Annotated in this window: 91 protein-coding genes and 1 pseudogene; 47 read left to right on the forward strand and 45 right to left on the reverse strand. The window is 49.0% G+C overall.

Annotated elements, in window-relative coordinates; all coding sequences use genetic code 11:
* Window positions 1-223: 223 nt before the first annotated feature.
* The 5 genes from AC14M5_RS19910 to AC14M5_RS19930 all read right to left on the reverse strand — a co-directional run bounded on the left by AC14M5_RS19910 (window position 224) and on the right by AC14M5_RS19930 (window position 5,921).
* Window positions 224-1,162: a hypothetical protein gene (locus AC14M5_RS19910; RefSeq protein WP_484031462.1), complete on the reverse strand. Its 939-nt coding sequence runs from the start codon at window positions 1,160-1,162 to the stop codon at window positions 224-226.
* A gap of 246 nt (window positions 1,163-1,408) precedes the next feature.
* Window positions 1,409-2,704, reverse strand: coding sequence for a dihydrolipoamide acetyltransferase family protein (locus AC14M5_RS19915; protein WP_484031463.1), 1,296 nt, complete (start codon window positions 2,702-2,704; stop codon window positions 1,409-1,411).
* On the reverse strand, window positions 2,704-3,678 hold the full coding sequence (locus AC14M5_RS19920) for an alpha-ketoacid dehydrogenase subunit beta (protein WP_484031464.1): 975 nt from the start codon (window positions 3,676-3,678) through the stop codon (window positions 2,704-2,706). Before AC14M5_RS19920 ends, AC14M5_RS19915 begins: the two co-directional genes overlap by 1 nt.
* A gap of 109 nt (window positions 3,679-3,787) precedes the next feature.
* Window positions 3,788-4,744 carry a pyruvate dehydrogenase (acetyl-transferring) E1 component subunit alpha gene (gene pdhA, locus AC14M5_RS19925; protein WP_484031465.1) on the reverse strand — a complete coding sequence of 319 codons (957 nt, stop codon included), beginning with the start codon at window positions 4,742-4,744 and terminating at the stop codon, window positions 3,788-3,790.
* Between the two features lie 466 nt (window positions 4,745-5,210).
* Window positions 5,211-5,921, reverse strand: coding sequence for an SH3 domain-containing protein (locus tag AC14M5_RS19930; protein WP_484031466.1), 711 nt, complete (start codon window positions 5,919-5,921; stop codon window positions 5,211-5,213).
* Between the two features lie 192 nt (window positions 5,922-6,113).
* Here AC14M5_RS19930 and AC14M5_RS19935 point away from each other — a divergent pair, with 192 nt between their 5' ends.
* On the forward strand, window positions 6,114-7,259 hold the full coding sequence (locus AC14M5_RS19935) for a HEAT repeat domain-containing protein (RefSeq protein ID WP_484031467.1): 1,146 nt from the start codon (window positions 6,114-6,116) through the stop codon (window positions 7,257-7,259).
* Here the strand turns inward: AC14M5_RS19935 and AC14M5_RS19940 are convergent.
* Window positions 7,253-8,251, reverse strand: coding sequence for an SH3 domain-containing protein (locus AC14M5_RS19940; RefSeq protein WP_484031468.1), 999 nt, complete (start codon window positions 8,249-8,251; stop codon window positions 7,253-7,255). The two genes, AC14M5_RS19935 and AC14M5_RS19940, sit on opposite strands and share 7 nt — an antisense overlap.
* 36 nt (window positions 8,252-8,287) lie before the next feature.
* Window positions 8,288-10,681 carry a LysM peptidoglycan-binding domain-containing protein gene (locus AC14M5_RS19945; RefSeq protein ID WP_484031469.1) on the reverse strand — a complete coding sequence of 798 codons (2,394 nt, stop codon included), beginning with the start codon at window positions 10,679-10,681 and terminating at the stop codon, window positions 8,288-8,290.
* A 198-nt stretch (window positions 10,682-10,879) separates the two neighbouring features.
* On the opposite strand from AC14M5_RS19945, the gene AC14M5_RS19950 reads away from it, so the two are divergent.
* Complete coding sequence (locus tag AC14M5_RS19950) at window positions 10,880-11,575, forward strand: hypothetical protein (protein WP_484031470.1); 696 nt, start codon at window positions 10,880-10,882, stop codon at window positions 11,573-11,575.
* A gap of 33 nt (window positions 11,576-11,608) precedes the next feature.
* Here the strand turns inward: AC14M5_RS19950 and AC14M5_RS19955 are convergent, their stop codons facing one another.
* The 4 genes from AC14M5_RS19955 to AC14M5_RS19970 form a co-directional block, all read right to left on the reverse strand.
* Window positions 11,609-12,529: an alkaline phosphatase family protein gene (locus AC14M5_RS19955; RefSeq protein WP_484031471.1), complete on the reverse strand. Its 921-nt coding sequence runs from the start codon at window positions 12,527-12,529 to the stop codon at window positions 11,609-11,611.
* 52 nt (window positions 12,530-12,581) lie between these two features.
* Complete coding sequence (locus AC14M5_RS19960; RefSeq protein ID WP_484031472.1) at window positions 12,582-13,157, reverse strand: class I SAM-dependent methyltransferase; 576 nt, start codon at window positions 13,155-13,157, stop codon at window positions 12,582-12,584.
* Entirely contained in the window at window positions 13,154-13,282 is a 129-nt protein-coding gene (locus AC14M5_RS19965; protein WP_484031473.1) for a hypothetical protein, read from the reverse strand. Before AC14M5_RS19965 ends, AC14M5_RS19960 begins: the two co-directional genes overlap by 4 nt.
* Window positions 13,283-13,399: 117 nt before the next feature.
* Window positions 13,400-13,654, reverse strand: coding sequence for a hypothetical protein (locus tag AC14M5_RS19970; RefSeq protein ID WP_484031474.1), 255 nt, complete (start codon window positions 13,652-13,654; stop codon window positions 13,400-13,402).
* A gap of 132 nt (window positions 13,655-13,786) precedes the next feature.
* Here AC14M5_RS19970 and fusA point away from each other — a divergent pair, with 132 nt between their 5' ends.
* The 9 genes from fusA to AC14M5_RS20015 all read left to right on the forward strand — a co-directional run bounded on the left by fusA (window position 13,787) and on the right by AC14M5_RS20015 (window position 22,228).
* Window positions 13,787-15,868 (forward strand): elongation factor G, encoded by a 2,082-nt coding sequence (gene fusA, locus AC14M5_RS19975; protein WP_484031475.1) that lies wholly within the window; start codon window positions 13,787-13,789, stop codon window positions 15,866-15,868.
* Between the two features lie 345 nt (window positions 15,869-16,213).
* Window positions 16,214-16,486 (forward strand): MoaD/ThiS family protein, encoded by a 273-nt coding sequence (locus AC14M5_RS19980; protein ID WP_484031476.1) that lies wholly within the window; start codon window positions 16,214-16,216, stop codon window positions 16,484-16,486.
* 330 nt (window positions 16,487-16,816) lie between these two features.
* Window positions 16,817-17,767 carry a PLP-dependent cysteine synthase family protein gene (locus AC14M5_RS19985; RefSeq protein WP_484031477.1) on the forward strand — a complete coding sequence of 317 codons (951 nt, stop codon included), beginning with the start codon at window positions 16,817-16,819 and terminating at the stop codon, window positions 17,765-17,767.
* On the forward strand, window positions 17,767-18,177 hold the full coding sequence (locus tag AC14M5_RS19990) for a M67 family metallopeptidase (RefSeq protein WP_484031478.1): 411 nt from the start codon (window positions 17,767-17,769) through the stop codon (window positions 18,175-18,177). The genes AC14M5_RS19985 and AC14M5_RS19990 overlap by 1 nt, the downstream gene beginning before the upstream one ends.
* A gap of 156 nt (window positions 18,178-18,333) precedes the next feature.
* A complete protein-coding gene (locus tag AC14M5_RS19995) occupies window positions 18,334-18,828 on the forward strand; it encodes a DUF4395 domain-containing protein (RefSeq protein ID WP_484031479.1) in 495 nt (164 codons plus the stop codon).
* Entirely contained in the window at window positions 18,825-19,232 is a 408-nt protein-coding gene (locus AC14M5_RS20000; protein WP_484031480.1) for a thioredoxin family protein, read from the forward strand. Before AC14M5_RS19995 ends, AC14M5_RS20000 begins: the two co-directional genes overlap by 4 nt.
* Window positions 19,233-19,432: 200 nt before the next feature.
* Window positions 19,433-19,807, forward strand: coding sequence for a MoaD/ThiS family protein (locus tag AC14M5_RS20005; protein WP_484031481.1), 375 nt, complete (start codon window positions 19,433-19,435; stop codon window positions 19,805-19,807).
* A gap of 15 nt (window positions 19,808-19,822) precedes the next feature.
* The gene (moeB, locus tag AC14M5_RS20010) at window positions 19,823-20,974 is read left to right on the forward strand and encodes a molybdopterin-synthase adenylyltransferase MoeB (protein ID WP_484031482.1); all 1,152 of its coding nucleotides are present in this window, start codon (window positions 19,823-19,825) and stop codon (window positions 20,972-20,974) included.
* Window positions 20,975-21,091: 117 nt separating this feature from the next.
* Complete coding sequence (locus AC14M5_RS20015; RefSeq protein WP_484031483.1) at window positions 21,092-22,228, forward strand: NAD(P)/FAD-dependent oxidoreductase; 1,137 nt, start codon at window positions 21,092-21,094, stop codon at window positions 22,226-22,228.
* A gap of 55 nt (window positions 22,229-22,283) precedes the next feature.
* On the opposite strand, the gene AC14M5_RS20020 is transcribed toward AC14M5_RS20015, so the two are convergent.
* Window positions 22,284-22,688 (reverse strand): type II toxin-antitoxin system VapC family toxin, encoded by a 405-nt coding sequence (locus tag AC14M5_RS20020; RefSeq protein ID WP_484031484.1) that lies wholly within the window; start codon window positions 22,686-22,688, stop codon window positions 22,284-22,286.
* A complete protein-coding gene (locus AC14M5_RS20025; RefSeq protein ID WP_484031485.1) occupies window positions 22,685-22,930 on the reverse strand; it encodes a FitA-like ribbon-helix-helix domain-containing protein in 246 nt (81 codons plus the stop codon). The genes AC14M5_RS20020 and AC14M5_RS20025 overlap by 4 nt, the downstream gene beginning before the upstream one ends.
* 129 nt (window positions 22,931-23,059) lie before the next feature.
* Here AC14M5_RS20025 and AC14M5_RS20030 point away from each other — a divergent pair, with 129 nt between their 5' ends.
* The 11 genes from AC14M5_RS20030 to ltaE all read left to right on the forward strand — a co-directional run bounded on the left by AC14M5_RS20030 (window position 23,060) and on the right by ltaE (window position 33,822).
* Window positions 23,060-24,520 carry an SUMF1/EgtB/PvdO family nonheme iron enzyme gene (locus AC14M5_RS20030; RefSeq protein WP_484031486.1) on the forward strand — a complete coding sequence of 487 codons (1,461 nt, stop codon included), beginning with the start codon at window positions 23,060-23,062 and terminating at the stop codon, window positions 24,518-24,520.
* Window positions 24,521-24,592: 72 nt separating this feature from the next.
* Window positions 24,593-26,176, forward strand: coding sequence for an SUMF1/EgtB/PvdO family nonheme iron enzyme (locus AC14M5_RS20035; RefSeq protein WP_484031487.1), 1,584 nt, complete (start codon window positions 24,593-24,595; stop codon window positions 26,174-26,176).
* Between the two features lie 192 nt (window positions 26,177-26,368).
* Window positions 26,369-27,781, forward strand: coding sequence for a pyridoxal-phosphate dependent enzyme (locus AC14M5_RS20040; protein WP_484031488.1), 1,413 nt, complete (start codon window positions 26,369-26,371; stop codon window positions 27,779-27,781).
* A gap of 194 nt (window positions 27,782-27,975) precedes the next feature.
* Window positions 27,976-28,407, forward strand: a complete 432-nt coding sequence (locus tag AC14M5_RS20045; RefSeq protein ID WP_484031489.1) for a DUF1761 domain-containing protein — start codon at window positions 27,976-27,978, stop codon at window positions 28,405-28,407.
* A gap of 93 nt (window positions 28,408-28,500) precedes the next feature.
* A complete protein-coding gene (locus tag AC14M5_RS20050) occupies window positions 28,501-28,965 on the forward strand; it encodes a GNAT family N-acetyltransferase (RefSeq protein ID WP_484031490.1) in 465 nt (154 codons plus the stop codon).
* Between the two features lie 3 nt (window positions 28,966-28,968).
* A complete protein-coding gene (gene alr, locus AC14M5_RS20055) occupies window positions 28,969-30,087 on the forward strand; it encodes an alanine racemase (RefSeq protein ID WP_484031491.1) in 1,119 nt (372 codons plus the stop codon).
* Window positions 30,088-30,203: 116 nt separating this feature from the next.
* A complete protein-coding gene (gene lspA / locus AC14M5_RS20060; protein WP_484031492.1) occupies window positions 30,204-30,773 on the forward strand; it encodes a signal peptidase II in 570 nt (189 codons plus the stop codon).
* 9 nt (window positions 30,774-30,782) lie between these two features.
* Window positions 30,783-31,328 carry a signal peptidase II gene (gene lspA / locus AC14M5_RS20065; protein ID WP_484031493.1) on the forward strand — a complete coding sequence of 182 codons (546 nt, stop codon included), beginning with the start codon at window positions 30,783-30,785 and terminating at the stop codon, window positions 31,326-31,328.
* Complete coding sequence (locus AC14M5_RS20070) at window positions 31,325-32,251, forward strand: RluA family pseudouridine synthase (protein ID WP_484031494.1); 927 nt, start codon at window positions 31,325-31,327, stop codon at window positions 32,249-32,251. Before lspA (AC14M5_RS20065) ends, AC14M5_RS20070 begins: the two co-directional genes overlap by 4 nt.
* A gap of 42 nt (window positions 32,252-32,293) precedes the next feature.
* On the forward strand, window positions 32,294-32,587 hold the full coding sequence (locus AC14M5_RS20075) for a four helix bundle protein (protein WP_484031495.1): 294 nt from the start codon (window positions 32,294-32,296) through the stop codon (window positions 32,585-32,587).
* Window positions 32,588-32,787: 200 nt separating this feature from the next.
* Complete coding sequence (ltaE, locus tag AC14M5_RS20080) at window positions 32,788-33,822, forward strand: low-specificity L-threonine aldolase (RefSeq protein WP_484031496.1); 1,035 nt, start codon at window positions 32,788-32,790, stop codon at window positions 33,820-33,822.
* A gap of 42 nt (window positions 33,823-33,864) precedes the next feature.
* Here ltaE and AC14M5_RS20085 read toward each other — a convergent pair whose 3' ends face one another.
* On the reverse strand, window positions 33,865-37,032 hold the full coding sequence (locus AC14M5_RS20085; RefSeq protein ID WP_484031497.1) for an HD domain-containing phosphohydrolase: 3,168 nt from the start codon (window positions 37,030-37,032) through the stop codon (window positions 33,865-33,867).
* 161 nt (window positions 37,033-37,193) lie between these two features.
* Between AC14M5_RS20085 and AC14M5_RS20090 the strand changes: the two genes are divergently transcribed.
* From AC14M5_RS20090 to AC14M5_RS20190, 21 genes are all read left to right on the forward strand, one after another.
* On the forward strand, window positions 37,194-38,030 hold the full coding sequence (locus tag AC14M5_RS20090; RefSeq protein WP_484031498.1) for a purine-nucleoside phosphorylase: 837 nt from the start codon (window positions 37,194-37,196) through the stop codon (window positions 38,028-38,030).
* A 13-nt stretch (window positions 38,031-38,043) separates the two neighbouring features.
* Window positions 38,044-38,724 (forward strand): hypothetical protein, encoded by a 681-nt coding sequence (locus AC14M5_RS20095; protein ID WP_484031499.1) that lies wholly within the window; start codon window positions 38,044-38,046, stop codon window positions 38,722-38,724.
* 25 nt (window positions 38,725-38,749) lie between these two features.
* Window positions 38,750-39,289, forward strand: coding sequence for a GNAT family N-acetyltransferase (locus AC14M5_RS20100; RefSeq protein ID WP_484031500.1), 540 nt, complete (start codon window positions 38,750-38,752; stop codon window positions 39,287-39,289).
* Between the two features lie 52 nt (window positions 39,290-39,341).
* Window positions 39,342-41,252, forward strand: a complete 1,911-nt coding sequence (locus tag AC14M5_RS20105; RefSeq protein WP_484031501.1) for a hypothetical protein — start codon at window positions 39,342-39,344, stop codon at window positions 41,250-41,252.
* A 107-nt stretch (window positions 41,253-41,359) separates the two neighbouring features.
* Window positions 41,360-42,325 (forward strand): 30S ribosomal protein S1, encoded by a 966-nt coding sequence (locus AC14M5_RS20110; protein WP_484031502.1) that lies wholly within the window; start codon window positions 41,360-41,362, stop codon window positions 42,323-42,325.
* Between the two features lie 5 nt (window positions 42,326-42,330).
* Window positions 42,331-44,538, forward strand: coding sequence for an FtsK/SpoIIIE family DNA translocase (locus tag AC14M5_RS20115; protein ID WP_484031503.1), 2,208 nt, complete (start codon window positions 42,331-42,333; stop codon window positions 44,536-44,538).
* 48 nt (window positions 44,539-44,586) lie between these two features.
* The gene (locus tag AC14M5_RS20120; RefSeq protein ID WP_484031504.1) at window positions 44,587-45,222 is read left to right on the forward strand and encodes a CDP-alcohol phosphatidyltransferase family protein; all 636 of its coding nucleotides are present in this window, start codon (window positions 44,587-44,589) and stop codon (window positions 45,220-45,222) included.
* A gap of 89 nt (window positions 45,223-45,311) precedes the next feature.
* The gene (lgt, locus tag AC14M5_RS20125; protein WP_484031505.1) at window positions 45,312-46,118 is read left to right on the forward strand and encodes a prolipoprotein diacylglyceryl transferase; all 807 of its coding nucleotides are present in this window, start codon (window positions 45,312-45,314) and stop codon (window positions 46,116-46,118) included.
* 77 nt (window positions 46,119-46,195) lie between these two features.
* Window positions 46,196-47,131, forward strand: coding sequence for an ABC transporter ATP-binding protein (locus tag AC14M5_RS20130; RefSeq protein WP_484031506.1), 936 nt, complete (start codon window positions 46,196-46,198; stop codon window positions 47,129-47,131).
* Window positions 47,121-48,554, forward strand: coding sequence for a stage II sporulation protein M (locus AC14M5_RS20135; RefSeq protein WP_484031507.1), 1,434 nt, complete (start codon window positions 47,121-47,123; stop codon window positions 48,552-48,554). The genes AC14M5_RS20130 and AC14M5_RS20135 overlap by 11 nt, the downstream gene beginning before the upstream one ends.
* Before the next feature lie 240 nt (window positions 48,555-48,794).
* A complete protein-coding gene (locus tag AC14M5_RS20140; RefSeq protein WP_484031508.1) occupies window positions 48,795-52,511 on the forward strand; it encodes an OmpL47-type beta-barrel domain-containing protein in 3,717 nt (1,238 codons plus the stop codon).
* Between the two features lie 16 nt (window positions 52,512-52,527).
* Window positions 52,528-53,724, forward strand: a complete 1,197-nt coding sequence (locus AC14M5_RS20145; protein ID WP_484031509.1) for a hypothetical protein — start codon at window positions 52,528-52,530, stop codon at window positions 53,722-53,724.
* 259 nt (window positions 53,725-53,983) lie between these two features.
* Complete coding sequence (locus tag AC14M5_RS20150) at window positions 53,984-54,145, forward strand: hypothetical protein (protein WP_484031510.1); 162 nt, start codon at window positions 53,984-53,986, stop codon at window positions 54,143-54,145.
* 243 nt (window positions 54,146-54,388) lie between these two features.
* A complete protein-coding gene (locus AC14M5_RS20155) occupies window positions 54,389-54,880 on the forward strand; it encodes a DUF4352 domain-containing protein (RefSeq protein WP_484031511.1) in 492 nt (163 codons plus the stop codon).
* 140 nt (window positions 54,881-55,020) lie between these two features.
* A complete protein-coding gene (locus tag AC14M5_RS20160; RefSeq protein WP_484031512.1) occupies window positions 55,021-55,410 on the forward strand; it encodes a hypothetical protein in 390 nt (129 codons plus the stop codon).
* 501 nt (window positions 55,411-55,911) lie between these two features.
* Complete coding sequence (locus AC14M5_RS20165; protein WP_484031513.1) at window positions 55,912-56,070, forward strand: hypothetical protein; 159 nt, start codon at window positions 55,912-55,914, stop codon at window positions 56,068-56,070.
* A 16-nt stretch (window positions 56,071-56,086) separates the two neighbouring features.
* The gene (locus AC14M5_RS20170) at window positions 56,087-56,611 is read left to right on the forward strand and encodes a cytochrome C oxidase subunit II (protein WP_484031514.1); all 525 of its coding nucleotides are present in this window, start codon (window positions 56,087-56,089) and stop codon (window positions 56,609-56,611) included.
* Between the two features lie 10 nt (window positions 56,612-56,621).
* Window positions 56,622-58,349, forward strand: a complete 1,728-nt coding sequence (locus AC14M5_RS20175; RefSeq protein ID WP_484031515.1) for a cytochrome c oxidase subunit I — start codon at window positions 56,622-56,624, stop codon at window positions 58,347-58,349.
* 63 nt (window positions 58,350-58,412) lie between these two features.
* Window positions 58,413-59,078: a sulfite exporter TauE/SafE family protein gene (locus AC14M5_RS20180; protein ID WP_484031516.1), complete on the forward strand. Its 666-nt coding sequence runs from the start codon at window positions 58,413-58,415 to the stop codon at window positions 59,076-59,078.
* Window positions 59,079-59,157: 79 nt separating this feature from the next.
* The gene (locus AC14M5_RS20185) at window positions 59,158-61,545 is read left to right on the forward strand and encodes a heavy metal translocating P-type ATPase (RefSeq protein WP_484031517.1); all 2,388 of its coding nucleotides are present in this window, start codon (window positions 59,158-59,160) and stop codon (window positions 61,543-61,545) included.
* A gap of 182 nt (window positions 61,546-61,727) precedes the next feature.
* Window positions 61,728-63,788, forward strand: a complete 2,061-nt coding sequence (locus AC14M5_RS20190; protein WP_484031518.1) for a 4Fe-4S binding protein — start codon at window positions 61,728-61,730, stop codon at window positions 63,786-63,788.
* Window positions 63,789-63,941: 153 nt separating this feature from the next.
* Here AC14M5_RS20190 and AC14M5_RS20195 read toward each other — a convergent pair whose 3' ends face one another.
* Window positions 63,942-64,433 (reverse strand): hypothetical protein, encoded by a 492-nt coding sequence (locus AC14M5_RS20195; RefSeq protein ID WP_484031519.1) that lies wholly within the window; start codon window positions 64,431-64,433, stop codon window positions 63,942-63,944.
* A 293-nt stretch (window positions 64,434-64,726) separates the two neighbouring features.
* On the opposite strand from AC14M5_RS20195, the gene AC14M5_RS20200 reads away from it, so the two are divergent.
* Window positions 64,727-65,131, forward strand: a complete 405-nt coding sequence (locus tag AC14M5_RS20200) for a c-type cytochrome (RefSeq protein ID WP_484031520.1) — start codon at window positions 64,727-64,729, stop codon at window positions 65,129-65,131.
* Between the two features lie 151 nt (window positions 65,132-65,282).
* Here AC14M5_RS20200 and AC14M5_RS20205 read toward each other — a convergent pair whose 3' ends face one another.
* From AC14M5_RS20205 to AC14M5_RS20225, 5 genes are all read right to left on the reverse strand, one after another.
* Window positions 65,283-66,044, reverse strand: a complete 762-nt coding sequence (locus AC14M5_RS20205; RefSeq protein WP_484031521.1) for a 4'-phosphopantetheinyl transferase family protein — start codon at window positions 66,042-66,044, stop codon at window positions 65,283-65,285.
* A gap of 415 nt (window positions 66,045-66,459) precedes the next feature.
* Window positions 66,460-67,104 (reverse strand): class I SAM-dependent methyltransferase, encoded by a 645-nt coding sequence (locus tag AC14M5_RS20210; RefSeq protein ID WP_484031522.1) that lies wholly within the window; start codon window positions 67,102-67,104, stop codon window positions 66,460-66,462.
* A gap of 69 nt (window positions 67,105-67,173) precedes the next feature.
* Window positions 67,174-67,305 carry a hypothetical protein gene (locus AC14M5_RS20215; RefSeq protein ID WP_484031523.1) on the reverse strand — a complete coding sequence of 44 codons (132 nt, stop codon included), beginning with the start codon at window positions 67,303-67,305 and terminating at the stop codon, window positions 67,174-67,176.
* Window positions 67,306-67,332: 27 nt separating this feature from the next.
* Complete coding sequence (locus AC14M5_RS20220; RefSeq protein ID WP_484031524.1) at window positions 67,333-69,786, reverse strand: ABC transporter permease; 2,454 nt, start codon at window positions 69,784-69,786, stop codon at window positions 67,333-67,335.
* Window positions 69,787-69,793: 7 nt separating this feature from the next.
* Window positions 69,794-70,537 (reverse strand): ABC transporter ATP-binding protein, encoded by a 744-nt coding sequence (locus tag AC14M5_RS20225; RefSeq protein WP_484031525.1) that lies wholly within the window; start codon window positions 70,535-70,537, stop codon window positions 69,794-69,796.
* A 158-nt stretch (window positions 70,538-70,695) separates the two neighbouring features.
* Here AC14M5_RS20225 and AC14M5_RS20230 point away from each other — a divergent pair, with 158 nt between their 5' ends.
* Entirely contained in the window at window positions 70,696-71,370 is a 675-nt protein-coding gene (locus tag AC14M5_RS20230; protein WP_484031526.1) for a TetR/AcrR family transcriptional regulator, read from the forward strand.
* Between the two features lie 300 nt (window positions 71,371-71,670).
* On the opposite strand, the gene AC14M5_RS20235 is transcribed toward AC14M5_RS20230, so the two are convergent.
* A complete protein-coding gene (locus AC14M5_RS20235; RefSeq protein ID WP_484031527.1) occupies window positions 71,671-72,519 on the reverse strand; it encodes a hypothetical protein in 849 nt (282 codons plus the stop codon).
* A gap of 77 nt (window positions 72,520-72,596) precedes the next feature.
* Window positions 72,597-74,102, reverse strand: a complete 1,506-nt coding sequence (araA, locus tag AC14M5_RS20240) for an L-arabinose isomerase (protein ID WP_484031528.1) — start codon at window positions 74,100-74,102, stop codon at window positions 72,597-72,599.
* Between araA and AC14M5_RS20245 the strand changes: the two genes are divergently transcribed.
* Window positions 74,101-74,226: a hypothetical protein gene (locus AC14M5_RS20245; RefSeq protein ID WP_484031529.1), complete on the forward strand. Its 126-nt coding sequence runs from the start codon at window positions 74,101-74,103 to the stop codon at window positions 74,224-74,226. The genes araA and AC14M5_RS20245 overlap by 2 nt on opposite strands.
* Window positions 74,227-74,229: 3 nt before the next feature.
* Here the strand turns inward: AC14M5_RS20245 and AC14M5_RS20250 are convergent, their stop codons facing one another.
* From AC14M5_RS20250 to AC14M5_RS20360, 23 genes and pseudogenes are all read right to left on the reverse strand, one after another.
* Window positions 74,230-74,871, reverse strand: coding sequence for an L-ribulose-5-phosphate 4-epimerase (locus AC14M5_RS20250; RefSeq protein WP_484031530.1), 642 nt, complete (start codon window positions 74,869-74,871; stop codon window positions 74,230-74,232).
* A 64-nt stretch (window positions 74,872-74,935) separates the two neighbouring features.
* Window positions 74,936-76,531, reverse strand: a complete 1,596-nt coding sequence (locus AC14M5_RS20255; RefSeq protein ID WP_484031531.1) for a xylulokinase — start codon at window positions 76,529-76,531, stop codon at window positions 74,936-74,938.
* A gap of 68 nt (window positions 76,532-76,599) precedes the next feature.
* Complete coding sequence (locus AC14M5_RS20260) at window positions 76,600-77,586, reverse strand: NAD-dependent epimerase/dehydratase family protein (RefSeq protein WP_484031532.1); 987 nt, start codon at window positions 77,584-77,586, stop codon at window positions 76,600-76,602.
* A 76-nt stretch (window positions 77,587-77,662) separates the two neighbouring features.
* Window positions 77,663-78,832, reverse strand: coding sequence for a Gfo/Idh/MocA family protein (locus AC14M5_RS20265; RefSeq protein WP_484031533.1), 1,170 nt, complete (start codon window positions 78,830-78,832; stop codon window positions 77,663-77,665).
* Window position 78,833: 1 nt separating this feature from the next.
* Window positions 78,834-78,986 carry a hypothetical protein gene (locus tag AC14M5_RS20270; RefSeq protein WP_484031534.1) on the reverse strand — a complete coding sequence of 51 codons (153 nt, stop codon included), beginning with the start codon at window positions 78,984-78,986 and terminating at the stop codon, window positions 78,834-78,836.
* Window positions 78,987-79,145: 159 nt separating this feature from the next.
* Entirely contained in the window at window positions 79,146-80,309 is a 1,164-nt protein-coding gene (mmsB, locus tag AC14M5_RS20275; protein WP_484031535.1) for a multiple monosaccharide ABC transporter permease, read from the reverse strand.
* Window positions 80,306-81,847, reverse strand: a complete 1,542-nt coding sequence (mmsA, locus tag AC14M5_RS20280) for a multiple monosaccharide ABC transporter ATP-binding protein (protein ID WP_484031536.1) — start codon at window positions 81,845-81,847, stop codon at window positions 80,306-80,308. The genes mmsB and mmsA overlap by 4 nt, the downstream gene beginning before the upstream one ends.
* Before the next feature lie 130 nt (window positions 81,848-81,977).
* Complete coding sequence (chvE, locus tag AC14M5_RS20285; protein WP_484031537.1) at window positions 81,978-83,081, reverse strand: multiple monosaccharide ABC transporter substrate-binding protein; 1,104 nt, start codon at window positions 83,079-83,081, stop codon at window positions 81,978-81,980.
* Between the two features lie 151 nt (window positions 83,082-83,232).
* Entirely contained in the window at window positions 83,233-84,303 is a 1,071-nt protein-coding gene (locus tag AC14M5_RS20290; protein WP_484031538.1) for a LacI family DNA-binding transcriptional regulator, read from the reverse strand.
* Window positions 84,304-84,478: 175 nt separating this feature from the next.
* Window positions 84,479-84,706 carry a hypothetical protein gene (locus AC14M5_RS20295; RefSeq protein WP_484031539.1) on the reverse strand — a complete coding sequence of 76 codons (228 nt, stop codon included), beginning with the start codon at window positions 84,704-84,706 and terminating at the stop codon, window positions 84,479-84,481.
* Window positions 84,707-84,712: 6 nt separating this feature from the next.
* Window positions 84,713-85,138, reverse strand: a complete 426-nt coding sequence (locus AC14M5_RS20300) for a hypothetical protein (RefSeq protein ID WP_484031540.1) — start codon at window positions 85,136-85,138, stop codon at window positions 84,713-84,715.
* Window positions 85,132-86,415, reverse strand: coding sequence for a glutamate-1-semialdehyde 2,1-aminomutase (gene hemL, locus AC14M5_RS20305; protein ID WP_484031541.1), 1,284 nt, complete (start codon window positions 86,413-86,415; stop codon window positions 85,132-85,134). The genes AC14M5_RS20300 and hemL overlap by 7 nt, the downstream gene beginning before the upstream one ends.
* Window positions 86,412-87,944, reverse strand: a pseudogene (gene hemG / locus AC14M5_RS20310) (protoporphyrinogen oxidase); the annotation flags it as partial. The gene hemL and the pseudogene hemG, both read right to left, overlap by 4 nt.
* Window positions 87,945-87,968: 24 nt before the next feature.
* On the reverse strand, window positions 87,969-88,301 hold the full coding sequence (locus AC14M5_RS20315) for a DUF4491 family protein (RefSeq protein WP_484031542.1): 333 nt from the start codon (window positions 88,299-88,301) through the stop codon (window positions 87,969-87,971).
* A gap of 19 nt (window positions 88,302-88,320) precedes the next feature.
* Window positions 88,321-88,704, reverse strand: coding sequence for a DUF4491 family protein (locus AC14M5_RS20320; protein WP_484031543.1), 384 nt, complete (start codon window positions 88,702-88,704; stop codon window positions 88,321-88,323).
* Between the two features lie 24 nt (window positions 88,705-88,728).
* Window positions 88,729-89,802, reverse strand: a complete 1,074-nt coding sequence (gene hemE / locus AC14M5_RS20325) for a uroporphyrinogen decarboxylase (RefSeq protein ID WP_484031544.1) — start codon at window positions 89,800-89,802, stop codon at window positions 88,729-88,731.
* Between the two features lie 17 nt (window positions 89,803-89,819).
* Window positions 89,820-90,902 carry a TIGR04053 family radical SAM/SPASM domain-containing protein gene (locus AC14M5_RS20330; RefSeq protein ID WP_484031552.1) on the reverse strand — a complete coding sequence of 361 codons (1,083 nt, stop codon included), beginning with the start codon at window positions 90,900-90,902 and terminating at the stop codon, window positions 89,820-89,822.
* Window positions 90,903-91,027: 125 nt separating this feature from the next.
* On the reverse strand, window positions 91,028-92,119 hold the full coding sequence (hemB, locus tag AC14M5_RS20335) for a porphobilinogen synthase (protein ID WP_484031545.1): 1,092 nt from the start codon (window positions 92,117-92,119) through the stop codon (window positions 91,028-91,030).
* Complete coding sequence (locus AC14M5_RS20340; protein WP_484031546.1) at window positions 92,116-92,901, reverse strand: uroporphyrinogen-III synthase; 786 nt, start codon at window positions 92,899-92,901, stop codon at window positions 92,116-92,118. Before AC14M5_RS20340 ends, hemB begins: the two co-directional genes overlap by 4 nt.
* Window positions 92,902-92,920: 19 nt before the next feature.
* Window positions 92,921-93,844, reverse strand: a complete 924-nt coding sequence (gene hemC / locus AC14M5_RS20345; protein WP_484031547.1) for a hydroxymethylbilane synthase — start codon at window positions 93,842-93,844, stop codon at window positions 92,921-92,923.
* Between the two features lie 6 nt (window positions 93,845-93,850).
* Window positions 93,851-95,173 (reverse strand): glutamyl-tRNA reductase, encoded by a 1,323-nt coding sequence (hemA, locus tag AC14M5_RS20350; protein WP_484031548.1) that lies wholly within the window; start codon window positions 95,171-95,173, stop codon window positions 93,851-93,853.
* 224 nt (window positions 95,174-95,397) lie between these two features.
* Window positions 95,398-96,552: an acyltransferase family protein gene (locus tag AC14M5_RS20355; protein ID WP_484031549.1), complete on the reverse strand. Its 1,155-nt coding sequence runs from the start codon at window positions 96,550-96,552 to the stop codon at window positions 95,398-95,400.
* A 53-nt stretch (window positions 96,553-96,605) separates the two neighbouring features.
* On the reverse strand, window positions 96,606-97,316 hold the full coding sequence (locus AC14M5_RS20360) for a class I SAM-dependent methyltransferase (protein ID WP_484031550.1): 711 nt from the start codon (window positions 97,314-97,316) through the stop codon (window positions 96,606-96,608).
* Window positions 97,317-97,453: 137 nt separating this feature from the next.
* Between AC14M5_RS20360 and AC14M5_RS20365 the strand changes: the two genes are divergently transcribed.
* Window positions 97,454-98,050: a TetR/AcrR family transcriptional regulator gene (locus AC14M5_RS20365; RefSeq protein ID WP_484031551.1), complete on the forward strand. Its 597-nt coding sequence runs from the start codon at window positions 97,454-97,456 to the stop codon at window positions 98,048-98,050.
* Window positions 98,051-98,249: the final 199 nt, after the last annotated feature.

A 98,249-nucleotide genomic window follows, 5' to 3' on the forward strand; every position in this document is an offset into this window, starting at 1 on the left:
GCATCGAGACGACCGTGAGCGATTCGTGGATCGGATGGAAAGAGATCGAAATCATCGCGCCTTGAGCGGAGATGCCAGTGATTATCGGTTGGGCGATACAAAGTTCAGCATAGGTGGCATGGAGAGATTTGAAGAAATATCGAAGTAATAATCCCATAAAAAGCAGGTCACACCCAGTAAGCGTGACCTGCTCATTTACGCCAACATCTTCAGGCTGCCTGAATTAACTTTTGGTTTCTTCTTCTGTTGTCTTGGCTGTAGTGGTCTCCACCACGGCTTCCTGAACACGAGCTGGTTCACCCGCTCCCATTGGAGATTGAACGGTTGTGATTCTCTGTGTGGTCGCTTGAGCCTGCGGAGAGAGCCTATTAAAGTAGCCCTTGACGCTATCCACTGTGCTCTTGCCTTGTTGTAGTATGCCCACCAGGGAGTGTACCGGATATGATCCGCTGCCGATGACCAGGCCGGTGATCAATACGTCGATCGATGCGGGGACGGCGCCAATGCCCAGCATTGCAAACATTTGTAGTTGCCCCACCGCAGAAATAACTACCCCCAACATCAGGCCGAGTATGATCGAAGCCGCAGCTTTGGCGCTGATATAACCATTGGATGAAGTGACGGCGGCCAGGTTGCCCTCGGCATTTTCGAGGCGCTGCTGCGCGAGGATCATGAGTTTATTGGCAGCATCCACCTTCAACTGTATTTCATCTGTAAGCGATGAGACGGAAGTCTGGCCGAACTGAATGGTCCTCAACTCTGCATTGTATTTGTCGGAGGCATCGGCCAGGAATTGCCGCGCTTGCTGTACCTCCACCTCGGCATTCTTTAGCCAGCGTAGACCGCGGCCCAGGTAGGCCACCATCGTCTTCCAACTGCCCTCGAGCATATTGAATATGCTTTCAAGTGTCCGTTCCACCGCTGCCGCGGCGGCGATGACTGGAGCCAACACGATGGTTAGGTTTGCGCCCACCGCCAATGGCAAGGCTTCGGCATCATTGATGGGGGACACCAGCACCCACCCGATCAATACCAGCCATAAGACGATGATCACAGCGACCAGGACACGAAACCAGTTTCGCGTCTTAAAATATTTATCCTTTTCAGACCAGGCTGGCATGCCACCTGGCACTGCAGGTGCGGTACTTTCAGAATTGCTCATGTGAGATCTCCTGTATTTGATTCTTTGAGATACAAAAATTGGAATGAATGTATTACTAAATTGACCACTGATATTTTGATCACGTGTCGCTGAACCTCCTTGAACCCTAGCAGATGTGCCATAAAAGTTTCGGTGATTATAAATCAGCAACCGCGTTAAGGTCAAAGTTTGCGGGCCAACGAAGATAGGGTTTTCTTACAAAAGCAAAAACCTCCGAGTTTCAAAAACTCGGAGGTTTGCAATTTCTTACACCAACATCCTGACAGGATTTTCAAGAAACTCCGCCAGCTTCTGCATAAACTGCGCGGCTTCAGCTCCATCGCTGACACGGTGGTCAACGGAGATGGTGGCCTTCATGCGCCAGCCTGGTTTGATCTGTCCATTTTCCACTACTGGCACTTCCCTTGCAGAACTGATCGATAATATGGCCGCTTCGGGTGGGTTGATGATGGCGACGAAATCCTCGACATCGTACATTCCCAAATTGGAAGTGGAGAAGGTCGAGCCATCTACATCATCAGGCTTGATCTTGCCTTCACGAGCACGCGCGGCCATGACTTTGACTTCGCCAGAGATCTGACGCAGCATCTTTTGGTCGGTGTCTTTGACAACCACGGTCATCAATCCGCCGGGGACTGTGACAGCCACGCCGACGTTGACATGCCCAAATTGGATGACCTCATTGCCTTTGATGGTGGCATTGAGATTTGGGAATTGACGTAACGATAATGCCACACCCTTGAGAACGAAGTCATTCACCGAAACTTTTTCGTTATCGGGTACATACTCGTTGACCTGCTTGCGCATGTCCATCAACGCATCCATTTTGAATTCATGGGTCACATAGAAGTGGGGAATGGTTGTTTTGGATTCAACGAGGCGGCGGCCAATAGCCTGGCGGAGTTTGGTTGTTTGAATTACCTGATCTTCGTAATTCGTAATTCGTGATTCGTAAATCGGTGCAGCCTGCCTCGCGGGTTGACTTTCGACCTTTGACGTTTGACCCGAAGCGAGCGCAGTTTCAATATCCTTGCGGACGATTCGTCCACCGGGGCCAGAGCCTTGTACCCGGGACAGATCAACTTTGTTATCTTTTGCGATTTTCTTGGCAAGCGGACTGGCTTTTACGGAAGCGCCATCAGTGGGGGCAGAGGCTTGAGCCAAAGGAGCAGTTGTCGGCGCGGTTTGAGACGCGGGCTTTTCATCCACTTTCTGCTTTCCACTTTCCGCAACAGGCGCAGGTTTTTCATCCGACGACTTTTGACTTTCGACCTTTGACGATGCAGTTGCTTCTACTTTTTCACCAGCAGCACCCACAACCGCAATCGGCGCATTGACCGGGACCATCGTGCCTTGATCGACGATAAGCTGCAATACAACACCGCTCGCAGAAGATTCAACTTCAACAGTGGCCTTATCGGTCTCGATCTCGGCCAGCACATCACCTTTGTTGATGGTTTCGCCCACCTGCTTAACCCAGCGGACAAGCAAACCCTCGGCCATATCAAAGCCGAGCTTGGGCATGTTAATTGTTTCAGCCATTATTTCAAGACCTCCTTTGCCGCATCGATGATGTCGTGAACCTGTGGGAGTGCGGCTTGTTCGAGGGTGCGATTGTAAGGAAGCGGGACTTCTTTTTGTGCAACGCGAATGATCGGCGCGTCGATGTAATCAAATACTTCTTCATAAATACGGCTGACGATCTCGGAGCCGATGCCGTAAGATTTCCAACCTTCTTCGACCACGATGGCGCGGTTGGTCTTCTTGAATGATTCCAAAACGGGTTCCATATCCAGTGGGCGCAAAGTACGAAGGTCAACGATCTCAGCTTCAATACCTTCCTTCGCAAGTTCGTCGGCGGCTTTCACCGATAACTCAAGACCTTTGCAATAGGTGACGATGGTGAGGTCTTTGCCCTCGCGCTGAACCTTCGATTTACCGATTGGGATTGTGTATTCGCCATCTGGCACTTCGCCGCGCACCTGATACATGGTTGCGTGTTCGATGAAAAGAATCGGGTCATTCGACCTGATAGCTGATTTTAAAAGACCTTTGGCATCTTCCGGCGTCCCGGGCGACACAACCTTTAAGCCGGGGAAATGTGCAAAGACCGCATCGGGAGTCTGTGAGTGTGTCGCGCCCAGTTGACGTCCGCCGCCGCCTACAGCACGAATCACGAGCGGGAGGGTGAATTGTCCGCCAAACATATAATGAAGTTTGGGGGCTTGATTGACTATGTAATCCATCGCAGAGAAGCCAAAGTTGATCGTCATCAATTCTGCAACAGGGCGTTGACCGACCATCGCCGCGCCAATCGCGCCACCAATAATTGCGTTTTCCGCGATGGGCGTATCTTTGATGCGCTTCGCCCCATACTTATCATAAAAACCTTTGGTAACGGCATATGTGCCGCCCCAAACACCGACCTCTTCACCCATAATAAAGACAGCAGGGTCGCGGTCCATTTCTTCCATTAAAGCTTGCGAGATCGCCTCGCGCATTGTAATTTTTGCCATGTGTGTCCTCTTCAATATGTCGTTGCGAGGGCGCTAGCCCGAAGCAATCCCCACCTTGGCGAGGAGTTTGCTTCGTCGGGAAGAGCACCCTCCTCGCAATGACATAATATTAATCCGCGTAAATATCTGAATACAATTCTTCCATCGCAGGTTCAGGGGAAGTTTCGGCGAATTCGACTGCCTTGTTAACTTCCTCGTCTACGCCTGCTTCGATTTCATCCAAAACTTTTTTCGTGGCGACCTTCTTCTCCAACAACTGCTTGTTGAAAATACCGATCGGGTCGTTCTCCTGCCATTTCTTTACTTCTTCGGCTTTGCGATAACGTTCTGGGTCGCCCATCGAGTGACCGCGGAAACGATACGTGTCAATTTCAAGAAAATAGGGTTGGGAATTCGTGCGCACGAACTCAATTGCTTCCTGCGCGGCATCATAAACCTTCATTACATCCATGCCGTCCACCTGGCTGTTCTTCATCCCGTAGCCTTCCGCTTTCTTGCGGATCTGGGTCACGGCCGATGCACGTTCCACAGAAGTACCCATGCCATATACATTGTTCTCGCACACCCACAATACGCGCAGACCCCAAGTCTTGGCTAAATTCAGCGCTTCATGGAAATAACCGATATTGGTCGCGCCATCGCCAAACATGCAGATCGTAACATTGTCGTTGCCCGCGTACTGGTCGCCAATTGCGAATCCTGTAGCAATGGGGAGGTGACCGCCCACGATGGCATGTCCGCCCCACATATTCTTGGATGTATCCGCCATGTGCATCGACCCGCCCTTACCCTTGGACATGCCGGTGCTCTTGCCAAGCAGTTCCGCCATTACTTCATTGGCAGGAATACCGCAATTCAATGCCACACCATGGTCACGATAGGCGGTGATCACGCGGTCACGAGGCTCGCGGGCTGCGATCAATCCCGTCGAAACGGCTTCCTGCCCGATATACAGGTGCATGAAACCGCCGATCTTGCCAGCCTGGTACAGTTCCGCGCCGCGTTCTTCCACGCGGCGGATCAGTACCATCTGGTGATAAAGGTCCAACTGTTGTTCTTTCTTCATTGATGAAAACTCCAATAAGATGTTCGCACGCCCAAAGGCGTAACGCAATTTAAATATAATGCTTAGGAAGGTAACACCAAAAGTCTTTCAGCGTTATGATTCCTGCAAATCGAATCGGGGATTATATCAGAGAAAAATTGTCCTATTTTTAAGGCTGATAGCTTTTGAAAGTGCGGGAAGATACAAACTTTTACTTTACACTTGCTACCATACATTTGAACCGCGAAGCCCGCAAAGTGCGCTACACCTGCCCTGGTACGGCTAAGCCGCACGGTGCCAGGGAGAAAAACCTTTAAATCTTTGCGTTCATCGCGCTCTCAGCGGTAAAACGATAGCATGTATGGTAGAGAAACTTCACAAAGAAGCAAAAAGCTTTAAGCTGTTCACTTATATCTTAAATGAAAACTCACCCGCATATATTATTTTGGGGTGAGTTTTGTTTTATTTCGCCGGGTCGGCGATCTGGTTATTTACAGGCTGGCACGATCTGAATGGCCCGCTCCGATGTGCCGTTTGCGTTAAAGGCTTCGATTTCATAGCTGATGTTCTTGTTGTAAGGAGCATTCACGTCTTTGTAGTTAAATTTACTCGCCTTCAGCTCAACGATTTGCTTGCTGTTACGGAACAAGCGGAAGCCGGTCTCTCCGCCGCCGCTTGACCAACTCAACGTCACCTCAAATTTTTGCGGCCCAGGTTGGCAGAGTTGATTCACCACAAAAAACTGACCCGGTATACCCGGCAGCGGTGGCGCATCTCCAATTGGCAGGCTGCTGAAGTCCATATTTTCCTCCGCGTTGTCGTTGAAGATCCAGCAGACTCTTCCTGACCCATTGTCCACTTGCCACCAGGTGCTATCATCGTTGCGGCCAATGACCGGCAAAACCTTCTTCTCGGCGATCTGATCGGAGATATTGTAGAACGTGCTGGGGCCCACGCGGCAATTGGAATTCTTGGTAAGAGTGACTTCTGGAGAAACAGATGAGGTTGGTGTTAACGGGATGCTTGTCTCTGTTGGGGTGATGGCCGCAGTGTTTGCTACAGCCACTGTCACAGTGATGATTGGGACAAGCGGTGTGGCAGTATTTTCAGCCTCGCCTGAACTCACGCCAGGCAAATTACAAGCCAGCATTGAAAAAATCAGGAATGCAATTGCAAATGAAATCTCTCTTTTTACCATCGTGTCGCTCTCCTCTGATTGGGTGTTATTTTTGGCAAATTATATACCTTAACCGTATCACCCTGAGCGACAGCGACACATGCACCGCATTGCAGATGCAGTGCGGTGAGGGTCTCTGAGATCATCGTAGAGATGCTTCGCTACGCTCAGCATGACACTGCGTAAGGCGAGATAGTAATGTAAAATAGCCGTATGGATTGGTTCACAAATTCAAAGCAGGGCCAGGCAAAAAAATTGATCGCTCAACTTGCGGATGCAGCCAAGCGTGACGCCGCCGCGCAGGAGTTGATCAAACTGGATCATGACGCCGTGCCGCCCTTGATCGATGCGCTTCAGACTCAAGACTTGAACCTGCTCCTGACCTATCAACGTATCCTCGCCCGAATTCCCTCCGCTTCGCCTCATCTGATAAAGACTCTTGCAACGGCACATCCCATCATCCGAGGGCGTGTGGTTGAAGTGTTTTCCATCAGCAAAGATAAGGCTGCCATCCCAGCCTTGCTTGAAGCATTGAAAGGTGAATACTTTACGGTGCGTTCACGCGCTGCTTTGGCATTGGGTAATATCGGTGATGCGCAAGTCATTCCCGCTTTATTTCCTTTGCTAAAAGACCCAGAGGACGAAGTCCGCATGGCCGCGTGCACTGCCATTGGAAAATTCCGCGCCCCATTCACCTTTGATGAAATTACAAATGTATTGCTTGACGACCCAAAGATCGAAGTGCGCCAATCTGCTGCAACAGCCTTAGGCGAGACGAAACACCCCGCCGCGATCCCATTCTTAATGGAAGCCCTGCGTGATTCATATTGGTGGTACGAAAAAGAACAAGCCGCGCTTGTACTATTGAATGCCATTGAAAACATGGGAACTGAAGTTGTCGAGCCCGTGATCGAAGCGTTAAAGGATCGGGAAGGGACAGTCCGCAAATTTGCAGCGATGATTTTGGGTGACCTGCGAGACATCCGCGCCATCGAAGAATTGGGCATGGCATTGTATGACTTGCACCATGAAGTGAGCGAAGCCTCAGCGGAGGCGCTCGCCAAATTTGGCGCACCAGCCGTCGGCTTGTTGAGCGAAGCGTTGCGTCATCCAGAGGCTGCTGTGCGCGAGCACGCAATCATCGGGCTGAGAAAGATCCAGGATGCACGTGTCGTTCCATTGCTGATCGAAATGCTGCGAGACCCTGACCGTGTTGTACAAAAGGAAACCATTTTGTCGCTGGCGGAATTGAATGACACGCGCGCGGAAGCGGCGCTAAAGGAAATCGCAAACAACCGCACAGATCGTGAGTTTTCGATGCTGGCGAAAAAGATTCTCGAGACCACAAAGACTCAATAAACGCAACCTTCCGAATTTTTGGCGGGACTGCTGGAAGTTCCCGAACCATTGTATGCCTGGACCTGGTAACTATGAGCGTTGTAATCGGGGGATGGATCGTCATAGATCGTTGAATCTGCCCCTACTGTTGCGATCAAATTTCCATCACGATAGATTTGATATCCGTCTTCTCCATCGGTATCATCCCATTCCAGCCTGACGATATACTCAAAAGCCGTGCAAGATTTTGTGCTCACGTTGAACTGGCCAAACTCACTAGGCGGACTTGCAACAGGAGTAAAAGTAGCAGTAACTGGCAACGGCGGCGGGACAATAACCTGCGTGGAAGTGTAGGGGCCTGTGGGAATTCCGGTGCTGGCGGAAACCCAGCAGTGTTCACTGCTGTTGGGAATCAATACCCAGAACCAGCTATTGTCGCTATTGCGGCCGTCGATCACAACCTGTTGATCCTTGAGCAGTGATGTAACAACTTCGTAACCAGTAGAGTCGCCTTCGCGGCAATTGGCATTTTGACCAAGCGTAAATGTTGGAGAACTGACTACGGTCACGGTGGGGGTCAAAGTCGCAGGTGTAGGTGTTGCAGTAGTCGGAGTAGGCGTTGCTGTTTCACTAGTAGTTCTCTCGCCAACCTGAACATGTACTGAATTTGAGCGGCCCTCATTCCCGGCGGCATCCATGCTGATGACTTGCAAAATATATGCACCCGGTTGATCCGGTATCCAAGTCTGGGCGAACTCGATCAGGGGAGATGAAGTGTCCACTGCCTGATCCACTCGAATTTGTGCGCCGTTCACCATCAACGTTGCCTGTGTTGTCCCGGCCTCCGAGGCGGCGTGCGAGCGAACGACAACCGGGCCTAGTTCCAAAATTGAACCATCCAGGGGAGCATCGATCCAGGTACGCGGCCCGGGTCCGCCGGCACCCGATCCGCAAGCGGCCAACGAAGAGATCAGAATAATCACCATTGACACGAATAAGATTTTTCGGTTCATCTGACTACCTCCAAAACCCGAGCAAGCTTTCGGACCTCATGGCACTCCACGAACGCGGAAACTGACTATGCAATTTCTATCATCAGTTTCAAACACTTGATCGAGGGCCAGCCATTCTGGGGCCGGACGCCCTGGAACGCTGATGACGACCCTGCCGGTGCCTCCGCACCAACGCTCATCAGCTGAACCATCGTCATGGTCGTTGAGCGTGAACATAAAATCCAGAGACTCACCATCACGTATCGGTATGCGGATCACGTTATTATTCCGATGCCAACCATCTCCTATATTCAGCATAGCATCAGAGAAAAAATGACGTGTCGCCTGCGTAGTTACACTGTAGGACGGCGCAACATACACACATCCCTCGAATAAACCGGGATCGCAATGGTCATTCCACCGAATTCGATGACCGTTGAAAGCGAACCATCCATAGGATTCATAATCATTGGCGCAATCTGTGAAGACAGTACAGCTATCTCCATCGGAGACCTCATAAACCCATAAAGATTCGAGGGTGATCTCGAGGCTGGCGCAAGTAGCTGGCACCTCAAATTCCTCGCTCAGAATTGACTGGATTTCTTCGCCCGTCACAGCATCGTTTCCTACCACTGCACTGACGCTGTAGAAAACTGTCTCATGGCAATCCTCGGTGAAAAGTGGGGCACTCCTGCGAGCGTCAGGGGTGGTGTGATAAAGGGTAGGGAGGCTGTCTTCCGGCGAACGACGATACACTTTATAAGCAGTAGGGAGGCGAGGCGCGCTTTCGGATGGTGTGTAATCCCACTCAAGCATGAGTTGCTGACAAGGGTCGCCAGGAGGACGCCGGTCTGGAGGCAGACGGCAATCTGAAGTATCCTCGAATGTGTGCAAGTTGAATGGAGCAGGCAGGCTGGAGTCGATCAAGGGCCAGGCTGCGCGCCCTCCTTCGTCAGCAGCCGCAAAGCTATACTGAATGCGATAGGTCAGGTTGAAATTGCCAATATCGGGGCCGGCGATCAACGAGCGGCCATCCCATTCCTCGGGCGGATGAGCACGCACGAACCGTCCCAGATTAATTAGTTCCTCTCCCTGCCAACCCAGGCATTCGACCACAATATTTAGCGGACCGGCAGCAGGCGCCAACACTTCACGTTTGTTCACGCCGCTGAAGTGTTCGGCGATATTCCAAGCCCCAGAATCAAGACTAATGAAATTGCCAGCCCCGGCTGGAATGCGCTCGAATGGTGAGTCGGCCAGAGATGCATAGCAATAGAGACGATCAAAACTGCCTGCCACACTCATCTCCAAGCCTTCGACTACCAGTGCCTGAAAATCGACAGGGCCAGAAGGTGGGCAGCCTTCGCTTTCAACCTCTGCAGAAGGTCCGCTCCAGGTATCGCCGCCTGCGTTGAAGGCTACGATTGCATAGAAGAATGATCCGCGCGGCGGACTGGCATCCAGATAATGCAGCCGAGTCCCACTGCCCTCAGCCGCGCTTACGATTTCCAATAGATCGAGTCGAAAACGCGGCCTGCTCACAAAGCGATAGATACGGAATCCATCCTCATTTTCGCTGGTATCTGTCCAGGATACATCGAGGCTGCATCCATCCCCGGTTGCAAATCCCACGCCTGCGGGCGCAGGGAAGGGTGGAGGTTCCAAATCAATTGCACGCGCACATACTTCTGGATTTATAAGACAGATGAAACCATCCGGCAAAGGCAGAGTTGCCCAAAGCGGCTCGGGCGATGGCTCAGCCTCGGTCTCACCACCAGGTGGGGGCGCGGGCAGAGGCGGGTCAATAATCGGGATATCTTCTCCGGCAATATCAGGTGGAGTGGGTTCATCGCCACTCGATTCTGCAATGGGCCGGGGAGGAACGAGCAAGGTCGTTCCCGGAGTCAACTCGCCAAGGCCGGGGTTGCGCGCAAGGAGATCCTCGGGCGTAGTTCCAAAGAATGCTGCAATGGATTCCAAAGTATCACCCTCTTGCACCACATACTCCCCCTCGATCCCGGCGTTGGGCACTGATCCACGCTCTTGAACCTGGATGACTACCGGGTCCGATTGGCTGAGGAATCCTGTACTGTTTATCGCTTTCAATAGGATTAGATAATTCCCGGCACCATTGGGCATCCAGGTCTGACTGGTATCGAAGGGACGCAGTTGGGCCTGGTCTGGATTGGCTTGTGTAGCGGCATGTTGGCCATTAACCCAGAGTTCAACCTGAGCGATTCCAACAGGGTCGCTGGCATGCCCAAAGACGACCAATGGCTGACCCACGATGCCGACATTATCTGGAATATTCCCGCTGATAAAAACCAGGGGACGAGTTGGCGCAGCTTCACCAGCCGCATAGGAGGCATAGACGAAGACCACTCCGGCTAACAATGCACAAACAAGGAAGGCGCCGAAGATATAAAAAAACCAGTTTCGAGGGCTCTTCATGGCAAAACTCCTGCTCACGGTAAACTTTCGCCACACAAATCAGAAACTATTGGTAATGAAGCCACATTGTTTTCTTTCATTATATGGTGCGGTGGAGTTCTGCCTATCCCCTTTTTGTACAGGAACGAACCGTGGTTTTCGTGCAACCACGGCTTAGATTGTGTGTTTCAGATACAAAACCTTTTACATGAGGAATCAATGAAACGCATTCACACTTACCTGGCTGTGCAATCTATGGTCGCGATACTTGTCTCCATCAACCGCCTCGGCACGTGGACTTTGGGCTATGTGCTTCCGAATGAATTTCTGCGTTGGGTGGATTTTAACAATATGCTCGTCTTGCCATTGATTAGTCTCGTGGCTTTTTACCTCCTCAAGAAAACAATCGAATATGATTCACCTGAAAGGGAAGGCCGCACACATCTTGCAATCAACCTGATCTTCATCGTTGGCATTTATCTTCTTGCCGCTAGTTATGGTGACCACGAAGTGACTAATTACCTGCACATCCGTTTTTGCCTGGCCGACCCTTCAAGTGATTTGTGTCGCATCGTAATTTTCAACGATGATGAATTTAGTCACTGGGTTTTCTTTACAGGCTTTGTGATGATGAATGCGGCGTTGCTGTTCCTGCAAGTTTTGTTTCCTCATAAAGAACAGCTTGTTAGAAAGGACATTGGTTTACTTATCATCAACTCGCTTTTCCTCGGCGCGGGCGTGTTGGCGAATCTCGGCTTCGAAGAGATCGGGCTGGATTTATACATCGTTGCTGCGCTCGCTATTCTTTCCCTGTATCTACTTTGGAAACGCGGCAAACAGCCCTTATTCATTTATTACACATCGGCGTATTGGCTTGGGTTGATTGGCAGTTTGTTAGCTCAAGCACTGAGATAAGAAAGAGAGTGTGACCTTAGTGCCACACTCTCTTTATAGATTAAGCATGTTCATGATGGTGGGCGCGATGCCGGTCAGGTCTGTTACTGACCGAAATTCGCTTCTTTTATTTTCATCTCCAAATAACAAGAGGGGTACGTGTGCAGCCGTGTGTTTGCGTATGGATAAATCTTCCATGTTGCCATGATCTGAGGTAATGATCAGTAGGTCGGATTGCCAATCCAATTTACTGGATTCGAGCAGACCTTTTAATACACCTTCAATTTTTTCAAGTTGCTTAATCGCCCAGGGCATATCTTGTTTGTGACCGGCATAATCGCTAGCCCAGTATTCGAAGAAAGAGAAATCATATTGCCCGGCAAGTTCAGCCAGTTTTGCGCCTGCTGATTCTGGCTCATATATCGGCGCATCGGGGAAGCCCAGAAACTCGCGCCAGCCTTCGCCGGTGAAATCAGCAGAGAGAGCTTTGCCTGCAATGTAATCATCATGCGTGAAGAGGGGTAACCCTGCATTTGTCAGCGCGAGCGGAATGGATGAATATAACCGCTTGCCTGAGTCGATCCCGTCAAAGTAGCGTGGGGGATAGGCATTTAGCAGGGCTGTTTTTTTGCCTGCATTTATGGTTTGGGAAAATATCGTCCTGCCGTTCAAATACTGCGCTACTTCTGGGTTTGGTTTGGGGCCATAGTGATAGCCAAGCTCCGCAGGGATGTTGATGCCCGTCAGCAACACAGCCTGTCCAGTTGCGGATTGAGGCAGGCCCTTTACACCAAGGTTTGGGTCTACGGCAAGCAATGAGACTTTATTACTTTCATAAGGTGCAGCGCTCTGAATAAGTTTTTTCCCACCCAGCAGAGATTCTAAATACGGCATATGTGCCCGCGCGAATGGATTTATCTGTGGGTTGTCTTCGCCGAGGCCGATGCCATCAAGGAATAGAAAGAGGATTTTCATGGGATACCAGTAAATAGTGAGCAGTGGTCAGCGATCAGCGATGTGTACGTGTTTACTTGTCTACTTGTTTCTGATACAAAAACCATGCCGAAGGACGTTCGCGTTTATCAAAGCCATCTTTGCGGGATTGGAGAGTCAAGCCGTTGGCTGAGATCAGGTCTATATCCGCCTCGCCAAGCCCGGGACCGGAAAGATGCGGGTCTTGTTTGAAAAATCCATACATCAGCCAAAATCCATTGGGGGCCAGGACTCGGGTCAGTTGTGTCAGGTAGCCTTGTTTGTTTTCGATGCCGTGAAAACAGCCCAAGTCTAACGCGAGGTCAAATTGACCTGAGACATTTTTCATTTGCGTAGCATCATCCAAAAAGATTTCGGCCTGGACGTCAGCTTTTTTTATTTTTCGTTTTGCAATTTCTATAGCGCGGAATGCAAAATCAAAACCTGTAACCTGCCAGCCTGCGTTTGCAAGCGTGATGATGTTCGTACCTGTGCCACAGCCAATATCAATGGCGCGGCCCGCTTTGTAATGCGCGATGAATTCATAAAGCTCGGGAGGGGAGATTCCGCTATCCCATGGCGCATTGCCGAGATACGAGAAATTGAATTTTAGGCGGCGGAGGAAGTTCATTCGAGTGAGTCGCGTACCTTTTGAGGATCGAATTCACCGATCATGCGCCACATTTCATTCCCTTGCGCATCGAAGAAAATAAAGGTGGGTGTGAACGCAAAATCATACACAGGAGCGAGTTCCATGCCCACCTCATCCTGAATGTTTAAACGAATAATGTGAATTCTTTTACCGATACTGATTTCGTTATTGAGTTCTTTTTCAAGCTCGTCAACGACGGGCTTTATTGCGGTGCAGCCAATTCAATACGGCGATTGAAATTCCAGCAGGACTGGCGTACCGGAGCCGATCAGCGCCTGTACGTTTTTTGCGTCATCCATCAGCGGAGTCTGGCGCGGGTGCAGGATGCTCCAGGCGGAGATGAGCCCCAGAACGATGACCCCAAAGGCGATGTAGTCGTTCCAGCGCGGTTTGTTTGTGAGCAGGATCAGCCCGGCGATAAAGACCAGAACGGCTGCAATTGTGATAAAGGAATATTGATTGGCTATTAAGTTCACCGCGGCCTCTGCATGGGGTTCACCGAAAATGTCATGTTTTATCTGTTACCTTCACACTTTGACAATTCAAATGAGTTCTTTTACAATCGTGCAACGTTTTACATCCTACATCACTAGGGAAGGGCTTTTTCGATGAAAGAGTATACCACCGAGTTTCTTCGCAACATTGCGCTGGTTTCGCATGGCGGCGCGGGCAAGACGATGTTGGCGGAGGCATTTCTCCATGCAACAGGGGCAACCACCCGCCTTGGCAAGGTTGAGGATGGCACGACGGTTTCGGACTATGATGATGAGGAACACCGTCGAAAGATATCCATCTATTCAAGCGTACTTCCCATAGAGCACCGCGATCACAAGATAAATGTAATTGACGCGCCAGGCTACACTGATTTTGTAGGCGAGATGATTTCCGCCTTGAGTGTGGCTGATGGCGCGCTTATTTTAGTGGATGCGGTTTCCGGTATTGAGGTTGGGACTGAGCTTGCATGGCGTTATGCGGATGAGTTCAACCTTCCACGCTTTGTTGTGATCAATAAAATGGATCGCGATAATGCTGATTTTGAAAAAGCCTATGAAGCGATAGAAGAATTTGTGCGTGCGCATGGCAAACGCACCCTTAAAGTCCATTTGCCCATTGGCGAAAAACAGAATTTCAAAGGCGTGGTCGATATCATCGGTATGAAGTCTTACATCGGTGATGGCAAGACCACGGCTGAAATCCCTGCTGAATTAAAAGAAGCGGCGGAAAAGGCCCACTTTGTACTTGTAGAAGCTGCGGCAGAGGGCGAAGACGAGTTGATGGAAAAATACCTCGAGAACGGTTCTCTCACCGACGCTGAGATGGTGCGTGGACTTGAGGATGTGGTCTACGCTGGAGAATTTGTACCCGTGTTCTGTGCTGCTGGCGGACATGAAGTGGGCGCGATTGCCCTGCTCAATGACATCATCGACTTACTACCCTCACCACTAAATGCTCCGAAGCGCGTGGCACAGGGTAAAAACGGTGAAGAAGAATTGAAACCTTCAGACACCGAACCTTTAGCCGCCTACGTATGGAAGACCACCGCTGATCCTTTTGTTGGCAGGATGACATATTTCCGCGTGTTCTCCGGCACTATTCAAGCCGATGGGCATGTGTGGAATCAAAATAAAAATGCGGATGAACGCGTATCTGGTTTGCATTTCCAGCGCGGCAAGGAAGCGATCCCCGCCAAACTAGTCCATGCGGGCGATATTGCCGCTGTGTCCAAGCTAAATGTGACCGCCACAGGCGATACATTCTGTGACAAAGGACATCCGCTTACAATTGCAAAACCGCATTTCCCTGCCGCTTTATATCGAGTGGCTGTTACCCCAAAAAGCCAGGCTGATGCGGCAAAGATTTCCCCAACTTTGACCAAGCTTTGTGAAGAGGATGTAACCCTCTTGTGGGAAAACGATCCCATCACACATGAGACTGTTTTGAAGGGCATGGGTGATCAGCATATTGACGTGGCACTCCACCGTGCTCAGGCCAAGTTTCAGGTCGGACTTGCAACACATGAGCCGCGCGTCCCTTATCGTGAAGGAATTACACGCAAAGCCAGTGCTCAGTATCGTCATAAGAAGCAAAGCGGCGGATCAGGTCAATTTGGCGAAGTGCATCTGCGCATCGAACCTTTGCCCACGGCCGACTTTGAATTTACAGATGAACTCGTAGGGATGAACTTATCGAAGTCCTATTTGCCTCCAATTGAAAAAGGCATTAAGGCTACGATGGAGCGCGGTGCGTTCGCGGGCTATCCCATGAGCAATGTCAAAGTGATCGTCTATGATGGCAAGGAACATGAAGTTGATTCAAAGCCAGTAGCTTTTGAAATTGCAGGACGTGAGGCCTTCAAACTGGCGGTGCACGATGCGGGCCCTGTTTTGTTCGAGCCAATCATGAGTATTCGCGTTACAGTCCCAGATGCGAACATGGGCGATGTGATGAGCGATCTCAACACCCGCCGTGGCCGTGTGCAGGGCACAGACTCGGAACATGGCAATACCGTCATTGTGGCGCATGTGCCTCTGGCTGAATTGCTGCGCTACACTACACAACTCCGCTCCATCACTGGCGGACGCGGCTACTTCACGATGGAATTCGATCACTACGACACTGTCCCAGCGCATATCACGGGCCCCATCATTGAAGCGCATAAGAAGGAAATGGAACCGAAGAAGGAAGAATAGTTGAGTAACGAGTGATAAGTGAGAAGTAAAAAGCTCCGAGGCTATCAAGCTCGGAGCTTTTTACTTGTTTACCCGTGTACTTGTATGCTTGTTTAACGTGGATAATGGATAAAAAAATAGGCTGTTGTGTCACCCTCCCGAGGGACACACCGTACTTGCGTTCGGTGCAAGTGTCGGGATGATGTGAAGGAGCGCTTTCCCTGGCACCGCCTGCCAGGGCAGGTGTCAGCGACTGAAGGGTCTCGAATGTAAGTTACAAGATGCTTCGCGCCTGAAAAGAAAGCGGCGCTCAGCATGACACAATCCCTTATCCATTATTCACGTTGTTTACGTTAAAATACTTCCATGCCCATCGTCCGCTTCCCTGCCTTGATGAAATTCTATGTGGATAACCAAAGTGAGTTTACGGCGCATGGCTCCACCATCGCTGAATTGCTTGAAGACATTCTTGCGCGCTATCCAACGCTCAAACCGCATTTGTTTGATTCAAAAGGTGAGCTTCGCAGGCATTTCAATATTTTTGTGAATGGCGTTCATCTGCGCGAACTCAATGGGATGGAAACATTATTAAAAGAAGATGACAAGGTCATCTTAATGGCATCCGCCGCTGGGGGATAAGTCCACCAAACTTGTTTGGGTGGGAATTTTTATATTGACAAATTCGGTAAGATACGTAAAATAGCGGACATCTAATATGAAGATCATGAAAACATTTAACTATTGCTTGTGTCTGTCGCGGGGCTCGTAACCACCGCCTGAGACAGACCCTTCCGCAGTCAACGGAATCATCAGACGGTTGGACGACCCCCGCTTGCAAAATTTTTGCATAGTGTGGCGTTTGTTCGCCGTCTTTTTGTTTACTCGTTGGCTGCTTTTGATTTAACTGTATGTCATTCCGAGGGCGCCTCAGTTCTTTGCCCGAAGCAATCTCTGATAAGAAGGATACACATGACTTTACTCGATTTTAGATTGAAAGAATCAAATTCAATTCTTCTTGATGGACTTCCTGCTCACGTGGGGAATACGCCGCTACTGCCGCTTCGCAGACTCAGCTTTAGCCTGCCTCCACGTGTAAAGATTTTTGCCAAAGCTGAATGGTTTAACCCGGGCGGTTCCGTCAAAGACAGGCCTGCGTTGAACATCATTCAAAATGCGCTGATCAACGGTGACCTGGGAACTGGCAAGCGTTTGCTGGATTCAACTTCAGGCAATATGGGAATTTCATACGCCACCTTTGGTGCGGCCTTGGGAATCCCAGTCACATTGGCGGTGCCAGCCAGTGCTAGCTCGGAGCGGATCACTATTCTTAAAGCACTGGGCGCAGAGGTAATTCTCACTGACCCGCTTGAAGGCTCGGATGGTGCGATTCTTAAAGCCCGTGAATTGGCTGCGGAAAGGCCAGACTTGTATTGGTATGCCAATCAGTACAACAACCCTGCAAATTGGCAAGCGCATTATCTTTCCACAGGGCCCGAAATCCTTTCGCAGACTAATGGAGAGGTGACTCATTTCGTTGCTGGTCTTGGCACTTCTGGCACATTGATGGGTACGGGAAGATATCTTCGCGAGCAATTGCCGAATGTAAAAATTGTTGCTTTCCAACCCGATGCATCTTTTCATGGACTCGAAGGCCTCAAGCATATGCCTAGTGCGATCAAGCCTGGGATCTACGACGAGTCACTTGCGGGCACTCCGCTTGAGGTTAAGACCGAAGCGGCGCATGAGATGGTAAATCGCCTGGCGCGGGAGGAAGGTCTCTTTGTTGGAATCTCCTCCGGTGCGGCAGCAGTCGCAGCGCTTGAGGTTGCAAGTCAATTGGATGAAGGCGTTGTGGTGACTCTGTTCCCCGATGCGGGCTATAAATATTTGAGTGATAAATCGTTATGGGAGGGCAACTAATGCTGACTGTTTCAAATGACTTGCTTGAAGAGATCAACGCACATGTTGAGGCAGCCTACCCTGAAGAGGGAGCTGGTTTTTTGATCGGCGTGGATGGCGAAGTGAAAGAGATTTTGTCTTTGCCAAATGCGCGTGAAGATGAGGCGCGGCATAACCGATTTTTGTTCACGCCCAAAGATTATCTCAAAGCCGAATTAAAAGCCGAGAGCCTCGGCCTGGATCTGATCGGTGTTTTTCATTCGCACCCCGATTGCCCGAACATCCCCTCCGAATATGACCGTGAATGGGCGCAGCCGTTTTTCTCTTACATTATCACGCGCGTGGATGAAGGCAAGGCTGTCAATCACCGCTCATGGCGGTTGCTTGAAGACCGCTCGAAGTATGAAGAAGAAGAGATTTCAATTCAATAAATTTTCAGGTGGTTGAGTAAGGCGAGTGTTTTTCTCGCCTGTATCGAAACCACCATGTAATAGTGATATTTTCAATAACGAGTGGTCTCGATACACTCCTCGAAAAGCACTCGGAGTTACTCGACCACCAGAGTATATAAATAACAGGACTTTAATATGACATCGCAAACTTTACAAAAAGTGGATCACTCTGCTCTAAAGACAAATCAACTATTCATCATCTTTTTAAGTGTCGTGGCGTACATCTTGAACCAGCCGATCCTTGCAGCATTCGTCGCGTTGGTGATGGGGCTTGGTGCTGTTTTGAAGACCCCGGGCTTTGGCATTGTTTACAAATCTATTCTCAAGCCGCGTGGGTGGATGAAACCTGATGTGCTGGATGACAACCCTGAGCCGCATCGCTTTTCACAGATCGTTGGCTTCGTGTTTTTGACCGCGGGTTCCACTGCATTATTTCTTGGCTCATCCGTTTTAGGCTGGGCGCTGGTCTGGATCGTGATTGCACTTGCTTCATTAAATGCTTTCGGTGGTTTCTGTGTGGGATGTGCCGTGTATTACTGGTTGGCACGGCTCGGAGTGCCGGGCTTTGGTAAGCAACCGCCCACAGGGATATTCCCCGGTATGAAGCCAAAAGCGGAGGCAAGAGCATGACTTCCGATATTCTGTTGCGTTTCGCTTCTGCAATTGGTATCATATTCCTGGGCGTGAGCGCATATTGGCTACTGAATCAGCGGTTGTTATTGCGTGCGAAGAACAATTTGAATTCTTTGTTGAATCCATTGCCGAACAAACCTGTCATTGTGTATTTCACAACGCCAGATTGCGCGCCGTGTAAGACCGTTCAACGCCCCGCGCTCGATAAGTTGACCACCTTGCTGGGCGAGAAATTGCACATCGTTGAAATTGACGCCACCGCACGCCCCGACCTCGCGAAGACCTGGGGTGTGATGAGTGTGCCGACCACATTTTTGCTCAATGCCCGTGGCGAGGCGCGTTATGTCAATAACGGTGTGGCACGTGTTGAAAAGTTGATGGAACAGATACAAACTTTGTAATTGCAGATGAACTCTGGTGGTCGAGTAGCCTGAGGCGATAGCCGAAGGCATATCGAGACCACCTGTGAATTGAATATTCTTTATCAATTGGTGGTTTCGACACTGCACTGTATAAAACGCAGTGGGTGCAAGTGTACGCCCCTCAAAGAGCATTCGGGGCTACTCAACCACCAGATGTAAATAAAATTAGGAGACTCTATATGCCCGTTTTACGAATCCCAACTCCATTGCGCGCTTACACAAATGGACAGGCCAGCGTTAACGTCAATGGCTCGAACGTTTCCGAGGCGCTCGCAGATTTGACCAGCCAATACCCAACCATCAAGCCACACATTTTTAGTGAAGGCGGAAATTTGCGCCCCTTTGTAAACTTGTTCGTAGGTGAACATAATATCAAGGATCTGCAGGGAGTGGATACTCCGATCAAGGATGGCGAGAAGATTATGTTGATTCCGTCCATTGCTGGTGGAAGACCATGTCGTTGCGAGGAGGGTGCTCGTCCCGACGAAGCAATCTCCTACAAAATTGGGATTGCTTCGGGCGAAGAACAAGAGCGCCCTCGCAGCGACATTTAAGAATAAGAGGATAGTATGTTACCTGAACTCAATCACGAAGAAATTTTGCGCTACTCACGCCACTTGCTGATTCCAGAAGTGGGGCTTGAGGGCCAGCGCAAGCTAAAGAATTCATCCGCGCTGATCATTGGCACAGGTGGACTTGGCTCGCCCGTTGCTTTATATCTCGCTGCTGCGGGCGTCGGTCGTATTGGGCTTGTGGATTACGACGTGGTCGATTCATCGAATCTACAGCGACAGGTGATCCACGGCACATCCACGATTGGAAAGTTGAAAGTGGAAAGTGCGCGTGAAAAGCTGATTGACTTGAATCCTGACATTCAAGTGGATGTCTACAATGAGCCGTATACTTCCGAAAATGCGCTTCGCATTGCCGCCGACTATGACATCATCCTCGATGGCACGGATAACTTCCCGACTCGCTACCTGACTAATGACGTTGCCGTCTTCCTCGGCAAGCCGAATGTGTACGCATCCATCTTCCGCTTTGACGGACAAGTGAGCGTGTTCTATGCCAAGGAAGGGCCGTGCTATCGTTGCCTCTTCCCTGAACCGCCTCCTCCTGGGCTTGTCCCTTCGTGTGCAGAGGGTGGTGTGTTGGGCGTATTACCCGGCACGATTGGCACGCTTCAAGCCACCGAAGCCTTGAAGGTATTGCTCGGCATCGGTGAACCAATGATCGGTAAACTGCTCCTATACAATGCGCTTGACATGTCCTTTGACTTCGTCAAGCTCAAGAAGAATCCCAATTGCCGCGTGTGTGGGCCGAATGCTGATATCAAAGAGTTGATTGACTACGAAGAATTCTGCGGTGTCCCCAGCCACGACCATGAAGAAGGTTCCGCAGGCGCAGGCCTGGACATTACTGCCAAGGAACTAGCTGAACGCGTGAAGACCAATCACCTCAAGCTATTGGATGTGCGTGAACCACACGAGTTGGAAATTTCCGCTTTGCCAAATGCGGTCAATATTCCGCTGGGACAATTGGCTGGGCGCTTGGCTGAGTTAGACAGCGCCGATGACATGATCATCTTCTGCAAAAGCGGTAGCCGATCTGCCCGCGCGCTGGAATTGCTCGCCAGTGCAGGCTTCAAGAAGGTAAAGAACCTCAAAGGCGGCATCAACGCCTGGGCGAGGGATGTGGATACGAATTTGCCAGTGTATTAAAGATGTACCCTTCGTCCTGAGCGGAGCGAGTGTTCGTCGAGCGAAGCCGAAGGACGTGTTGGTAGATAGCGCGCGCTTCGACTGCGCGATGCTCCGCTCAGCGAGGAGAAAATTTTTATGAAACGTGTCATAATTTTAGGTGGTGGTTTTGGTGGAATTGCAACGGCGCATCGTCTCAAGCAAAAACTTGGGGATGATGTTGAGGTTATTCTTGTAGACCGCCGCCCGTATTTTATGGTGGGATTCCGCAAGAGTTGGGCGCTGATCGGCGAGGCTCCGCTTGAGGCTGGGCAAAGGCCGATTGAAAGCTTGAGCAGGATCGGCGTCCGTGTGATGCGCGGGTCGGTTGAGTCGATTCATCCTCAAGAGAAATCTGTTGTCGTGGATGGAGAGAAAATCCAAGGCGATGCAATCGTCGTAGCGCTTGGTGCCGACCTGCTCCCCAATGCGGTAACAGGTTTTCAGGAAAATGCTTTGAATGTATATGACCCGCAGGATATTCCGCGTGCGGAAAAAGCGTTGAGCGAATTCAAAGGCGGGCGTTTGGTGATCGGGATTTTTGGCGCGCCATATAAGTGCCCGCCTGCGCCTTTTGAAATGTCATTGCTGATTAACGAAAAATTGAAGGCGCGAGGGGTGAAGGCAGAGATCATTGTGTTCAGCCCACAGCCAATGTCTTTGCCGATTCTTGGGCAGGTGAGTTGTGACTTGATCGAGGGTCGTTTGGCGGATCACGGGATTCAATTTTTTCCGAATCATAAAGCCACATCGATAGAAGCGGGTGAAGTGGTGTTCCCAAATAAGCGCCTGCCTTATGACCTTTTGCTGGGGGTGCCACCTCACACGCCGCCCGCAGTTGTGCGTGACAGTGGCTTGGTTGGGCCCTCTGGCTGGGTGGACGTGAATTCGCGGACGATGGAAACTTCATTTCCCGGTGTGTATGCGATTGGTGATGTAGTGCAAATTATGCTGGCAAATAATAAGCCACTTCCCAAGGCTGGCTTGTTTGCCGAGATGATGGGTGATGCTGTTGCGGATCGTATCGCCTCCGAGTTTATGGGAGAGAATCCTGATGCGACTTTTGCAGCGGAGGGCGGTTGCTATTTGGAAGTAGGTGGTGGACAGGCCATGATGGTGCAGGGAAGTTTTCTGGCCGAGCCAGAACCGATTATCACACTTACAGAAGCCTCTGAGAAATATCTGGATGAAAAACGCCTGTTTGAAACTGAGAGGCTGGATAAGTGGTTTGGATAAAACAAAGGATGAAGATCAATCCCGCCGAAACCTTCGGTGGGATTGATCTTTTATTTTAAATATTTACAAAATCTTGTGGAAAGATCGCAATTTGCGGAAAGTTTTGTACTACTTCCTTGTCAAAGGTAACAAGAGTGAGATTCATTTCTTTTGCAAGGGCCACATATTCACAATCATAAGATGTGCATTTGCTGGTTGCCATGAGTTCAAGCACTAAATTGGATGAGACAAATCTTTCATGTTCGACCATAAGGTCATGCGCTTCATTCATGATCTGTTGGCACTTTTCAAGGCTCACATACTTAAAGCGAAAATATTTGGAAACAATACTCCGAACTTCGCTTTGCCATAATAAAGGAGCGTACCAGTCGGGGTCTTTTACGAAAACCTGGGTCACCAGTTGTGAATTTTCACCTGCTATAAAAAAATATCCAATTAAATTTGCATCAACGATGATCATTCGCGGCCCTCTTTTTTCCAGCGAGTAAGTTCTTCATCACTGACTGTGTAATGAGCAGTTAATTCCCGAATTTTGCGCGTACGTTCCAGGATCGCCTGAACATCAGCAGGGATCCGTTTCTGGACCGCGTGTTCAAATATGGAAATGATCTCGCTGTTCACACTGCGATGGTTGGCCTTGGCCTGGAGTTTGATTTTTTCGTAAATTTCCTCGGGGATGTTTTTTATGGTAACAGTTGTCATGGGTTCCTCTCTTGCTTCCATTTTGCAACCATTATGGAACTTTTGCGAAATTTTGTCAAGAGTCGATTTTGTAAAGTTTGCTCTATTGTTATATCTCTCTTATAATCCAATCATTGGGATATTCTTACAATGAGACCTCTTCGCGTTTTTCTCTGTCATGCATCACAAGACAAACCCGCTGTGCGCGAGTTATTTGATGCGCTGAAAGCAGAAAAATGGATTGACCCGTGGCTTGATAAGGCAAAGATCTTGCCAGGGCAGGATTGGGAGATGGTGATCGAGAAGGCCGTCGAAGATTCAGATGTTGTGATCGTTTGCCTTTCAAATCAATCGGTGACAAAAGAGGGCTATGTTCAAAGGGAAATTCGTTATGCGTATGATATTGCTCTGGAAAAACCAGAAAATACTATTTTCTTGATCCCATTGCGGCTGGACGATTGCAATGTCCCTCGTAAATTACGGGCTTTGCATTGGGTGGATTATTTTGGCCCTGCCAAAGAGGATACACTTTCCGATCTGCTGAACGCATTGAAGCTGCGCCATGAACAAAAAATAGAAATCGAAGCTAGTGGGGTGATAGGGTTGGATAAGTCGGGAGAAAAAGAAATCAGAGCGGAAGATCAAATTCAACGGGATTCTGTGAAGCCTGAAAGCAAATCCATTAAGCGTAAATATGTTCTTTCTGCGGCCCCTCCTCGGGTGGTACTTGGTTTATCCATGCTTGCGCTTGTTGCCTGGGGTACTTATGCAATATTCTTTTCTGGAATGCCTGATCAACCAGTCAATTTGACTGAGGTAACTGAAACCACAACCGTCATACCCACCCACACTTTCGTACCGCTGACTTATACGCCAACTCCAGATATTGGTTCAACCATGATTTCTGAAAAAGATGGCATGGTCCTGGTATTTGTTCCCGCAGGTGAATTCACAATGGGCAGTAACAATGACCATGTGGAGAATACACCTGAGCATCAAGTGGATTTGGATGCCTTCTGGATCGACCGGACCGAAGTGACCAACGCCATGTACGCCAAATGCGTGGATGCGAATCAATGTAATCCACCAGTCAAGGTTAGTTCATACACTCGTCCAGATTATTTCGATAACTCTGAATTTGATTCTTACCCTGTGATCTATGTGAATTGGAACATGGCGAAAACATATTGTGAATGGGCAGGTCGCAGATTGCCCACCGAAGCAGAGTGGGAAAAAGCCGCGCGCAGCACAGATGCCCGCGCTTATCCCTGGGGAAATGCTCTACCAAAAGATTCGCTGCTAAATTACAACGGTAATAATGGTGATACATCCATGGTTGGCAAATATCCCGAAGGTGCAAGTATTTATGGCGCACTGGATATGGCTGGGAATGTTCTGGAGTGGGTGCAGGACTGGTATGGTGATGCCTATTATCAGGATTCTCTTTTGTCAAATCCTTTGGGCCCCGAATTAGGTCAGCTTCGAGTATTACGTGGCGGGTCATGGAATGAAGGCGATAGCATTGTGCGCGTCGATTATCGTTACAAGCTTGAGCCCTCCAAAATTGGCAGCATTATCGGTCTTCGTTGTGCGGGCGATGTTACCCCGTAGAGGTCTGAGTTGTTCGTATCTCGCCAACTTTCTTTACCTGTCATATAATCCCAACATTGGGATTTTTTTATCATGCCCCGACCCCTCCATGTTTTTCTCTGTCATGCCTCACAAGACAAACCTGCTGTTTGGAAACTGCACCGTTACCTCAAACAGCGCGGCACTCAACCGTGGCTGGATCAGGAGGAGTTGTTGCCCGGCCAAAACTGGGCGGTGGAAATCTCAAAAGCTATAGATGCCTCGGATGTAATCCTTGTTTGCCTGTCTAAAGCTTCAATCAATAAAGAGGGGTTTGTTCAAAAAGAAATTTCCTTTGCGCTAGATAGGGCTTTAGAAAAGCCCGAAGGAATGATTTTTATCATTCCTGTAAGACTTGAGGCGTGTGAACTTCCTAGAAACCTGAATTGGTATCATTGGGTGGATTTATTCAGTGATGGTGGACGCAGGCGGTTATTGATGAGTTTGAACAGGCGAGCGACTGAGCTAGGCGAAGATGTATCACCTGTACTAATGGAAGATACAAAACAGCGAACTCCCAAACCCTTTAAACCTGAGTTTAAACCAGCAGAGCAGGTTGTCCTTAATCCTGAGAAAGAAGAAGTGAAGGAAGAGCTAAAGAAAGAGTTTACCGCAAAGCCTTTCACAAGATTTCTTGACCCATCTACTCTTGCCCCATCTACTCTTGCCCCTAAAGCGATAACAGACTCTCAAGGTATGAAGAAATTTGTGCCAAACAACAACCTTCGCTGGCTTGGGATCAGCGGAATTGTTATTATCGGTTTGCTCATGGTTTTATTTGGCGGAAACTATCTTCGTAAAAACTTTGTTGTCGCACCTACTATATCACCAACAACCACTTCTCAAGTGCCAATTACTACTACTCCAGCCCAGTCATCAACTATTACATTTGCTCCTCCAATCTTCACCCTACCTCCATATATTGGTTTGACAGTCGTGTCCGAAAAAGATGGCATGGTTTTGGTTTATGTGCCAGCAGGCACTTTCATAATGGGGAGTGACAGTAGCGGGCTATCCGATGAAAAGCCAGAGCATAAAGTTAGTTTGGATGCCTTCTGGATCGACCAGACCGAAGTGACCAATGCCATGTATGCCAAATGTGTCGCAGCGAATCAATGTGACCAGCCAAATGACTCCAAATCTTATACTCATCCAAATTATTATGGAAATTCAGAGTTTGACCATTATCCCGTTGTTTATGTTTCATGGAACGATGCGGTGGCGTACTGCTCCTGGGCAGGACGCAGATTACCTACGGAAGCTGAATGGGAAAAAGCCGCGCGCGGCACCGACGGAAATATCTATCCTTGGGGAAATGATTCTCCAAGTGAAAGTTTGCTGAATTACAACCAAAATGTTGGCGGTTTGACAGCAGTTGGCAAGTATCCGAGGGGTGCAAGTATTTATGGCGTGTATGATATGGCTGGAAACGTCTGGGAATGGGTAAGCAGCTTATATCAACCCTATCCTTATGATGCGGATAATGGGCGTGAGAATTTGAGTTCTTCAGGTGCTCGAGTGTTGCGCGGCGGCTCGTGGAACAATAGCGTTAGCGACGTCCGTTCTGCATTCCGCTTCAGGTACGATCCGACAAATTGGTACGGCGGCTTCGGATTTCGTTGTTCCCGCTCACCGTAAGAGACCATCCACGAATTTTATACGAATGAACGAATGTCAGTCAGCCATTCGAGCATTCGTGGCCTATTCGTGGACGGTTTTTCACGTTATCATCCAAGACCTCCGAGTTCTCCACGAAGTGCCCTGTGGGTAAGAACTCGGAAGTCTCTTCTTAAAAAGACGGTAAAATACCCCCAACCAAGGAGAGACGCTGTGACCGGATTACCCGAATCAAAAGAGAGAAGAGTCTTTAATAACGTGTTGGGCGCGATGGGGAATACGCCGCTTGTAAAATTGGAACGAATTGGCAAAGACCTTCCAGTTCCGTTATATGCGAAATTGGAATTTATGAATCCCGGTGGGTCGGTCAAGGATCGGGTTGGGGCGTATATTATTGAACAGTATGAAAAAAGGGGAGAGCTCAAACCCGGTGGGACAATTGTCGAAGCCACCTCTGGTAATACAGGTGTAGGTCTTGCGATTGCAGCAGCCTTGAAGGGCTACAAGACCATCTTCGTCATGCCTGATAAGATGAGCAATGAAAAGATTTTATTATTACGTGCCTATGGCGCGAAGGTGGTCATTACACCAACGGATGCAGGCCCTGGCGATCCGCGCTCTTATTATGAGGTTGCCAAAAAAATTGCGCGCGAGGTTCCAAACGCTGTTCTTGCCAACCAATATCACAACCCCGATAACCCAAAAACACATGAGTTGAGTACCGGTCCTGAGTTGTGGGAACAAACCGAAGGCAAGCTGACCGATGTCATCATTGGCATTGGCACCGGGGGCACCATCACAGGTGTGGGACGTTATCTCAAGGCTAAGAATCCAAACATCACCATTGTGGGCGTGGATATTGAAGGCTCGATCCTGACCGAGATTTGGCAAAACAAAGGCGTTATCCCTCCGGGCGCTTACCCAAAAACTTATAAAGTGGAAGGCATCGGCGAAGACTTCTTGCCATCCACCATGGATATTAATTATGTAGATGCCATTGAGCGTGCAGGTGACCGCGAGTCATTTTTGTGGGCGCGTCAACTGGTGCGGCAGGAAGGGATTTTCGCGGGTGGCTCTTCTGGCTCCGTGATTGCGGGGGCGATGAAATACTGTCGCAAGTTATCTCCTGATCGTTTGCCTGTTGTAATCCTACCTGATTCGGGTTCGCGCTATCTTTCCAAATTCTATGATGATAAATGGATGCGTGAATTCGGTTTTCTCTCGATGGAATTCGGAGAAACGGCTCTGCGCGACCTTTTGATTGCCAAGCCAAACAAGCAGTTATTTACGGCGACGATTGGTGACTCGATTCGCAAGGTGGTATCGGTGATGCACCAGAATGCAGTATCGCAGATGCCAGTTGTCGGCGCGGATGGAACGCTCGTGGGTCTCATCGAAGAAGTGGATTTACTTAATCATATGCTCGAAAAACATGAACACAGTAACGAAGAGATGATAGATGCGCTCGTGCAAAATGCTGGCGCAGTCTTCCCGCCCGAAACTCCGCTCGAGGATGCCATGCCTTCGCTGAAAGCTGGTTATGCCTTGATCATTGTGGAGAACAGCAAGCCAATCGGCATCCTCACAAAAATTGATGTGTTGGACTACGTGGCTGGAAAGATATAAAGAAGAAATTAGTGAATGGAGATTAGTATCCGATTGCGGAGCCTGAGCCGAGATTTCTCCACGAGAAATCTCCGTTCATCTCTGTGCATCTCTGGTGAATCCGAATTTTCAAACCGTATATTAGAACAAATTTTCTGATATAATTTGATCCAAGATTGGCGCGTGCCGATCAACTTTATCAAATGGAGGCTGAAATGGATTTTAGTTCTATCAACTGGTTGGCTGTTGTTGCCTGCGTCGTAGCAAGTATGATCATTGGTTCGATCTGGTTTAGCCCAAAGGGGTTTTATCCCGCCTGGTGGAAGGCCATCGGCAAGACGGACAAGGACATCCCGGGTGACCAAAGCATGAGCGGCATGTGGATTGTATGGGTGCTGGTCATATTGTCATCCCTTGTGCAGGCTGTCTTCATGTCTCTCATGGTCACTGCGATGGGAAGCTTGTCCGGCGGCGCGACGCTGGCATCAGGTGCGACGGCTGGCTTCCTGCTCTGGCTTGGGTTTGTAGCCCCTTCAAGCCTCACCAACAAATTATTCGCGGACCGTGTGAAGTCCTGGTACTACGAAGCCGGTAATCACCTCGTTACCTTTGTCGTGATGGGCGCGATCCTTGGTGCCTGGCGTTAGCCCTTCGAATTCTCCAGACCTCCGAGTTCTCCACGAAATGCCTTGTGGGTAGGAACTCGGAGGTCTTCGTTTTTAGTCGGGTATACTCGACCCATGCAACCTATTATTCGATTATATAAGCCCGAAGACTTTGATGATATTACGCGCATCTGGTTTGAAGCAGAAACCGTAGCCATGCCGAAACTGATGGCGCGCATGGGGCATAAACTTGAAGACGCGCGCGAATATTTCCAGAGAGCCGTTGTAGCTGAATGTCAAATTTGGGTCTACGAACGGGATGGCGTTCCGCTTGGCTTTCTTGCCATTCAAGGTGAATTCATAGACCGCCTGTATGTTGACCCTGCCTATCATCGCCAGGGCATCGGCCAGGCATTGCTGATGAAAGCGCGCGAACTTTTGCCGAGGCACATGTGGCTTTATACGCATGTCGCAAATAAGATGGCACGCGCTTTCTATGAAAAGAACGGCTTCGTCGCCGAAAAATTTGGCGTCAGTCCTGAACCCGAATCCGAACCCGATGTTGAATATCATTGGTGGGCACATCCCCTTCGTAAATAAAACATGCGGCCTACATATCTTGAAGTCAATCTCAACCAGCTAAAGCAAAATCTTCAAAACATCCGCGCTCATGTTGCGCCCGCCAAGGTCATGCCGATGGTCAAGGCCAACGCATATGGTCACGGCATCGAGGGCGTCGCTCCCTTCATCGAATCGTACGTGGATTATTTTGGAGTTGCCCTCGTTGAAGAAGCGATTCAATTGCGCGAACTTGGGATTACGAAACCAATCCTTGTTGCAGGCGGGACGTTGATCGAACAGTTGCCATTATTTTTTGAACATGACTTAATCCTCACCGCTTCATCGCTAGACATACTAACTGCTGCCGAACAACTAGCCGAGTCTACCCATAAGCGACTCAAAGCCCACCTCAAGATTGATACGGGTATGGAGCGGGTGGGTGTTCATGAATATGAAGCGGAAGAATTCATAAAGCACTCCCTTGCGTGTAGGCATTTAGGCATAGAAGGGATTTATACACACTTAGCGAACTCAGAATCTCTGGAGTCGGACAGCTTGCTGTCCGCAACCAGCAAGCTGGTTGATTCCAGAATCCAACTCGAACGCTTTCAAGAAGTATTACGCTTTTACGAAAAGAACAGCCTGCCTACGCCCATGCGCCATATCTGTAATTCGGGTGGGATATTAAATCTGCCCGAAGCACATATGGACATGGTACGTCCTGGTGTCTTGTTTTATGGTGTTTACCCCGCGCGCGATATTGAAAAGAAGATCGATGTGAAACCAGCGCTGACGTGGAAATCGAAAGTAGCATACAGCAAGATCACCCTGCCCGGGCGGAGTGTCAGCTATGGGTCGTTGTGGCAGGCTGAGGCGCGGACTCGAATCGTCACCATCCCCTGCGGCTACGCGGATGGATACTTCCGCCGCATGACCAATCAAGCGCGGGTCGTCATCAATGGAAAATCATATCTGCAAGTGGGACGCATCTGCATGGATCAGTTCATGGTCAATGTGGGGGATGATGATGTGAAGATGGAGAATGAGGTGATTCTGTTGGGCAGTGGAATCACAGCCGAGGAACTCGCCGATTGGGCAGGCACGAATGAATATGAAGTGATGACAAATATCAGTGCGCGCGTGCCAAGAGTGTTTGTGTAAGTCGGATTGCCAATCCGACTTACGCCTGCGGTACAATAGGCGCACTGCCGCTAAAAAACATAATGCTATTTTAATAATTTATGCGGCACTTTGTATTTTGAAAATGAGGTGTGAAGTTGAATTCCAGAGTTAAAGATTATTTGACCTTATTTGGCGTGGCCGGTGTGGTGGTTGCGCTTGATCAATGGACGAAGTTGCTGGTGCGCGAGAACATTGAGTTTGGCGCGCAATGGCTGCCCGATTGGTTGTTCTGGCTCAGCCCATATGCGCGGGTTGTGCATTGGTATAACAGCGGGGCTGCGTTTGGCATGTTCCAGAACGGGAATTTGGTTTTTACGATTCTGGCCTTTATTGTGATCGCTGCCATTATTTATTACTTCCCGCATGTGGAAAACGAAGATTGGACCTTGAAACTGGCGATGGGTCTGCAGCTTGCAGGCGCAAGTGGAAATTTGATCGACCGCTTGATGATGGGCAAAGTGACCGACTTTATTTCCGTTGGTTCATTTCCAGTGTTCAACATTGCCGACGCATCCATTTCAATTGGCGTGGTAGTCCTTTTGCTGGGTGTTTGGTTAAAGGAACGGCAGGATAAGATTAAAAAGGCCGCTGAAGAAAATCACGGGGAAAATGTTGATAGCCATGTTCAGATCGAAACTTCGATGAACTCCGCAGAAGAAAGCTAACCTGCGAAAATGGATGAGAAATTAATACCTCCGGCGGATGAAAACCAACCTGGGAGAAGATACACTATTTTGTTGATCGTTATAGTTGTGGTCGTTGCCCTTGATCAATGGACAAAATGGCTGGTGCGAAAGAACATTCCCGTCAACACCACTTGGCTGCCCGAGTCATTGGGCTGGCTTTCTCCATATGCCCGCATTACTTACATCCAAAACAAGGGGGCATCCTTTGGGATGTTCCAGAATGGCAATGTCATTATTATTGTTCTGGCTTTCCTGGTAATTGGCGCTGTTTTTTATTATGTGTTTACCATGGAGTCACAAAATGTTTGGATGTTGGCGGCTGCCGGTCTTTATGCAGGCGGTGCCCTTGGGAACCTGGTGGACCGCCTGACCATTGGCAGTGTTACTGATTTTATTTCTGTGGGAACTTTTTATATTTTCAATATTGCTGATGCAAGTATTAATGTCAGCGTGGCAATGTTATTGTTAATCTTTTGGGTGCATGAGAGAAGAAAACCTGATGAGATAATGCTAAACACTGGGGAGAAATCGTGAGCGACCGAATGGAAAAATTTCAATATGCGGGCGATAGATCAGAACGCCTTGACAAATTCCTGGTGACCTGCCTGCCTGAGTTTTCACGGGCACGTTTGCAGGGATTGATCGAGGATGGTTTTGTTACAGTTAATGGAAACCCTGCAAAAAAATCTGGCCAGGCGCTGGAAGCTGGCGCTGATGTGGAAGTGCGTATACCGCCGCCCGTTCCAAGCGGATTAACAGGTGAAGATATTCCGCTTGACATAATTTTTGAGAACGAGGATTTGATCGTTGTCAATAAACCTGCGGGCATGGTGGTGCATCCTGCTGCTGGACATGCTTCCGGTACCCTGGTGAATGCTGTTTTGGGTTATGACCCTGATATGGAAGGCATTGGTGGCGAAGAACGTCCCGGCCTTGTGCATCGGCTTGATAAGGAAACCTCAGGCTTGATTGTGCTTGCGAAAAATGAACGCGCGCATAACTGGCTCCAGGAGCAATTCCGTTTGCGAAGAGTGGAAAAGACTTATCTTGCGCTTGTAGATGGAAAACCACCCACGTCCACAGGCCGTGTGGAAGCATCTATTGGGCGTGACCCGAGTCACCGCAAAAAGATGGCGATCCTACCACCCGGTAAAGGGCGTGAGGCTGTCAGTGAATATAAAACGCTTGAGACTTTCAAGGAACACACGCTTTTGGAGTTCCGTCCGCAAACGGGGCGTACTCACCAGATCCGTTTACATTGTGAATTTTTAGGCTGCCCAATCGTGGGTGATTCTGTCTATGGGAAGAGAAAATTTACGGTTAATATCAACCGTCACTTTTTACATGCGTTCCGTTTGAAGATCATACTTCCCAATGAAAAAGAACCCCGCACCTTCCAAGCTGAATTGCCTGAAGAGTTGAAGAAGGCTTTGGATGATGTGAGAAGGTTGGAGTAGGGGAGTGAGAAGTGAGAAGTAAAAAGCAATAAGTGAGGATTGATGGTAGAGCAGAGTTTTGAGACATTGAAAGTTTGGCAGATGTCACATCAGTTAATGTTGGATGTTCATCAAAAGTTGCTTCCATTATTGCCAAAGGAAGAAAAATATGGATTGGTGGATCAAATACGAAGATCGTCAAAAAGTATTGGGGCAAATATCGCAGAAGGCGCAGGTCGCTTTTATTACATGGATAATGTCAGGTTTTGCTATATGGCACGTGGTTCTTTGGATGAAACATTGAACCATTTTATTGGTTTCAAAAGACTTGGGATTTTGCAAAAAAGAACTTTATGATGAATTGCGCCTGCAAGTTGAAGAAATTCGCCGTTTGTTGAATGGATATATCACATGGTTGAAAACAAAAAAGATTGGCTTGAATGAACCAGGTGCGACTCTTGCTATCCATGAATTGCCCGCCGAATATTTTGTGAACACTATGGAGTAGTTTTTCCTCACTTTTCACTTTTCACTTTTTACTTTTTTAGGAGACCCTTATGGAATACACAGACCTTCGTTCAGATACCGTTACAAAACCCACTCCCGAAATGCGCGAAGCGATGGCTGAGGCTGAGGTGGGTGATGATGTTTACGGCGATGATCCCACCGTCAACGCTTTGCAGGCGAAAGCGGCATCCATGCTTGGCAAGGAGGATGCGCTTTTTGTTCCTTCGGGGACGATGGGAAATTTGCTTGCGCTCCTCGTTCATTGCCAGCGTGGGGACGAGGCGATTGTGGGGGACAAGTCGCATATTTATATGAATGAGGCGGGCGGGATGTCTGCGCTCGGTGGGATTCAACCGCACCCGGTCAAGAATCAATTGGATGGGACTCTAGCATTGGATGACATCTACGCTTCAATCCAGACCGAGGATGTGCACCACACCATTACGCGACTCATTTGCATCGAGAACACGCAGAATGTTTGCGGTGGGATTCCATTAACTGCGGAATACACAGAGCAAGTAGGAAAGATCGCTAAAGAAAATAATCTACTCTTTCATGTTGACGGCGCAAGAATATTTAACGCGGCAGCGGCTTTGAATGTGGATGTCAAGGATTTAACCGCCCCGGCGGATTCAGTCATGTTCTGTTTGAGCAAGGGATTAGTTGCCCCTGTCGGATCGATGTTGGTAGGCACGAAGAAATTTATTGCGCGGGCGCGTCACTTGCGAAAGATGCTGGGTGGAGGAATGCGTCAGGTGGGGGTATTGGCGGCGGCAGGACTGATCTCGCTGGAGAGGATGACGGGCAGGCTTGGGCAGGACCATGCCCGGGCGAAGAGTCTGTTCGAGGGGTTAAAGCAGGTTCAGGGATTAAGGTTGGATGCGCGCTCCGCGTCCAATATGGTCTACTTTGATCTTGCCGATCACATTAAGTTGACAGAGGATCAAATCATCGAAGAAATGAAGAAGCGCGGCGTATTGGTGGATTGGGCGGGAGTCCGCCGTTTCCGTTTGGTGACACATTATTGGGTGGATGACGCGGGTGTGGAGAAGGCTATTAAGGGATTTGCAGAAGTGTTGAAGTAATTTTCGGAAATGATGAATGTCCCACAATGTGGGGAGAATAGTTTATTCGGCAAGTACGAAGCCAGTTTTATCATTTACGACCAGTTCTTCGAAAACACTGACGATAGCGGGGTCAAATAATATGCCCGCCTGCTCTCGAAGATATTGAAGCGCTTCCTCGGTTGATATCTTGCTCCGATATGGGCGGTTGCTGGTGAGGGCATCAAATGCATCTACAATCGCGAACATGCGCGCGAGAATAGGGATATTTTCTCCAGAAAGCCCGGCGGGATAACCTGTGCCATCCCATCTTTCCTGATGATGTCGAATTAGGGGAATGGTGTCTTGCAGGAATGGGATTCCCTCCACGATCCTTGCGCCAATATCGGGATGCAATCTCATCAGCTTCCATTCAGCTTCACTTAGCGGGCCAGGTTTATGCAGGATCGTATCGCTGATGCCGATCTTGCCGATGTCGTGTAAGAGCGATCCGCGTTCCAATACTTTTAACTGCTGGTGTGAATATCCGAGTGTCTCCCCCAATCTTGCGGCAAGGTGACTCACTCGCAGGCTGTGTCCTTCGGTTTCGCGATCACGTGCATCCAGCGCGGACATAAGTGATGCGAGAGTTTGATCGTATGTTGCTTCCAATGTATCGTATGCGGCTTTGATCTCTACTGCCTGCCTGCGTGACTCAACCAGTAAGAGTGAGCGTTCCAGGGCAATGGCAGCCTGGTTGACGAGAGCCTGCAAATCGTTGGGGTTGGTAGCGGGGTTTTGATTTGCCTCCTCCGGGGTGTCCATCCAGACTGCGCCGTATTTACGAATGGGGGTTTGAATCGGCAGGCAGGTTCTGATCACAGACTTGCCGTGTGAAAAATAAATGAGCTGCCCTGAATTCATGGCATCTTTAATTAACTCCATAGGGTGATTGGAGCCATTGTGTATGCCTGAATAGTCGATTTCCACTTCGGCTGAAATTTTTCCATCCAGGTTTAATAACACGATGCCAGTAGTGATACTCTTTGCGAGTTTATGGGCAGTTTGGGCAATATCTGAGGCGGCATCCTTTAAATTTTCTGCCTGAATGATCTGGTTGCTCAGCCGATATAGTAGTGACGTGATTCGCAGGGATGCGCGTAATTCCTGCTGAAGCCAGGTGCTTTCAAATGCGCCTGCCGCTTGAATGGAAAGCAACTCGGCCAGTGATTCATCGTTTTCGGTAAAGAAGACTTCATTTTGCTTCCCAAAGGCAAAGATTGCTCCAATGTTCATGCGATGCCAGCGGATGGGAATGGTTAACATGCTTCGCAAGCCAGCGTTATCTATAACAAGATGTGATGTGGCGGCATATTTTCTAACATCCCGAATGCGGAACGGTTGAGCGGCCTGGAATGCCATTTGGATCAACCCTTCTGAATTCGCTGAGTTTTCTATGCTTTCCACCAGGTGTGCTGCATTACCGGAATAGGCACTCTGGGTGAAATTTCTTTCCTTTTCCTGCCCCAATTGAATGTGAACAAAGGTGAACCTGGCCTGCAAAATATCCCTCGCAATGGATGCCACCTCTTGAGCCGTGGTACCCGGTTCCACCATGGACGACAGATGACTCCCGGCTTGAATGAGATCCTTCAAACGCTGATGATATCCCGAGCGTTCCCAGGCGCGAGTGAGTTCTGCCGCCACTGTTTCTGCCAGGCCAATGTCGATACTGCCGAAGCCATTGAGGCTTTCACTGTTTAACACGATTGCGCCGTTGGCATGTCCATTAAATATCAAGGGGATAATAACAGCCGATAAATTATTCTCATTTTCAAAGCGTAGATAATCTGCATCCGTCCTAATGTCGTTGATGATCTGGGTCTTTCGCTGGCGTATGGCGCGCCCCATGGCTCCAACGGATGTGCTCTGGCGGTAACCGGCTGGGATCAAACTGGTCTGATGTCCCGCTGCGGCGATCAGCATAAATTCCTGTCGATCTGGTTCGTGGATGTAAATACTGATCAGTGAACAGTTCAACGCACGTTCCATCGTGTTTACAGCCAACTGTGCTGCCACGGGCTGGTCCAGTTGATTTTCAAGCTGCTGGCTTAATTCCAACAGCAGTGTCAATTGCATATTGCGCTTTTTTTCATTTGTCCACTGGCGTGTCAACATCTCGATCTGGTCTGACTGTGCGTGCATGCGGAAGCGTATCCCCTCGCGTGTGAGCATGAACGGTTTTAGATAACGCCCCAACCGTTCACTCCATGGCATCACGCTGATATCAAGGTCATCGGGCTCGTCTTCCGTCTTGGTCAATTCCTGCATCAGCCCATTAATGGTCATGACAATGGTGGATACTTCATAATAGATCACAATAGATATCAAAGTGAAGAAAATAAAAGCCGCTTCGCGCACGACCATTATGGAGGCATTGCTGATATTCGCCAAATCGTCCATTACGATGAGCAACGCGCTGAGGAAGATCAGCAGGGTCAGTTCCAGCGTACTGGCGATCATAATGACTCTGTGACCAAGAATATCGTCCCTCGTCAGGCTGAGGCGGCTCCATGGCAGCAGGTTATTGAAAAATATCAGCAGCACAAGCAGTGCCGGGGGGATGAAATTTGCGCCGGATGCAAGAGGCAGGAAAACAACACACCAGATCAACCAGGGTATGGCATGTAAGCGCGCGAGGATACTGTTGTATTTATTTGAAAAGGGGAGAACTAGCTTGATGGCACCGATAAAGGCAGTAATTAGGAACGCAATTGAAAGAGGGGTTTTGATATGACTTATATCAAATTGTGCATAGATGCTGCTTGATGAGGCAAGAAATATCCCATTTGAAAACCCGATTGTGACGAAACTCAAATTTAAGAGGTCGACGTTTTCGAGTCGTTTTCCAATATTCAAGATTGATATTAATTGCATGATCGCAGCAAAGAAAAGAATCCATCCCTCTAAAAACAACCCAGCCTGTGCATACATTCCTATAAAGACAAAAAGCAGGATAACTGACAAACCCTGAACGAGCTTTATTCTCTTTTGCGGAACCTGTAGAATGGATACGATCTGTAACGACAGCCCAATTGAAAAAGAGATGACCCCTAAAATTACAAAAAACCAGCCTTGTTCATCCGTTCCTATTGATTTTAAATAATCAGGAATTAATAACAGGCTCACGCCCAGAAAACCTAGTATTCCGGATGAAAAAATATTGAGGTCGTTTTCGAGTGATTGCTTCATTGCGTTCTAGGATAGCATAAGAGGCAAATTTTATCTACCTTCTGAAAAGGCGGTTCATGCCGTAAAAGCCAGTTTTAATTTCTGATATAATCCCAAAGTAAATTGGTCTTTTCGGTGGGGATGCGGCCATTTGCATAAAACGCAGACACAGGTAATCTTAAATGCAAAATTATATATCCCTTGCTCAAATTGATGAAACTGTCCAGACAATAAGGAAACAGACCTCGATCCAGCCCATCGCGGGGATCATCCTCGGCTCCGGGCTTAACGGCTTGGCTGATTCTGTCCAAGGGGCGGTTTATATCCCTTATAGCGACCTTCCCAACTTTCCCGTTTCAACCGTTCAGGGGCACGTGGGGCGTTTTGTAATCGGCGAATTGGAGGGCAAACCTGTGCTTATCATGCAGGGACGCATCCATTATTACGAAGGTTACACGATGGGGCAAGTCACTTTGCCGGTGCGAGTCATGCAAAGGCTGGGAATCCCCTCCATGATTGTTACAAATGCTGCGGGCGGTGTGCACCCGGACTTCAACCCCGGTGATGTCATGTTGATCACCGATCATCTTAATTTCATGGGGATGTCCGGGTTGAATCCGCTCATGGGCCCAAACCTGGATGAAATTGGTCCACGCTTCCCGGATATGAGCCAGCCATATGATCGCGAATATTGTACCCTTGCTCGAAAAATTGCAAAGGAAAATAAAATTACGCTGCGAGAAGGTGTATACGTTGGCTTGAGCGGCCCATCATTTGAATCGCCTGCTGATCTGCGCTTTTTGCGTACGGCAGGCGCGGATGCAGTAGGGATGTCCACAGTACCTGAGGTTATTATTGCACGACATGGCAATATGCGCGTGCTTGGGCTTTCTGGAATCAGCAACAAAGCCAACCTGGATGGCTCTACGATCACAACCCACGAAGAAGTGATCGAAGCAGGCAAGATAATCACGCCCAAGATCGAGAAGATCATTCGGGGTGTGCTGCGCGGGCTGTAATAATATTTCAAGCATGACAGAATTTTATAAATTCCTCGATTCATATGAGGTGCTGATCTACATCCTGCTGGCAATTGGCGGCATGTTTTCTTTTCGCTGGTTGCTGCGCTCGTGGCGTGAATGGCGGGTTGCCGTCTTTAGCCTGGAACGAGAATTTTCCGCCCGCCGCCTGGGGCGTTCTGCCACGATCTCGACGCTCATTGTCATTATGTTCTGTGCGGAATTCTTTATGGCGACCTTTATAATTCCCGGGCTTCCCGCCGATTTCTTTGTTACCACACCTACATTGGATTTGATCTCAACTCCCACAGGAACACTTTCACCAGAGATGATGACCCAATTCTCAGGTTCGTTGCCACAGCCTGCAGTGGTTGGCAATACGGGTTGTGTAGCAAACCAGATCATGATTACCTTCCCGGAAGCGGGAGATGAGATCAAAGGTGCCATAGAACTAATCGGTACTGTCAACATTCCAAATTTTGGGTTCTATAAATATGAGGTCGCGCCCCTCGGAAGCGATACCTGGGCGACCATTTCTGCCCGCCGCACGATCGTCAATAACGACTCTCTTGGACGCTGGGATACCACCGCTCTAACTCCCGGTGATTATCAATTGAGATTGGTGGTTACGGATAATCAGGGACAGCTATTGCCGGTCTGTATTGTGCCGGTGCGGGTTGTGCCTTTACAATAGAAAAAGAAAATGGATTATTCAATTCATGCCTGAAATTCAACTTCGTCCTACGGTTGCCACCGATCTTTCACGTCTGATGGGATTTGACCATTCTGCCAGCAGTGAATCGGTCTGGCAGTTGGAATTGCGCCGCGACACGGGGCAGGTGATGGCCACCTTCCGCGAGGTGCGTTTGCCTCGTTCCATTACTGTGGCATATCCTCATAATCCGTTCTCACTTGCCGATGACTGGGTGCGAAAATCCATGATGTACACAGCATATATCGGACCGGACTCTGTTGGGTATATTAGCCTGCTTGAGCGGGGATCGGATTCAGTAGTGTGGGTCACTGACCTTGTAGTGGATGCGGCTCATCGTCGCCAGGGTGTGGGCGGCGCTTTATTGGCGGCCGGGCAGGATTGGGCGGCGTCCAGATCGCATCGTCGTATAATTTTGGAGATGCAGTCGAAGAATCTGCCCGTCATCCGTCTCGCACAAAAGTTTGGGTTTGAGTTCTGCGGGTATAATGACCATTATTACATCAACCAGGATGTGGCTTTATTTTTTGCAAAGGTATTAAAATAAAACAAGCGGCGGTTATGACCGCCCTTGTGAAAATTTTATTGGAAGGGTCTGTATGATTAATGGTTGGTCGGTGACGTTTCTGGCGGGGATCCAGACGCTCAACCAGATACTAACGGCGGGGATCGCCATTACAGCATTTTCGCTGTTTCTCTATGCGCTTTCATTTAATTTGCGTGATAGGGTGGCGCGTTCATTTGCGATCATTTTGCTTTGCGTGGTAATTGTCTTTACCTCCGAAGCATTGCAGGATAAATCCATGTCAACGGGGGTCATTGACCTGTTACTGCGTTTACAGTGGTTCGGTATTGTTTTTCTCCCAGCAGCTTATTTACATCTTTCTGACGCGTTGCTTGTGACAGCAGGCCGCCCTTCGCGTGGGCGTCGCCGACTCGCTGTGCGCGGCATGTATGCTGTCTCGGCATTATTCCTGCTTTTGCTAGGGCTTGGCTATTTGCTCGGTCCGCTTGTTCCTGATGGGAAGCCTGCACCTTACCTCAACCGCACAATTTGGACTGAGGTTTTTACGTTCTTCTATGTTTTCATCATGGTATGGGCGGGAATAAATTTTGCACGCGCCTACAGACTCATGTTGACGCGTTCAGGACGCCGCCGCATGTTGTACCTGATGGCTGGTGCAACAGCCCCTGCGCTTGGTTCCTACCCTTATCTTTTATTTGGCTACAGCCTCGCCTCGCAACATCAATTTCTGTTTTGGGGCGCTGCCACTTCCATAAATTTGCTGGTCGGTGCCCTGGTGATCGTGATGGCATACGCGGTGGCCTTCTTCGGTGTTTCATGGCCTGACCGTGTCATCAAAAGCCGCTTGTTCAAATGGATCATGCGCGGCCCGGTAACAGCCTCTGCCGCACTGGCATTGATGACTGTTGTCCGTCGCGGAGGGGAGTTGGTGGGCACACCCTATAACGCTTTTGTACCGTTTGCTGTGGTGGTAACTGTTTTACTGCTGGAACATGCTATTACTTTCGCCGCTCCGCTTTGGGAACGCTGGTTGTTTTTCGGGCGTGACCGCAATGAATTAGCATTACTCCAAAATATTGAGGAACGTTTACTCACCCAGAGCGATCTACAGCAATTTCTTGAGGCAGTGCTGGCAGCTGTGCGCGATCACTTGCAATCTCCAGCTGCTTTTGTGGCCGCATTGGATGATGAGACCTTATCCCCGATTGTGGTGGCAGGCAACCGTTCGCTGCTCGATCAGGAAAGTTTGACAGAGGCTCTTGAGCAGGTAAATGGTGATATGCGGCGCGAATTCCAATGGGGAAATTTCTGGGTCTTGCCTCTGCATCACCGCAAACGCCAGGAGATGGATCGAGACGAACTGCCTCCCTTGCTTGGCGTGCTCGGTGTGGCAAAGGGAAAGAAGCAGGTCATGGAAAATGATCAACGCGAGGCCTTATGGCTATTGGCAGACCGTGCTGCCATTGCGCTGGAAGATCGTCAGTTGCAGCAAAATGTATTCCATTCCCTAGCAGATATTCAGCCGCAGGTTGAGTTGATTCAGCGGATGCGCGCGGCAGGGCGTTATGATACCCGCGCCAGTTTAATGACAGAGCCTCTTCCCCACGAGGCAGACCTTGCAAACTGGGTCAAAGATGCGCTCACTCATTATTGGGGCGGACCAAAACTTACCAACAATCCATTAATGAAACTTCAGGTGGTGCGTGACCTTGCTGAGCAGGATGATGGAAATACGGCAAATGCTTTACGTGCTTTATTGCGCAGTGCTGTAGACCAGGTCAAACCGCGGGGCGATAGAAAGTTCACCACCGAGTGGATACTGTACAATATCCTTGAAATGAAATTTATCGAAGGCCGCAAGGTTCGCGACGTGGCCGCAAGGCTGGCTATGTCTGAAGCGGATTTGTATCGAAAACAGCGCGTGGCTGTCGAAGCGGTTGCAAAAGCGATCCTTGAAATGGAAGTGAACCTTCTGGAGCAATGATCGATAATTCGTAGAATATATTGTAGTAACGATTAAGCCCTGTGGGTCAGTCGTTTTACAAATAAGCGTATATATACGCACATTTAATGTGATTCAAGGAGGTATGCATGATCGGTCAAAAGAAAAAAATCGATAATACGATGCCCGTCATCGACGAGGGCTGGTGGTCATCGGTATTGGCGGAGGAGAGTCGCTCTTCGATGCCTCCACAAACTCGATTGGCGGGGAGCAGGATCGAGGTCGGTGAGGAGGCGAAGGGAACTTTGCCCGAGAAAAAGCAGATCGCTGACTGGACCCAAGTCAAGGATCTTTATATGCGCGATCAGATCATTGATCTGACCGTTACCGGGCATAATCGCGGCGGCTTGCTTGTGGAGGGCGACGGGCTGTATGGTTTCGTTCCATTCTCGCATCTGGTTGAACTCGCAGGTAAAGTGGAAAACCCTGACCGCAGCCACGACCTTGAAACTTATATAGGCCGCTCACTTCGTTTGAAAGTCATTGAATGTGTTCCTGAAGATGGCCGTGTGGTTTTTTCGGAACGTGCAGCGCAATCAGAGCCAGGCAAACGCGCAGAGTTATTCCACGCATTGAAAGCGGGGCAAAAGGTTCAGGGTGCGGTTACCAATATCACGGACTTTGGCGTGTTTGTCGATCTCGGCGGCGTGGAGGGTTTGATCCATATCTCAGAACTATCGTGGGGACGAGTTTCACATCCATCGCAGATCGTAAAAATAGGCAGCACGATTGATGTGCAGGTATTAGACCTTGCGCCTGAACGATGCAGAGTTGCGCTAAGCTTGAAACAATTATTGCCTAATCCCTGGCAGAAAGCATCTATTGAATTTCCAGAAGGGTCGGTCAAAGCTGCGGTTATAACCAGCGTGCTTTCCTATGGCGCTTTTGCGCGGTTGGATGCTGGCGTGGAAGGCCTCGTTCACATTTCTGAAATTCCACAGGCAGAAGGTACGCCTTTGCGCGAGGTTCTTTCTGATGGAGATCAAGTACAGGTGCGCATCTTACATTTGGATGCCGCTCATCAACGCCTGGGTTTAAGCATGAGGCTTGAATAATTCGAATGCCTGAAAACCCCAACCCACGTAAAAGACAATACGCACAAGCCCAACTTCCTCCACAAAACGACTGGCTGGATAGGCTTGCCCGCTTCAATGCTCAATTTGGCCGCTTTCTGCGTGATGCACTTGGCGTAGCGCTCATTGCCTTTGCGCTTATGTCTTTGCTTGCCGTGTGGGAATTTACCGATGGCATCCTCCTCACTCCTTTTTCCATCCTCCTCAGGCGCTGGTTTGGCTGGGGCAGTCTCCTCGTCATCCTCGGTATTGGATATTTAGGATATTCATTTCTCAGGCGGGATACCAGCGAAGTGAGTTGGGGGCGACTCATATCTTTGGAACTCGCTTCTCTCTTAACCCTGGGCCTGCTCGCTGCTTTCGGAGGCAATGACCTCTACCGCGCCGAGTCCGGCTGGGATGGCGGGCGACTCGGCTGGGGGCTTACCACCCTGGCATGGCGTTACCTTGGATCAATTCTTGGCACACTTGTAATCTTCATATTATGGGCGTTGGCAGCCGCAACAGGGTTTGGCTTGTGGGCCAAGCTGGAAGCATGGCTATTGAGAATCGCTGGTGAAGCTGCTCCTGTAAATGTTGAAACACCAACTACAACCGAAGCAGAACATGATGCCGAGCAGCCCGCAAAATCCAGCACACCGAAAAAGAAGACGCAACAATTACCTCCTGAATTTCGCACTTCATTGAAATCCTCAAGTAAAAAGGACGAGAAACCGCTCAAGCCAACGCCGCGCGGAGAAGACCTTCCACCTCTGCACATCCTGCTCGCAGAATCTGCCGCCCGCGCCGATGAACGGACGATCAACCAGACAGCGGGTCTTATTATGAAGACCCTTGCCGAGTTTGGCATTCCTGCCACGGTCATTGGTTATCGCGTTGGCCCCGCTGTGACGCAGTTCGCAGTGCAACCTGGCTTTATCAAAAAACCAGGTTCAGACGAAGAAGATGCACAACAAATGAAAGTGCGCGTTGCGCAGATCGCCTCACTGGAGAAGGATATTGCATTGGCTTTATCCGCCCAGCGATTGCGCATCGAAGCGCCTGTGCCCGGCAAACCATATGTCGGTATTGAAGTACCGAATACACATAGCTCTGTTGTGCGTTTGAAGACTCTGCTTGAGTCAGATACCTTTCATAAAATGGGAGCGCCGCTCACCATTGCCCTGGGGCGTGATGTTTCAGGCCATCCGCTAATCGCTGACCTTTCCCGTATGCCGCATCTGCTGATCGCTGGTGCAACGGGTTCTGGTAAATCAGTCTGCATCACATCCATTGCGGCCTGCCTTGCCATGAACAACGCACCTGAGGACTTGCGCATGATCATGATCGATTCAAAGATGGTGGAGTTGATCCGTTTCAATGGCTTGCCGCACTTGTACGGAAAAGTGGAAACCAACCTAGACCGCATCATGGGTGTATTGCGTTGGGTGGTCGTTGAAATGGAACATCGTTATCGCTTGCTTGAGGGCGCTCATGCCCGCGACTTGGATTCCTACAACCGCAAAGTCTCGCGCAAAGAAGATGGCAGGCCTTTGCCCCGCATCGTTGTGTTGATCGATGAGCTTGCAGATTTAATGATGTCTGCCCCAGACCAAACGGAGCATAACCTTGTCCGCTTGGCTCAAATGGCGCGTGCCACAGGTATCCATCTTGTTGTTGCCACGCAGCGCCCTTCCACAGATGTGGTGACAGGCCTCATCAAAGCCAACTTCCCGGCGCGTTTGGCATTTGCAGTTGCCTCAGGCATTGATAGCCGTGTTATTTTGGATTACACCGGCGCCGAGACCTTGCTTGGACGTGGTGATATGCTTTTCCTTAACCCTGAGGTGGGCAACCCCGTCCGCGCGCAAGGCGTGATGATCACCGATATGGAAATCGAGCGCATTATTTCACATTGGCAAAAGAATTCTGACGTTTCAGCCGATGATTCTCCGCCCTGGGAAAAACTTTTACAGGAACCCGAAGAAGGCGAAGATGATGGTTTGATCGAACAGGCTATATCCATTGTGCGAAGCGGCCAGAGAGCTTCCGCCTCATTGCTCCAACGCCGCCTGCGGATTGGGTATCCACGTGCCGCGCGTTTGCTTGATCAGCTTGAAGAGATGGGAGTTGTAGGACCCTCTCAAGGTGGAGGCAAAGAGCGCGAAGTCCTTGTCAACGAAGATGATCTGGATGAAGAAAAATCTTTGGAGTAAAAATTCGTACAGTAGCAAAAACTATAAAGGAACATTGTGAACTCATCCATGAATCCAAAACAGACCTTCACGGATCGACTTAGAGTTTTTTTTAAAGGCATATTAGATCCCATCGGCGGGTTTCTTAACCGACTCGGGCTCACTCCAAATGCCATCACTTTATTGGGTCTGGCTGGCACGACCATTGGAGCGTATTTTATTTCGCAAGGCAAAATAACAACGGGTGGCTTTGTGCTTTTGGCTTCTGTGCTGGTGGATACCATTGACGGAACGATGGCTCGTCTGCGCGACGAATCCAGTGACTTCGGCGCCTTTGTGGATTCAGTCAGTGACCGCTATGCCGAATTGATCACCTTCGGGGGGCTTTTGTATTATTTTCTCTCACTGGAAGATTACCCCGGTGTGATGGTTACTTTTGCCGCCGCCTCTGGTTCAGTGCTGGTTTCATACGTCAAAGCGCGCGCTGAAGGGCTGGGCTTTACGGCCAAGGTCGGCATCCTGACGCGCGTTGAAAGATATATTGTGTTAATTCCTCTGCTTATTCTGGATCAGCCATTCATTGCTGCGTTCGTCATTGCAGTGCTGGGCAACTTTACTGCGCTTCAACGTATCATTCACGTCCGCGTGCAGGGACATGCCCGCATGGATAAAGCCAGAGAAAATAATAAGGAATATATACACTAATCTATGAGTGAAGGATTGTATTCCGCTCTCGTCGCCGTCCTCGGCGCCGAGGACGGCGACGAGAGAGATTTTAGGATAAACACTGATTGATGAGTGAAGGATTTTTGATAGGCCCCTGGTTAATGCGCTGGCATAGTTTTCTGCTTGTGCTTGGTATTGCGGCTGGGGCCTTGCTTGCAGCACTCGATGCCAAACGCCGCGGCCATGACCCTGAGATCATCTATTATCTCTTTCTGCCTTTGATAATTTGGGGGACAGTGGGTGCACGCCTTTGGCATATTCTCACCCCGCCTCTTTCTTCGGTTCAGCTTGGTCTTACTACCGGATATTATCTTACCCACCCATTGGATGCAATTGCATTCTGGGTGGGTGGGCTTGGAATCCCCGGCGCGATCATGGGCGGCTCACTTACCTTGTTGGTTTTTGCACGCAAGCATGAACTGCCGTTTTGGGAATTGGCCGATCTGCTCGCACCTGGCCTTGCTTTGGCGCAAGCCATTGGCCGCCTGGGAAATTACTTCAATCACGAATTGTATGGTTTGCCTTCAAGCTTGCCCTGGGCCATATTCATCCCGCCTGCCAACCGTTTGATTGGATATGAGTCAACCGAGCTTTATCACCCGTTGTTTGGCTATGAAGCAATTTTGAATCTTGCTAACCTGGTTTTATTATTGTGGCTGGCTCGTAAACTTGCAGATATACTTAAACCCGGCGACCTCTTTCTTGTGTATCTCGCCATGTATTCAGTTATCCGTTTTTCGTTGGAATTCCTGCGCCTCGATGCGGCGCTGGTGGGTGGAGTTAATATCAATCAGTTATTTTTCGCACTCCTATTCTTTTGTGCAGGAGTCGGCTTGTATTTACGGCACGCTCCGCAGGTTGCGAGAAAACTGTAAGGTCTCTGTGAAGGGGGTGTTGCATGGTGGGTAATAAAATAGAGTCCACTCGTTCTGAAATTAATAAGGAATAAAAAATGATAGAAACTCATGATTTGAGTAAGCAGTTCCATGATTTTATGGCTGTGGATGGAGTCAATCTTTCTGTGGGGCCAGGGCAGATATTGGCTTTGTTGGGGCAGAACGGCGCAGGCAAAACAACCACTGTCCGCATGTTGACGGCACTGCTGCATCCCTCGCGTGGATGGGCACGTGTGGCTGGCTATGACGTTGTGAAGAATGGACATGACGTCCGTGCTTCAGTGGGGGTATTAACAGAACAACACGGTCTTTACATGCGCATGAATGCCATTGAATATCTGGATTTCTTTGGTCAGGTGTATAGCCTTTCTCCGTCACTTAGAAAATCACGCAGTGATAATTTGCTTGAATATTTCGGCCTGGCCGAAGCATCACGCCGCAGGATCGGTGAATACTCAAAAGGGATGCGCCAAAAACTAGCTTTGGCGCGCGCCATGATGCACGATCCCGGTGTGCTATTGTTGGATGAACCCACCTCCGCCATGGACCCCGAATCCGCGCGACTGGTGAGGGACGAGATCGCACGTTTGAAATCATCCAAGCGCACGATCATTATCTGCTCGCACAATCTGACCGAGGTGGAAGCGTTGGCAGACCAGATTGCCATTATCTATCGCGGACGTATTTTATTGCAGGGCACGTTGGATGAGTTAAAGCATAAAGTACTTGGGCTGCCAGAATATGAAATTAAGTTTGCTCAGGAATGGGATGCGGGCAGTTTGGAATTGCCGTCAGGTGTGGAAATGCTTTCGAAGACAGCGACCAGTTTGAAGGTCCGTGTGGAAGCGCCGCAGGAATCAAATCCACAGATATTAAAGGCTTTGTCATCGACACCTGCATCGGTAATGGCTTTTCAAGAACAAACGCGGACGTTGGAACAGGTGTATCTCAAAGTGATGGCAGAAACAAAAGGACGCGAAAATGTTCAATAAACTTAAACCCGTCTGGCTGGTGGCCGGGCGTGAATTGCGCGACCAATTCCGTGATTGGCGTGTATTGACCCCGATGGTGATCCTGATTCTGTGTTTTCCTATTTTGATGAATGAATTTGCAAAACAGACCGTAGATTTTCTGAATCAATTTAATGCGAACCTGATCCTCGATAGGCTTGTGCCGTTCTCGATCATGATCATTGGTTTTTTTCCAATCACGATTTCCCTTGTAGTTGCGCTGGAGTCTTTTGTGGGAGAGAAGGAACGTGGGACGATTGAGCCAATGTTGAGTGCCCCGCTCGATGACTGGCAGTTGTATTTTGGGAAACTGTTGGTGGGCGTGGCGACTCCGCTGGTGGCTAGTTATCTTTCCATTGCGCTGTATTTGCTCATGATATCCCGCCAGGAACTCACCATACCTTCTTTTTCGGTTATGGTGCAATTGATGCTGCTAACAACCGCCCATGCGACATTGATGGTGAGCGCGGCAATTGTGATTTCGGTGCAATCCACTACTGTGAAGGCTGCGAACTTGCTGGCATCATTCATCGTAATTCCCGTTGCAATATTGATGCAAGGCGAAGCGGTTATGCTGTTCTGGGGAAACGAACAGGTGCTTTGGCTTGCGGTTGCCGGTGTGATGATCATCGCGTTGCTGTTGATCCGCGTCGGGATTGCCCACTTCCAGCGTGAATATTTGCTTGGGCGTGAAATCGATGTGATCAACTTGCGTTGGATCTTGCGCACATTTTGGTTGAATTTTATCGGCGGCGCACATTCAATTGGGGATTGGTATAGGAATGTGCTTGGTTCTGCGTTTCGCCGCATTCTGCCTGCTGTATTTTTTGTGGTGTTGATCGCGGGCATCAGCACATGGATGGGCTATGACTGGGTCATCAAGAATGTGACAGATCTTATTGCCAAGGCATCTCCCGAGGATTTGCAAAAGGTGGAAGACCGCGTCCGTGAGTTGCCTGACCTGGCAAATTTGCGCCAGCATCTCAGCGCTCCGTTCTTATTTTTTAATAATACGCGCGCAGTGGTCGCCATTTTCTTTGCGGGCCTGGTTTCATTCAGTGTCTTGGGCGTTATTATTTACATGGTGAATATTGGCTTGCTCGGAGGTGTGTTTGCCATCTTCGAGTTGTTGGGTGTGTCACCCTGGCCCATCTTCCTTGCAGGTGTGCTTCCGCATGGCATTGTCGAAATCCCAGCTTTGATGATCGGCAGTGCCGCGATGCTTTACTTTGGTGTTGCGCTCGTTACCCCGCAGACAGGCAAGTCGATGGGGGAGGTGATCCTGGCGCTGCTTGCAGATTGGACCAAAATCTTTGTTGGTTTGGTCGTGCCGATGCTGGCCACTGCCGCTGTGATCGAGGCCTATGTGACTCCCGGTTTGTTGTTGGGTGTATTGGGAAGATGAAAACACTATAGTACAGTTCGAGCGGTGGACGTGACTGGGCCAGCCATATCATCAGCCTGCGTTTGGATCAGGTGACGGATAATATGTTGAAGAGGGGATAAAAAGTAAGGATGAGGGGTGAAGGGTGAAGACTCCGAGGTGATATACCTCGGAGTCTTCTTTTCAATTTTGAAAAGCCGAATTTATTGAACTGTTGATACAATCGTGAAAATTAAAATAAACAGGAGGGAATAATATCCCATGCCAGCCCGCAATAAAGAATTCATCAACCCACAGCGAGTATTCATTGCAATCCTAATTGTCGTGATCGTCTGGTTTGCGCCGATCGCGTTTCCGGTGCGTGGTGAAACGACTGTTGAAAACGCTGAACCGCCGCCCCCCTTGCAATCTCTTTTTGCATCGAGCGCGGATGCCTGTCCCTTTGGCTGTGTTCGATGTACCTCCTGGGATCCAGATGCATGGCCTAGGACTTGTGAAACCTATGAGTGCATCGACGGCTGTGGCGGTGACGATGGCGGAGGCGGGGGCGGAGGCAATCAGCCGCCGACGATCTCGCATGTTCTCACCTGCTCTCAAAACGGGAACAGCGGCTGGTGTGTGGGAAGCCTCAGCCTCGACCTGACCGCCTCCGACCCGCAAGGACAAACATTGGTTATCAGCGGGGATGTGAATGGAACGCCCTTCACCTGTCCCACTGGTAACACCTGCTCCATTCCACTACCTGAAGGCGCAGGCACTGCCAACTATAAGGTTGATTCGGCCACAGGACTTTCTGCAACTGGCACAACGAATTATCTATCCGATACATCCACGCCTTATTTGGATGGATCAGTTAGCGGCGTAGTCGGAGCGAATGGCTGGTATCAATCCAATGTGATGCTCACGATCACCTCCAGCGACTCGGTTTCAGGGATTGCATCCACCACAACCACCATTGACGGCGGAGTACAGACGGATTACCAATCTCCAATTACTCTCTTCGATGGCGTTCATAGCGTTATCATTACAACGACAGACAACGCAGGGCACGTTACCCAGACCACTCAAACATTCAGCATCGATACACTCACGCCGATTTTGAACGTTTCCCTTTCAGGCACAACAGGATTGAACGGATGGTACGTTTCAAATGTCACATTGAGCGCAACCGCGAGCGACTCAGGCTCAGGGCTCGCAACACTCGAAGTCTCACAGGATGGCTCCTCTTACACCACATACCAATCCCCAATTACTTTTTCAGATGGCATTCATACTTATAACTTCCGTGCCACCGACAATGCAGGCAACATCACCGAAAGCGGAGATACTCTCAACATCGACACCACCACCCCAACGTTGAACATATCCACGACAGGCGTTGCGGGTTTAAATAGCTGGTATGTCTCGAATACGGATGTGACACCGACGGTGAATGATGCGACATCGGGGATTGCCTCGTTTGAAGTGACCATTGACAGCGGGCCATGGACAGCGGCCATCAGCGGTCAGCCGATTACTTTTTCAGATGGGATTCACACTTACACCTTCAAAGTCATCGACAATGCAGGCAACGTCACTGAAAGCACGCAAACCGTGAAAGTGGATACGATCACGCCCAGCCTGAGTTTGAACATCAGCGGCACACGTGGACAAAATGACTGGTACACCTCCAGCACAACCGTTACGCCCACCGCCACGGATGCGACCTCTGGAATTGCCGCGCTTGAAGTCTCACAGGATGGTTCCGCTTACGCCGCTTATCAATCCACCTCATTTTCTGATGGCGTGCATACTTATCAATTCCGCGTAATAGACAACGCGGGCAATGTGACCGAGACTCCAATCCAAAGGCTGAGCATAGATACGATTGCACCTGTCGTCGAAATGGATGGGGAACTCAAGCTCGGCGAGTATTTGTATTATGACATCGAAGACCCGACAGTTGCGGGGCAGGAAAACAGCGGCTTGTATATCTATCGCGCCGTGATCGAAGATGACGATGAGAACTACAAGAAGATCGTCTGGCTGGATGTGCTAACGGGCGACAAAGCCAGAGACTCGATTCTCTGGGATGGAAAATTTGCGGATGGCGCGCAGGCAGGCTGGGGTGAATACTTCATCAGCCTAAAAATATCGGATGCGGCGGGCAACGAAACGATGAAGAGCGCCACCGTGACGGTGACCCCGTTGAGTTTCTTGCAGGAAATCCCTGCCTTCACACCGCCCGCATCCGCGTCCACGACCCTGCCTGCTCAAACCGCCCAAACAGACTCCACCCCTCAAACGGAATTTGGCGGCGCAAACAGCAATGCGACAGGCGCGACTACCAGCGAGTCCAACTCTGTGGGTGGTGCGAATAACGGAGCGGCAGGTGAAGCATCAGCCTCCATCTCCGCTGGTGGAGTGACTGTATTCAGCGGAAAGAGTGATCCTGTCCAATCTGGATTCGCACAGGGGAATGAAAGCACCTCATCACCGATCACGAATCCAAATATCCTTTGGGGAGCCGTTGCCACCGCAGCCCTGGGTGCAACCCTGGCTGACTGGCAGAGACGCCGCGAAGAGGAAGAAGCCAGACGTCTTGCTGCAATGCGAAATAGCGGAGGAGGAGATGAGGAGGAAGCGCCGAGCAAAAGAAAAAGCCCGGGTCGTGTCGCGTATGAAGAGAAAATGCAACAGAAGCGCATCGTGGGCGAGTCACAGGCGTTGTTGAATAAGAAGGGATCAGCCTACACCCCCAGCCAGAAGCTGGAGAGTGAAGAGACCAACTGGCTGAAGAAGCTGAGTCCTGTGTATCAGTATGAGAAACGCAAAGAGGAAGCGCAGAAGAAAGCCGATCAGCAGGCTGGTCTCATGGCGTATTATCAGGGTAGGAAAGAAGGCGAGGAAAAGAAAAATACAGGCGGACCTAAAGTGTTGGCTGTGCCTATTAAGGCAGATAACCCACCACCGCCCAAAAATCCTTTCGTAAATTGGGTAACTTCCACCTGGAACAAGATCACGACGACGATCTCTTCGTGGTTTAGGAGTGATTCGACTCCTACGCCAACGTCAACCCCAACCTTGTCTCCCACACAGGTGTTGAATATGCCGCTTCCAACAATATCTATCTTTCCAACCCCTCCTGCGATTCCTGTTAAGAATCCAGTCTATGCAATTAATGGTGCAATGACTGTGGACCAGATTCCACCTGAATTTCGATGTACACTACCTGAGTGGAAAAATATTAATGGACAAGATTTACGTAATGTTTATTTTGATCGTTGTATACTTGGCGAACAATTGATGACTGGATTACTTACAGACCCTAACGGATGGTGGTGGCAGGACGGACAAACTCAATGGGATAATAAAGGAAATATAGTAACAACAAGGTGGGAAGGAGTAAAAACAAACGAAGATATTTGGAGGCTGGCATTAGCCTATGGGCTGGATACGGAGGGCACTACTCTACGAAGAGATAATGTTAATGGCTACCGCCCGTTGATTGAAGAAGCGATAATTAACAAGTTCTGGCATTTCGATCATGGGCTTCCCGCACTTTATGGGAAAATAGATTCAAATAGTGGAATTCCAGACCCAAACGACACTTCTCCACTTGGAACAAATGGGCGTTTAATTTCCTTTGGATCGTTAGAGTCGTTGGAAATACGCATAACTGATGGTCTAAAACCGCCCCAAGATGGCGGCAATACTAATATGTGGATGGAATCATGGAACAGATATGCAAACCTTTTTGCAAACGAACCAAATTGGATTGAACCACCTGCCAACGCGCCATATGAAATTGGTAATAAAAATTCAACGAGCGCATATTTTGATATGCCTGTTGGTGAAAATCAAGGCCAAGTTCTTTATCGTAGTGAAAGGGATTCGACTGCTGAGTATGCATCTCTTAAACCCGAGACTTATGATATTCGGGCGATTGTACTTAACTTTCAACAAGTTCAATATGGGAACTCGTTGGGCTTAAAGTAGTAAAGGAACATTACCTTTGAATAAAAAAAACCTTTTATTCCTGTTGTGTTTTCAAATTATTGTTGGCTCCTGTTCTACAGGCAATTTGACAACAGAAGCTTTGTTTCCTGTTACTGATACTGTTACTCCCATTTTGGAAACATCAGAGGCGCTTTTAAACGAAAGTACCTGCCTAGACTTCTCTGAGACTGTTCCCGAGAGTTTAGCATTCCCTGGAAAACTAATTATCTACAAGCAACATGAAAGATTTCTGCTTAACCTTACCAACAAAACTTATCTCCCTCTTGTTGGCGAGATTTCACCTGATGGAAAAAAAATAGCTACCTATGTATATGGAAAGGGAATTCAAATAACCGATAATTCGAACCATATGTTAATGACAATTCCATGGAATCCAAGATGGACTGAAGCAAATAAAATTCTATTTGGTGATCTAGCAGAATATGATAGATTGTTTTACGGCTGGCGTGATAATGATGAGATTGGAATTCCTGCTCTGCCTGTTGGTTCTCTATTTTTATTAAATACAGTTACAAGTGAAGCTAGAGAAATAACGTTTCCCTATAGCAATGAGGTATGGTCTCTTGGCGGTTCGGCAGATATTAGAGATAATTATGTCAGTTTTTCGCCAGATTTTGATAAAGTAGTATATGCGTCTACCATGTCTCATTTAGTTTTGCGAAATAATTCGGTTTATAGTGATGGGAAATGGAGAACGGTTATTTGGGTAGGATTCTCTTTTGCGTATTCAAATCCAAGCTGGTCTCCCGATGGGTCAAGATTTGTATTTGTGATAGAAACAAGAGGAAATATCAAAAACCTATTTCAAGTTGATGCTGATTTTGCAGTTGGGGAAAGACAATTGACAGACCTAAATAGCCTCTTCAACAATCCTTATCAAGTATCGATTACTCAAATTAGTTGGTCTCCAAATGGAAAAAAGATAGCATTTGTCGCACATTTAACACACAATGAAGGAGATGAACCCTTGCCTCGTCTGCTTGTTTTAGACGTGGATACAAACGATCTTGAAGACTACTGTAATCCTGATCCTAACACTCCATATACTTCTAATGGCTTTTCATATGTTTGGTCACCCGATGGAAAATATATTGCTACAGATACTACAATCGTGGATTTGGATTCGCGCCGTGCATATAAAGTTCCTGATGTTTACATACTTGACTGGGTTGGCGAAGGGAGAACGCGCTAAAGACATTCCGGGAAACATGATTCTAAATGTTAGCTGACATAGATTTCTAATGCGCAAAAACACCTTTCCCTCATGCCCGTTATTCTCCTGCTCGCCACCTTTCTTCTCTCTGATCCCATCCCTCTGTCACGCTTGTGCTGGGAATGACATTGCTCTTACTCAGCCTCATAGCTGCTATCAGAGTCGGCTTTCAAATTCTTGTTCCGACTAAAGATGCATTAATAGGTGCGCCTCTTTTGGAAACGGGAATGGAGTCTAAATGGATATTAATGAAAAACAAGGTGCTATGATTAATGAACTGTTGATAAATATAATTGAACTTAGAAAAAAATGGAAAACTACCCAGAATACATACTCTAATAAGAGAGGTTTGATTAATGTTCTCGTAGATATTGAAAAATATTGTCTAGCCAGGATTTAGATTAGGTAAATTTGGCAAGGATGAGTTTGGAATTTTTATAATGGTGACAGATAGTTCATTCCTAGACGATAATGCTATTGGAAAAGAATTAATGCCCTTACTTAACAAGTTTTATCTTTTCTCGTCAAACAACCAAGAAAACAATTGCTAACAGTGATTAGTGCCCTACTAGTTAGATGTTAATTTGCAATGATCATAAAATATGTATCTATTTTCTTTTTACAAAAACAGAGGCAAACAATCATGAGAAAAAATCTCCTTATTCTGCTTTTAGTTCTCTTGTATGGAACGATCTTTACATCATGTAATGCGAAATCCACTCAGTCATCACAAAATTCCACCCACAGCGTCCAAGAATGGATTCAAGTCGGAGATTACGACATTTTCGTGCACGAAATCATTGAAGAACAAGAGGCCATGGATGGTAAACACTTAGTGTATATAGAGGTTGAGTATGCTAACAATCGAAGCGTAGAAGAATTAAGTTGCCGAAGAAATCAATGGTACTTGTACGATAGTCAAGGATATAGTTACGAAGCTGAATCAAGTAGCGATCTATACGAAAATAAGGATTTGCAATATTTAGGAGGGGATCGCTTTCTGAATCAAAATATGCAATTGCGGGGCTGGCTCGTATTTAAGGTTCCAGAAAACACAACTATTACAAGAATCCAATTTATTACAGGTTTCATCGGTACGGAAACAGCCGACATTATTATTAATGACCTGAAATAAATTAACTATGTCAAGGTTGTCGTTTATACGTTTTTATAAAGTGCAAGGCGCAAATGGCTGGAAATATTATTTTGCAGAGAGAGCAAGTATTTGGTCGTTAACGTTTTTTTGAAAACTATCATCTTGATACACCACCAACCATGAACGGAATTATTCAAATGCTCAAAAAATATTCACCTATAATCTCAATTGTACTTTTGCTGGTCACTCTCGGGTCCCTCTGGTGGTATCCATCTGCAACGCCTGTATTAAGTATCGCGTGCTTAATGTCTACCCTTGCGGCAACGGTGTATACAATCTTCGAGAAGCACAAAGAATCAAAAAACCTGCGCGTGAGGGTCGGAAAGGATGTGTTGATTCTGATTCTCACTATACTTAGCATTGCCTTCCTCAGCGGGCTTGCTGCGATGCTTGTAAATTCCTATGTCAGCCTAAGTTTTGGAGTAATTGCAGGTTTTGTCTCGGCAATTGTGGCGAGTTTTGCGGTGGGATATTTGGTTAAAAGGGCAATAAGTAGGTTGAGCAGCTAGATTAAAAGGATATGCGGTTCACAACAATTACCCTACTATCACAGACGTGATTTCTGGAATTGCTTCCTTGCAGGTGACCATTGACGACGGACAATGGACGATGGTTAATAGTCCATTGTCTTTCTCCGACGGTGTGCATACTTATCAGTTCCGCGTAACAGACAACGCGGCAATGTGACCGAGACTCCAATCTAACGGCTGAGCATAGACACGATTGCGCCTGTAATCGAAATAGACGGGGAACTCAAGTTCGGCGAGCCCCAATCATCCCGGGAGAGGAAAACAGCGGCTTGTATACCTTCGTGCCGTGATCGAATATGACGATGAGAATTAGAAGAAGATCGTCTGGCTGGATGCGCTGACAGGCAACAAAGCCATACACAAATTTTCTACTGTGTTTTCTGTGACTAATGTCACTATGATATTCGGGGGTGTTTGATAAACTCTGTGTAATAAGACAATAATTGTGATAAAAGGCTCATTACACAAAGGAGAATTGCCATGCCCAACAAAGAAAAAGATGAAGATGAACCCATCTCCCAAGGCCAGAAAATCTTTGACAATATTTGGCTGTTATTTATCCTCTCGTTGGTGATCAGCACTTTGATCTACAACGTATGGGGAATAGTGGATCTTATGGGAGTGCCGCTTGCTCCGTAAGCGGTGAGGAGAGAATATGTTAGCACCTGAAAAAAATTGGTGGAAGCCGATGGGCCGCATCGAAAAGACGTGGCTGACTGTTGCACTTGTATGGTGTGTCTTCTTAACCTTGATGATGCCGCTTTGGTATTTCAATGGCAAGCAGAATGTTCCCACAGAAACATATCGCATTTCGCCCGCAGATTTCGGAGCGAAAGTAAACGCCTTTGTGGAACAATACACGATTGGTACCGATGAAGCGACTGGGTTCCCGATCGTTGCCGCGCCTCCTGGCAGTGACTTGTACCTGCGAGCCAGCACCTGGCAGTGGTATCCCATCCTGCAACTTGAAAAGGGACAGGAATATCGCCTGCACATTTCCTCGATGGATTACAACCATGGCTTCTCGCTCCAGCCTGTGAATATCAATTTGCAAGTCTTGCCTGGTTATGATTATGTGGCGACCATTACTCCCACAAGCTCAGGCGAATTTACCATCGTTTGCAATGAATATTGTTTTGTCGGCCATCATACGATGGTTGGCAAAATGATCGTGAAATAGAGGAACCAAGATGGCTACACTTGCACCTACAACCTCCTGGACCAGTACCTCAAAGGATGATTATCGCGATTGTCCTGTGACCACCCTCAAAGTGGACATGCACACCGAACGCCTAATCATTGCCAATGCAGTCATGGCAGTAGTCTGCCTCACGCTTGGCGGTATTGCCGCATTATTGATCGCGTTGACCCGCTGGCAGGCAATTCATCTGCTTGGCGCGGCATGGTTCTATCGCCTGCTCACTTTGCACGGCATTGACATGCTCGTTGCATGGATCGTATTCTTTGAAATGGCTGGCTTGCACTTCGGCTCAACTGTGCTTTTGAATGCGAGGCACGCTGCACCCAAACTCGCCTGGACGGGCTTCGGCATGATGACCGTTGGCGGCTTGATGGCGAATGCGGTGGTGCTGTTTGACCCCAACTCCAGCGTGATGTTTTCGGCTTATGTTCCGCTAAAAGCACATCCGTTGTTCTACCTCAGTTATATTTTGTTTGCAGTCGGCGCGTTGATTACGGTTATTACTTTCTTTATTAACATCGTGGTCGCCAAACGTGAAAATCGTTTTCAAGGTTCATTGCCCTTGGTCGTCTTTGGTTTGATGACCGCCGCAATTCTCGCAACCTACACTTTGCTCGAAGGCGCAGCCGCAATCGTACCTGCTTTCTTCTGGTCATTGGGTATTCTGAAAACCTATGATCCAGGTATTTATCGCAACTTCTTCTGGGGCTTCGGCCATCCTGCGCAACAAGTCAATCTGGCAGCGATGGTTTCCATCTGGTATGCGCTCGCGCAAATGACCGTTGGCATTCGCCCGGTGAATGAGAAGTTTTCACGCCTTGCTTTCATCTTATATCTGTTCTTCATCAATCTCGGTTCCGCGCATCACCTGTTGGTTGACCCTGGCCTCTCCTTCGCATGGAAAGCCGTCAATACTTCTTACGCGATGTATCTCGCGGTGCTTGGTTCGATGATGCATGCTTTCTCCATTCCTGCCGCGATAGAAATTGCCATGCGCGCCAAAGGATACAGAAAAGGATTATTCGGCTGGCTTCGCAATGCGCCCTGGGCCGAGCCTGGTTTTAGCTCGCTCGTCTTATCCATGTTCCTCTTCGGTTGGATCGGCGGCGTGACAGGCGTAACCATTGGCACAGAGCAAATCAACTTGCTTGTGCATAACACACTGCGCTTGCCCGGTCATTTCCATGCCACTGTGGTGAGCGGCACGACGCTTGCTTTCATGGGCTTTACATATTATGTCATTCCGCTCATCTTCCGCAAGGAATTGAAACTCAAGAGTTGGGCAAAATGGCAGCCATATGTATTCGGTTTCGGAATGTTGTTGACTTCACTGGGTATGATCACCAGCGGTTTGCAGGGCGTCGCCCGCCGCAATTGGGATATCACCTTCGCAGGCGTTGTACCTGGCACCGTTGAGATCACCATGGCCATCTTCGGCATCGGCGCGATCCTTGCAGTGATTGGCGGGATTATGTATGTCACCATCGTGTTGGTCTCAATTTTGACTGGCCCGCGTTTGGAAGCCAGCAACTTGCTGCTCGTAACCGGCACAAACAACCCGCTGCTCGAATCTACCAAGATCACCGATCACCAAATGGAAGACAAACAGAATCAACCCAAAGGTTCTCTGGTACTCGTCCTCATCTTCCTAGCTTGGTTTGCTGTGTATTATCTCAGCAACTGGTGGCTGCTCGGACGTACCTGGTTTATTCGTTAGTTTCAATTTGTAAATCATCGGAGGCCATTCAACGGCTTCCGATGATTTACTTTAAAGGTATTAATGATCGCGCCTCTTTTTCTTGGTTTACTTGGAAGTCTCGGCCATTGTGTGGGGATGTGTAGTGCCGTGGTCTTGCTTTTTGACAGGCAGCCCGTTTTTAAAAATAAATTTGCATGGGTCTTCGCACATGTAGGCCGTGTGACAACTTACTCGCTGCTTGGCTTGCTTGCGGGCGCATTGGGCCAAACACTTTGGTCATTTGAAAAACTCCAGGCAACTCTTTCGATTCTTTTTGCAATCATCGCTTTTTATATGGCCTCCGCTTTTATTGGATTAACTCCCTCGCCCGAAATTTTATTTTCTGGATTGATCCAACGCTGGGGCAAAGCCATGCGCGGATTCAAATCCGCTTCGCTCCCTACCTCGTACCTGCTCGGTCTCCTTTGGGGATTCCTCCCCTGCGGCCTGGTCCTGACGGCTCTCCTCATGGCGGCAGCTTCGACTAATATGCTTCAAGGCGCATTGACCATGTTCATCTTCGGCATCGCAACCATTCCAAGTTTATTCATGGTTCGCTGGCTTGCAAATAAAATGACCTCACGTATGTGGCCGCGCAGTCTAGCATCATTGGTAATGATGTTCTTCGGCTTCCAATTCGCCATGCGCGGATTTGCTTCACTGGGCTGGGTTGACCATTTCATGTTTGGCTCAGTAATGTTTTGGTAAAAATATATTCTGGTGGTCGAGTAGACGGCGATGCTTTTCCGCCGTCGTATCGAGACTACCAATAAAACAGATATTATTTATGAATCTTGCAACCACTGCCGTTCCATCTAAATCCAAAACCCTCGTCACTTGTTCGCTGTGTGAATTAACGACGTTCCATCCTCTGACAAACACGCAAGGGGATGCTTTCTGCTGTCCATCGTGCCGCGAGGTGGCGGCGTTGTTGGCTGAGGCGTCAGCAATGTCCATTAATCCGAATCAGGCCAAGAGCGTGGAAGGAAGCGCGGAGGTCGTCATCACATTGGGCGGCATGTGGTGTTCATCCTGCGCGTGGCTGGTGAGTGAACAACTCAGGCGTACACCTGGTGTAGTTAGTGCCGAAGTCAGTTTTATCCAGAAACAGGCAAACCTAACTTATGACGCGTCGCTATTGGATGCGCGGAAAATAATAAAGCGCGTGCGTTCGCTGGGTTATCAAGCGACACTGCCAAACGAGAAACCGCACGATGAAGAAGAATCTTTTTACACACGTTTGCTGATTGGCGGCGTGATGGTTTTGCATGACATGGTCGTCGGCGCAGGAATCTACGGACGCGAACTTCTCGGCCTCGCCTCGCCCGAAACACAATGGCTGGTTGATTTCTTCCAGTTGATGATGTTGGTTACAAGCCTGCCTGTTTTGATCTTGCTTGGCTTGCCCATTCTGCGTGCGGGACTCGCGAGTCTGTTTCGTTTACAACCCAACATTCACACATTGATCGCGATTGGCACATTCTCTGCATTCGCTTTATCTGTGCGCAACTTTATCTCTGGCACTGGCGGATTGTATTTCGATACAGCTACGATGCTCATCTTTTTGGTTTCCATTGGACATTGGCTGGAAATGCAGGCGCATAAATCCAGCAGTAAGGCTGTGGCGCGATTGCTGGAGCAGATTCCCGATCAGGCAATTATAGTGACTGGCGAGCAGGATAAGTCAGTGCCTGTCAGTGAATTGAAACCTGGTCAACGGGTGCGTGTGCGGCCCGGTGACCGTTTTCCTGTGGATGGCTTGATCGCAATTGGCGAAGGGGATGTGGACGAGTCTTTGCTAACAGGTGAGCCGAGACCCGTAACCCATCGCGAAGGGGATGCAGTCAAAGCGGGGACAATCAGCCTTGATGGAAGTTTTGAAGTGATCGCAACTGCGGTAGGTGACTCGACAGCCGCAGGTCAAATTGGACGGCTCTTGCACGAAGCTTTGTGGAATCGTTCTCCCATTGAAAGACTCGCCGACAAATTATCCGCGTGGATGACGCCGATTGCGCTGGCTCTCGCGACGATTGCTTTTTTGATTTGGAATTATTTTTCAGGATTTGAAACTGGCTTGCTGGTTGCGCTATCTGTTTTACTGATCGCGTGCCCGTGTGCGCTTGGGTTGGCAACACCTCTTACGCTTTGGCTGGCCTTGGGACGTGCCGCCGAATCAGGTGTGATCTTGCGCAGCACCGCCGCCCTCGAAAGACTGGCAAGTGTGAAAAAAGTCTTCTTCGATAAAACAGGCACACTGACCAAATTACCAATGCAGGTTCTCAATGTCTTTACTCTGGAGTCCGACAGCTTGCTGTCGGATAATTCAAAAGAATTCTTGCAAATTGTCGCTTCAATTGAAAATGCTTCCGAACACCCGATGGCAAAGGCAATCGTTGACTCTGCGCGAGCGAAAAAAATAAAATTATCCAAACCCGAAGAATTCAATGCCTTGCCTGGCATGGGTGTGATCGCAAAACTTGATGGAGAGAAAATAGCCATTGGGAGCGCGCGCTTCATGTTTGCTCAGGGGTTGACTCTTTCCGTCAGATTGGAGAAGCAGGCTGAGGCGTGGAAAGAAGCGGGTCAGGTTGTTGTCTATGCTGGTTGGGGAGGAAAGGTCATCGGGCTGATCGGCTTGGGAGAAACCATCCGCAGTGAAGTGGGTGAGGTGATGACTCAATTGCAATCACGCCGACTTTCGCTCGGTGTGTTGACAGGCGATGAAAAACAAGCGGGGACGCGCTGGCAAAACATACTTGGCATTCCCGTCCATGCCGCGCTCAGCCCCGAGGAGAAAATGTCTTATTTACAAAATGATGCTGCGATGATCGGTGATGGGATTAACGATGGTCCTGCGCTTGCCGCTGCGACGGTGGGGCTTGCGATGAACCACGGAACTGATGTGGCACGCACTGCTTCTGATATTGTGCTCATGCGTGAAGACCTGCGCGTGATTCCGTGGCTCATGGATCTTTCGCGTGAAGCCATGAAACGCGTTCAACAAAATCTCGGCTGGGCTTTTATTTACAACATCATCGGAATTGCACTCGCAATGGCTGGCTTGATGAAACCTGTCTTCGCCGCGCTGGCAATGGTGCTGAGCAGTATCTTTGTCACAGCTAATGCAATGAAAATGAATAACTTTGAATTACTTGATGACACGGTGGTTGAGTAGGCGGCGGGGTTCAACACGCCTTTGCAAGACAACTTAACTTCTGCCGCCGTATCGAAACTACCACTTAACCATCAAATAAATGATTTTAAGTAAACATGAAATGGGTGGTCTCGATATGTTCCTCACTATCGTTCGGAACTACTCGACCACCGACATAAACTTAGAACCTGGAACCCTAATACATGACCCCTAACTTGTATGCAAAACGCCGCTTCCTTCGCCGCCTCGAAAAACTATGGACTTTGTTCGAAGGACTTATTAACCGATTCACAAAATCGGATTTCAATCCTTTTTATCATCTCGGCACGCTGACTATTTTCATGTTGATCGTGCTGATCGCAACGGGCACGTATCTTACACTCATCTATCGCCCAGGTCTCGATGTCGCATATGCCACCGTAGATAAGATTGATTCCAATTGGTTTGGTTCCCTCATGCGCAGCGTCCATCGTTACGCTTCTGACGGCATGATCGTGCTCATCGTTTTGCATTTATTCAAATCATTGGTCAGCGACCGTTTCTGGGGTCAACGCTGGCTGGCGTGGACAAGTGGCTGGCTCATGCTCGCGATGGTTTGGTTGACAGGCACGATGGGCTATTGGCTCATCTGGGATCAACGCGCGCAATGGATGACCGAGTATATGATGCAGGGTCTTCCAGGCACATCGGGTCTCACATATGTCGCGCCTGATCTCGCCTCACGGACTTTTTCAAATTTCGTCATCATTCTCTTCCTGCATGTTTTTCTGCCGTTGATCAGTTTTCTCGGAATTTATATTCACAGTTTGCGACTCTCTCGCGCGCGCTGGTGGTCGCCGCGTTGGGTTAGCATTCAAGCTATTGTTGGTCTCGTGGTTTTATCACTCATCAAGCCCGCCCTATCCTCCGCGCCCGCAGACTTATCACATCTCATAAAATCTGTGCCGATGGATGCGTTGTATCTTGGCTTTTTGCCTTTGATCGATCTATGGGGCAACGCAATTTTCTGGGGACTTGCGATTCTCGTCGGCGGCAGTTTGTTCCTGCTCCCCTGGCTCGCATCCGGGCGTGACCTGGGGCCTGCCACTGTTACCGATCCAAAGTGTACTGGCTGTAACATCTGCTACGCCGAATGTCCGTTTGACGCGATCCGCATGACTGACCGAAATGATTCTTCTGGATATCATAAAATTGCCATTATTAATAATTCTCAATGTACCGCTTGTGGAATCTGCGTGGGCGCATGTCCTACAGATGCAATTGATTTGAAGGGCGGCTATAACGGAGATGCTGTCTTTGGTGTTGTGAAAGGCGCGCTTCATCGCGAGAAAAACGATGGACATCCCGTGACGGTTTTATTTGCAAGTCAACGTGATGAAGCATTGGGCGGATTGCCCGCGCAGTTAACTGTCAGCGGGAATAATGCTCCTGTAACTGTAGCAGGCTGGGGCGCGGGCGATTCGGCGCGCGTTATCACGGCTGTACTGCCATCCATTAGCACAGTCAATATTGAATGGATCAAGTCGTTGAATAATGAAGGCGTGCGCGATGTTATCCTGCTTTCGTCCCCGTATGATGACGGCGTGTATCGTGAAGACGCACACTGGATATTGAACCGTTTACATTTGCGCCCCGCTTTAATCACAAAGGGATTGCATTGGCTCGAGAAAACGCCTGGCGATTCAAACGCAGTGACGAGTTTTCTGAATAACCTGCATAGTGCTGAAACACAAGCAAAAAAGAGCGCGCCTGTTTTGCCGCCCGTGAAGAATCGCAATAAATTAATACCTTCCATCGTCAGCGTATTGATTGGGACAATACTATTATTTGCCATCTTTGCGCTGGCCATTCCGCTTGATATTCCTGCGGGTATGTCCACAGCAGATGGGGCGGCCATGCGGGTCGCGCTTGATCTAAAAGGAAAGATTTCTGCTGCCGCGATTCCCCCAGGTGTAACCCTGCCTGAAGGCGCGGATGCGGAAAAGATATTCGGCGGTGAGCATTTCCCCGTTCTGGTCCGCGTGCTGGTTGATGGTGATGTGATCCTTGATAAAACCTACCAGCCTTCAGGCTTGAGTGGGAATGGCCGTATCTCAACGCTTGAATTCCTGCCGCTTACACCTGGCACACATCAAATTGAGATTTTGCTAAAAGATGATGGGAGTGATTTCCGAACAGTTTTCTCAGATGAGGTTGTCTTCGATGTGTCACAGGTGATCGTGTTTAATTATGATGATAAAAGTAACACGGTTGAAGTAAGATAAAACCATACTAAGAAGCTGATGTCGTTGCGAGGAGCCGCTCTTGTACTAAGGCGACGAAGCAATCTCCTCGTTGTGTGTGAGATTGCTCACCGCACTGGCGTGCGGCGCAAGTGTCGGGTGGAAGAACACCATCCTCACAACGACATGACTCTTTTAATTCTTTTGTTTTGGCTTCATTTGATATGCAATAAAGAAACCGATCAGCAAAACAGCCAATATCGCAAAGGGAATCCATGTTAGCCGCGCATCTTCAGCGAGGATGGCGCGAAAAGGTTCTTCAATGTCTGGGTTCGCAGTGTACCATTTTCCGCCGTCCTCAGTGAAACCGTTGACGATGCCATCGTAATACACATACCCTGTGTATGGATAGTAATGCAATTGATCATATGGCACGCCTTTGCTGCCATCCACATACATCCGCACAATTTGATAGCCTGCGCCAGGGTCAGCGGGCGGATCAATACTGCCCTGTGAAAAATCTGCAAACACAAAATGATCCTGCGTGAACAAGGGATTGGATACATTGATGTCGCCTGTAATGCCAGGGCCTCTAATTACAATGTAGTCAAATTCACCATTAGCATAGGCAATGGCCGTAGGAATAAGAAGAACTAAAACTAAAAATAGGATGTGTATCTTTTTCATGTTTCTCCGTTTTTCGAAAATGATCTTGAAGTCCGTTAATCATAATGCCAGACATAGGTCAAATTTTATCCCGTTCTTAGGCTGAAGCAAAATGCACACTCCCAGACCCTGTCGGTCAAATTATCACATGATTCACCGATTCGTCATTGTCCCAGCGCAAAGAAAATCGCGGCGGGTACTAGTAGAATGTTGAAGAGAGATAAAGTCGTTTGTAACTTAAGTTACTGATGCGATCATACAAAGTTCATATAATATGTCCACATTCCTAATATGAAATAACTGGAGAGGTCTCGATGAAGAAAGTCTTATTTCCCGTAATGGTTTTGATTGCGCTCGTTCTGGCAGCTTGTGGCGGTGGAGGCGGTGCAGAGGCAGTTGCTACGCTGGCTCCTGTTCCTTCCGAGTTTGCTGGCACGACCAATCCCCTTGATGCAGATGCGGCGGCTGCCGGTGCGACTGTGTTCAAGGTTAATTGCGAATCCTGTCACGGCCCCCAGGGTCACGGTGACGGTCCTGCCGGTGCCGCGCTTGACCCTGCTCCCAAAAATCTTGCTGAATTACAAGCCACTGCTGGCGATGATTATCTATTCTGGCGTGTTAACACCGGAAAAGAAGGCACATCCATGGTTGCATGGAAGGGCGTTTTAACCGATGAACAGATCTGGCAGGTTATTTCGTTTATCCGTACGCTCAAATAAAGTGTAAGTTTTATCTGAGTAGTATGAAATAAAAAGAAGACAGGCTGAAAACTCAGCCTGTCTTCTTTTTATTCAGATGACTTGCGCTAATTCAATCCAGCCGGCCTGAATTTATACCCGTATATCCGATATGTGCAACTTCGGATCCATTTTAGCTCGAACTATTGTTGTAATTCTGAAATATCACTTTTCCTTCATGGCTTTCATGTTCTTCGACGGCGATGGCGGCTTGATAGTTAATTACTGGGTTGAAGGGCACCAAGCGCCAGAGGATGGCTTGTTCTGAATCTCCGCCAATGGACGTTAATGTCGCGGAGCCGTCAGCGTTCAGAGATACTTCGGCCTGGTTCAAGGGTACGCTCAGCCCGCTGCCGTTGGCTTTGAGGAAAGCCTCCTTGCAGGTCCAAAGCTTGAAAAATGCATCCCATTTTTTGTCACCGGAAAGTGAATTTATCAATGCACTCTCACGAGCGGAAAAGAATCGTTCGGCAAAGTCGTCGGCGTTTTGCATTGGGCGAATATGCTCAAGGTCAATGCCTACCAGGCGATCCCAGCCAAAGATGTACACTGCGCGGTCATGAGAATGGGACAGATTGAATTTTAGTGCCTTATTCTTGATTTCTGTTTCCAATGCGGGCTTGCCATATGGCCCGTAGATGAATACGATTCTTGAGACCTCTACCCCCAGGTAGCTGCTCAAGAGTGTCCGCAAGATTCCGCGCCCAAATATGTAGCGATTCCGATCTCTTTCAAAATAAAATCGTTCGGCGCGCGCTTTTTCATCAGGTGAGAGAACTGAAAAAAAACGCGATAATTCTTCAGGGGAACCCTCCAAAAGGGCGTACCAGATATGTAGGTCAGTATCAAGTAGGGGCTGGGAGAGAGGCGAGGGCGATCCTGGAAAGTCAGTCATGGTTAGTAAAATTTTGTCCCGCAGGTTTGACAAGAAGAAACGTGCGGGACCTTTTCATGAGTGAATCAATAAAGGAAGATCGCCCTTAGGCTGCTTCCCTTCGTTTTTGCATGAAGACAGTGGCAGCGAACATGATGGCAATGATGGATGATTTGAGCCGCCCAGGTGCCAACGATGGTTTTTAGATAAGCATCCCTATCTTCCTAGTTGATGAAGGTCCATCCAAAATCATCCTTGAAATTATCTATGACAGACTCGGCAGCACCCACGGCAACTGCTCGCTTGCCTCTAATTCGGTTATGTCTTCCTGGTAGACCTCCATTTTATCCTTAAATTTCTCCTGTTCCTCCTGCCATGCATCCATTTCTTCATTATAATTTCATCGGTGAAATTGTTGTTGCTTGTGCGGCAGGATTCAGGTATTTTGGACGCGGCCCGAAGCTACATAGAAGAAACCCGAAAACCACTCCTTGTAATGAAAATCGCCAAGCAGCGGTTGCAACGATTCCCATGGCCGTCGCGACATCACTTCAGCCGCGCCATACCTTAATAATTCTGCCAGCCAGTTGAATATAAAACCATTCCAGCCAGAACTACGTTTGGCATCTCCGATTGCCAACCATCCACCTGGTTTAATGTGTGTCACCATCCGGTCCAGCGCACCGCGATAATCGGGAATAACGCCCATCGCCAGAGTACATAGAGCAGCATCGAACTTGGGTTTCAGGTTAATGAGAGCTGCATCACTTCGGATAAGTTCGACATTTAGCCATCCTTCGCGTTTAACGCGCTCTCGGGCCTTGGTCAGCATGGCAGAGGTGTAATCCACCCCTACGAGCTTGCCAGAAGGACCGATTTTTTCAAGAATCAGTGGGAAATTCCGCCCTGTTCCACAGGCGATGTCGAGAACCGTTTGACCGGATTGTAGGTGAAGAGAACCGATGGTTTCCCTGCGGAGACGTTTCTCATTTCCAAGGATATAAATTGGGGTCAACAAATCGTAGACCTTGGCCCAATTTTGATAAGTGTGCTCAATTGCGGTTTGATCGAAGCTACTCATGGTAAATTTCCTTTTGCATTTGCCTTCTTCTTTATCGCGTGTTGATTCATTGACTTGATGGCTAGTCTGTTAGTGAGGCCGAGGAATGCTATTGTGAAGGCGCATCATGGCATCCAATAGGCCTGGCGAGTAGATCGCTGCCAATACACACAATGCTATTACAACGATCACAACGATGATGGTAACAACTTTTTTGTTCATCTAATTTTTCTCCTGATTTTTTCCACTTCACAAGTATGCGAGCGCTTCACGAACGGTCAGACGGGCGGCTTGGGAGGCTGGCACCAGAGTCGCCAGTGCCGCTCCCACGATGACCACGAGAATCCAGATGGCGATTCCCACGGCAGACAACTCGAACGGGATAGGTGAGCCAAGGAACAAATTGCCAAGACCCGCCGCCATCGCCCAGGTGAGGGCAAAAGCAGGAAGGACTGCAACCACACAACTTACCACCGCAATAAAGACACCCTCGAACACCACCAGGCGCCGGATGGTAGAGTCATTGGCACCGATGGCTTTCATCACGCCGAACTCGCGCGTACGCTCGATGACATTGGTGCTCATGGTCGAACTCAGACCGATCAGGCCGACGATGCCAATTGTGGATGCGATCAGCAAAATTACTCCCACCAGGATGCCGGAATGTTCCTCAGTGGATGCAACCATCGCATCGATGGTGCGCGGCTCCTGAGCCTCTACTCCGGCTTCGGTGAGCGCACGGGCAACTGCCTGCCCGATGGAGACACGCTCGTCCTGAGCACGTCGATTGATGATAATTCGGATGGTGTTGGACTGATTCTCTCGGCCGCTTGCAAGTTCATAGCCCTGCTGGGTAACACATGGGCAACTGCCTCCCATCCCGCCTGCCAGCCCAATGACACGCCAGGTCGTCGGGCGATCCTCCACCGATAGCTGAACGCTATCGCCAACCTTCACGTCTGGCATGGTCTTGAGAATGGACACTGGCAGCACAACGGCATCTGTGTCATCCGGGCTAAGCCAACGGCCCTCCGTGATGGGTGGAGGAATCAGCATGGAGGTCGATGCAGGAACAGCGCTGAGCCCCAGTGAGCCGTGTCCTTGATCCGGGTAGGTGTGCGTCACGTTTATTTCGCCCACATTCTGGATGCTCGTCGTAATGATGTCCCATCCTTCGACACGGCTGACACCGGAGACTTTCTCCACAATCGCAGCTACCTCACTGGAGGATGCAGGTTGATCAAGCCGGATCTCAACGTCCCAGTGTTGCTCATCATAAATCGTATATGGAATCTGCTGGAAGCCTGCCATCACGTTGAAACCGCTGACGAATATCGCTCCACCGATCGCCAGTAATCCAACGGACAGAAACAATCGTGCCTGGCGGCGAAAGAGATTGCGAAACGCGCCCATGATGATGCGATCAACATTGCGCAGCCGCGTCAACCAACTTAACAATCCGGTTGTGATGCGCCCCGGCTGTTCTGCAACTCCATGCTCATCCAGCGCTTCGCGTACCGTTCGGCGGCCGGCTCGCAGTAACAGAGGGATTGCAATGAGCAGTGGAACGAATATCCCGGCAAGTATGACGATGGCAAACATCTCCCATGGTACGCTTAAGCCGGCGACGTCAATATTCAGCGCGCTGCTGAGCATCGCCTGCGCCAGGGTGCGACCCAGGAACATCCCCGGGACAAATGCCAGAGCCGTAGCCAGGATTGACACGAGCAGCACCATGATGACATACAATTGCATGATGCGGCTGGAACGGGCGCCAATCGCTTTCATCATGCCAATCTGGGGGATCTGCTGTGTCAGCAGGCCATTGAACATCGTGGCGATCAGGATGGAACTCAAGAGGAGCGACAAAAGGCCAAAAGCCGTCAGTGTGCTGAGCAACGTATTCGATATTTGCTGATGAGGATGCTCATACGGTGTTGGGATCGCCACCTGTTTAATGGTGATTCCGGGCATTGCTTTGAGCCGGTCAACGAGACCGAGTGCAGTACGCACAACCACATCTCGATCCCGGCTCTGAACTTCCAACCCGGGCTGGCCGGCAACGGTGATCAGCAACTGGTCAAGGGCAGGTGGTTTGCCCAGGACCGGTAACGTATCTGTCTGAATGTATCCAACACCCGCGCTTTGACCTGCCAGTGCCAGGCTTTGATCATGCACGATGCCCGTCACAATTAACTGCTTAGGTTGGCCGTCGAAACCAAGGACAGCGACCTTATCGCCTACAATCAGATTAAGCGATTCAATCGTCGAACGCTCCAACAGAATACTGCCGGGCTGAGGTGGCCAATCACCACCTTGTTCAATTTTGAAAGTGGCGATGCGCATCGGGTCGTCAGCCGCAGCCACGAAGAGCTGCAGGGATTTCAAACCGCCGCTCTCCTGTTGAAGTTTGACGTTTGTTATCTGACGCATCGTCGCATCGATCACTCCAGGTTCGGCTTTTGCCGCGACAATGAACTCATCCGTTTTGTCGGGCATGATCCCCGGCTCCAGCCTGATCCGAGCGGAGGCGGGATTTGTGCTCATGTATCCACCTGTTGTATTCGACAGCACCAGGGTACGTGCGTACAACATACCGCTAAAGACGATCAAACTGGCGCTAATGGCTATAACCATCATAACCATCCGTTCCCAAGTTGTTTGAATATCGCGCAGTAATTTGATAAAGAGTAATGGTGTCATGACAGCCTCACCTTTTTACATCGTCGGCGACGCGGCCGTCTACCAGCGTCACCTGTCGGTTTGTGTAAGCGCTGATATCGCGCTCGTGAGTGACTATGATGATCGTGCGCCCATCGGCGTTCAATTTGGTGAACAACTCCAGGACTGAGGTTCTGGTCGCCTCATCGAGATTTCCAGTTGGTTCATCAGTCATCAGGATCGGCGGATCGTTGGCAAGCGCGCGTGCAATCGCTGCCCGTTGTTGCTGTCCGCCTGAAAGGGTAACGGGAAACTTGTCCGCTTGATCCCGAATATCCACAAGTTCCAAAAGTTCCAGAGCCTTGGATCGGCGTTTGGCTGTCGGGATGATCTCTGCAAAATCCATCGGTAGCATCACGTTCTCGGCCACTGTCAATGTCGGCAGCAATTGGAAGAACTGGAACACCAATCCTACATTCCTTCCTCGCCATTCTGCCAGCCCCGACTCCGTAAGTAAACCAAGATTGGTTTCAGCGATAATGGCTTCGCCTTTTGTCGGCCGGTCAATACCTGCCAGGAGGTTCAGTAATGTTGTCTTGCCGCTGCCGGATTTTCCGATGATGGCAACGAACTCTCCTGTCTGGATACGCAGGTTGATGTCTTGAAGGGCCGTAAAGGATCCGGAGGGAGTTTCGTAGTCTTTCTGCATCTGGTGCAGGTCGATGATATAGTCCCCGTGGTGTTGTGGTACCTGCTTTTTGGTTCTTATTTTTTGTATTGGATAGGTTTGCATAGTTATTCCTCTTACAATTATCAGAATTTTTAATTCGTTATTGAACTTTTTGTCCTGCAATGTTATAGTGTGTGGAGGATTTGGTCAACAACCAAATCATCAAGAAAAGTTCACTTATGAACTAAAATACGGAAATTGTATGGAAAGAGGTGAAAGATATGCCCCAAAACGATCTTGACCGAAGGGTGCAGAAGACTCGAAAACTCCTGCAAGATGCTTTGATTGAGTTAGTCGCACAAAAGAGTTACGAATCAGTCTCGATTCGAGAAATTCTGGAAACAGCCAATGTAGGACGTTCTACATTTTATTCTCACTTCCAGGATAAGGATCAACTGTTACACAGCATTCTTGATCGTCTCGATGAACTCTTCGGGCAACATGAAAAACAATTCCTGGATACAAAGAAAAACTTGGGGAACACTGACATCATGAATCTAACTCACGAATTTTCCCCAACACTTAGCTTGTTTCAGTTTATTGGGCAAAATCACCGCTTCTTCAAACCCATGCTGGGGAATCATGGTTATGGCATATTCGCCAAGCCCGTGTACGATTATGTGTTTGCTCATGTACACGGTTTATTCACCAAACCTGCCCACAATGATATGGTTGCTAATATGCACGAGTCTTTCAAAATATTGAGGTCACATGAGAAGTACGGTTCACTCGAATCCGAAATTGCGGCGCATTACTTTGTCAGTGCGTTGATGGGCATATTGGTATGGTGGGTTGAGCAGGATATGCCTTGTACAGCGGAAGAGATGGACAGACTTTTCAGACAACTTGCAATACCAAGCTTCGGACAAGTCTTGGCAGCAAATCACGGGAGCTAAGATTAAGAAGGCACCATGTTTTCTTCATTGCCTTTATCTGCCAAGTCTACGATGGCATGCGCCTTGCGGGATGTGGATGTGGGTCAAGTGAAAATATAAGCGACATAAAAAAGCTAGGGGAGATCAAGTGACCAGTTGAAGATTACATTTTTAGCCCGACCCGAAGAACGAAAAGCCATTCCCAACTTGAAGGGAACGGCTTTTTAGTAGACAATCTGTAAAACCTATGTGGTACTAAATTAATAGGTCTTATACCCATATATCAAATATATGCCGCGTTGGAGAACTTCTCATACAGCTTTAGAGAGAAGCAAGCAAATTTTGCGCGCCAATTGGCAGGGATGCGGTTCCAATAGTCACGTCCCATGATTCTATATGAGTTACAGATGACCCAGGGTTCAGCCTTGCAAGCGAGCCAAGACTTTCCAATTCCACAAAGTGCTCGTTGCAGTACATCTCGGCATTGCAATTATTGTCGGGGTAGGTCACATTGATCTGTGATGTGAAGGTCTTACGGAACAGAATGCCGTCCACGTAATAGGCCAGCCAGCCATGTGGATTGAAGTAACCCATTTTGAAGGGTGGCAAGGCTTCAGCTTGAAAAAGGATGAAATCATCATGCAGGCTCAGGCGAGGATCTTTGATGCGACTATAGGGCCAAAGTGATAGTTGTCGGTTGGGCACCAGTCCCGCCGCATCCACATTTCCAACAGGCATCGGTAAAATCACTGTACCGCCCAAACGGAATTGTGTAATGGCCCATGGCGCGAGTTCCACCGCCCACATGCCATCATTGATAAGGGTATGGGTGAGGGTCACAGAGGGTTTATCCGGCGCGAGGCGAATCAAGATGCGTTTGCGAATCCCTGTGCCAGGTTCGGTTTGTGATTCAAGCAGGAGGCCATCAGGCAGTTCTGTGATGGCGATAGGCGAATCAGGGATGTAGGTGCGGGGCATGGCTTCGGGCGAATGCCATAAGCGATGCCCGCCGCGAAAGTGGAAGTCACCATAGGGTGTTGGAACGGGCGCATAATCACGGAGGTCTGCCAGCAGATTCGTTTTGCCAGCGGGTGTGAGACCAATGATGCGCATGAAATCGGTCAAGTACTCAATCTGAAGGAAATCGTTTTTCAAAATATTCTTCTTCATTACAATTTCTCTGGTTTCAAAAAGGCCGCTTGCTAACGAATGACAAGCGGCACTTTGTTATTTGATCAGTCCAAAAACTACAGGCCCCTGTTCAGGTGGTAGTACAAATCGTTCCAGCGCAGTTTTTCTTTGAACTCATCCACTTTGGTATTCTCATCAATGAGCAGGAATTCAATACCTGCCATCTCAGCGAAGTCACGCAGATGTTCCGGTGTGACAGAGTAACTGAAGCCTGTGTGATGGGCGCCGCCTGCGTAAATCCACGCTTCTGCCGCGACTTTGAGGCTGGGTCGTGGAACCCATAGCGCCCGCGCCACTGGGAGTTTGGGAAGCGGCGCATCGGTTGGGACTACATCCACAACATTGGCTACAAGACGATAGCGTCCCCCCATATCCATGATAGAGGCGCAGACAGCAATGCCTGTCTGTGAGTCAAAGACCAATCGAACAGGGTCAGCCCTCCCGCCGATTCCGAGCGGATGAAGTTCCAGTTTCGGTTTGCCCACCGCGATTGATTCACAAATCTCCAACATGTGTGCGCCGAGGATTTTGTCGCCAGTGGCGCTGAAGTGATAGGTGTAATCTTCCATGAAGCTGACGCCGCCTGTTTGCCCAACATTCATCACTTTCATTGCGCGGACAAGAGCAGAGGTTTTCCAATCACCTTCCGCGCCGAAGCCGTAGCCATCGCGCATGAGACGTTGAACTGCAAGACCAGGTAGTTGTGCGAGACCATGTAGATCTTCAAACGTGGTAGTAAATGCCTTGAAGTTGCCCGCGCTCAAAAAGTTTCGCAGACCGATCTCAATGCGAGCGCTATCCAGCATGGAATCATGCTTTGCGCCGCCGGGTTTGAGTTCAGCGCCCACATCGTATTCATCGAGATAAGTTTGAATCAGTTTATCAACCTCAGCATCGCTGGCTTCATTGACGGACTTGACCAGATCGCCCACGCCATAGCCGTAGACATCATACCCAAGTTGAATCTGTGCTGAGACCTTGTTACCCTCGGTGACAGCCACATCGCGCATGTTATCGCCAAAGCGTGCGATCTTCATGCCCTGCGCATCTGCCCATGCACACGCCGCGCGCACCCATACGCCGATCTCTTTTTGAGTCTCATCATCCTGCCAATGACCGACAACCACCTTGCGATTGAGTCGCATGCGGCTTCCGATAAAGCCAAACTCGCGATCACCATGTGCGGATTGATTGAGGTTCATAAAATCCATATCAATCGTCCCCCATGGAATCTCACGACCATATTGAGTGTGTAAGTGAAGGAATGGTTTCTTCAACAGACTCAGGCCCGCGATCCACATTTTGGCGGGTGAGAAAGTATGCATCCATGTGATTAGACCAACGCAAGCCTTTGTAGTGTTGGCTTCGAGGCACAGATCACGGATCGCATCAGGCGTGGTTAACACTGGTTTGAAAATAACTTTCACAGGCACATGGGCGGATGCGCCCAAAGCTGCGGTGATCTCACGCGAGTGTTCGGCAACGGTTTCCAGTGTTTTAGGACCATACAAATGCTGACTCCCCGTCACAAACCAGACTTCATATTGTTGTAGATCGATCATGATTCATCTCCTTGAATTATTTGCCACAGAGATCGCAGAGTTATACATCCGTTTTGGTCCGTGTGTCCGTGAAAGAATCCGTTTGCCAAAATTCGTGCATCCGCTTTGCGAAGCCATCCGTTGAGTGTTATTGCCCATACACATTCATATACCGATCATGCAACTTCTTCACGTCTTCATCTGCAATTACATCGGGCGCACCGATCTGCATTGCCAGCCAGACCGTCTTGGCATTGTCTTCTGTCATCACCGCCGCTTTGACCGCTGCTTTTGCATTTTTCCCAATGGTGAACACACCATGGTTTTTGAGCAATACTGCAGGGGATTTGCCAATGCTTTCCACAACGACTTTCCCAATCGCATCATCGCCGATTAAAGCAAACCCTCCGCATGGAATAGAACCGCCAAATTCATCTGCAATCGCGGTCAACACTACAGGGATGGGTTTATTCACAGCCGCAAATGCCGTGGCATAAACGGAATGTGTATGCACCACGCCACCCACATCCTCACGATGTTTATAAATGTACAAGTGGCTATACACATCCGATGAAGGTTTGTAATCACCTTCGACCAGCTTGCCATCAATATCAACCACCACCATATGCTGCGGACGCATCTCCTCATAACGGATTCCGCTCGCTTTAATCACGACCAATCCTGTCTCAGGATCCCGCGCGCTGACGTTGCCGCCCGTCCATACAACGAGGTTGTTCTTTGGTAATTCGAGATGCAATTGCACAAGTTCTTCTTTTATTTTCTCAAGCATGATTTCTCCGATTCGTAGGTCACGCTTTTAGCGTGACGGTCACGTTACAAACGTGACCTACCTTTTACTTCAACCCATCCACGGCGGCTCTTTCGATGACAAGCCCCTTTTTGTAGCGTTCCATGAACGCCGTAAAGCCATCAACATCCTTTTGATCGGGAACTATCGTCATGCCATTTTCCCCTGCAAAGACCTTGTCCGAGAGATAGGCTTCTAAGGGTTCATTCATTGACTTATGAAGCATATAGGATGCGAGCAATGCAATGCCCCATGAGCCGCCCTCGCCTGCGGTTTCCATCACGGAAACGGGGACATTCATCGCCGCTGCCATGATCTTTTGACCCACTTCTTTTGTTTTGAAGAAGCCACCGTGACCGAGGAGTTGGTCGATCTTCACTTGTTCCTGCTCAAAAAGAATGTCCATGCCGATCTTCAATGCACCGAGCGCTGAGAACAGATGCACACGTATGAAGTTCGAAAGTGTAAAACGACTTTCGGGCCTACGGACGAACAGCGGGCAACCCTCCTCAAAGTGCGTGATGTGCTCGCCCGAAAAATAATTGTAGGCAAGCAGCCCGCCCGCATCCGCATCGCCTGTGAGCGCTTTTTGATACAGCGTTTCATATAATTTGGATTCACTAATATCCACACCAAGCACCTTGGTAAATTCCTGGAATACGTCAACCCACGCATTGAGGTCGGATGTGCAGTTGTTGCTGTGCACCATGGCGACAGGCTTGCCTGTGGGCGTCGTCACCATGTCGATCTCAGGATATAACTTCGACAAAGCCTTTTCCAAAACGATCATCGCAAAGACGGACGTCCCTGCGGAAACATTGCCTGTTCGCACTGCGACGCTGTTGGTCGCTACCATGCCTGTGCCTGCATCACCCTCAGGTGGACAGAGCGGGATACCCGCTTGTAGTCCTCCCGTGGGATCGAGCAGTTTTGCGCCTTCTTGGGTCAGAACGCCTGCGGCATCTCCAGCGACAAGGACTTTGGGCAGGATGTCCTGAAGTTTCCACGAAATGTTTTCTGCTTTGAGCTGTTCGTTGAATAACTTGATCATACCTTCTTCGTAATCATTGGTCTTGCTATCAATGGGAAACATGCCCGATGCTTCGCCAACGCCCAACACCTTTTGCCCCGTCAACCTCCAATGGACATAGCCTGCCAGCGTGGTCAGATGGCTGATGTCTTTGACATGAAGTTCCTTGTTCAATATCGCCTGATAGAGGTGTGCAATGCTCCAACGCTGGGGAATATTGAATTGGAATAGATCGGTGAGTTGCTTTGATGCCTGTCCAGTAATGGTATTTCGCCATGTACGAAACGGGACGAGCAAGTTTCCATCTTTATCGAATGCCATATAGCCGTGCATCATGGCGCTGAAGCCGATGGCACCAATGGTCTTGAGCGGAGTGTTGTGCTTCTCAAGAACCTCTTTGCTGAGATTTCGGTAACTTTCCTGCAAGCCTGCCCAAATATCATCAAGACTGTATGTCCAGATGCCGTGTTCATATCGGTTTTCCCATTCATGGCTTCCCGATACGATTGGCATATGATCCTCACCAATCAGCACCGCCTTGATGCGAGTCGAGCCAAGCTCGATGCCAAGAATGGTCTTTCCGCTTTTGATTGCTTTTTGGATGTCAGTCATATTTATCTCCTACCAATGATGGCGTTCGCGACATGAATACCACAAGGGTACGATGTGTCGCGGTACTTTTATCCTGGATACCAAACCTTGCGCGGGTCATCCTCTGCCCGCACATAATCAAACGCTGAATCAATCATTCTCTTCAGGTCATATTCAGGTCGCCAGCCAAGTAAAAATTTTGCCTTGCTGTTATCGAGCCATGTGGAGTGATATTCGGTTTTGATTTCAACAGTAGTCAATCCGCGCGTTGCATTCAGATATTTCCCCACCTCGCCATAATCGACGGGCTCATCCATGCAGATGTTGAAGAGTTGCTGTTGTGCTTTGGGATGATCAATTGTCAGCAGGAGGGCACTGACCAAATCGTCAACGTGGACAAAGTTTCTTTTGACGGGAACAGCTTGTGGGTCAAGCATGACCGGAATGGTTTGCGTTCGTGCATATTCATCCGCAAGTTTCTCGTCAACAAGATCACGCCAACGTGGCCCGCCAAAAACATCCTCACCGAAAGAAAGTTGATACTTGAAATCATCTTTCTCCATGATCCACGGCGCACGCAGACAACAGCCATTGAGATCGTACTGAATGTAATATTGTTCAAGCATCACTTCTTCAAGAACTTTGGAGAGCGCATAACAGCCAGGGTATGCGGAATGTTTTTGAGTTTCGGTCACGGGAATCGGATGGGGATAAACGAAATGCCCCATGCCCGCATCGCCGCCGACCATGATGAACTGCTTGAAGGTCTTGTTGGTGCGGGATGCCTCGAGCAACCAGAACAAACCCTTGACCGCCACATCCATAATTTGCTCTGGCGTTTCTTTGACGGTTGCTAGATGCAGAACGTGCGTCACACCATCCATTGCTTTTTCAACAACGTCACAATGTTCGATGGAGCCATGAATGTTTTGAATACGTGAATTTGTTTCAAGCTCGCGGTTATGGCACAACGCGTGCACCGTGAAAGTATCGAATTTTGGATCTGCTAACAGGCGATTAATGAATACCCTGCCCACCTTGCCCGTTGCGCCAGTGACTAGAATAGTGTTGGGCATGGCTACCTACTTTCGTTCTGACGATGGACGATAGACCATTGACCACCGTCTGTTGTCCATCGTCTGTGGTCGCTCATTAGCACTTCGTCCATTGCCCGTTGGCATTGCTTGAGGCGATCACGCTATCCACAAAGCGAACGCCCATCAAGCCATCGAATGAATTGGGGAAGTACAGTGCAAGCGGGTCAGCTTGTTGGCCAGCGCGGCGCGCGGCGATGGCTTCGGCTGCGTCCGAGTAGATATTTGCAAAGCCATCGGGGAATCCTTCGGGATGACCTGCAACGAGTCGCGTGCAACGCGCCGATAAGGGCAGTGTGCCCGGCCCGTTTGGTGTGCGATTTTGCGATGGCGCATCCAACGGTTTGAATGTGAGCGCCTGCGGAAATTCCTGCATCCATTCGAGCGTGCCTTTGCTGCCGCTCACACGAATTCGCAAACAGTTCTCCACACCAGCGGCAGCTTGCGTCACCCAGAAACTTCCACGGGCGCCATTATTGAATCGGAGCAGTGCCCCGCCAAAGTCATGAATGAGGCGGTTGGGCACGATGGCTCCAATATCGGCAGAGACTTCGTCCACTTCCAAACCGGTAATAAAGCGAGTCAGGTTGTGCGCGTGTGTGCCGATGTCGCCCATCACACGCGAAGGGCCGCCGCGCACAGGGTCATACTTCCACGTCATCACATCGGGCATCGGTTTCGATTCATCGGCTTTGCCGCCCTGCACATATTCAACTTGAATCAAACGAATTGTTCCGAGTTGTCCATCCAGCACCATCGCCTTCGCCTGCCGCACCATCGGGTAACCGGTGTAATTGTGGGTGAGGCAAAAGACAAGTCCGGTCTCTTGAACTTTCTTATGCAAAGCTTCAGCTTCATCAAGCGTATTGGTCATCGGCTTGTCGCAGATGACATCGGTGCCGCGTTCGAGCGCCCACATCGAATACTCGAAGTGACTGTCATTCGGAGTCATAATGGCGACTGCATCAATGCCATCTTGGCGGGATGATTCGACCTCGAGTAGTTGCTTGACATTGGAATAAATGCGATCAGACTCCACGCCCAACTCCAACGCATCTTTCTTCGATTTGGCCTGGTCCGACGAAAAGATGCCTGTCACAATCTGATAGCGATCATCGCGCCGCGCCGATTGCCTGTGCATCGCGCCGATGAACGACCCCGTCCCGCCGCCGATAACGGCCAATCGCAAGCGACGCCCCAACATGTCAATGACTGGATTTAATGCCATCTTATTGCTCCTTGGCTAAGATAGTGATAGGTAGATTCTCGCGCATGGCATGCCCCACCATCTGATTGCCAAGTTGCCAGGCAGTGATCTCGTTGAAATTTGTAAACTGAAGTTCCTGTTCTTCTTGAAGTAACTGCTTCAGTGCGTCTTCCATTTGCATATCCTCTGGCAACACATTAACTACGAAAACTCAATTCGCTGTGAGAATTACACACTATTCTTTTCTCTAAATTAATTAAACTTGCAGATGATTTCTTTGTTAGTGTAAACGAGGTAATCTTTGTATATAATAATTACATCTGGTGCGTTGTAACTATGCACTCTTGTTCTTGTTGTAGACATCAAACAAAACCGCAAGCAACAACACAATACCTTTGACAACCTTCTGCCAATCGATCCCGACTCCCATAATGGACATGCCGTTATTCAAAACGCCGATAAGAAAAGCGCCTACAACAGCACCGATGACCTTGCCGACACCGCCGGTAGGCGATGCGCCACCGATGAAACAAGCGGCAATAACGTCTAACTCCATACCATCCCCAGCATTGGGTGTGGAGCTATTTAAGCGGGCTGCAACGATCAAACCTGCCAGAGCGGCGAGAACACCCATATTGACAAACGTATAAAATAACAAGCGCGTCGTATTGACACCAGAGAGCATGGCAGCTTTTACATTGCCACCCATTGCATAAATGCGGCGACCTATTACCGTTTGACTGGTCATAAAAGTATACGCAGCTATCAGCACGAAAAGGAGAATCAATACATTTGGAAGGCCTTTGTAGGAAGCCATCAAATACGAGAAGCCCATGACCGCCACAGTGATGGCAATCTGTTTGACCACAAAAAAATAGAATGGCGTTACTTCAAATCCATATTTTTGCTGGTTTTTCCTGGCACGCATGTCCAGCCAAATCAATAAAACGGAAAGTATTACACCGATCAGCAGAGTCGTAATGTGCAATCCTTCGTTGTGAAAAAAGTCTGGAATAAACCCGGAGCTGATATTTTGAAATCCTCTCGGAAAAGGTCCTACCGACTCTCCCCGAAGCAGAGCGATTGTCAAACCTCGAAACATCAAAAAACCCGCTAAAGTGACAATGAAGGATGGGATTTTTAAATACGCAACCCAATAACCTTGAAAGGCGCCAATCGCCGCGCCGACCAGCAAGGAAATCGCAACGACCGCCGCCCAATTGACATGATATCTGACGATCAGTACACCCGCAAGCGCGCCAACAACGGCGACAACCGAACCTACGGATAAGTCGATCCAGCCCGAAACGATAATTAACAACATGCCCAATGCCATAGTGATGACATAGCTGTTCTGCAGAACAAGGTTGGTTATATTCACGGGCTTCATCAGTACGCCGCCGGTCTGAAGCTGGAAGAACAGCATGACCGCAATCAGCGCGATCAACATGCCATATTCGCGAACATTGCTCTTGAAAAGTGTTGCCAGAGTTTTCATTGTTCCACTACCTGTTGTCGTGTCATAATGTATTTCATTACTTTTTCCTGAGACGCTTCGCCTGCCGGCATTTCACCGACAATTTTGCCGTCGCGCATCACGTAAATACGATCACAAACTCCCAAGATCTCCGGCAATTCTGAGGAGATCAGGATGATCCCTTTTCCTTCGCTGACCAGTTGGTTGATAATGGTGTAAATCTCGTACTTCGCCCCCACATCAATACCACGCGTGGGCTCATCCAGGATCAGAATTTCCGGACTTGCAAATAACCATTTACTCAGCACCACTTTTTGTTGATTGCCACCTGAAAGATTAAGAGCCAGTTGCTGAATACTGGAACACTTAATATTAAGTTTATCTCGATATTCACTGGTAACCCTCATTTCCTGAGGCTCATTGATCACTTGATTCCTGGAAATTTCTTCCAGATTTGCCAGAGTAATATTATTCTTGATCTGCTGGATCAAAACCAGCCCATACGCTTTGCGGTCTTCTGTTGCATAGGCGATGCCATTGGAAATGGCTTTATCGATGCTGCTGATATCCACTTCCCTCCCATTTCTATAAACCTTGCCGCTAATACGAGTACCATAGGCGTGACCAAAAATGCTCATCGCCAGCTCAGTTCTCCCAGCTCCCATTAATCCCGACAGTCCAACAACTTCACCCTTGCGGACGTTAATATTCACATTAGTACTTACTTTACGATCCTCATGGATGGGGTGATATACATTCCAATCACGTATTTCAAAAATAACTTCTCCAATATTCTTTTCGCGCGGCGGGAAGCGATGGGTTAGATCACGTCCCACCATGCCACGAATGATCCGGTCTTCTGTAATCTTGTCCGTTTTACAATCCAAAGTTTCGATCGTTGCTCCATCACGAAGGATCGTGATGGAATCGGCTACTTTGTTGACTTCGCTTAATTTATGAGAAATCAAGATCGAGGAAATTCTGTGCTCTTTAAATTGGAGTAATAACTCAAGCAGCTTCTCGCTGTCGTTTTCATTTAGAGAGGCTGTGGGCTCATCCAAAATAAGAAGCTTAACTTCTTTTGCCAATGCTTTGGCAATTTCAACCAGCTGTTGTTTGCCCACGCCCATGTTTGTGATCAAGGTATTAGGCGACTCGTGCAACCCCACTCTATCCAGCAATTCTGCGGTTCTGGAAATGGATTCATTCCAATCAATTACACCATTTTTGGCGCGCTCGTTACCGAGAAACAGGTTTTCAGCTACAGAAAGAAAAGGAATCAATGCAAGTTCCTGATGGATAATGACAAGTCCAACTTTTTCAGATTCAGTGATATCTCGAAACTGACATTCCTTGCCTTGAAAATAGATTTCTCCGCTATACGAACCGTGTGGATAGACACCGCTCAAAACATTCATCAAAGTTGATTTTCCCGCCCCATTTTCCCCCACCAAAGCATGTATTTCGCCCTGGCTCACGCTAATACTTACATTATCAAGCGCTTTCACGCCGGGGAATGTCTTAGTAATGTTTCGCATTTCCAAAATGACATCAGGCATAGTCTTCTCATCCTCAATCTACACGGAATGAAGTTACTCTACTATACGACAATTTTAGTTCAATATGCCACAAACCTTCAAGGAAAGTGCGTGAGGATATTTCTATCCTCACGCACAGGGTAAAAACTACCTACTTCAGATCTTCCGCCTTGATATAGCCACTATCTACCAATTCTTTCTCGTAATTGTTAATATCAATGCTAATTGGGGTCAGCAAATAGGAAGGCACAACCTTGACGAGGTTATCATAAGTCGTGGTGTCATTGATTTCAACAGTCTGACCCTTCAGAGCCTGATCAGCCATCTTGGCGGCTTGTTTGGCAAGAACGCGGGTGTCTTTGAACACGGTATAGGTCTGTTCGCCGGCGATGATCGACTTGACGGAAGCAACTTCTGCATCTTGGCCAGTCACTACAGGGCACGGTTGTTCAGGTGTGCAATAGCCAACACCCTTCAGAGAGGAGAGGATACCAATGCTAAGACCGTCGTATGGGGAGAGAACTCCATCCACGCGCTTGTCGGTGTAGAATGCGCTCAAAAGGTTGTCCATGCGAGCCTGGGCAGTTGCAGCCAGCCAGCGCAAGGTGCCGACTTTGTCCATGCCCGTCTGCCCACTTTGGATGACGATCGTGCCGTCGTCGATGAAGGGTTGGATGACGGACATGGCGCCATCATAGAAATAGAAGGCGTTTGTGTCGTCGGGGGAGCCGCCGAAGAGTTCGACGTTGAAGGGACCAACGCCAGCGGGGGCCTTTTCGCCGGGTTTCAAGCCGAGGCCTTCGAGGAGCTGGGTTCCCTGAATAACGCCGACGCCAAAGTTATCGAAGGTGGCGTAGTAATCCACATTGGCGGTCTTGGTGATCAGGCGATCGTAGGATATGACGATGGCGCCGTTATCATGTGCCTTCTGGAGAACATCAGAGAGGGTTGTACCATCGATGGCTGCAATAACGAGAACCTTGGCACCCTTGGTGACCATGTTTTCGATCTGGGCCAGCTGGTTGGGGATGTCATTGTCAGCAAATTGCAGGTCGGTATCGTAGCCCATAGCCTCGAATTCTTTGACCATGCTCTCGCCATCAGAGATCCAGCGGGTTGAGCTCTTGGTGGGCATGGAGATACCAACTAGTATTTTTTCGGTAGCAGGGGCGTCAGCTCCTGCACCACATGCTGTGAGAACGAGACTGGCCAGTATCAAAACCGCCAGCAACTTAAAGACCAAATTCTTGGACATTTTCTTCTCCTTGATCAATATGTTTAGTAGTTTGTTAAGCAGTTAATTGGCAAGTGCAGAGTAACTATCAATCAATGATAAATCCGCCTTACCCGGAAACACACATATCTGGTTCAAACCAATTCAAATGTGTCTCCACCTTGCAAGTTTCCTAATGGTCCGCTGCCTCACCGCCTTTCTCTTCTCGAAGTGAACTTTTTCGCACAATGAGCGTTGGCGGCAGAATAATAGACTTGGGATGAACAGGTTCCAGTCCCTGCCAGCCTGATTCGATGATATTAATAATCTCTGCAACAGCTATTTTTGCCACGCTGTGTTGATCCTGCTGAACGGTCGTTAAATCTGGGGAAAAGAAGGCGGATTCGGAAATGTTATCGAAGCCAACAATTCCAACATCCTGGGGAATGCGTATCCCCTTTTCCCCAAAAAACTGCATAACACTCAACGCCATTTGATCGTTTGCAACAAAGATCGAGTCCATTTCTGGAAACTGATCGTACAATTTCTCGATTGCCAAAGCCCCACTCGCCGAGGACCAATTTCCCTCGACAAAATGACCGTCTCTGACATCTAATCCGACTTCAATCAGGGAATCCCTCCAGGCGGCCATCCGCTGGCGCGACTCCCACCAATCCAGTGGGCCAGAAATATGCCCAATCTTTCGATATCCCTGCTCGAGCAAATGCGACATCGCCATCCGCCCGCCCAGATAATTATCAATGGAGACAATCGAAAGATTATCTCGAGGTTCCATCGTTAGATAAACGAGCGGAACTTCAATATCAGCAGGTGGGTCGTTGACCCACTTTCGGTTTTCTCCAACTTCAGGCACAGCCCAAATGATCCCATCAACATGACGGGAAAGCAGAGCCTGGAAGATCGGTGTAATGTCTTCTGTATCGAAACTGGGGAGTTCCTTCAGCAGTACGGAATACCCAGACTCTTCTGCCGCAGATGTAATTCCACTCAAAGTTCGGGAAGGACCGATATATCTAAGACCGGCTGTTACTACCCCCAAGGTATGGCTGCGCTGGCTAATTAAACTGCGCGCCAAGGCACTGGGTCGGTAACTTAACTCCTTGATGACCTCCTGAACCCTCTTACGAGTCTCAGGTGAAACATCGGGGCGCTCATTTAGCACGCGAGAAACAGTCTGTGTGGAAACCCCCGCCACAGAAGCTACCTCCTTGATTGTAGGACGTACGTTTGTCTTTGGACGCATAGTAGATGTTATCGTTCCCGTTATCGATAACGGGAACGATAACATTCTAGCAAGCTCCTTTGCAAGAGTCAAGCCCCAATTTCACAGAATTTCAACTTAATTTTCTGTTAGTTCAGAATTTCATTACCCCATCATCAACTTTGGTCTATTTGCCAGATACACTGATTGGATATCTTCACTTCCCGCCAGATTTGCAATCATATGCGCCAGTTTCAGGATGCAATGACATTGTGCTGTCCATAGGTGAGCACACCGACAAATTGAGTTGACTCATCGCCGCCCGCACCAAACTCTGAACTTCATCCTGTAACGGTAAAACTGCCAATCTTCCCCCCGCGATCTCCGCTCTTGGCACTTCGATATGGATTTGACAAAGGATCAAATCATCCAAAAAACTTTCCATGGCCTCTTAAACTTTTCCGTCATTCCTTCGGGAAACAAAATAATTTGTCAACAAAAGCGTGATGCCACCTACTACACCCGTCAGATGATAGGGCAAGTAATTCATCACTTCAACGGGCTGTTGAATTAACTTCAAATAAAAATACGGCGTCCACACCAGAATCCCAAGGAAGATCATCCCATGTCCGAGGATTTGCAAGGGACTCTTTTTTGCAGGCGTGATACCCATTTCCTTAAGGGCAAATGCACGCAGGCGCGACCCACCAATTACACCAATCAAGTGGAACGGCAAATACCAAAACAGCGATGGTTTTTCTCCCGCTATTCGCAAAACAATGAAGGGCAGCCACGTCAGCGCACCCAACCATATCAACAGATTTCCAAGGCGATAGCGTATCAATGCCGCGTCATAAATCTTCTGCTCGGTTACCATGTGCGAAACGCCTCCGTCACTGCTTCGAGTGTTTTTTCAATAATTGCATCTGTGTGCATGATGGAAAGGAATCCTGCCTCGAATTGCGACGGCGCGAGATAGACTCCGTTTTCCAACATTTTTTGGAAGAATTTCCCGAACTGGACTTTATCCGCCACCTTGACTGTATTCCAACCCACGGGTTTGGTCTCGCTAAAGAAGGTTGTGAACATCGTGCCGACTCGCGTTTGTTGGATGGGAACTCCAGCTTTTTTTGCCGCGGATGAAATGCCCGCTTCCAAATTAGCCGCAGCCTGCTCCAGTTTTCTCCAACATTCATCTCCCCGAATCAGGCTCAATGTCTCGATGCCCGCGCTCATCGCCAGCGGATTCCCAGACAAGGTCCCCGCCTGATACATCGGACCCACAGGCGCAACCATTTGCATGATTTCTTTCCTGCCGCCATACGCGCCGACAGGCAATCCGCCGCCAATGACTTTACCCAATGTTGTTAAATCTGGCTTGATGTTATATAAAGTTTGCGCACCGCCACGGTGGACACGGAAACCTGTCATCACTTCATCGAAGATCAACACTGCGCCATATTCGGTTGTCAGCTTGCGTAGGCCTTCAAGGAATCCCTGAACAGGAGGTACAACTCCCATATTCCCTGCAACAGGTTCCACGATAATGCCCGCGATCTGATCGGGATATTTTTTGAATAACGCTTCCACCGAATCAAGGTCATTGAAATTTGCAACCAATGTATCTGCGGCGACAGTAGCGGGCACACCAGGCGAATCAGGCAGACCTAATGTCGCGACCCCTGAACCCGCCTGCACGAGCAGCATATCCGCATGACCATGGTAACAACCATCGAACTTGATGATCTTCTCGCGTTTTGTGTACGCACGCGCCAGCCGCAGCGCGGACATGGTTGCTTCCGTCCCCGAGTTGACAAAGCGGATCATTTCGATGTTAGGCAAAAAGTCTATGATGCTTTTAGCAAGTTCAATTTCCAGCGGACTCGGCGCACCATAAGATGTCCCTTTGCATGCCGCCTGTTGAATGGCCTCAATGACTTTTGGGTGTGCATGTCCCGTGATAAGCGGTCCCCACGACAAAACATAATCAATGAAACGATTGCCGTCCACATCATAAAGATATGGGCCTTCGCCGCGCTCGATGAAGAGTGGCTGTCCACCCACTGCACGGAAGGCGCGTACTGGCGAGTTTACACCGCCCGGGAATAATTTCTGTGCTTCTTGAAAGAGGGAAATAGATTTAGTGATGTTCATAATTGCTCCTGTTTTGGAGTGCGATGACTCCTGTCATCGCTATGCAAAGTCTGGAGACTTTGCACTCCGTTTAGAATTTTTTCCACGGCAAGTTCACCTGAATGAATGCAATCTGGAATGCCGATGCCGCGATAGCCATTACCTGCCAGCGCAAGACCTGGATGATTTTCCAATGCAAGATCAATGCGCTTGAGAATTTCGGGATGACCGAGGTTGTATTGCGGCATGGCTTTGTCCCACATGAAGACGCGCAAAAGGATCGGTTCAGCAGTGATTCCCAAAGTTAGATTTAATTCTTCTTTTGCCAATGCAAGCAGATCATTTTCATTCCACGGAATGTCCTGACCAGCGCGGCCAACGAAGACGCGAATGAGTGCATAGCCTTCAGGCGCGCGGTGCGGAAATTTTGTAGATGTCCATGTGCAGGCGAGGGCTTTGCGTCCTTCGCGGCGCGGGATGACGTAGCCATAACCATCCAGTTCGCGGGTCAGGTCACTCTGTCGGTATGCGAGGGAGACGGTAGCTGTGGAGGCGTAGGGAATATTCTTTAGATCAGAAGCAAGCGTCGGGTCGAATGAAGCGAGCAAATCCCCGCTGACAAATGCAGGCGTGGCGAGGATGACAGAGTCAGCATCAAAGCTTGAGTCATCTTCCAATTTCACGATATAGCGAGAATCGATCTTCGCAATTTGGGAAACGGATGTATCGAGACGAAGTTTTACGCCGTGGTCTTGAAGGTGTTTGACCAGCGCTTCAACAATTTCGGCGAGGCCTGTGGTTGGTGTTAGAAACGCGGAACGCGAACCAGGAACGGAGTCCGACGACTCCTGTCGTCGGTGCAAAGTCGGGAGACTTTGCACTCCCAAGCTTTTTTTTCGCATTTGCAGCGCGCCGCGCGCGAGACTTCCATGTTTGATTTCAAGATCGCGCAGATATGGAAACGTGGATGCGAGGGAAAGTTGATCGCCATCGCCCGCGTAGATGCCAGACATAAGCGGCTCGATCAGATTCTCGTACGCTTCGCGCCCCAGCCGACGGCTGACAAATGAGCCAAGTGATTCATCGCTACCTGCCCCGGTATCATTGGGGTTGAGGGGTTTTGCAGGCTGAATGAAATCAAACCCCATGCGTGCTTTGCCAAGCCACGAGACAAGATGTGATTTGAGAATCGCCTGCACGTTGGTGGGGATCATCATGGCGAGGCCGTCAGGCAGAGGCTCAAGTTTATTTCGATGAAGAACGTATGTATTTTTTTGATCGGGATTTGTGCCATGCAATCGTTCGCCAAGTCCAAGCTCTTTGCAAAGAGCAGTGGCATATGGCTTGGTGGCAAGGAAGGTGTCGGGTCCGCCTTCGATGACGAATTGGCCGTCATCGAAAGTGGCGCGGTCGGTGGTGATCTTGCCGCCCCAGCGCGAATCAGATTCGATCAGGGTGATTTGCGCATCGGGCATCTTCTTTGTTGCATAATATGCGGCAGAGAGTCCCGCAATGCCGCCGCCAATAATAATTAGTCGCATAGTTTGATAGTCTCTGACTGATTGGTCAAAACCTTAAAGATGAGGTGCTTTCATTTTTTTGATAATGGATTCGAAGGGTAGTTTGATCTTGATCGCGTTGAAAGGAAACCAACCTAATTCCGCGCGGACAGCCTGTTCTTTAAGTTCGGTGCTTCCCCAAATGAACGTTGCACCAACAACGCCGATGATCACGCAAAGCCAATCGTTCTTAATGAAGAGAGATGCGATGATGATGAGAATGCCAATTCCCATCATATACGGCCAGCAGAAATAACCAAAATATCTTTCGCCGCGAATGACGAGCGGAAAGCCAAGCCCAATGATGAGCAGGGTGATGATGCCGATGAGGATGCCAAAAGAGTTCATGGTAATCAGTGACCAGTTTTCAGTTATCGGTGATCCGTTTGCCTGTCGGTTCACGCTTCAATAGATCATGTGTCGTGGCATGCGAATTTGGTTCAGCGAGGATGCGTGCATGGCGCGGATTATTTGGATTCGCGGACGCATGTCCCTTGCGGATGCGTTTCTGCTGGCGAGTAAATTCGAACGCGTCGAAGAGCAGGGTGATGCCTAAAATACCAAGAGCAGTTTTTAGTGACAAGTTATCAGTGATCAGTGAATAGTATTCAGTGATCAGCCCGAGCAGGGCGAAAATAATAGTAGGCAACCATATTGTCGGTGAAAGGAATTCAATCTTTCTCACAGCAACATGCCCACCCCAAATTGAAAGAAAGGCAGTCACTGCGGCGGTTAATCCAAGCGTATTCATTCCCATGTTTTCCTGTGTACTGGTCTACTTATTTACCTGATACTCATGCACCATATCTACAACTGCTTTCACATTGTCAACGGGCGTGTTCTGTAAAATGCCATGACCAAGATTGAAGATATGTCCAGGCTTGCCGTTTGCGCGATCCAAAATATCGTAAACACGTTTCTTGATCTCAGGCAGAGGCGCGAAGAGTGTGATGGGATCAAGGTTTCCTTGAACGGCGACATCGTCTCCAAGTAATTTCCAACCATCGTCGAGTGGGATGCGCCAGTCGAGCCCGAGTGCGTCTCCGCCCGCGCGTTTCATCAAAGGCAAAAGGGTTGTGGTGTTCGTGCCAAAGTGAATGACGGGTACACCTTCGGCTTTTGCCGCACTTAAAACTTTTTGTGAATATGGCAGGACAAAATTTTCATAATCCTGAGGATTAAGCGCGCCGACCCACGAGTCAAAGACTTGCACAGTTTGCGCGCCCGCGCGGATTTGTGCCACAAGATAATCACTCAACACGACAGTTAATTTCTCCATCAGCGCATGCCACGTCTGCGGATCGGAATACATCATCGTTTTTGTTTTCAGGAATTCACGTGATGATCCGCCTTCGATAATGTAGGAAGCGACGGTGAACGGAGCGCCGCAAAAACCGATGAGCGGAACATCTGTAAGTTCGCCGCGCAGAATCTTGATCGCGTCAAGCACATATTTCAAATCCGTTTCAGGGTTTACAGGTCGTAGATTTTTCACATCATCCAGTGTGCGAACAGGATTCTTCAAAATAGGCCCTTCGCCTTTTGCAAACTCCAACCCAACACCGAGCGGAATTGCAGGCAGGAGAATATCGGCAAAGAGAATAGCCGCATCCACACCGAGAGCGCGGACAGGTTGCAATGTCACCTCGGCGGCAATCTCGGGACGATGACAGATCTCGATCAACGAATATTTTTCGCGGATCGCGCGATACTCTGGCATGTAACGTCCAGCCTGGCGCATGAACCAGACAGGAGTGGTATCTGTGGGAATGCGATGGCAGGCAGATAAAAACCGAGATTGGAGACTTGAGACTGATAAGGAGCTGGGAACAGGTTGTGTAGTTATCATTGAATAATCTCCAGTCTCTAATCTCTACTCACCAACACACAAGCAGGATCGCTTTCCAAATAGTCACCTGTAATCCCATACGCGCGTCCGCGTTGACCGCCGCACACGTCGCGATATTCGCAGGTTCCGCACACGCCTTTGTATTTATCGGGATTGCGCAGGTCTTTGAAAATTTGCGAGTTGCGATAGACGTCCACGACATCGTTCTCGCGCACCATGCCTGCGGTTACAGGTAAAAATCCGCTCGGCTGAATTTCGCCGATATGTGAGATGAATAAAAAGCCGTTGCCGTCGTTGACGCCTTTGGTTGGGCGATGAAGTCCATCTGCATATTGGAAGCCTGCGCTTTGAAAAGTGACGGGCTTGCCGTCGCTTTGCGCGCGTTTACGTTCAATTGCAACGCGGCGATACATCGGCGCGGCTGTGCTCTTAATATCAAACGGAGCATTCTGCGATAGATCGTACAGCCAATTAAAAACTTTCTCGTGTTGTTGAGCAGAAATCATTTGCTCTACCATTGCACGTCCTGTGGGTACAAGGAAAAACACCGACCACTGCACAGCGCCGACTTCCTGAATAAACGGAACCATCTCATGCAAAATATCAACATTATGTTTTGCAACTGTCGTGTTAACTTGCACGCTCAAACCCACATCATACGCGCGATGGAGCGTGTCCATTGTCCGCTGCCATGAGCCTTGGACTTTGCGAAAGTCATCATGGATTTCAGGACGCGGCGCATCCAACGATAAGGCCACGCGCAGAATGCCTGCTTCACGCGCTTTTTCCAGTCTTTCTTTTGTCGGTAAAGCAGTGGCTGTTGGCGTGAGTGAACAACGCAAGCCACGCTCGGCTGCATACTTGATCAACTCAAACAGATCGGGGCGCATCATGGGGTCGCCGCCCGTAAAGATCAAAATCGGATGATTGTCAAATGAAGCAAGGCGTTCAATCAAGTCCTTTGCTTCATCCGTAGAGAGTTCGCGCGGGTCACGCTGATGCAATGCGTCCGCACGGCAATGGACACAGGCATAGGCACAAGCACGTGTCACTTCCCATGCAATCGTAAACGGCGCCATATCAAAGTCCGCGTGAACCATGCGCGCGTTATTCGCGCTTCGTTCCGCGGCAGCGCGGGGGGAAAGGGTTTCTAAAGTCATAAGATCTCCATTTCGTTTGAAAGTTGGAACGTTGAAAAGTTTGAACGTTAAAACCTTCAAACTTTCTAACCTGCCAACCATGTAGCAGCATCCACGGCATGATAGGTAATAATCAAGTCAGCCCCCGCGCGTTTGATGGCGGTCAATGTTTCCAAGGTAACTTTTTCTTCATCCACCCAGCCATTCGCGGCGGCGGCTTTGATCATCGAATACTCGCCGCTGACGTTGTATGCCGCCATCGGCACTTCGGGGAAAGCATCCTTCACCACGCGGATCACATCCAGATACGCCAGCGCAGGCTTGACCATTAACATGTCCGCACCTTCTTCCACGTCGGTCGCAGCTTCACGCAGCGCCTCACGCACATTGGCAGGGTCCATTTGATGCGATTTCCGATCACCAAATTTCGGCGCACCTTCTGCCGCATCACGGAACGGGCCATAAAACGATGAAGCATATTTCACTGCATAAGACAAAATGGGAAGATTTTCATAGCCCGCAAAATCCAAACCTTCACGGATCGCCGAAACCATGCCGTCCATCATTCCGCTCGGCGCAACGATGTCCGCGCCGCATTCGGCGTGCGAGATCGCAACCTTCGCCAGTACCTCCAGCGTCGGGTCGTTCAGCACATATCCTTCAGGTAAATGCGGATATCGGACTCCAACGTCTCCCGACGTTGGAATTCCAATATCAGGAGACATTGGACTCCGTATATTCAAAACCCCGCAATGCCCATGATCGGTATATTCGCACAAACACACATCCGTCACCACAACCATTTCTGGAATTTCTTTCTTGATCGCACGAATTGCCTGTTGGACAATTCCATCTTCCGCGAAATTCTCCAGCCCAATCGGATCCTTCTCTTTCGGGATTCCAAACAAGATGACAGCATTCACGCCTAATCTGGCAGCTGCTTCTGCTTCTCGAACACTTTCCGCCACTGACAGTTGATACACACCCGGCATCGAGCGGATCTCGCTGCGACCTTCGCCATGTCGTACGAACAGTGGATAAATAAAATCGCGTGCGTTGAGTTCGGTCTCACGTATCATGGCGCGGAGGGCGGGTGTAGCGCGGAGTCTGCGAGGACGATTTACAATTTTTGATTTACGATTTTCGATTTTCGATTGTGAAATTTCAAGTAAAGTCATAGTTTCTCCATAGCTGCATGTCTACTTGTGTATATGTTTACCTGTCTACTGATTTCCTGTACCAATCCTTCGGTTGTATATTCTTTTGCAACAACAAGATTGACAATCCCTTCTTCTCTTGCGGCTTGTTCGGTGATTGGGCCAATACAAGCAAACAACGGATTACCTGGCAGGTTCAATGGGTCGAGATCGTTTTTGCGCGCGATGGCGACAAAATTTTCAACAGTTGACGCGCTGGTGAAAGTGATGACATCCACACCAGATTTCAAGGTATTGAGTCCATCCATATCAACTTCTGTGGGGAGAGTTTGATAGACCACGACCTCATGCGCGATTCCGCCCGCTTTCAAGATCGCTTTGGGTAATTCCTGCCGTGCAATCTCTGCACGGGGAAGCAAAACCCATTTGCTGTGTAAGTCACCCAACCCAGGCAGAATGGATTCAGCGACATATTCTTCAGGGACAAAATCAGGTTCTATATTGTGTTTGCGTAATGCGTCAGCTGTTTTTGGTCCAATGGCGGCAATCTTTAATTGATGGTGTAGGGGCGAAGCATGCTTCGCCCCTACCAGATACTCAAAAAACACATCCACCGCATTGACCGATGTAAAAATGACCCAGTCATATTTCGTCAATTTTTTTATTGCGTTATCGAATTCGGCGTTATTTTCAACAGGTCGGATTTCGATCACAGGAAAATAGATCGGCTCAAAGCCAGCGGATTGCAAGGCTTCGCCAAAGGAATTGGCTTGAGCGCGGGGACGAGTGATTAGTACTTTCATAGTGATTGGTGATTAGTAATTAGTGAAGAGAAATGAGTTTCAAAATTTCGCCTGCGCCTTGTTGAATGGCTAGTTGAGCAAGTTCGTTCCCAAGTTTAAGCGGATCATTTCCTTCACCAACAACTTTGATGATTTGTTTTCCATCAACTGAAGAAACCAAGCCTGTTAGCGTAATGACCTTCGACTTTTGACCTTTGACTTCCGCATACGCTGCGACGGGAACAGAGCATCCACCGCCAAGTCCGCTGAGGAAGGCGCGTTCGGCGGTGACCGCTTTACGCGTGGGGTTATGTTCCAGTGCAGCGAGCAGGTTGAGGGTCGTTTGATCGTCGGCGCGACATTGGATGGCGAGGGCGCCCTGCCCAGGTGCGGGGAGCATGACATCCAGTGACAGCCATTCCGTCACATTTTTTTCCAAACCCAAACGAGTCAATCCCGCGCCCGCGAGGATGATCGCATCATATTGACCGTCCATTGCTTTTCGCAGACGGGTATCTACATTACCCCGTAGGGATTCGGTTTTCACGTCTGGGCGGAGGAAAAGGATCTGGGAAGCGCGGCGCAGGCTCGAGGTCCCGACAGAAGCGTTAGCGGGTAATGTCGAAAGTGTATAGCCTTTTGCAGAGATCAAAGCATCACGTACTTCGGCTCGCATGGGAATACATCCGATTGTTAATCCAACAGGATTTTCAACGGGCAAATCTTTAAGTGAATGAACCGCGCAATGCACGTCGCCATTCAATAATTCACTTTCAAGTTCCTGTGTGAATAATCCCTTGCCACCGATTTCGGGCAATGGTTTATCCAAAATTTTGTCACCCTGTGTGGTGATAACTTTTTCTTCGCAGAAAAGGTCAGTGTGAATCTTTTGCAAAGCGGCGATAACCCATTGGGTTTGCCAGCGGGCGAGGGTGGAAGGACGAGTGGCAAAGGTTAGTTTCATTTTTACCTAATCAGCAGCATTTGAGATGGGACAGGCCTGACCAGAGAATCCGCAAAAACCTTCGCTTTGCAGACCGAACAATGTGCGGGCAACGGTCGCATATTCGGGCGCGTGAGGACAGGACGCTTCGGCACGCAGACGATTGGTTGGTGCATGCAATATTTTTTTGACCAGCGCCTGCGTCATGGCTTCGATACGGTCACGTTCGGCTTCGGTCAGGTCAGGCAGGCGGCGCAGGGTTTTTTCGAGCATTTCCTGACGGATGCTTTCAGCCTGTTGGCGAATGTCGGCGATGATGGGGATCATCTCCATTGATTTCATGTACTCTGTAAATTCAATAATTTCCTCTTCGAGGATGGATTTGACCTGCGGTACTTCCGCCATACGTTCGGCAAGCGCGCCTTCGAGTTTTGCGTTCAGGTTGTCAATGTCATAAAGTTTGACGTGTGGGATATTCGCCGCATCGGGGTCGATGTCGCGCGGCACGGCAATATCAATTAAAAAGAGAGGGCGCTGGGCGCGCGTTTCCATTACCTGCCTGATCATTTCGGCAGATAGGATGGTGTGCGGCGCACCTGTGGATGAGATCAAAATATCCGCTGAGGTCAGCGCGGCATCGAGACTTTCGAACGTGGTGATTCGCGCGTCCCAGCGGTCTGCGATGGCGTGGGCGCGTTCCAACGTACGGTTGACGACCAGAATCCGATTTGCCCCGCGTTTTCGTAAGGCTTCCACTGCCAGTTCTGCCATTTCACCTGCGCCAAGGATGACGATCTGCGCTTCGGCGATGGGACGCACGACCTGCTCCGCCAGTGATGCGGCGAGCGATGAAACCGACGCAGGATTGCGGCTGATGTCCGTCTCGGTGCGGGCGCGTTTGCCCGCATGAATTGCGGATTGGAAAAGTCGGTTCAGTACAGGACCTGCCATATTTTGTCCGCGTGAGAGTTCGAGCGAACGGACGATCTGTCCTAAAATCTGCGGTTCGCCGATGACAAGCGAGTCAAGTCCCGCGGCGACATCAAAGAGATGGCGGGCTGTATCAATATCTTCAAATCGGTATGAATGTGCCTGGATTTGCCGGGCAGGCACATTGCAAATGTCTGATAAAAAAGCCTCCAGTTCGGTGATTGCCGAATCATTGGAGGCCGCGTAAAGTTCGATGCGGTTACAAGTAGAGATAATGACAAGCTCTGCAATGGATGTGGAGAGATGTCCGCATGCCAGGCGGGCAAGCGCGGAACGGATTGCATCTTCGTTGAGCGACAATTGCTCTCGAAATTTGATGGGTGTGGTGTTGTGGTTAAGTCCGAGACAGTAGATGTGCATTGTCAGCCGCTTTTGAAATTGTATGGCCTTACTTTATTATCAAAAGACAGCATATGCCAGACAGGTTTACAAAGTTTTTCTTTAGCATTGAATTAAGATATTCGCATTATTTAACTCCATGCTTATTTTAGAACTCTTGGTTTTATAGATTTATGCTATTCATCGTAAATTGTCAGATGGATGTCATTGTCCTTTCTTTTTCACCAACCCCACATTTCAGTTTATTACAACGGTTGCCTTTCGATTTTCGCATTCGATGCGACAGACATATCCTGTCTCACAGGCTTCATTCCGAACAGCCAACGCGTCACGTTCCACCGCCGAACCAATTCGTAAGCAAACAATGTTAGGCCAGTGGCAACCAAAACGATCAATGGATATTTGACCGCCACGGGCGCATCGAGTTTGATCACAAAATATCCAGTCACCACGCTGAACGTCATATGCAATAAATAGAATGGCATTGCCGCTTCACTTGCATAACGCAACAAGTTGTTCGTGCGATTCAAGAAGCGATGTCCCAACCCAAGCACAGCCAATGTCAACGCCCAGCGCCCTATTTGATACACCAGGCCCAACGCCATCCATCCCATTGTCCATTCTATGTAATCCCGTATCGGCATCATTATGTTGAGCGTCGCTGCGAACATGCCGAATGCCAATGCAACCCACGTTAGCTTATTAACAGATTGCTGGAAGCGAGTATCACTTGCGAGCATAAATCCGTAAAAGAAGATCAAGAAATAATACAGTGGATTCATATCTCCAAGGATACCCGTGGCGGCGGCGAGCGCCAGCGGGATGCCCAACACGATCAGACTCAACGGGGCCTGCATCAGTGTCCCCAAAGTTTTAATTACCCCTTTGCCTTTTTCAGAACGCAACCATAGAAAAATTGGCAAACCAACCAGCGAATAGACAAACAGATACAGAATGAACCAAAGATGCGCTGGCGTAAAGGCTCCGTTCATCCCATCTAGTTGCTTCAGGTCAATGCGGAAGAAGCCAAGATAGCCTTCTTGCAATGAGACCACGCCGCTGTACTGGATGTAAACAGTAAACGGAACAAAGGTCAGAATGCCAAAGGCCAGTGGAATAAACAATCGCAGGAATCGTTCACGAATGTACCCTCCCGCTGAGCGAAAGCCAAGCGCGAAATAAGTCGCCGCGCCGGAGATCATGAACAGCATGGGCATGTGCCACATATGGATAAAGCCCGTGACCTCAGCCAGCGCTCGGCTATTGACCGAATCCCTGATGTACATGATGGTGAATGGGTCGAATACAAAGATCAATGCCACGTGAAAGGGGATGAGCAAAAGCACGCCCAACACACGTAACCAGTCCAGGTCATAGCGGCGCTCGGATGATAATGTCATGTTAACTCCTGATTAAAAAGACTCTGGAGTCCATCAGCTTGCTGATGGATATGTCAGGCATCAAGCTGCCCGACTCCAGAGGGTGTTGCTTCAATTGAATGAAACATGTCCAATATAGCTCGCTTGCTTTTCAACACTTTTATACCTGCAGATTGAACCAGATCCAATGGGTCTTGATTCCAGCGGCATCCCGCATGATCTTGATAATGTTGATATTCATGGCGGTCTTGATAATTTGCAAGCCACGGCACATTGCTATGACCATGTTCCAGAAGCAGGATCAGCCCGCCGGGTCGGCAGACGCGTTTAATTTCCTGTAGTGCCTTGACCGGGTTTGGAAAAGTGCAAGTGGATAGGGTAGAGACTACCGCGTCAAAACTTCCATCTGGGAATTCGAGATGCTCTGCATCCATCATTGCAATATTCACGTTCAGTCCGTGATCGATGGCACTCCTGCGAGCCTGCTCCAACATTTTTGGACTCAGGTCAACTGCTGTGATTTCGCTGTTTGGCGCAAAGAGCGAAAAATTCTTCCCCGTTCCACATGCCACGTCCAGAATTTTGCCACTTGCTTTGGAGAGCAGCTTCTTTTTGAGGCGCGCCACGCCGAGAATGTATTGGTCGAACCAAATCTTTTTTTCGTATTGGTCGGCTATTTCATCATATGCGCTTTGCACTTGATTCACCGTCATCTTTTCACTGTTAGGTATGCGAAGAGGCCTGCAAGTCTTTCCATTATTTTCTGCACCGATTATGGTTTTCATGTGCTCTCCTTTAGTGTTACACTGAGTAACTTATGTTCAGCATTGTATCTATATTGAATTTCAAGTCAATCCTGAAATCCGCCTTGATGTAACAAAAGTTATTAAACTGACGGTTTTGTATCAGAGATGGAGAAACGATGAAATCAAAAGCAGATCCGAGAGTTCGCAGGACCCGCCGCCTATTGCGCGACGCTTTGGTTTCTTTGATTCTGGAAAAGGACTATGCCTCCGTTTCGATCAAAGAGATAACCAGCCGCGCTGATGTAGCCTATATCACTTTCTTTCGGCATTTCGAAAGCATTGACCATTTGTTGATGGAAGTGTTGGATGAGGGGCTGGCAGAGTTACTGGGTTATATCGAGACGCTGGCGAAACAGTCCGAAACTTCCGCCCTTGAAACGGAGGGCAGGCTGATCTTTGAATACATCGAACAAAAAGCCGATCTCTTTCGTATTCTGATCAAGAGCCAAAGCGTGGCGCGTGTCCGCAAAAAAGTTGTGCAAAACATCGCCGCCATTTTCCAAAAATCCTGCATCCCTTTGGCGAGGTCTGGCAATCAGGTGACAATCGCCATCACGTCGAATCACATCGCAACTTCCCTGCTTGCGCTGATCGAATGGTGGCTGGACAATAATTTAAAGCCTGCACCAACACAGATGGGAAAGGTCTATAAGAGTTTGATCATTGATTCTACAGTGGGGGCGGTGAGTTCCTTGTCAGCCGTGTCGAGATAGATCAAGACTGCAAAATTGCAGTACCCTGTAACATAGGATGATGACTTTTGCCTTTGATAGATTTCTATATCTTAAGGATTTTGCAACACAGCAGACACAACAATGCGATGAATATCCACCAGGTATGGGTGGCATGAGATCAGCGTCACTCTGGCATCCGGCGTAGGAGCCATAACCTCGACTGCACTTGGATCGACCA

Source organism: Candidatus Villigracilis sp. (assembly GCF_057083605.1).

Bases quoted from the DNA above. Each gene is read 5' to 3' on its own strand.
- AC14M5_RS20330 (WP_484031552.1), bottom strand. From the start codon at position 90,902: ATGGTTCACGCGGACTTTGATATGGCGCCGTTTACGATTGCATGGGAA.
- hemL (WP_484031541.1), bottom strand. From the start codon at position 86,415: ATGAACATCACTAAATCTATTTCCCTCTTTCAAGAAGCACAGAAATTA.
- AC14M5_RS20000 (WP_484031480.1), top strand. From the start codon at position 18,825: ATGACTTCCGATATTCTGTTGCGTTTCGCTTCTGCAATTGGTATCATA.
- AC14M5_RS20295 (WP_484031539.1), bottom strand. From the start codon at position 84,706: ATGGAAAGTTTTTTGGATGATTTGATCCTTTGTCAAATCCATATCGAA.
- AC14M5_RS20035 (WP_484031487.1), top strand. From the start codon at position 24,593: ATGCCCCGACCCCTCCATGTTTTTCTCTGTCATGCCTCACAAGACAAA.
- AC14M5_RS20085 (WP_484031497.1), bottom strand. From the start codon at position 37,032: ATGAAGCAATCACTCGAAAACGACCTCAATATTTTTTCATCCGGAATA.
- AC14M5_RS20245 (WP_484031529.1), top strand. From the start codon at position 74,101: ATGATTCATCTCCTTGAATTATTTGCCACAGAGATCGCAGAGTTATAC.
- AC14M5_RS20175 (WP_484031515.1), top strand. From the start codon at position 56,622: ATGGCTACACTTGCACCTACAACCTCCTGGACCAGTACCTCAAAGGAT.
- AC14M5_RS20140 (WP_484031508.1), top strand. From the start codon at position 48,795: ATGCCAGCCCGCAATAAAGAATTCATCAACCCACAGCGAGTATTCATT.
- AC14M5_RS20025 (WP_484031485.1), bottom strand. From the start codon at position 22,930: ATGACAACTGTTACCATAAAAAACATCCCCGAGGAAATTTACGAAAAA.
- AC14M5_RS20210 (WP_484031522.1), bottom strand. From the start codon at position 67,104: ATGAGTAGCTTCGATCAAACCGCAATTGAGCACACTTATCAAAATTGG.
- AC14M5_RS20315 (WP_484031542.1), bottom strand. From the start codon at position 88,301: ATGAACTCTTTTGGCATCCTCATCGGCATCATCACCCTGCTCATCATT.
- AC14M5_RS20170 (WP_484031514.1), top strand. From the start codon at position 56,087: ATGTTAGCACCTGAAAAAAATTGGTGGAAGCCGATGGGCCGCATCGAA.
- AC14M5_RS20265 (WP_484031533.1), bottom strand. From the start codon at position 78,832: ATGGCATTAAATCCAGTCATTGACATGTTGGGGCGTCGCTTGCGATTG.
- AC14M5_RS20230 (WP_484031526.1), top strand. From the start codon at position 70,696: ATGCCCCAAAACGATCTTGACCGAAGGGTGCAGAAGACTCGAAAACTC.
- AC14M5_RS20110 (WP_484031502.1), top strand. From the start codon at position 41,360: ATGATCGGTCAAAAGAAAAAAATCGATAATACGATGCCCGTCATCGAC.
- AC14M5_RS20090 (WP_484031498.1), top strand. From the start codon at position 37,194: ATGCAAAATTATATATCCCTTGCTCAAATTGATGAAACTGTCCAGACA.
- AC14M5_RS19935 (WP_484031467.1), top strand. From the start codon at position 6,114: ATGGATTGGTTCACAAATTCAAAGCAGGGCCAGGCAAAAAAATTGATC.
- AC14M5_RS19915 (WP_484031463.1), bottom strand. From the start codon at position 2,704: ATGGCTGAAACAATTAACATGCCCAAGCTCGGCTTTGATATGGCCGAG.
- mmsB (WP_484031535.1), bottom strand. From the start codon at position 80,309: ATGAAAACTCTGGCAACACTTTTCAAGAGCAATGTTCGCGAATATGGC.
- AC14M5_RS20120 (WP_484031504.1), top strand. From the start codon at position 44,587: ATGAATCCAAAACAGACCTTCACGGATCGACTTAGAGTTTTTTTTAAA.
- AC14M5_RS20050 (WP_484031490.1), top strand. From the start codon at position 28,501: ATGCAACCTATTATTCGATTATATAAGCCCGAAGACTTTGATGATATT.
- AC14M5_RS20200 (WP_484031520.1), top strand. From the start codon at position 64,727: ATGAAGAAAGTCTTATTTCCCGTAATGGTTTTGATTGCGCTCGTTCTG.
- AC14M5_RS20045 (WP_484031489.1), top strand. From the start codon at position 27,976: ATGGATTTTAGTTCTATCAACTGGTTGGCTGTTGTTGCCTGCGTCGTA.
- mmsA (WP_484031536.1), bottom strand. From the start codon at position 81,847: ATGCCTGATGTCATTTTGGAAATGCGAAACATTACTAAGACATTCCCC.
- AC14M5_RS20235 (WP_484031527.1), bottom strand. From the start codon at position 72,519: ATGAAGAAGAATATTTTGAAAAACGATTTCCTTCAGATTGAGTACTTG.
- AC14M5_RS19960 (WP_484031472.1), bottom strand. From the start codon at position 13,157: ATGAACTTCCTCCGCCGCCTAAAATTCAATTTCTCGTATCTCGGCAAT.
- AC14M5_RS20220 (WP_484031524.1), bottom strand. From the start codon at position 69,786: ATGACACCATTACTCTTTATCAAATTACTGCGCGATATTCAAACAACT.
- ltaE (WP_484031496.1), top strand. From the start codon at position 32,788: ATGGAATACACAGACCTTCGTTCAGATACCGTTACAAAACCCACTCCC.
- AC14M5_RS20130 (WP_484031506.1), top strand. From the start codon at position 46,196: ATGATAGAAACTCATGATTTGAGTAAGCAGTTCCATGATTTTATGGCT.
- AC14M5_RS20225 (WP_484031525.1), bottom strand. From the start codon at position 70,537: ATGCAAACCTATCCAATACAAAAAATAAGAACCAAAAAGCAGGTACCA.
- AC14M5_RS20075 (WP_484031495.1), top strand. From the start codon at position 32,294: ATGGTAGAGCAGAGTTTTGAGACATTGAAAGTTTGGCAGATGTCACAT.
- AC14M5_RS20020 (WP_484031484.1), bottom strand. From the start codon at position 22,688: ATGATCATCGTTGATGCAAATTTAATTGGATATTTTTTTATAGCAGGT.
- AC14M5_RS20250 (WP_484031530.1), bottom strand. From the start codon at position 74,871: ATGCTTGAGAAAATAAAAGAAGAACTTGTGCAATTGCATCTCGAATTA.
- AC14M5_RS19965 (WP_484031473.1), bottom strand. From the start codon at position 13,282: ATGGAACTCGCTCCTGTGTATGATTTTGCGTTCACACCCACCTTTATT.
- AC14M5_RS20260 (WP_484031532.1), bottom strand. From the start codon at position 77,586: ATGCCCAACACTATTCTAGTCACTGGCGCAACGGGCAAGGTGGGCAGG.
- hemA (WP_484031548.1), bottom strand. From the start codon at position 95,173: ATGCACATCTACTGTCTCGGACTTAACCACAACACCACACCCATCAAA.
- fusA (WP_484031475.1), top strand. From the start codon at position 13,787: ATGAAAGAGTATACCACCGAGTTTCTTCGCAACATTGCGCTGGTTTCG.
- AC14M5_RS20150 (WP_484031510.1), top strand. From the start codon at position 53,984: ATGGATATTAATGAAAAACAAGGTGCTATGATTAATGAACTGTTGATA.
- AC14M5_RS20115 (WP_484031503.1), top strand. From the start codon at position 42,331: ATGCCTGAAAACCCCAACCCACGTAAAAGACAATACGCACAAGCCCAA.
- AC14M5_RS19980 (WP_484031476.1), top strand. From the start codon at position 16,214: ATGCCCATCGTCCGCTTCCCTGCCTTGATGAAATTCTATGTGGATAAC.
- moeB (WP_484031482.1), top strand. From the start codon at position 19,823: ATGTTACCTGAACTCAATCACGAAGAAATTTTGCGCTACTCACGCCAC.
- AC14M5_RS20320 (WP_484031543.1), bottom strand. From the start codon at position 88,704: ATGAATACGCTTGGATTAACCGCCGCAGTGACTGCCTTTCTTTCAATT.
- AC14M5_RS20105 (WP_484031501.1), top strand. From the start codon at position 39,342: ATGATTAATGGTTGGTCGGTGACGTTTCTGGCGGGGATCCAGACGCTC.
- lspA (WP_484031493.1), top strand. From the start codon at position 30,783: ATGGATGAGAAATTAATACCTCCGGCGGATGAAAACCAACCTGGGAGA.
- AC14M5_RS19910 (WP_484031462.1), bottom strand. From the start codon at position 1,162: ATGAGCAATTCTGAAAGTACCGCACCTGCAGTGCCAGGTGGCATGCCA.
- hemC (WP_484031547.1), bottom strand. From the start codon at position 93,844: ATGAAACTAACCTTTGCCACTCGTCCTTCCACCCTCGCCCGCTGGCAA.
- AC14M5_RS20030 (WP_484031486.1), top strand. From the start codon at position 23,060: ATGAGACCTCTTCGCGTTTTTCTCTGTCATGCATCACAAGACAAACCC.
- AC14M5_RS20365 (WP_484031551.1), top strand. From the start codon at position 97,454: ATGAAATCAAAAGCAGATCCGAGAGTTCGCAGGACCCGCCGCCTATTG.
- AC14M5_RS19985 (WP_484031477.1), top strand. From the start codon at position 16,817: ATGACTTTACTCGATTTTAGATTGAAAGAATCAAATTCAATTCTTCTT.
- AC14M5_RS19920 (WP_484031464.1), bottom strand. From the start codon at position 3,678: ATGGCAAAAATTACAATGCGCGAGGCGATCTCGCAAGCTTTAATGGAA.
- AC14M5_RS19995 (WP_484031479.1), top strand. From the start codon at position 18,334: ATGACATCGCAAACTTTACAAAAAGTGGATCACTCTGCTCTAAAGACA.
- AC14M5_RS20195 (WP_484031519.1), bottom strand. From the start codon at position 64,433: ATGAAAAAGATACACATCCTATTTTTAGTTTTAGTTCTTCTTATTCCT.
- AC14M5_RS19945 (WP_484031469.1), bottom strand. From the start codon at position 10,681: ATGAAGAGCCCTCGAAACTGGTTTTTTTATATCTTCGGCGCCTTCCTT.
- AC14M5_RS19955 (WP_484031471.1), bottom strand. From the start codon at position 12,529: ATGAAAATCCTCTTTCTATTCCTTGATGGCATCGGCCTCGGCGAAGAC.
- AC14M5_RS19940 (WP_484031468.1), bottom strand. From the start codon at position 8,251: ATGAACCGAAAAATCTTATTCGTGTCAATGGTGATTATTCTGATCTCT.
- AC14M5_RS19930 (WP_484031466.1), bottom strand. From the start codon at position 5,921: ATGGTAAAAAGAGAGATTTCATTTGCAATTGCATTCCTGATTTTTTCA.
- AC14M5_RS20100 (WP_484031500.1), top strand. From the start codon at position 38,750: ATGCCTGAAATTCAACTTCGTCCTACGGTTGCCACCGATCTTTCACGT.
- AC14M5_RS20290 (WP_484031538.1), bottom strand. From the start codon at position 84,303: ATGCGTCCAAAGACAAACGTACGTCCTACAATCAAGGAGGTAGCTTCT.
- AC14M5_RS20215 (WP_484031523.1), bottom strand. From the start codon at position 67,305: ATGAACAAAAAAGTTGTTACCATCATCGTTGTGATCGTTGTAATAGCA.
- AC14M5_RS20185 (WP_484031517.1), top strand. From the start codon at position 59,158: ATGAATCTTGCAACCACTGCCGTTCCATCTAAATCCAAAACCCTCGTC.
- AC14M5_RS19950 (WP_484031470.1), top strand. From the start codon at position 10,880: ATGAAACGCATTCACACTTACCTGGCTGTGCAATCTATGGTCGCGATA.
- chvE (WP_484031537.1), bottom strand. From the start codon at position 83,081: ATGTCCAAGAATTTGGTCTTTAAGTTGCTGGCGGTTTTGATACTGGCC.
- araA (WP_484031528.1), bottom strand. From the start codon at position 74,102: ATGATCGATCTACAACAATATGAAGTCTGGTTTGTGACGGGGAGTCAG.
- lgt (WP_484031505.1), top strand. From the start codon at position 45,312: ATGAGTGAAGGATTTTTGATAGGCCCCTGGTTAATGCGCTGGCATAGT.
- pdhA (WP_484031465.1), bottom strand. From the start codon at position 4,744: ATGAAGAAAGAACAACAGTTGGACCTTTATCACCAGATGGTACTGATC.
- AC14M5_RS20015 (WP_484031483.1), top strand. From the start codon at position 21,092: ATGAAACGTGTCATAATTTTAGGTGGTGGTTTTGGTGGAATTGCAACG.
- AC14M5_RS20180 (WP_484031516.1), top strand. From the start codon at position 58,413: ATGATCGCGCCTCTTTTTCTTGGTTTACTTGGAAGTCTCGGCCATTGT.
- hemB (WP_484031545.1), bottom strand. From the start codon at position 92,119: ATGACTTTACTTGAAATTTCACAATCGAAAATCGAAAATCGTAAATCA.
- AC14M5_RS19990 (WP_484031478.1), top strand. From the start codon at position 17,767: ATGCTGACTGTTTCAAATGACTTGCTTGAAGAGATCAACGCACATGTT.
- AC14M5_RS20005 (WP_484031481.1), top strand. From the start codon at position 19,433: ATGCCCGTTTTACGAATCCCAACTCCATTGCGCGCTTACACAAATGGA.
- alr (WP_484031491.1), top strand. From the start codon at position 28,969: ATGCGGCCTACATATCTTGAAGTCAATCTCAACCAGCTAAAGCAAAAT.
- AC14M5_RS20160 (WP_484031512.1), top strand. From the start codon at position 55,021: ATGAACGGAATTATTCAAATGCTCAAAAAATATTCACCTATAATCTCA.
- AC14M5_RS20205 (WP_484031521.1), bottom strand. From the start codon at position 66,044: ATGACTGACTTTCCAGGATCGCCCTCGCCTCTCTCCCAGCCCCTACTT.
- AC14M5_RS20300 (WP_484031540.1), bottom strand. From the start codon at position 85,138: ATGGTAACCGAGCAGAAGATTTATGACGCGGCATTGATACGCTATCGC.
- AC14M5_RS20255 (WP_484031531.1), bottom strand. From the start codon at position 76,531: ATGACTGACATCCAAAAAGCAATCAAAAGCGGAAAGACCATTCTTGGC.
- AC14M5_RS20270 (WP_484031534.1), bottom strand. From the start codon at position 78,986: ATGGAAGACGCACTGAAGCAGTTACTTCAAGAAGAACAGGAACTTCAG.
- AC14M5_RS20165 (WP_484031513.1), top strand. From the start codon at position 55,912: ATGCCCAACAAAGAAAAAGATGAAGATGAACCCATCTCCCAAGGCCAG.
- AC14M5_RS20190 (WP_484031518.1), top strand. From the start codon at position 61,728: ATGACCCCTAACTTGTATGCAAAACGCCGCTTCCTTCGCCGCCTCGAA.
- AC14M5_RS20095 (WP_484031499.1), top strand. From the start codon at position 38,044: ATGACAGAATTTTATAAATTCCTCGATTCATATGAGGTGCTGATCTAC.
- AC14M5_RS20355 (WP_484031549.1), bottom strand. From the start codon at position 96,552: ATGACATTATCATCCGAGCGCCGCTATGACCTGGACTGGTTACGTGTG.
- AC14M5_RS20155 (WP_484031511.1), top strand. From the start codon at position 54,389: ATGAGAAAAAATCTCCTTATTCTGCTTTTAGTTCTCTTGTATGGAACG.
- AC14M5_RS20360 (WP_484031550.1), bottom strand. From the start codon at position 97,316: ATGAAAACCATAATCGGTGCAGAAAATAATGGAAAGACTTGCAGGCCT.
- hemE (WP_484031544.1), bottom strand. From the start codon at position 89,802: ATGATAACTACACAACCTGTTCCCAGCTCCTTATCAGTCTCAAGTCTC.
- AC14M5_RS20135 (WP_484031507.1), top strand. From the start codon at position 47,121: ATGTTCAATAAACTTAAACCCGTCTGGCTGGTGGCCGGGCGTGAATTG.
- AC14M5_RS20340 (WP_484031546.1), bottom strand. From the start codon at position 92,901: ATGAAAGTACTAATCACTCGTCCCCGCGCTCAAGCCAATTCCTTTGGC.